The following is a 115,343-nucleotide window of genomic DNA, read 5'->3' on the forward strand; positions in this document are numbered from 1 at the left end:
GTGCTTTCATTGCACTTAAAGCCGCCACCACTTCATCAGAATTTGCTGTGAGAATGACAACAGGAGTATCGCCAGCAATGGGAAAATCATGCCAAGTGCCGAGATGTAGCAACAAACCGTGTCCGGCAGGAAAACGAAATGCTTTGACTTGGGTTAAATCAGGTAAATCTTTGTTTTGCTCATGATTTGGTGTTCCTAAAACCATAATAAATGGAGATTGTCCTAAAGCGATAAACATTTGTGTCATGTACATATGACGCTCAAGCCAGATGATTTGAGGATATCCCGGCATGATTTTCGCAGTTCTAAAAGTTGCAGTTCCGCGATAGGTAAAGTCAATATTTTCGCCTTCAATCACTCTTTCTTGATAGAAAGGAATTCCCAATCCGGGTTTGCTCACATCATCTCCGAGTAAATATCCATAAGGTTTGATGTTTTCTGAAGTAGCATCAATGATGGGAATAGTTAAAGTTTTAGTTTCTGCTTTTGTCATAATTTATGAGTTCCATCAAGAACAATAGTTAACTCTACTTAAAGATTTTAATTGACAATAATTATTTATTATTTATGATTCATTATTGCTGACTAACAAATCATAAATTTTTTCACCTGTTGTTAGCCAAGTATCTTGTTTATTTTTAATATGCAATAAACATTGTTTTAGATATTTCATTCGTAATGGCTGACCAACAATAAATGGATGTAAACCGATCGCCATAACTCTGGGGTTTGATTGTCCATCTAACCAGAGTTGGTCAAATTGGTCTTCGATCGCTTGGGCAAATTCGGCTCCAGAGAAGCGATTACTCAAACACAAGCTAATATCATTTGCTTCAATTGTGTAAGGAATTGCTAACATTTGGTTGCCATTATTGAGGGGATACCAATATGGTTGGTCATCGTTTACCCAGTCGGCTGTGTAAGTGATTCCGGCGGCATGAAGTAATGCAAATGTTGATTCTGTAATCGAGAAACCAGGGGTTAACCATCCTTTTGGGAACTTGCCTGTAGCTTGTTTGAGTAAATTTAGAGTTTGATTAATTGTCGCACTTTCAGTATCTTTATCCATGCCGCTATGCCCTGTGGAATTATTAATTCCATGTGCCATAACTTCCCACCCATAATTTTGGATTGCCTCCATTATTTCGGGATATAAGGAACAAATCTCGCCATTTACTGCTGCTGTTACAGGTATTTCTAATTCTGCAAATAGTTCAAATAATCGCCAAATGCCAACGCGATTTCCATAATCTCGCCAAGCATAATTAGCGATTTCTGGCTGACTATTTAAATGGGGTTGAATTGCTGTTCCCAATTTACCAAAGGTGAAATGTTCAACATTCATTACTACCCAAACTGCAATGCGATCGCTATTGGGTAATTTTAGCAGTGGACGTTTGCTGATTGGTTGAAAATATGGTGGATGCATAGTAATTTGGGTGTAAGATTTTAGGTTTTAGTTTTTAGGTTTTGGGTTTTAATATTGCAACTTTATATTTTGTACTCGATACAACATCGGTTTGTCGAATTGTCGAAATTTGCTGAAGGGGTAAAATCTTCTATTTGAGGAAAATACGAGTTTGTTTTTGAGAAGTTAGAACTAATACAATAATAGTAGCGAGATAGGGTAATGAAGACAGCAAATAGGGAGAAATATCTACACCTATGCCCTGTAAAATTAACTGGATAGCGTTAATACCGCCAAATAGATAAGCTCCCAATAAAAGACGTTTGGGTTGCCAACTCGCAAACACCACTAAGGCGATCGCAATCCATCCTCTTCCTGCTATGATATTTTCTGACCACAATGGTGTATATGCTAAGGATAGATAAGCGCCTGCGAAACCAGCCATTGCACCACCAAATAAAACTGCTAGATATTGCATTCGTTTTACTCTTAAACCTAATGCATTTGCAGATTCAGGGGATTCTCCGATGCTTCGCAGCATTAACCCTGCTCTTGTTTTCTGCAAAAACCAACCGACTAAGATAGTTAAGATAATTGCGAAATATACCAAAATATCTTGTTGAAATAATGCTTCTCCAACTAAAGGAAGACTGTTGAGAAAGGGAATTCCTTGACGTTGTAAGCCTGTGATTGTTTTACCTACATATTCAGTGCCAATAAATCCACTTAAGCCGGAACCAAAGATAGTTATGGCTAATCCGGTTGCGATTTGGTTGGCATTAATTGTAATAGTTAATACTGCGTGAATTAAAGAAATTAGCATTCCTGCTAAAAGTGCGATTAAAAATCCTAAATAGACGTTGCCAGTATTTGATGCCACGATAAAACCACTGACTGCACCAATTAACATTATCCCTTCTACACCGAGGTTTAAAATACCTGATTTTTCGGTGATTAATTCTCCTAAGCCAGCAAATATTAGTGGTGTTGCGGCACGTAGTGTATCGGCAATAATGTTGGTGAAAATTGTCATGGATTAATAGTTAATATACAATAAAAATTATGATTTAGAGCTTGAAATTAAAATTTATTTAGATTGCTTATGCCAGGATAAAATTATGAATAAATACTACAAATTATGAATAGAAACTCGATGATTTACTAATAACTCAGTTATCAGCAGAAAGAAGAATAAAATACCTTGAAAAACTCCAGCGATCGCTAAAGGAATTCGCTGCTGAATTTGTAATAATTCGCTACCTACATATAAAATTGCCATCAATAAACTTGACAAAATTGCCCCAAGGGGATTGAGTCTGGCAATAAATGCGGCAATGATGGCTGTATAGCCATATCCAGGGGAAATTGTTGAGCGTAATTGTCCAATTGCTCCTAATACTTCACATGCTCCTGCTAATCCTGCTAAACCACCACTGAGGAGGAAACTCCAGATAATTATTTTGTGACTATTTATCCCCGCATAGTTTGCTGCACCTTGACTTGAACCAACAACTTTGACGCTAAAGCCGAAAAATGTCAGCTTGAATATTCCCCAGATAATGATTGCGGCGATGAGTGCAAGTAGTATCCCGAAATGTAAGCGAGTGCCCACAATTAATCTGGGTAAAGTGGCAAATGGCGAAAATAGCGCTGATTCGGGAAAATTTAATCCATTTGGGTCTTTTAATAAACCTTGTAATAAGTAATTTAATAATGAAATGGCGACATAATTTAACATTAAACTTGTGAGAATTTCATGAGCATGAAATCTTACTTTTAATATTGCTGGAATTGCAGACCAAATTATCCCGCCAACTATGCCAGCGAGTAAACTCAAGATTAATAAACTGTAATTGTTAAAACTTAAACTTAAATTTGGTAAAGTCAAAGCTACAGCACTCGCAGAAATTGCCCCAACTGTTAATTGTCCTTCTGCACCAATATTCCATACTTTAGCTTGAAAGCAGATAGCTAAACCAACACTAATTAATAGAATTGGTGCTGCTTTCACCCCTAGTTCCGTTAATCCATATAAAGTTAACCAGGGTGAGATAAGTATTGTCTGTAATGCGTCAATTGGTGATTTTCCTAAACTACTAAATAAAATACCTCCGGTAATTAACGTTAATATTAATGCTAATAAGGGAGATAATATTTGCCATAATCTTGATGGAGTATTGCGTGGTTCTATTTTCAGGTGCATCATTCTGGGATTTAAGTATTAAGCACTATCTTAATTTTTGATGAGAAATCGGGTTTCTCCCTGGGCAACAATGCTTCATACTTTACTTGATAAATGGTCTCTTAAACCCAATACCTAACATTAATTCTCCAATCTGATTGCGGGAGATACTATTAACAGAGATTAACTCAGATACTTGTCCTTTGTAGATTACAGCAATGCGATCGCAAAAAGTCAATAGTTCATCCAAATCTTCGGAAACTACCAAAACGCTAGCGCCGGAATCACGCATTTCTATTAAGGCATCGTGGATGGTAGCTGTTGCTTTCACATCTACACCCCAAGTTGGATGGGCAGCAATTAAGACAGCCGGATGTTGTTGGATTTCCCGCCCCATAATAAACTTTTGCACGTTACCACCCGATAAGCTGTTGATGGGGATATGCAGGTTGATATTTTTAGCAGCATCTTGGACATTAAAAGCATGACAAATTCTGTTTGTCCAATCGTTGAGCTTGCGATTTCTAATCAAACCCCGCCGCAACAAACCTTGTCCATAAGCAGTTAGCAGAGCATTTTCGAGCAAATTTAAGCTGGGGACAACACCCTTACTCAAACGTTCTTCTGGCACATATCCTAATCCCAAACGACGACGCTGTGCCGCACCATAACTACCAATTGGCATTTCTCCCAGCATAATCATGTTTGCCTGGGGAGATAATATTTCCCCACTCAACAAAGCTAAAAGTTCCTGCTGTCCATTTCCGGCAACTCCAGCAATACCAACTATTTCACCAGTGCAGACTTGAAGATTAATTTTTTGTAATGCTGTGGCAAATTGATGCGGTGCTGGTAAAGATAAATCTTGTACTTGTAAAGATACTGCACCTGGAGGCATTAATTGCCGTTTTCGCCTTGGCGGTAATTCTTCGCCAATCATCATCTTTGCTAAATTTGCAGTTGTTTCTGATTTTGGGTTGCATTCGGCGACAACTTTTCCCTGGCGTAATATTGTCACTTTGTGACAAAGTGCTTTGACTTCGTCTAATTTATGACTACTGAAGAGGATACTACAGCCAGTTGAGGCAATTTGTCTGAAAATTTGAAATAATTTATTAGTTTCTTGAGGAGTTAAGACAGCAGTCGGTTCATCTAATATTAATAACTTTGTAGCTTGGCAGAGACAGCGAATAATTTCGACTCGTTGTTTTTCTCCTACTGATAATTTATAAACAGGATAGTCGGGATTAATTTTTAAACCATATTCTTGGGAAATAATGCGAATTTTGCGGTCAACCTGTGATAAATTAAATTTTCCTGATTGTGGTAATGCTAAAGCGACATTTTCAGTGACAGTAAGTGTTTCAAATAAGGAAAAATGTTGAAAAACCATAGAAATCCCCAGTTTCTTAGCTTGTAGGGGATGATTGAATTTAACTTGTGTCCCTTCCCAAAAAATTTCTCCAGCATCAGCACTAACTAATCCATAAAGTATCTGCATCAGGGTACTTTTCCCCGCACCATTTTCCCCTAACAACCCATGAATTTCACCAGGTTGAATTGTCAGATTTATCCCTTGATTGGCAATATTACCTGAGTATAGTTTTGTAATATTTTGTAGTTGCGATCGCGGCAAGTTCATGAGTCTTAACTTTGTAATTTGGGCAGCGAACCTTCAATACCTTCAACATACCAATTCATTGCTAATTGCCCTTTATCATCCAATACTTTTCCTTGGGGAACACGAATCACACCTTTTTGGTCTTTAATGGGACCAGCAAACGGATGAGCAACACCTTTAATTATCTCCTCACGTTTAGTATTAACTAACTGTTGGACATCTGGAGGAATTACTGGATTCATGGGTGAAATATCGACAAATCCTTGGGCGATTCCCTGCCAAACCTCCTCAGATTTCCAAGTTCCATTGATGACAGCTAAAGCTTTATCAGTGTAAAACTTTCCCCATTGATTAATTGCCGCAGTTAAATGCGCTTTTGCTCCAAACTTGCTCATATCAGTGTTGTAACCAAAAGCATAAATTCCCTTTTCTTCTGCTAATTGAATTGGGGCTGCTGAATCTGTATGCTGGGCTAAAACATCCGCACCTAAACTTACTAAAGCTTGTGCAGTTTCCCTTTCCTTAGCTGGATCATACCAAGTTTGCGCCCAAATTACGCGAACTTTTGCTTGGGGATTGGTAAATCTAACTCCTTGAGTAAACGCACCAATTCCGCGAATTACCTCAGGAATTGGATAAGCACCAATAAAACCAATAATATTTGATTTTGTCATTTTTCCCGCAATCATTCCCGTTAAATATCGCGGTTCTTCAAATCTACCTAAATAAGTCCCAACATTTGCCGCCCGTTTGTATCCCGTACAATGTTCAAATACCACTTGCGGAAAATCTTTTGCCACCTTCAAAGTTGGATTCATATAACCGAATGAAGTCGTGAAAATCAACTTATTTCCATCCAGTGCTAACTGCCTAATTACCCTCTCCGCATCTGCACCTTCGCTGACATTTTCTACAAAAGTTGTTTTCACCTTTTCTTTGAGATTTGCTTCCATTTCTCTGCGTCCCAAATCATGGGCATAAGTCCAACCAAAATCACCCACAGGACCAATATAAACAAATCCGACCTGAAGTGGTTCCTTTGCTAATATAGGTGAAGCTGGAACAGTCACCTGAGATGGGGAATTGCGATCGCTCTTAACGCAGCCTACAAATATTAATCCAGCGCTAGTTGCAACACCATACTTGAAAAATTTTCGCCGTCTCATAATTTATGAATATTTATAAATCTTTTTGAATCATGAATAAATAATTCCATCAATTATAACTTTAACTTGGCAATTAATTAATGTAAGGGTTAACAGTTGTTAACCCTGAAAATAGAAAATTTCGAGGATGAATGCCCTATGGTTCCACAGGAATTACTACTGATTAACTTAATCCTGAATAATTGAGGCTAAACACGACCCAAACATTAACTTAATCATCACCAAAAACTTGAAGTCAGGTGAAATTAGCAATAAGGTATCAAGTAAAAATAAGTAATAAGTAGTACGGGCATCTTGCCCGCGCGAGCAAGATGCTTGCACTACCAATATTAAATTGTTCAACTTATTTTTACATGGCTCCTAATTGGAAAAACTAAGAACGGGCAATCCCATCCTCACGGGCGGCACGTTGAACTGCTGCGGCAACTGCGGTGGAGACACGCTCGTCGAATACAGACGGGATGATATGTTCTTTATTGAGTTCCGATGGTTTAACCAAAGATGCGATCGCACTGGCAGCTTCGAGGTACATTGAGGTTGTAATCGTCTCCGCACGACAGTCTAATGCGCCCCGGAAGACTCCTGGAAATGCCAAGACATTGTTGATTTGGTTCGGATAATCACTGCGCCCTGTTGCCATCACAGCCACATCTTGAGTGACTAATTCCGGCTGGATTTCGGGAATCGGATTTGCCATTGCAAAGACAATCGGGTCTTTTGCCATTGAACGTACCATTTCTGGTGTCAGAACTCCCGGCGCACTCACACCGATAAATACATCTGCACCTTGAATTGCCCCAGCGAGGCTGCCTTGGGCTTTAACAGCAAATTCCTGTTTTTCTTCCGTTAAGTCAGTACGAGTGGTTGAGAGAATACCTTTAGAGTCACACATTAATATTGTCTCCGCACCAGCTTTTTTGAGTAAACGAGCGATCGCTACACCCGCAGCACCCGCACCGTTAATCACAATCCGAATTTTATCCATCGGCTTATGTACCACCTTTAAGGCATTAAATAACGCCGCTAAGGTGACAATTGCAGTACCATGTTGGTCATCGTGGAAAACGGGAATATCCAACTCGCGCCGCAATCTTTCCTCAATCTCGAAACAACGAGGTGCAGCAATATCCTCAAGATTGACACCACCAAAAACTGGAGCCAGATTTTTGACTGTATTCACGATTTCATCGGTATCTTGGGTTGCTAAACAAATGGGAAAAGCATCGATACCTGCGAACTCCTTAAATAACATTGCTTTGCCTTCCATCACAGGTAAAGCGGCTTCGGGACCTAAGTTTCCCAGACCCAGTACAGCACTGCCATCGGTGACAATGGCTACAGTATTCCCCTTAATTGTGAAATTGTAGACATCTTCAGGATTTTGGGCAATAGCCTTACAAACCCTGCCAACTCCAGGCGTGTAAGCCATCGCTAAATCCGACACACTTTTGAGGTGGATGCGACTAGTGATGCTAATTTTGCCACCGCGATGTAAATTGAAAGTGCGATCGTAAACATTGACAACGTTAATCTCAGGCAAGTTTTTCACCGCCTGGACAATCATCTCAGCATGTTCCGTGCTTGCCGCATCAACAGTAATATCACGGGTGGAAATAGCCCTTGTTTGCTCAATTAAATCAATCTGACCGATATTACCACCATTGGATGCGATCGATGATGTTACAGAAGCCAACATCCCCACGCGATTGGGAACTTCTAGGCGTATTGTCAAACTAAAACTCGAATTCGGTGTGAGGTCAACCATCGTACACACTTAGATTTTAGACACTAAATTTTAGATTGAATTTAGGTATTAGTCATCTTTTTTTGTCAAAGCTTATGGGAAAGCAATGCAGTCAGAGTGTGACAGACATCCCCTTTGCCCTTCACGTCCCCGTCAATCTGGTCAAAAATGGACTCAAAAGCAAGCGATCGCATTTTTACAAGATGTTTTAAAAATTCTTGAATTTGTTCATAAAGAAAATGTCATTCATCGCGACATTAAACCCACAAACCTGATTCGCCGTCATCTGGATCAAAAAATAGTTTTAATTGATTTTGGAGCCGTTAAAGCAATTACGAATGTGATGGAAAATTCGTAGTGTGTCACGCGCATTGGGACTCGTGGATTTATGCCTAGCGAACAGGAAAATGGGAATACACAATTTAATAGACTTGATATTTGCTGCACTAATTTTTTTATTGCTCACTCGCAGACAAAATCAGTCATGATAAAGGCATTAGCATTTTGGAAATTAATTAACCATTAATGGGGATAAGCTGATGACAGATGCCCCTTTTTTTTTGAATCGAACTCAAGCTGGCGAAAGATTAGCAGAAATTATTCAAGCGAATTTAAGACAGCAATTGATAGAATCTGGAGTTGAGCCAATTCCAATTGTTTATGCACTACCACGTGGGGGTTTACCTGTGGCTGCGCCAATTGCGGATTTGTTAAACTGTCCACTCACCGTACTGGTAGCAAAAAAAATTAGCCATCCCAGTAACCCAGAATTGGCAATTGGAGCCGTGACTGCATCCGGTTTGGTGCTGTGGGCTAATGAGAAGTTGTTTAACTTTCGAGGAAATTCACGTCAACGTCAAGTAGTAATGGAAATTGCTATCAATAAAGCTAAATCCTTGGAATCACAATTTCTGCCATTTTGTCCCCAAGTGAATCCTCAAGGTGCGACATTAATTTTAGTTGATGACGGTATCGCCACTGGGATGACAATAGCAGTGGCAGCAAAAGCATTAAATTTGTTGGCACCAGCACAAATTTTCATCTGTTCACCAGTAGCCCCTCCACAATTATTACCTTGGTTACAGAATTGGTGCGATAATTCTGGAGATAATTGCGATCGCAATCAGCAGAAGTTAATTAGCAAACAAAACCGGATTATTGTTTTAGAAACACCCGAACCCTTTCACAGTGTCAGCAATTTTTACGCAGAATTCCCCCAAATTCAAACCTCGGAAGCACTGAAATATCTTCAGCAAAGAAGTCAAAAGTAATTAGAACTGCCGAGTCATATCATCATCTACGGTTGAATACTTATTATTAAGAGTGACAGGGAGATTTAGAGACGCGGAGAAATTCTAATTGTCAGAGATTAGCCCATGATGTCATTTAGTTAATAATTACGAATTATTAATCATCCGCTCGTATTGCATCACTTTGGTATAGTCCCCCAAGGCATAGGAAGCAGCTTTCAGGCTGGATAGCGCCTGTTCTTGGATGCGAATATCTTTTATCGCTTTGGCTAATTCTAAACGTTTTTCATAATGCTTAATGGCATTGGAATAATCCCCCAAAGCTTCGCAAACTACCCCTAAACTACTTAATGATTGTTCTTGACTATGCTTGTCTTTGATTTGGCAAGCTAATTTGAATCGTTCCTCGTAATACTGAATTGCTTGATGATAATTTCCTAAAGCATATGATGCATTACCTAAATTTTTGAGAACTTGAATGCTATTCCGATAATTTTTAATTATGTAACAGAGTTTTAAGCATTCTTGGTAATATGCGATCGCTTTGGCATAATCACCTAAGGCGTACCAAGAATTACCCAAATTTTTTAAAACCTGTTCCTCGCCCCAATTATCTTGAAGTTCTCGAACAAGTTTCAGACTTTGCTCTTTGAGTTTAACTGCTTGTTGTAAATTGCCCTGGGCTTTATATACCAATCCTAAGTTATTTAGTGTTGCCACCTGACTTCTTTTATCCCCTTGAGCAGTAGCAATATCCAAACATCGGTTGAGAAACTCAATCGCTTTTTCCTGGTTGCCTAAATGACGGTGGGAATTACCAATATGCGACAGAGCCTGCAATTGCAAATGTAAATCTGATATGTTCTCTACTAAAGTTAAACATTGCTGAGAATATGATATGGCAGCTTTATAGTCTCCAGAATTATAAGCAACAAGCACTAAACAACTGAGGCTTTGTGCTTCTCCTTGTAAATCGCCACATGCTTGAAATAATGCTAAAGCTTCTTGTAAAGACTTTGTTGCGGCAATAACTTCACCCGCCTGTTGCTGTTGAAATCCTTGCTGCAATAGTCGCGATGCATCAGATGCATACCCATCTAGTGGTGAAGTTAGTTCTTCTGCTGATGGATTATTAAACTCATGGGAAATAGTGCCCCATTGTTTTGGGTGGAGATGCGTTGTCATCTGTGTAGGAACCGCGTTTTTTGAATGATTCCATTCCTTTTCCACATTCAATGCTCCCTGGTAACTCTTCTGATGCTTTTAGTGTTCCCAGAAATAGTATTTTTCTCTCACGCAAAATTAAATACTCATATTTGCTTAATAGTGGTTAATAGTGGTTAATAGGCAACTGTTATCGCCAGTGAATGGGAGTAGGGAGTCAAAAAATATGGACAGAATACTTGAACCTGAAGTAATGGATACTTGGGAAGAATCAATAGCATATGATGCAATGGATTTTACTGAGGTAAATACTGCATTTGCGAATGATGCGATCGCTCTAGCACCTACTCAACCTATTTTAGTCCTTGATGCGGGTACTGGACCTGGTCGAATACCCACGATAATGGCGCAATTGCGTCCGCAGTGGCAATTCATTGGGGTTGATTTGGCTGCAAGTATGTTGCAAATTGCTCAACAACAGGTGGAGCAAGTAAATTTACAAGAGCAGATTCGCTTTGAATTAGTTGATGTCAAAAATCTACCTTATGAGGATGGACAATTTGACTTGGTTGTGTCAAATAGTCTTGTCCATCATCTAGCTGAACCATTACCTTTTTTTCAGGAGATTAAGCGTATTCTCAAGCCTCATGGGGGTATTTTGATCCGTGATTTATTTAGACCCGCCAATATTGAAACGCTAAATGCATTAGTTGATAGTATTACGAAGGATTGTGATGCACGTCAAAAAAAGTTGTTTGGCGATTCTCTCCAGGCTGCGCTGACAATTGATGAAGTGAGGAATTTAATTGAGCAAGCTGGCTTAAAGAATATAGATGTTTATCAAAATTCGGATCGTCATTGGACAGCAAAACGAAGCTGGGGAGCTTCAACATAAAATTAATTAGACTAACATCTATTATCGATTATCAATTATCGATTCATGGGTACTTTGGAGTTCCAAACCTGCTCAAATTCGGCTTTACTAATTTCAAATTCTTCTAAATTATCGTCAATAATCGGTTTATCGCTTAACCTCCCATAATTATCGCTGAAATGGTTATTGTCATAAAACAAAACATTGCCATTTTCGTAAACTTCAATTTGGCGATGGGTGTAGGCACCTTCCCCGATTTCCAAAAAGTACGTACTCGTACCCCATGCGTCAAAGTCGCCCCCTAGTGGCACTGACCAGAACCATTTGTAATATTTCATTTTCTTCACAACTATTCCTTAACAACGAAATGATTTCTGATTCTAATTTTACTAATAAATTTAAGTTTGCTATTTCTGGGAAAGGTTGGCAACTGTTAATTAACAGTTGACAAAAGGCTAATCATTACGACCAATAGGTTAAGGGATATTTATCAACTAAACCTTAAGAATAAAGAAAGATTGTTTTTGGTATTTAAGCCTTTAGTCTGATCCGAATTTTTTAGAAATACCAAAGAACACCAGTTTATTGAATTGGAGCATTTAAGTAAGTAGGCGTGAATATTTATCATTGGGATTAGGCAGGAGGCAGAGGGCAGGAGGCAGGAGGGAAGAGGGTTTTAGCCTTGTTTATCTTTCTTAAGATAGTTGTGTTTTTTCCCACCGACCTACTTAGCATCATCTTACTTGTTTGGTAATAAATCGGGTTTCTCCCTCAAGGACTAAACTGAAACCTCGTCCATTTTAAAATATCTAGTAGTTCCGGCATCTTGTCTGCTACTACCGGGAGGGAGCGTCTTGCTCCCACTACTTTAAAAAACAATCAGTCTCGCGATAGATGTAGTTTGATACTTTCTTTATCAATAGTTTTTTACACTCTGGGCTGGAAGTTTGTATTTTCTAAAGTCAGGAAAGAAGTATAAATAAAAGAAACACAAGAAATAAAAAAAAGCAATACAAGAAATAAAATAGATTAATACACTTTCAATTCACATATTGGTTTCGCTATAACTCGATTCGCGCTGCTCATAAAAACGACAACCATTGCAGGGACCACTAGGATTGACAGCACAGCGAATGTAGCCAGAACGAGCATTAAACTGGCAGCTAATATCGCCAATCAGATAACCGACTCCTTCAAGATAATAGCGATCGCGCAGTGTCTCTTGTGGGGAATGGCGCGGTGTTTCCCAAGGAGTATCCCTGGGAATTCGTCTTATCCCTGGAAAGTTCGCAGATACTTGTCTTAGTCGCGCACGAGTTCGCCACTGAGCTTTGCGAATTACCCACAACGAAAATAGCGATGGCAAAATGCCAATGGTAATTACTAAAAGTGTTTTCAACACTTCTTTTCACCTCTCTTGTACACTTATCGTCCCTGATGAAAGCCAGAGCGAATATTACTTAAATGTTATTGGCATCATCCACAGAGAAACATGCCTAACACCACTTAAAACCAGGATAACTGCTACAGCCCAAAGGATGAGATTTTTTTCCAGTATTTATTAAGGTAAATTTTTGATGAGCAGCTACTGTCGGAGCTTTTCTCTCGTGTCTGCAACCTCACGAATACTGGAACAGTATATGTATCAAATTAAAAATTACTATTCGCAATCATGGAAGTTTCAGCAGTTGTCCGCAAATGGGTAAAAAATGGGACAGATTATTTACTGCCACATGCCTAAATAACTAAACTCAGGTAGATATGACAGTCTTAAATATGGGGCAATTTTGATTGCGGTAAGCGAATCGGAGAAGCCAAATGCTCTGCTCGAAAGATTTCACTCAAAACTTCACTGCCGATGAACTCTCTAAGCGGGTTTTGACTTGGCTAGAATTGGGCGATGGGAATATACAACTGTCTCTTCAGAAATATCCCATGGGTAAAGCTCCACCCAATTGATTCGAGGGGTGTCAAGATGCAAAACAAGAACTTTTATCTATATCGCAGCTAGTTAATTATCGAAGTTATGTAATCACTACGACACAATTAGTTTTCGTGTCGTCCCATTAATAAATGATTAAACAACAAATAATCACAGGTTCAAATGTACCTGAAGTCGAAGATAAGCTGAGTTGCTGGCTGTCTTCGGCTTTATATTCTCGATTGGGGCAGTTTTCTGCATCTCTGACAGTTGCCCAACCCCATAGTTTAGTTTACTGGGGTGCTAGTTTTTTTGGCTTGGATAAAGTCACTATTTTCCAAAATGCACCGATCGCAGAACGGGCAAAAATATTACAGTTGTGTAGTTGTAATATTTTGGAAGAAGCCTATGCGATCGAAAAAGTAGGTGTATATTACATGGCAAAAATGGTGCTACTGTCAGAAAGCACTCAGGAGCAGATGCTTTATGCTTTATACAGTGCTGATGAAGTCACCCATTTGGCGCAAATCAGTCGCTTTTTGCCAAAATCTCAAGCTCAAATATTGGAATTAGAACATCCATTACTCAAATTCCTCACGGATATTGTTGACACTGAAGACAAAGCGGTAATTTTATTTGTACTTCAGGTTGTTTTGGAAGGATGGAGTTTAAGTCATTACCGGAGTTTAGCAATTGAGTGTCGTGAACCCGATTTGAGCTTAACTTTACAAGGTTTTCTAGCCGATGAAAGTCGTCATCATGGTACTGGTGTTATGTTATTTCACCAAATGTCTCTCACGCAATCGAGTCAAGATTTAATTGTCAAAATTTTAGTTGACTTTTTGCGAATGATGCAGTTGAGGCAGCAATCGATTCTAGCTGCAATTGCCCAGGTAAAAGGTTATTTATCGCGATCGCAAAAAATCCGTATCCTGGAAGAATTGGATATCGAAAACTACAACCATACTTGTTTAAAGTTTTTGCGTTCTTTAATGCGAAATCCCAATTCAGGGGCGATTTTACACCAATTAGAAGTCAGAGGTGCATTCCAACCTTTAAGTGCGTCGGAATGCATATGATACAGCAAACTGGGACGCTATGGGGTACTGGGAAAAGACATGGAGAAAGATTTTATCCCATTTATCAAAAATCTGAGGACACATCAATCTCCCCATCTCCCCCTCTCCCTATCTCCCCCTCTCCCTATCTCCCCCTCTCCCCATCTCCCCATCTCCCCATCTCCCCCTCTCCGCGTCTAATTAACCGTTCCTGTTAACGGTGAAGAAGCGATCGCATAATCTTTCATTGGCATTCTTCCCGCCAGATATGCGGTGCGTCCAGCGACTGCGGCTAGGTTCATGGCGTAAGCCATCGCAGCCGGGTTTTGGGCAAGTGCGATCGCGCTATTAATTAGTAATGCGTCTGCACCCATTTCCATTGCTTGGGCGGCTTCGGATGGTGCGCCAATACCAGCATCAACAACTACAGGTATTTTGGCATTTTCAATAATAATTTGGATATTTGCGGTGGTTTTCAAACCTTGTCCGGAACCAATGGGTGAAGCTAATGGCATCACCGTGACACAGCCAGCATCCTCTAAATGTCTTGCCAGCATGGGGTCAGCGTTGATGTAGGGTAAGACGGCAAATCCTTCTTTCACCAATTGTTCGGCGGCTTGGAGAGTGCCGATTGGGTCTGGGAGTAAATACTTGGCATCAGGTATTACTTCTAACTTAATAAAATTATTATCTTCCTGTCCCAATAACTTCGCCATTTCCCGCCCCAATCTGGCAACGCGAATCGCTTCTTCAGCAGTTTTGCAGCCTGCGGTATTGGGCAACATCCAAATTTTGCTCCAATCTAGAGCTTCAGCCAAACCCTCATGTCCAGGTGCATTAGTTTGGACGCGGCGCACAGCCACGGTGACAATTTCACAACCGCTAGAAATGACACTTTGCTGCATTTCTGCCATGCTGCGATATTTACCTGTACCTGTCATCAAACGGGATTTAAAGGTTTTTCCCGCAATTATTAGGGGTGAATCTCCAATTGGCGATTGTGCCGTCGGAGTATTCGGAGTCTGCACTGTTATGCCCTTGCCATTGCCATTGGAGAGATTCGTCAAATTTGTGGAGTTCGTAAACATCGGCGTGGGTGTAGATGACTGATTTTGTGATTGAAAGCGCGAGTAATGGAAATTGGCGAGGAGAGGGTCTTTTTTTTGCCCTGTAATTAAATCGGCAATTAAAACTGAGGTGATGGGTGCAAGTAAAATACCGTTGCGATGGTGTCCAGTGGCAAAAGTGAGATTTTTCAGGGGACTTTCACCTAAAATCGGTAATTCATCTGGGGTTGTCGGGCGATATCCCCACCACATTTGCGCGATCGCATAATCTCTGATTTCCGGGAATAAACGGATAGCTTTTTGTAATAAATTAGCGATGCCAATAGCAGTATTATTAGGTGTAAAACCGACATCTTCGACGCTGGCACCGATAATAATTTTTCTAGGTTCTTTTTGAGTATTGTTGGGAGACACTCCACGTACTTGTCTTGGAACAATATATATTTCTTCGCCAAATAAAATACGATTTAAAGGTAATTTTGGTAAATAGTCAGGAACAACTAAGCTCAACATTTGCCCTTTACATGGGCGCACTGATAGAGGTAATAATTCATCAGACCAAGCTCCAGTTGCCAAGACGTAATGTTCAGCCCGCATGATACCAATGTTGGTTTGCAAACCTATTACTTGTCCTTGCTGCTGTTGAATCCCTTCCACGAGAATATTTTCCCGAATTTCCACACCCAAAGATTGAGCCGCAGATAATAATGTTTGTGCCAAAGCCCGGTTATCAACTTGAGCATCGTCAGGATACCAAAAGCCGCCAATTACATCTTCCCCAAGTCCTGATTGGTATTGGTGAATAGTTTGTTTGTCGAGCCAATTGGGGAGGGGGCAGGAAGAAATATTTTCCCCTTGTTCCTGTCTGACTTGGTAAACAGGTGACAAAATCCCACAAGCCCAGTATCCTGGATTCAGACCAGTGATTTGTTCGAGTTTGCTAGTCCATTCCGGGTACAGACTACGCGATCGCACACACAATTCGCGCATTGCTCCTTGTACTTGTTCGGCTTCCGGTGCCAACATTCCCGCCGCCGCAAACGTCGCTGCCGCTTGAAAGTCGCGACTAATGACAGTCACATTGCAACCCCGCATTTTCAGTTCGATAGCGGTTGCCAAGCCCATAATCCCGCCACCAATAATCAAAATTTCGCTCTTCATTCGGTCAATCTTTTCGCTATTCTCTATTCGTTTAATAAAGACAATTGTTCATTCGGCAGTTTTGGTGGCTTAAATCCCATATGTTTGTAGGCAGCAGTCGTTGCAGTTCTACCACGGGGAGTCCGACTCAAATAGCCGATTTGCATGAGATAAGGTTCGTAGACTTCCTCAATCGTTTGTGTATCTTCTCCTGTCGCTGCGGCAATTGTCTCCAAGCCAACCGGACCACCATTAAATTGTTCAATAATTACACTCAACATTCTCCGGTCAGTCCAATCTAATCCCACAGGGTCAACCTGAAATAGTTGCAGTGCCTCGGCGGCAATAACTTGATTTATTTCCCCTACCTTCTTCACCTCAGCATAATCACGGACACGCTTTAGTAATCTATTAGCAATTCTTGGTGTTCCCCTTGCCCGACGAGCAACTTCCTCCGCACCTTCTTCATTGATCGATGTATTCAGTAACTGAGCGCTACGAATGACGATTTGACTCAGTTCCTTCACCTCATAAAATCGTAATTTTTGTACCAACCCAAAGCGATCGCGTAATGGTGAAGTTAATGCACCAACCCTAGTTGTCGCCCCTACTAGTGTAAATTTAGCCAGGGGAATACTCCGAGTCCGGGCACTAGTTCCCTTACCAACAGTGACATCTAAGCGATAGTCCTCCATCGCTGGGTATAAAATTTCCTCAGTCATTCTCGATAGACGATGAATTTCATCAATAAATAAAACATCGCCTGGTTTGAGATTAACCAGTAAACCAGCAATATCGCGAGGACGTTCCAAGGCTGGGGCACTAGTAATTTTATAATTTACCCCCATCTCGGAAGCCAAAATCATCGCCATTGTCGTTTTACCCAATCCCGGAGGACCATATAGTAACAAATGGTCAAGTACCTCGCCTCTCAATTTTGCCGCTTTGATGGCGATTTCCAGCACGTCCTTTAAATCTTTTTGCCCAATATAATCAGCAAAACGATGGGGACGAATACTCTCTTCTTGCTTCCCTTGTTCATCTACGGCTGCCTGCGGTTGCAAAAGCTGATTATTATCGGCAGAATTATCGAGCGATCGCAAATTTAAGTCATCTTTTTTTTTCGCCTGAGAATTTTCTCGCTTTCGCTTCGGTTCCTCATCCGGGTTGGGAGGCTGTCTTTTTGAGGAGATGATTGCCATAACTTGGTTTATTGTTCTTTAATGTGTGAGGTCTGGGAAAACGGATCAAAATAAAAGGGGATAAAAAATAAACATTTTCTTCTTATATTCTCCCACTCTCCCCATCCTCCCGACTCCCCAACTCCCCAATTATTTTTTTTCACCTGAGTGCGCTCATCAATTTAAAATTTAAGTTCCGGGCAACTACTAAGGAGTGTAAAAATTTTCATGTTAGCTAAAAGAATCTTACCGTGCCTGGATGTGAAGGCGGGACGAGTTGTAAAAGGAGTTAACTTTGTCAACCTTAAGGATGCAGGCGACCCGGTGGAATTAGCTAAGGTTTACAATGAAGCCGGTGCTGATGAGTTAGTGTTTCTTGATATTACAGCTACTCATGAAGACCGCGATACGATTATTGATGTTGTTTATCGAACCGCAGAGCAGGTATTTATTCCCCTGACAGTTGGTGGCGGTATTCAATCCTTAGAAAATGTTAAAAGTTTGTTACGCGCAGGAGCAGACAAGGTTAGTATTAATTCTGCGGCGGTACGCGACCCCGATTTTATCAATCGTGCCAGCGATCGCTTTGGTAATCAATGTATAGTCGTTGCTATTGATGCCCGTAAGCGCCAAAATCCCGACAATCCAGGCTGGGATGTCTACGTCAGAGGTGGTAGAGAAAATACTGGGATTGATGCCCTTTCTTGGGCAAGGGAAGTCGAAAAACGTGGTGCAGGAGAATTACTTGTGACTAGTATGGATGCTGATGGTACTCAAGCAGGATACGACCTCAATTTAACACGGGCAATTGCCGATGCTGTACAAATTCCCGTCGTCGCTTCGGGTGGTGCGGGTACTTGTGAACACATCCATTCTGCTCTCACTGATGGTAGAGCCGAAGCTGCACTTTTAGCTTCCTTGTTACATTACGGACAATTAACTGTCAGCCAAATCAAGAATTATTTGCGCGATCGTCAAGTTCCCGTTCGCATCCCTTCTCTGTTTATCCCAACTATCTAACCGATAAACAAAACTAATAACCATCTAACCACCACCCTTTGGCTAGATGGTTGAGTTAAATAACTATGTTAGACACAGTTTTGGGAATTAGTGTTAAGCTTAGTTAAGAAGAATAAATATATTTTAAGACAAATGTTAATACCTATATTAGTTTTTGATGTAGCGCTAGTCGCCTGGTCGCTACACCTGATGGAAAGGGCTGTAGAACTGAAAGAATTTTCCCTAATGCTGGCGGGCACATTAGTTGCTTTAGCTGCTGCTGCCATGCTAGTTGTGTATTTTTTAATGGGACACTGTATGAGCTATTTGCTACACATATAAAAATGACTGGTCGTTGAGATTAATTTGTCTTATAGTTCCAAAATATAGGTATCAATAATATTTAAATTTTCTCAGTTTCATAGTATTAACAGCCAGCTTTAGGTATAATACTAGGGAACATTTGTTATTCATCTGCGGGGTTATAGCTCAGTTGGTAGAGCGCTACAATGGCATTGTAGAGGTCACCGGTTCGAGACCGGTTAGCTCCATTTTGGGTTATACATTGACAAATTGGGTGGTTTCAAGAGGGGTGCCTTACCTGCCCTACCGATTTACTTTCAGAATCAAAATCGAATCACTGGCTTGATGTTTCTGTTAAACATTGCTTTGTGCGTTTTTACTCTAATGGAGTTTGTTGTTAGACTCGCACTTCAACAAACTCAAGAGTCTTTCCAAGGTCTTTATGATGGCAATCCCAAGCGAAAAACTGACCGCCCTTCCTCTGAACAAATGCTTAAGGTTTTTTGTAACCTAAATCTTTATTTCCTCCCTGATTCTACTATCTTTATTACCCCCATCAACCAGCTTCAAAAACAAATTCTTTCCGCAATGAAAATGCCTGAATTCTTTTATGAGCTAGAACTTAAGCTGTGTAAGACATAATTCCCCATCGCAAGGTCAAAATCAGCAAACGTACAGTTATTATTGTGGTTGATTTTTTTGGGAAGTGGGTAGGGTAAGGCAAATATCAAAAGAAAGAACTCTGATGGAAGAAGCTTGTTAACTGTTTTAAATGTATGCTTTATTTACACAGTAATGTAACAGTAATGTATTAGTAAGAGAAGGCAAAAGGCAAAAGGCAAAAGACACGAAAGCTTATATTTAAAGCTTTTATATTCAGATTAATAGTGCCTTATTTACGCCATGCGCTATTAGCTTAAATTAGCGCAATATAGATCAACAATAGAATGAATACAAAGATTGTATTTTTTTGTTTTGCTGTGATACAATGGGAATATTAAAATGTTTATATTATCTATTCTATCAGCAAAAATTATGAATTCAATTGTAAATCAAACTATTGAGCGGTGGGTAAAAGTAGTAGAGTTTATTGCTGCTAGCGAACTTGATAAAGTCGAAGACGGCAGACTACCTTCAGAATGTTTTACCGTGGCTCAATTAATAGAAAAATCAAAGCAAATAAAACTAGAAAAAAGAAATAAGCCTTCCTACCACTGGTTAGAAGATAGAGACGGTAAATTTTATCGTATTTGGTTCGATAGAAATAATCTAACAATTCAATTTGATTTGTATTTATCCAATAGTAAATATCAATCGAATATGTCTTATTTTGATTTAGAAAATTGTACAACATCAAATCAATTTACAGAGTTTATTTACCACTTACTAGGTAAATCTTGGAGTAGCCCGGAACTACTATTAGCTTTTATTGAAGTGATTGATGAAGCTAGCGAACAATGTTTCGGAAAGCGGCTTTATCAGGCATTTTCAACACAAATAGCATTAAATTGGGTTAAACCAACTCCATAACATTAGATATTTTTGAGAAAACTCAGAATTGTACTCTATTACAAAGTAAACAGTAGGTTGAGTGGAGATTCAAGAAATTTTTTATCTTGAATTAATAATCTCAACCTGCATATAGGACTCCTGTCTGGTTTTTGAACTAAATTTCCGAGAAAAGCCTTATAAAACGGGATTTTTAGTTTTAACATATGTTCAAAAATCAAATCGTATTCCTTATAGTACATCCAAAATCATCATATTTTGTTTACTAATGTAGAGTACAAATCTTGGATTTCAGTATTCTACACCAACCTACAATTGGTAAAACTATTTCTGGTAAAGCTAGTACCCGCGACACAACCACTTCATCCCCATTCAAAAAACGTACAGCCACAGAAGTATCAAGGGTAATCTCACCACTCATTTACATCCACCTGCCGACATTCTGCGGTTATCACCCGTTTTAATTCTTCGGCTTCGACATCACTTAAAATCCCTGCAAATTTTGCGAGGGGATGAGTTTTGCGTGTAGCTTTTACCCTATTCAAAAAATCTAGTACCGATTGAACTACATCATCAGGCGCATGTTCTAGTTCTTGAATTAATTCTTCACGATTTGTCATGCATTCAAATATTCTCAGGTAGTTGGTTCTAGTTTCAGTATATCCAAAGTCTCGCTGTGAGAGCGTTTGTGTTAATGATGGGAAGTACGATCGCTTTTTGGTTGTTTGAGAAGATGTGCGATCGCATTTATTGGGTTTGAGGAAATGTGCGATCACGTTTTGGTATTTTTGAGGACTGCGATGGTCTAACGACAAGCCTTATAAGCAATAATACTTATTCATTTTTCTCATGTTCCATACTCCTTAGAGCAAATGTTAAGTTTTGTAAGCGATTGAAACTACGTCACAATAATTTTTAATAAAACGAAGGGCAAAGGTATTGTATAAACTTATTTTGGAAGGTAAAAACACAAATTGGGGTTGACCAAAGTGTTGCTTGCTCGGCTTTCCAGTATTTACAGCTAAAGTTTAAGTTTTGTTAAAAACTTTTAATTTAGAAGCCTGGATGCCATTAAACTGTATCGTAGATGTCTGTTTATACCTTTCATACTGCTGTTACAGCCTGACATCAGTAGAAAACTTTTTAAGTTTTCATTTGGAAGCAGAACAAATCTAAAATCAAGCAGATAGGAGATAAGACCGATGTTAGATGCGTTTGCCAAAGTAGTTTCCCAAGCAGATGCTCGTGGTGAATACCTCAGCACCGCTCAATTAGATGCTTTGTTGAACATGGTTCGTGATGGTAACAAGCGGATGGATGCAGTAAACCGGATTACCGGGAATGCATCTGCGATCGTTGCTAACGCAGCTCGTTCTTTGTTTGCAGAGCAGTCTCAGTTGATTGCACCTGGTGGAAATGCTTACACCAACCGTCGTATGGCAGCTTGCTTGCGCGACATGGAAATCATTTTGCGCTATGTCACCTACGCAACCTTCTCTGGAGATGCTAGTGTTCTCGACGACCGTTGCTTAAACGGATTACGTGAAACCTACTTGGCATTGGGAGTTCCTGGAGCATCCGTTGCTGTTGCAGTTCAAAAAATGAAAGAAGCTGCATTAGCTATTGCTGGTGATCCAAATGGTGTCACCAAAGGTGATTGCAGCGCCCTCATGTCTGAAATCGCTAGCTATTTCGATCGCGCAGCTGCTGCTGTTGCATAATTTCTCAAAATCAATTAGCTGACGTTCAGTTCAGTTACACAAAACCACTTTCAAACAAAATTTTGTAAAAGGGAGATACCGGATCAATGAAAACTCCTCTTACCGAAGCTGTAGCAGCTGCAGATTCTCAAGGACGTTTCTTGAGCAGCACTGAAGTTCAAGTTGCTTTTGGTCGTTTTCGTCAAGCAAGTGCTAGCTTAGAAGCAGCTAAAACCTTAACTTCCAAAGCTCAAAGCTTGGCAGATGGGGCAGCAAACGCTGTATACCAAAAATTCCCCTACACAACTCAAATGCAAGGTAACAACTTTGCTTCTACCTCTACTGGTAAAGCTAAGTGTGCTCGTGACATCGGCTACTACTTGCGGATGATCACCTACTGCTTGGTTGTTGGTGGTACTGGTCCAATGGATGATTACCTCATCGCTGGTTTGGCTGAAATCAACAAGACCTTCGACTTGTCTCCTAGCTGGTATGTTGAAGCTTTGAAATATATCAAAGCTAATCACGGCTTGAGCGGCGACCCTGCTGTTGAAGCTAACTCCTACATTGATTACGCAATCAATACCCTAAGCTAATTTCGGGTTTTTGCCCGGAAAGTTGAGCGGCGAACTGGCAGATTAGCTAGAAGTTGTTTACCTTTCCGGGCATGTTTTATTTTAAGAAAATTGAGTTAATCAAGTAATACTGAATCCGCTTTCTAATTTCTCATAAGTTCTGTGGGCGAGAAATCGAAATCTAACTAAAATACTAACTCGCTATTTTCCTAGAAATCGGGTTTATTAAGTTTGGGTTTGTTGAACGTGGGTCTGTTTTTCAAATTTCAATTCTGGTTTTCAAAAGTCGATTTCTTGGTATCTAGTTAAACGATAGAATTAGTGTTGTAGATATCGAAGAAACTTATAGAAATTATAGAAAGGAAAAAATGCCTGTAACAAATATCGATGATTAAATCGAGTGCGTTTTAGGCATGATTTGGTGTGAAAGTCGATAAAATAGCAGTTAGTCAATGTTGATGGTTAACTGTTAGTCAAAACTCAGAATTTTCTCAACCGAGTTCATCTTCGTTGGAGAAAGTAATTAAATGGAAACTTTAGAACTACGCTCAGATCGGACTGATGAAGACATCGAAGTCGTGATTCGTGCAGTTTACCGTCAGATTTTGGGTAACTCTTACTTGATGGAATCAGAGCGACTATCAAGTGCTGAATCTTTGTTACGCCAAGGAAAGCTTTCAGTTCGAGAATTTGTGAGAGCGATCGCACAATCTGAACTGTACCGTGAGAAATTCTTCCACAATAACTCACAAGTTCGTTTCATCGAACTGAATTATAAGCACTTCCTAGGACGCGCCCCTGAAGACGAGTCAGAAATAGCATACCATGTAGACCTCTACAATAGCCAAGGTTATGATGCTGAAATCGACTCATACATCGACTCAGTTGAATACCAGCAGAATTTCGGCGAGAATATTGTTCCCAACTATCGTGGATTTACGAGCCAAGTTGGACAAAAGAACGTTGGTTATAGCCGCATATTCCAATTGTATCGAGGTCCTGCAAGCAGCGACATTAGCTCAGGGTACAAACAGGGTAGGTTAACTTGGGAATTAGCCAAAAATGTCGCATCGCCCATTCACGCAGCGTCGTCATCTGCTTTAGCAGGTACAACCGGCGGAAATCGTGGTGATATCTACCGACTGCGGGTAATGCAAGCAGCTTCCTCGAAAACAGCAACAATACGTCGGATGACAACAGAAATTCTTGTACCATTCGAGCAACTTTCGAGCAAATTGCAACAATTAAACCGCAAAGGTAACAAGGTAATGAGCATTACTTTGGCGTAAAGATGGGAAAGGGAAAGGGAACAGGAAAAATAGAGAAATGAATAATTTCCAATTTCTAATTCTCAACTTCCCATTCCCAATAAATATAAGGAGAACCACATAAATGGCAATTACAACAGCTTCATCGCGTCTGGGAACTGAGGCTTTTATTAATGCATCTCCAGTTGAACTGCGAAGCCGGGCAACAAAGGAAGAAATTGCAATCGTGATTACGGCTGTTTATCGTCAACTGTTGGGCAACGACTACTTAATGCAGTCAGAGCGTCTCATTAGTGCCGAATCGCTTTTACGTGACGGTAAAATTACAGTGCGCGATTTTGTTCGTCAAGTTGCTAAATCGGAACTGTACAAAAACAAGTTCTTTTATAACAGTTTCCAAACTCGCGTAATTGAACTCAATTACAAACATTTCCTAGGACGCGCACCTTACGACGAGTCAGAAGTAATTTATCACCTCGACTTATATCAAGAACAAGGTTACGAAGCAGATATTGACTCGTACATTGATTCTCCAGAGTACGAAGCAAACTTTGGTGAAAATATTGTTCCTTACTATCGCGGATTCCAAACCCAGACTGGACAAAAAACAGTGGGATTTAGCCGTATGTTCCAACTTTATCGTGGTTATGCCAATAGCGATCGCGCTCAACTCAAAGGCACATTACCACACCTCGCCGGCGAACTTGGACGTAACGGTGCATCTGCCGTAGTTTCTCCTTCTGGTGGTGGTGAAGGTTTTGCCTACCTTGCTCCCCAAAGAGGTGTCACCCCCAACAGCACTTTTGGTGGGGCAGGAACTTTCGGTAAAGAAGGTAGACTTTTCCGCGTTGAGGTAGCAGGAGTTTTTGGAGCAGGTTATCCTAGCACTCGCAAAGTTAACCAAGCTGTAGTCATTCCTTACGCAGAACTATCACCCTACATGCAAAGAGTGCAAAAACAAGGCGGTAGAATCGCTAGTATTACCCCTCTTTAATGAATAGGTAGTCATTGAATAGGTAATGGTTGTGGGTTAATGGGTAATGGTTATGAGTGATTAGTTGATTGATAAAAGGTAATTTTTATTGCTCACTCTACTCAATCAGAATCTTATTTTTTAACCACCAACCACTGGCTATTAACTATCAACAATCACCAAATAACAACAAATATTAAATTGAAACTATGCTAGGTCAAATCGCAAATAATACCGCATCTACTAGTCGCTATTTCCGCTATGAAGTTGTCGGATTACGACAAAACGAAGAAACCGATAAGACAGATTATCAACTGCGTTCGAGTGCGAGTACCTTTGTCACCGTTCCTTACAATCGAATGAATGCAGAAATGCAACGAATTACCCGTATGGGTGGCAAAATAGTAGGGATTGAGCCTTTGCACGCAGGGGCAACATCAGGTAATAACGAAGGTAATCCTTTTACTAATGAATTCGAGTAGTCCAGACAATTTGGAACCATTACCACCAACAGATGTACCTGTTGGTGGCGAATCTTTGACTGTAGCTCAAGCTATAGCAAACTTAGAAGGCGCAGATTTAGGACTGCGCTTTTATGCTGCTTGGTGGTTGGGAAGGTTTCGAGTCAACGAACCCCCAGCAGTCGCACTGCTGATTCAAGCACTTGCTGACGAAGATGATAGGACTCCCGAAGGTGGTTATCCATTACGACGGAATGCGGCACGCGCACTTGGTAAATTAGGTGATATCAGTGCCGTACCCGGATTAATCACATGTTTAGAATGCAGCGACTATTATGTGCGTGAGGCTGCCGCCGAATCCTTGGGGATGTTGGGTGATGCCAGGGCAATTTCACCATTAAATAACTTACTGTTAACAGGACTCAATGCTGGTGAATTGATATCCCAGGAAAGCGATCGCAAAGAGCCATATGATGCTATTTTAGAAGCTCTAGGTAGTTTAGATGCTCAAGATTCAATACCCCACATTCAACCCTTTTTAAAACATCCAATTGAATTAGTCCAATATTCCGCAGCACGAGCCATGTACCAACTTACTCAAGAAGCAATATATGGTGAAAGGTTGGTAAAAGCATTAGCAGGAGACAACTTACAATTGCGACGAGCGGCATTGGGAGATTTAGGTGCTATTGGCTACTTAGCAGCCGCAGATGCGATCGCTGAAACCTTAGCAGAAAACAGCTTAAAAATAATTTCTCTGCGGGGATTACTAGAGCATGAGGTTAGGCAGATGACACCCCCCACCCCCACTTTGTCAGACAGTGCTATAAAAGTCATGAAATTGATGGATTCGTTACTTTGAAATAGTTATGAGTTAGGAGTTAGGAATTAGGAATCATAAGTAAAAAAGAAGAGGCTATTTATAAACTAAACTTTAAGACTAAAGAAACTCGCTTTCTTAGATTCAAGTATCTAGGACAATCCTATTTATTTGCTGAGAAACTGGGTTTCTGCCTACGGGATTCAGGTCAATACGTACTTTATAAATAGGTTTCGCAAGCTCAAGATGAAAATGTCATTCAAAACTTCTTAATTTCAATTCCTCACTATTATTAACTCTTAGTTATTAACTATTAACTCCTCACGAAAAAATTATGACTAATAATAGTATTGCTCAACAATTAATTCGCGCTGTTGAAGAAGCCGACTCTTCTCCTAAATTACTCGAAGCTGTTCAAAATTTAGCCGCAGCAGGTTTAGAAGAAACAGTACCAACACTAGTTGCAGCTTTGGGTTATAACAATCCAGGGGCTGCCGTAGCTGCTGTTGACGGATTGATTCAAATTGGTGAGCCAGCAGTTCAACCATTACTGCAACTAATTGATAACTTTAACTATGGTGCCAGAGCTTGGGCAGTGCGAGCATTAGCTGGAATTGGAGATCCTCGAGGACTTGATACCTTACTTGATGCTGCCAAAAACGACTTTGCCCTCAGCGTGCGTAGGGCTGCTGCCCGTGGTTTAGGAACAGTACGCTGGCAAGAACTCCCTCCTGAAGAAGTACAAACATCACAGCAGCAAGCATTAGCAGTTTTGATGCAGGTTTGCCAAGATTCCGAATGGGTAGTGCGTTATGCAGCCGTAACAGGTTTAGAAGCGTTGGCTGTAGCAGTGAATAGCACCCAATCGGCGCTAATACCCTCAGTCACCGAGCAATTAGAACAGATGGCAAACATGGATTTAGAAGTGGCGATTCGTGCCCGTGCTTGGATGGCTTTACATCAATTGCAAGTTGAAGTCGGAAATTATCCAACTTTACAATCAACTTTGGAAGACGTAGAAGTACCGAGTCGGGGTAGTGGTAGAAGGATTTAAATCCTTCCCCTTTCACCTAACAGTATTGACTAGGCTACTAGGCTGCTTGTAATTCAGTCAACCTAGCCAATACTTCTTGACTATGAATGTTCGGGTTAACTTTTACGAATGTCTCCCGTAGAGTTCCTTCGGGATCAATAATAAAAGTATGACGTGACGAGATAAAATTCATCCACGAACCGTAGGCTTTACTCACTGTTCCCTTTGTATCCGCAAGTAAGGGGAACTTCAAACCTTCCGAATCGCAAAATTCAGCATGTGAATCCACATCATCCGCACTCACACCGATAACTTGGGCATTTTTTTCGATGTATTGGGGTAAATCCTGTTGAAAACGACGGGCTTCGATGGTGCATCCCGATGTAAAGTCTTTCGGATAAAAATAAAGTACAACCCACTTTCCCCGGAAATCCGACAGTGCCACTTCACCATCACCTATATTTGTCGGTAAACTAAATTCGGGCGCTGCTTGATTAATAGCAGGTAGTTTCCCACCTAATGCATAGGTAGGTAGTGCGCTGTTTAAGCAACCGTAGAATGTTAAACACAGGGCAAGGAATATGCTAATAAAATTGCGACGAGAAATCATGACTACAAATCCAGAATTACTTGTTCATATAAGTTTACAATTCTGGGGGGTTAACAGTGATGAGTAGCCATTAAACAATTAAATAATTGAGCAATGGAAATTACGAACTGGTTTCCGATTCTGGGCTAGGTTCAACTGATTCGATAGATTCGATATATTGACTATCGATAAGAAATGCACCTCGTGAGAAGCGGATACCCCAATATCCACCGGGACGACGGTCAAGTACAATACCTTCTTCACCAATTTGGATAATATCAGGAGGTCGTAACATCGGCATCGGGTCTGCGGTTTTTACGTATGGTGGCAGGGAAACGACGCGAACTTTGCTACCAATAATAAATTCTTGGGACATTGTGATTAATCTGGTGACAAGGGAAGGAGACAAAGAGAAGATTAAGAACCAAGATTCGTAACTTCTCCATAGAACATACTAGTACAAGAACTCAGATTATTCTTTATAGCCTTACGGCATACCCTTCAGGAAGCAAGCTCCAAGAAAAGCGGAGTGTAACGCACCATTCCAAATTCAATCGAAAGTTGTAGGTTATTAAATTCTCATTCCTAAGTTTATCCTCGCCTATTTACTTACAAGGCTCTAGGAACTAATTTAATAAATATTAACTGTAAATCCATTCCTTGCCAAACAACTGGAGTGGCATCAAAGATTTCTTGTTGGAAGTTAGCTTGATCAATTAGGTGATAAATTGTATCTAAATTGCAAAAGTTTTCCTCCACTGCTAGCAAAACAGTCCCTCCTGGAGCTAACTTCTGCTTGACATCTAATAAAAATCTTTGTAAATCTTGATAGCCAGGATCGAAACCTGCTTTGAAACGTATATCTTCTATTTCGCCAGGATTTTCCGATAGCCAAGGGATATTCCAAAAAATAATATCAAATTCATTTTTAGGAACATTGTCAAATAAGTTACTGTGATATATATCAGATTTTGCTCCCCACCATAGTGCATTAACTTGAGCATTTAAAACAGCCATTGGTGAAATATCACTTCCACTAGCAATTACGCCAGGTATTTGAGCTACACTTAAAATCGCTCCACCAGAGCCAACGCCCATTTCAAATACTCGACATTGATGATTTGTGTCTAAAAATTGTCTAACTAATCTACTTGTCACTTTTGCTAGTTCTAAGGTATTGATATCTGGTGGGAAAACTGTAGGTAATACAATAATATCTCTATCACCAAACTCCATTTGACCATATGGAGTTTCTTTTAAATATTCTCTAGCAATTATTGGTAAAGATAATTCTGTAGTAATCATTTTATTTGATTTCAATAACATGCAAATAATTGGGATCAATTGTTTGATCAATATTATATGTATGCCATTTTCTAACGACTTCAGTATTAATGCTTGATTAATACTGAAAATGCTGAAAATCAATTAAATTAGGAAAAAATTATGTGCTATTACAAATGTCAAAAATTAATAATTGCACAATTTTTCAGGAGAATACTCTAAGCCGCAGTGATTAATTGACGACTAATAAGACTATACTTCAAGCCAAGTTCATGAAGCGCATTAACGGTAATGTCAATTTGTTCTTTTGTGTGAACTGCACTTAAGATAAAGCGAATTCTGCCTTCATGGGGTTTGACTACTGGGTAGAAAATCGATACGGAGAAAATACCACGAGCATATAGTTCTTTATTAAACGCTAGCAGTGTATCTGTATCCGGGATAAATATGGGAATAATTGGGCTAACAGAAGTTCCTAAATCAAATCCTAAATCTTGAAGACGGTTACGCATGTAGTGATTATTTTCATGTAAGGATTCGATTAGTTGGGGATTTGCTTCAATTTCTTCCAGGGAGGCTAAGATTGCCGCAGCATCTGCTGGAGTCAAACATGCTTGAAATGTATAGGTGCTAGCTCGCCAATGTAGTAAGGGGATATATTTAGATTTGATGGCGACAAATCCACCAATTGATGCTGTGGCTTTTGACAAAGTTGCAGCGATAAAGTCTACCTCTTCAACAATTCCTAAATGAGAGCAGTAACCTGCACCATTTTTACCGTAAATACCAAATGTATGAGCCTCATCAACATAGATAAGGAATTTATATTTTTGTTTTAACTGGACTATTTCGAGTAATGGCGCTAAATCTCCACTCATTGAATAAGCTGATTCTACAATCACGAAAATGTTTTCGTATTCGTTTTTGTATTTGTTTAATTTCTGTTCTAAATCAGCAACATTATTATGTTTAAAAGTTACCCATTTTCTGCCAGATAATTTAACTCCATCAATTATAGATGCATGGCATTCACGGTCAAAAATTAGTAAATCCTTTTTTCCTGGGAGGGCAGAAAGACACCCGATATTTGTGGTAAAACCAGTTGGAAAAAGTAACACACTTTCTTTACCAATTAGTTTTTGGAGTTTTTGTTCAACTTGTTTGTGCAAAGTGGACATGCCACCAGAAAGTGCAGAAGTCCCAGAGCCTGTACCATATTTTTGTACGGCTTGGCAAACTTTATCAATCACATTTTGATTGCGATTTAAACCTAAATAATGATTCATACACCAAAGAATACATTCTTCATTTTTATCGCCATGTGTTGAAATTACCGTCGCCTTGACACCACTGCCAGATTCTGTATATCTACCATTAGAATATAAGCCAAGGTTTACTTGCTGTTGGTAATGCTCGTAAAGTTTATTGGATAATTCTTCTATATCTGTGATGCCTTGGCTTTCCAATAGCTTCATGTAGCTCATAATCGGAGTTGAAACTTGAATCTTCATATTAGTTTTTGAAAAAATTATGAATTAACTAAAAGTTATTAAATGCTGGTTGAATCTGACTAAATCTGATTCTTCATAAGCTAGTTCCTTCTCGATTTGAGTCTTGAAGCGAGATGATTGACTGATGACTTAGCTCCCATTGATTGATTAAGTATTAAGTTAATCTTAAATTCAATAGATTAGGTTTCTTCGGTCTTTAGCTTAACCTCTCACAGAATAATTTTCATACCGTTAGAGAAAAATTTAAAATACTACGTTTATTTAAAGATTTTGATGAGACTGAAAATTATGTTTAGTTACAGTAAAACAAAATTACTGCCTCTTGTAGAAGCCAGAATATACGTAACTTTATTTGAAATAATCTTAAACAAAATGCAGCAAATAGCTGGTTATATATGAATTTAAGAATAACATCAGGGTAATGCTTGCTTTTGTGCAGTCAAAATCAGACTTAGGAACGGGAATTTAATAACTGGCAATTCTGAACGAACATGAAATGGTGCGTTACGCTGCGCTAACAGCACCCTACTTTTGTACTTTATCTATACCTAATTCACATTCCTTAAGGTAACACTAAGGTGACACTACTGATATAAATTCATTGCCTTTGGGAATACTAAACATACAACACAAACTAGGCATCTGAGTAGTGTAATTATGCTTGATAGTGGAATAAACCTTTTGGGGTATGAAGTTGGCGAACAAATCTATTTGGGTTCGAGGACAGTTGTTTGCCGTGCGATGTCAGAGGCTCGGAAACCCGTAATCATCAAGTTTATGCGAAATGAGTGTCCTAGCTTTAATGAGCTAGTCCAGTTTCGCAATCAGTACGTTATTACCCGTAATTTAGATATTGATGGGGTTGTTCGACCGATCGCTCTGGAAAGGTACAATAATAGCTATGCTTTGGTGATGGAAGATTTCGGTGGAATTTCGCTAGAAGAATACTTTAATCAATTAATTCAAGAACCTAGTATTAATACGGTTGATATTTTTCTCGATGTGGCTATCAAGATTGCGATCGCACTTGATCAACTTCATAGTAACCGGATTATTCATAAAGATATTAAACCAGCCAATATATTAATCAATCCCGATACTAAGCAGGTGAAGTTAATTGACTTTAGTATTGCTTCGGTGTTACCACGAGAAACGCAACAACTTAAAAACCCCAAAATCCTGGAAGGTACTTTGGCTTACATTTCTCCAGAACAAACTGGAAGGATGAATCGGGGAATTGACTACCGCACGGATTTTTATTCCTTAGGAGTCACTTTTTATCAGCTATTAACGCAGCAATTACCTTTTGCAAGTATCGATTTGATGGAGTTGCTGCATTGCCACATTGCCAAGCAACCTGAAAGCGTCACCAGTCTGAAGCCGGGAATTCCGCAGCAGTTAGGAGATATAGTTAGCAAACTCATGGCAAAAAATGCCGAAGCACGCTATCAAAGCGCTTTGGGGTTGAAATATGACTTAATTTTATGCCAGCAATATTGGAATAATCAAAGGAAAATACCAGGCTTTGAATTGGGACAAAAGGATTTGTGCGATCGCTTTATCATCCCTGAAAAATTATACGGTCGGGAAACTGAAGTTGCCAAGTTATTAGCTGCTTTTGCTCGCGTAATCTCTCCCAAAGACATACTATCTAGTGCTGGTAATTGTGAGTTAATGATGGTGAAGGGGGTTTCTGGGATTGGAAAAACCGCAGTTATTAACGAAGTTCACAAGCCGATTGTCCAGCAACAGGGATATTTTATCAAGGGTAAATACGATCAATTTCAGCGTCAAACGCCTTTTTCGGCTTTTTTACAAGCATTCCGGAACTTAATTAGACAGTTACTTCATGATAGCGATGTACAGCTGCAATCTTGGAAACAGAAAATTCTCGAAGTATTAGGTGAAAATGCTCAAGTTATTATTGATGTCATTCCCGAACTTGAACAAATCATTGGGAAACAACCTCCAGCAATTGAACTTGAGGGAACAGCAGCCTTAAACCGCTTTAATTTATTGTTCAGAAATTTTATCCAAATCTTTGCGACATCTGCACATCCCTTGGTAATTTTCCTGGATGATTTGCAGTGGGCAGATTCTGCTTCCTTAAAGTTATTACATTTGTTAGCAACTGAAAATAAAAGTGGGCATATATTGATAATTGGAGCTTATCGAGATAACGAAGTACCATCCGCACATCCATTGATACTGACGCTGGCACAGATAGGGCAAATGGGTACAGTTATCAACGAAATTGCGATCGCACCACTGCAAATTTCCGATATAAATCATTTAGTAGCTGATACTTTAAATTGTTCTTTACCAATCGCTTTGCCTCTGGCTGAGTTAGTCCAACAAAAAACTCAAGGGAATCCTTTCTTTTGTACACAATTTTTAAAATTATTATACGACGAAAAGTTAATTAAGTTTAATTTGCAATCTGGTCACTGGGAATGTGATATTTCTCAAGTTCGCGAGCGATCGCTAACCCAAGATGTGGTTGAATTAATGGTAGAGGTTTTGCAAAAATTACCTCCTGCGACTCAAAATTTACTGAGCTTGGCTGCATGTATTGGCAATGAATTTGACTTAAATACTTTAGCAGTCGTTTTAGAACAATCTCCCACAGATGTTGCTGTCGATTTATGGAAAGCTTTGCAAGAAGAGTTAATATTACCTCAACATGAATCCTACAAATTTTTCCAAACCGATTTAAATCAAGCTAATCAGAAATTAAATGACTTAGTAATTGATTCAACCTCTACAACAGTCAGTTACAAATTTTTACATGACCGAGTTCAACAAGCAGCCTATAGTTTAATTGATGAGCATCAAAAGCCAGCGACACACCTGAAAATCGGCAAATTATTACTTGCGAACACAACTGTAGATGTGTACGAAGATAATATTTTTGATATTGTCAATCACTTAAATGCCGGAATTAATCTGATTAAAGAAGATGGGGAAAGACAAGAATTAGCACAGTTGAATCTGACGGCAGCAACTAAAGCAAAAGCAGCTACTGCATACATTGCTGCACAGGAATATTTAGATACTGGAATTAGCTTACTGGCAGCAGATTGCTGGGAAAAACAGTATGACTTAGCATTTTCATTATCTCGCCAGAAAATTGAGATTGAATATTTAAATGGTAATTTTGAAGTTAGTGAAAAATTAACTTTTGCAGTGTTACCAAACCTCAAAAACAACATCGACAAAGCCGATATTTATAATGTTTTAATTGTTCAATATACATTACAACTAAGATATGAGGAATCAATTAATACTGGTAGATATGCTTTAAATCTTCTGAATTTAGAATTGCCGGATACAAATTTCCCTCAAGAAATAGAAAAAGAATATATTCTGGTAAATCAGTTACTTGCGGGTAGAGAAATTAGTAGCATTATTGATTTACCACCCATGGAATCGCCTGAAAAAATGATTGCGGCGAAATTATTGATGAATCTCGATGCTGTTTGTTATAACGGCAAACCAGAACTTTTTCCCGTTGTGGCTTTAAAACTAGTTAATTTATCCTTGATGCATGGAAATACAGCCGAATCGGCGCGGGGATTTGCTGACTACGCCGTCATATTGGGTGCAATTTTTCAAGACTATAAATCTAGTTATGAATTTGGATTACTAGCTGTAAATCTTAGTAATAAATTAAATAATTCCTCCGCGCAATGTCGTACATATTTCATGTTTGCCAGCTTTGTCAATCATTGGAGTCAACCTCTGCGTTTATCTAGTGCAATCAACGATGATGCTTATCGTTTTGGATTAGAATCGGGAGAATTACAAAATTCTGGTTACTCGTTATTTGCCAAAACCCTAAATCTCTTTTGTCAAGGGACAAATTTAGGCGATATCCTCACATATATTCCTGGATTTATAGAGTTTACTAACAAAACTCAAAATCTTGCCACCACTGACTGTTTAACCGCACTACAACAGGTAATAGGTAATTTGTCAGGAATGACAGCACATCACCGCGATTTTGCGATTGCCAACACTAGCGAAGAAGAATATTGGCAACTTTATCAATCGCGTCAAAGTGGATTAGCAATGTGTTGTCACCAAATTATCAAGTCCCAAGCACTTTATATTTACGGTGATTATGATGGTGCTTATGCATGTGCGCTGGAAGCACAGGCTAATATCATGCGTGTAATTGGCTTCTTTTGTGTTGCAGTTCACAATTTTTACTTTTCTTTAGCATTGGTACATAAATACGATCAAGCCAGTGACGATGATACCAAAGCCGAATATTTACAGCAATTACAAGCAAATCAAGCACAGATGAAAATTTGGGCTGATAGTTGCCCAGAAAATTTCTTACACAAATATTTGCTTGTTGAAGCCGAAATGTTACGCCTGGCGGGTGACAATACAGAAGCAATAGAGTTATACGATAAAGTAATTCATCTTGCAAAAGAAAATCACTACATTCAAGAAGAAGCTTTAAGTTATGAGTTAGCTGCGAAATTTTATCTCGGTTGGAATAAACCCAAAATTGCCCAAGTTTACATCAAAGATGCTTACTATGCTTATGCACGCTGGGGTGCCAAATCAAAAGTTAATCATCTGGAAAAAGAATACCCCCAGTTACTCGCACCCATAATTATACGTCAAGCTAGCGATACTCTATCTCTCGAAACTGTAGTATTAAATGCAACTCAAGTTATCAATACTAGCAGCACTACTCTAGCATCTGTATTTGACTTGGCGACTGTAATCAAGTCATCACAAGCAATTTCCAGTGAGATTGATGTTGCTCGCCTCGTTCAATCACTGATGGAAGTGGTATTAGAAAACACAGGCGCTAGTAAAATAGTCATGATTTTATGCAAAAACGCACAGATGTTTGTTGAAGCATCGGCGGAAGTTGCTGGCGAAACAATTATCCAAAGAAATAATTTTAATTGTTTAGCTGTAGATGAAAGTTCAGAAGTCCCAATCTCGGTACTAAACTATGTCAAAAACACCGGGCGATTATTGCTAGTTAATGATGTTGCCGCAGATATTACTTGGCTGGCTGACTCCTACATTCAGCAGCAAAAGCCTCAATGTATCTTGTGCTTGCCAATTCATCGCCAAGGGAAATTGACAGGGCTATTGTACTTAGAAAATCGGATTGCCACAGAAGTATTTACAAGCGATCGCCTAGAATTATTAGAACTCATTTGTTCACAAGCCGCAATATCTCTAGAAAATGCTCAACTCTACGAACGTTCCCAAGATTATGCCAAGCAACTGGAAACTTCGTTAGAAAACCTCAAGCAAGCGCAATTGCAATTAGTTCAAAGTGAGAAAATGTCAGCACTGGGTAGTTTAGTTTCCGGTATTGCCCACGAAATTAATAACCCAATTGGCTGTATATCGGGAAATATTGAACCCGCCAATCAATATATTCAAGATTTGTTTAAAGTCATCGAAGGGTATCAAAATGAGTATACTCAACCCAGCGATAAACTCCGTCAAACAATTGACAATGTTGATTTAGAGTATATTCGTGAAGATTTGCCAAATTTGATGATTTCAATGCAGCAAAGTATAGACAGGATTTACGACATTAGTATTAGTTTGCGAACTTTTTCCCGTTCCGATACCCAAAAGCCAGTTCTCTGCAATATTCACGAATGTATTAATAGTACAATTTTAATTCTCCGTCATCGTCTCAAAGCTTCCGAAAAGCGACCGGAAATCGAAATCGTCAAAGATTACGGCAATATCCCCGAATTTAAGTGTTTTCCCGGTCAGTTGAATCAGGTATTTATGAATCTGATTGCCAATGCGATCGATGCTTTGGAAGACTCAAATGCTGGAAAAGACTTTGTCCTCATCCAGAATAATCCCAACCGCATCACGATTACAACTAAAATTAGCCAAAATCGCGAATTTGTTGCCATTAGTATCAAAGATAATGGTGTGGGAATGTCACCCGAAGTCAAAAACAAAATATTTGAACATCTATTTACTACCAAACCAGTAGGAAAAGGTACAGGCTTAGGACTTGCGATCGCACGTCAAATAGTTATAGACAAGCATGGTGGTACAATCGAGGTGAATTCCATACCCAATGAAGGAGCAGAATTCGTCATTCAGCTACCTTTGAATAACTAGTATGTGAAGGCAAAAGTAAAAATTTTCAACCATTTTAGATGGTAGCTTTATTTCCGCCGTTGTGTACTAGTGGTTTATCAAGCTCACGTTTACGGGTTGAGAATCAACACTATCTGCCCATCTCAAACCTATGTCGCGTCGATTTTATCTCACCTCTGCTGGTTGTTATTGGAGTTTGTCTAAACAAAGATATTTACAATTTTTGCAAGACGGAGCCACACAAAATTTGAGTAATTGCAACTTCGAGAAGTTAAACTCTCTCGAAGAATACCAAGCACGAATAATTAAGAAACCATCACAGCAAGCAAAACCAATTGATGTCACAGATTTTGATGTCGAGCATTATCAACTGGAATTGGAGCATTTTTTGAAAACTGGCGAACAAACTGGATTTAATGCGGCTAACTATATAGATGTATTTTTTGATTAATTTTAATTAATTTTGATTAATTTAATGAATCAAAAATCCAAATTAGGTGTAATACAATTACTACATCTCCGCATCTCCGTGTCTCCGCGTCTCCGTGTCTCCGAATCTCCATGTCTCCGCATCTCCGCGTCTCCGTGTCTCCATGTCTCCATGTCTACATGTCTCACTCCATACCTCAGCGTATCCGCGTCTCCCCCTCAGTCTCAATCATCCCCTGATAGCAATATCCATTTTCGTAATTTGGGTCTTGAGTGCCAAGTAATATGTCCCAGAAGGTGAAATACAAACCATAGTGCAATCTATACTGGCGATGATGTATCGAGTGATGGGTTGCACTAATAAACCACTTACCAAGCCAATGACTTTTAAATGATGAGGGAAAGACCTCAAACCCCAGATGGTTGACTACAGCCCATATCGTCATCACCATTAGTACCGCAATCAAAGTGATGAAATGAAGGGGGATAATAAAAACTATAACTCCAAAAAAAAGCGCTTGAGCGATCGCTTCTGGTGGATCAAATGCAAACGAACTCCACGGAGTTGGTTCTCCCGAACGGTGATGTCCGTAATGCGTCCATTTGAACAGCTTGGGATGGTGAAACATCCGATGCGTAAAATAAAAGTATGTATCCTGAAGAATAAGAACAGCAACAAAACTAACTCCCAAGTACAACAGCCCATACTTGTGAAGGTCATTGTACAAAAGAGTGGTTCCCAAATCGTACCCTGAAATAATTAAGGTGCCAGAAAGTGCAAAGATAATTGCCGAAAAAAACGATAATTCAATGTCCTGGCGAATAGTTCCACTTAACGGGGGAAGCCGACGCAAACTTCTTTTCGTGAGATACTTTCCCAAAAATGAATAGAAGAGAAAATAAGCTCCTCCAGCAATGATAAAGTACCGGGCAAGAATAGCCCCGAAGAAGACGAAGCAGTAGAAATAAAAGGAATGGGCTATCAATTCAATGTTTCCTCTTTAGAGTCAGATACTCGCGCCCTATCGTCTAAAAATTAGAACCATATCAGCCGAATGAGCGCAATCACTGATCTACCATACCATCCTCCCATTTGGCGATGCTCACAGAACTCCCCCTTTGGACTTATCTATTTTGATAGATTGTTTCAGAATATAAACATATTCCCGAAAATATTCCCGAAAATATTCCCTAAAATCTAGATTGTGCAAGCATTGCCGCTTCTGGTTGAGGTAATACAGATACTTCTAATGGATCGTACCCTAGCTGTTCAGTAATCCGTTCCCTAGATAAAACACGATACTCCCAGAAGTGTTCGCCAGCAGCGCATAGACCTAAATACATGTTGAGAACTTGAGGTTTTTTTTGCAGAATTGTCCATAGCTGTTGCCAGAACTGTCTGCGAATTTCTGGTCTGCGTATACCCTGATGCCAAAGTACCTGGGCAACAAGTCTTAATCCTTTACCCAAAGGAAATTGCATAGTTTGCTTTCGTCCTTCCAAGGAACCAATACTTAGGCATTGCTCGAAACTGCGTCTCAGATATTTTTTCGGTTCATACATTGTCCAAAAAGCCTCAACATACTCTTTGGCAATTTCAGCGATTGGACGGCTAGGGATAAAATTCATCAAGGTATTTGTATCACCTATCTCCGTAATCCCAATGCCATCAACTAACCTTTGCTCCTGTTGGAGACGATTCCATAAAGCTGTATTGGGCAAAGCTTGGAGAATACCCAGCATCGGTTGAGGAATATTAGTTTCTTCCACAAAAGCTTGAATTCGTTCTCCTGCGCCTGTGCGTTCCCCATCAAAGCCAAGGATAAATCCTGCGTAAATCAACATACCAGCTTCATTGATTTTGCGACAGGCTTCGACAAGGGGGTTGCGAGTATTTTGGTGTTTACGTGTGACTTCTAGGCTATCTTGATCCGGTGTTTCAATACCAAGGAAAACAGCATAAAATCCGGCTTCATGCATCAATTCAAGCAGTTCATTATCTTCTGCCAAATTTACCGAAGCTTCAGTAATAAAAGTAAAAGGGTAATCATGTTGCTGCATCCAAGGAATCAATTCCCTCAGAAAACGTTTGACGTTACGCTGATTGCCAATAAAGTTGTCATCGACGATGAAGACTGTACCCCGCCAACCCAAATCATAAAGGGTTTGCAACTCGGTTAAAGCCTGGGCAGGTTCTTTAGTACGTGGTTTGCGACCATAAAGGGAAATAATATCGCAAAATTCGCAATTGAAGGGACAACCACGAGAGAACTGCATTGCCATTGCGAAGTAGGCATCACGTTGGAGTAAATCAAAGCGTGGTATGGGGCTAAGGGTGACATCTGGTTTGTCAATGGAGCGAAAAACCCCTGCGGTTTTACCTTGATTGAGGGCTTCTAAAAACTGCGGAATCGTCAATTCTCCTTCATCCAAAATCAGATAATTAGCTCCAGAGTCAAGAGCATCTTGGGGTACAGAAGTGGGATAGGGACCACCAACGGCAACTTTTTTGCCTAAACGGACTGCTTTTTGAATTAAAGCGTGAAAATCTGGTTTCTGTACCAGCATTGCGGAGAGAATCACCAAATCACACCAGTCCCAATCTGCCTCAGTTTCTAAAGTGACATTGCGATCGCGAAATCTAATTTCCCATTCTTGAGGAAGGAGAGATGCAACTGTCAGGATTCCCAGTGGAGGTAGGACTGCTTTGAGTCCTGCGATTTCCATAAAGCGATCGTATGACCAAAAAGACTGAGGAAATTTGGGGTAGAGCAACAAGGCTTTCATAAGAATTTCTGATTAGAGTTTTAGGTGGACTCTCAAATTAAGCGAATGCATCGAATGGAATTGAACTAAACTAATTCAATTACTTCGCTTAAGACTAGGTAGTTAATACCTATTAGCCTATCTCACTCTTTGGAAGTATATCTCAGCCCCTAGAGTGATATTTGATATCATATCCGGTTGAGTAGTTATTATTAAGGCTGATACGGAGATTTAGAGATGCGGGGACGCGGAGACATTTTAATTGTAAGTGATTAGCCGAACATGACATGATTCTCTGCCGAGAATCATGCAGAGATAATATTTAGCGAATTAGTTCTACCGTTTCTCTACAAATCTGACACATCAGCTTACAAAGTATAGGTAAACTCCTCTACCAACATTCCAGGAACCATACAACCTCCCAAATGTCGTGATTCGTAGGTGCCGACTTCGGGAATAAATTCTTGAAAATTGGTTAAATCAATTAATTTTTCGCCCCAAAATTGATAGAGACTTTCGTCAAAGCGTAAATTTTCAATTGGGGCAACAATTTCGCCATTTTCTACCCAAAAACATGCATATCTCGTCATTCCGGTGATGCGACCGTTGGGTAAATCGCTCCAGTTGAGATAATGTAAATTGGAGACATATAAACCTGTTTCTAAGCGAGATAATATATCTGTAAAAGTCAGATTTCCTGTACAAATTTCAGGCGATCGCAATGATTCACTACTATTTGCTCCGTTGGCAATTTTGCCATATTCTTTGGCAGTGCGTGAATTAATTAATGTGTTTGCTAAAATACCTTTTGTGATAATTGGCAATTCTGATGCTGCCATTTCTCCGAGTTCATTAAATCTGGGAACTAAGCCGCTTTGAAAGTTTTCTTTGAGATTAAATAAGGAAGATAGTTGTTTTTCGCTACGCCATAAAGCTGCTAACGAACTGTTACCTTGTTGAATATCAGCTTCACTAACACCACCCCAAGACATCATGGATAGTAAGTCAGCAACTGCTGCGGGAGCAAAGTAGGTTTTATATTGTCCTCGATCTAGTTTTTTCGGTGGACGTGCTAATAATTCTAATTGTTTTTTTGCGTCTTTAATTTTAGCTAAATAGGCTTCGTTATTCCATTCGCTCCCTGCAAAGAAGCCTTTGACGGCTTGTTCTTCTGGTGAAAAGATTGAATAATCTAAGGTGAAAGTATCTGTAGCAAACCAATGTTTTTGTCCACAGGAATCAGCATAGCCTTTAATAACAATTCCACTGGCATAAATACCTGTAAAATCTAATTCTGTAACTGGCTCAAGTATGGTTTTGACAATTAAATCAGGATTTAATAAGTCACCAATATTAATTTCCCGACTGGTGTTATTTCCCGATGGGAAAACTAAATAAGGGTCTGGCGGTAATAGAGATAATTCTGAGCGCAATTCTTTCAATACATTATATGCAGTTTTCCAGTCAATTTCCCAATTACCTGTAAATGTAAATTCCTGATAGCAACTACGCTGGTTATCCATTACAGTTAATTGCACATAGCCGTCAGCGACGCTTCCTGTTTGTCTGACTTTTGCATTATTAAAACGAGTAAAATAACTACGTTCGCAATTTAACTTGACTGTAAATTGTTCGCTGTCTAATTTTTTCGCTAACAATGTTTCTACTAATTTATTAAAACTAGTTTCTAATGTTGATAGTTCTTCGATACTCATGGTTAAAATTAAAATTGGCAAATTGGGAATAGAGAATGGGAAATTATAGTAGACTTCACGATACAGAAGACTCTAATTTTTCTAATTGCAAAATGCTGTGGTAGCTATAAGTTAGGAATTAATAACTAGTAAATAAGCGGCACAATTAGCTGTAGCAATCATTAAATATTTAGATATCACAACTTTCAACTAATGACTAATAACTAATAACTAATAACTAATAGCTAATAGCTATTAATTATTAACTTCCTCCCCCAAAGACTTCAACATTGGCAAATACACATACAGGGGAACCATGTCCTACCCAGATTGCTTGGTTAGGTTCCCCCTTCCCACAGAAAGGAGTACCGTACATTTCCCAAGTCGAAGAGTCACAAACTTTGACTAAACTCCCCCAAAATTCCGGTGTTGTGGCGCGATAATTGGGGTTACGTAGGGTTTTTGTCAGCTTGCCGTTTTCGATCAGTTTGGCATACTCACAACCAAACTGAAACTTATAGCGTCGGTCATCAATTGACCAAGAGCGGTTCGACTCCATGTACACTCCATGTTCGATATTGGCGATCGCATCCTCGAATGTCCCTTCTCCTGGTTCCAAATTCAAATTTGCCATGCGGTCAATTGCTGGACGGTTCCAAGAAGAAGCACGGGCACAAGCAACTCCAGGAATGCCGGCTCTGGCTTGACTTTCTAAACTACCGACACCACGCTGCAAGATACCTTCTTTAATTAAATATTCTTTGGTGGCTACGGCTCCCGTGTCGTCGAATGCATAGCTGGCAATTTCACCGGGAACTGTGGGATCAAAGGTAATATTCATAAGTGGGGAGCCATAAACCAAGTTACCAAAATCACTTAGTTTGACAAAGCTACCGCCTGCATAATTACGTTCATCACCTAAAATCCGATCTATTTCCAAAGGGTGTCCAACACTTTCATGAATTTGCAGCATCATTTGGTCGGGGGCAAGCACTAAGTTAGTACAGGTATCAGGACACTCTTCTGTGTACAGTAATTCTACTGCCTGTTCGCCAATTTTTTGGACTCGATGCCACAATTCGCCATCACTGAATAACTCCAGTCCGCCCTGGTATGTATGTGCTTGCCAACCGTTACTAGTACGCTGCTGAACAATGCCACCATCTTGGGCAGTTGCACCGTAGTAACTGCTCAAGAAGAGAAATTTTTGATATACCTCAGAACCGTTACTACTAACAAACCAAGTTTCGCGATCGGTGGTGACAATTTCCGCGACAGTTTGCACTATGGTGTCGTTAACTTTCAGGGTTTTACAAGCTTGGATGAGGACATTGTTGATATCGCCGGAACCGATCGCATCAAATGACTTAATATATGGTGAATAGTATTCGCCAACTACCTTTGGACGTGCAGTTGCGGGTGTAAATTGATATATTGACCATGCTGTGGCAGCAAGAGCTTGTTTATAGGCTGTTTCGGCTGCGGTTTGTAAATCCTGCTGTTGGAGAGAGTTAGTTGCAGCATAACCGATACAACCATCTACCAAAACCTCAATCATTGCCCCAATTGTCGTGGATTTGCCATTGCGTTGAGGCACGCGATCGCGTACGTTACGATGAGATGATGTTTCTTTGACGGCTCGAATCCCAATCCACTCGGCGGGAACTTGAATATTATTAATAGCCTGTGTTAATTCTGACAACATAGCAAAGATAATTTAAAAATTATAGATAGCTGACAACGAGGGTAAAATCTACAAAATAGTAATTATTCCCAGTTATTGTGCTTTGTTCTAATAACAATAGCAGCAAATAAATTCATAAATTAATAAATACCCTTTTTCCTTCTTCCTTTGTCTCCTCCGCCTGACTGTGATTTCCAAAATAAATATTTTTGGGCTGACGAAAGAAATATAGCAGCAAATTGCATTTTTAAGGAATTATACAAACGAAAAACAAACTAGAGACGTTCCCGTGGAACGTCCCTATGATGACTCTATTCAATTTTTATCGATGCCAGCGAGTGCCCTCTTTACCATCTACTAAGGTGATTCCTTGCGCTTGCAATTCGTTGCGGATTCTGTCACTCTCGGCAAAATTTTTCCCTATTCTTGCTTGATTACGTTGTTGAATTAACGCTGCAATCTCCGCATCACTCAAACCAAAATTATCTTCTTTTTCCGTAACTTCAGACTTTGCCTCTAAACCGAGAACATTCGCTAAAGTCACTAATGTATACCAGGCTTTCTGTAATTCTGCGGTAGAAGTTCCAGTCTTACCTTCATGGACGAGAATATTTGCTTCCTTACCTAACTCCTTGGCAAGTTCAAATAACACCGCCAAACTACCAGAAAAATTGAGGTCATCATCTCCAAATGCATCAAAACGTTCAATCAGCTTTTTGTCAAGTTGATTGCCAGTTTCAGTAAATCCCACTTTTTCGCCGTACTGAGAACCAAATAACAAACCCTTTTTGAGAGTATTCCAACTATTGACTGCACCTGCGATCGCATCTTCGGTAAAGTCCAAAGGCTTACGGTAATGTGCCTGCAATACAAATAGTCTCACAGCCATCGGGTTAATGGTTTCGGGGTACTTCGACCATTTCCCAGCCAACAAGTCGCGAATAGTGATGAAATTACCCAACGACTTAGACATTTTTTGCCCATCTACCATCACCATGCCATTATGCATCCAGACATGAGCCAACGGTTTACCGGCTGAACCTTCTGACTGGGCAATTTCGTTTTCGTGGTGCGGGAAAATCAAATCTCCACCGCCACCATGAATGTCAATAGTATCTCCCAAGCGTTCATTAATCATCGCCGAACATTCAATATGCCATCCCGGACGACCTTTACCCCAAGGGGAATCCCAAAAAGGTTCTCCCGGTTTTGCACTTTTCCAGAGAGCAAAATCAAGAGGATATTGTTTTTTGTTACCTTCCGGGTCTTCCTGATCAACGCGACCACTTGCCCCTGCCTGCATTTTTTCTAGCTCGCGTCCCGATAATTTTCCGTAAGTGGGAAAGCGCTGAACTCGGTAATATACATCACCACTCGCTGGATATGCTAAATCCTTTTCGACCAAATTCTTAATCAAATTCTGGATCGCGGGGATGTGTTCGGTGGCACGGGGGTAATCATCCGCATCCATGACATTCAAGCAACGGATATCTTCAAAATAGGCATCGATAAAGCGGTTTGACACTTCTTCCATTGTCGAACCTTGTTCTTTGGCTCGATTGAGAATTTTATCGTCGATATCGGTAAAATTTTGAATGTAGCGTACTTGATAACCACGCCAAAGAAGATAGCGACGCACTGTATCCCAGACAATGTAAGAACGTGCGTGACCCACGTGACAATAATCATAAACTGTCACACCGCAGCAATACATCTTAACCTTTCCTGATTCGATAGTCTTAAAGATTTCCTGACTACGGGTGAGGGTATTGTAAACGGTTAGGGTCATAATTAAAGATAATTCGTAATTGACAGTGACTAAGCAATAATAAGGTTTAGTTACTGGAGACAGATGTCATCCATTCTTCCCTAATGCTAGTGTTTTCTGGACTTGATGCGCTACATTCTCTCTCAAATTTGAGTTTTTGTTGAATAAATGTTGTTGAATTTTTATTAACAATCGTGTTATGCAAGTAGTTACTTCTGAATCGCAAGCAATGGATCCCGCTAAACAAGGAATGCCTGTAACAATTATTACAGGTTTTCTCGGCAGTGGAAAAACAACTTTACTCAATCATATTTTGAATAACCAGCAGGGGTTGAAAACTGCGGTATTGGTGAATGAGTTTGGCGAAATCGGTATTGATAATGAGTTGATTGTCACTGCTGATGATACAAATAATATGGTGGAGTTGAGCAATGGTTGTATTTGCTGCACCATTAATAATGATTTAGTCGATGCAGTGTATAAAGTTTTAGAACGTGAAGAAAAAATCGATTACTTGGTAGTAGAAACCACCGGATTAGCTGACCCTTTGCCAGTTGCCCTCACGTTTTTAGGTACAGAATTACGTGATTTAACGCGCTTGGATTCGATTGTGACTGTAGTTGATGCCGCAAATTATAGCCTGGATTTATTCAATTCCGAAGCTGCATTGAGTCAGATTAATTATGGTGATGTGATTTTGCTGAATAAAACTGATTTAGTTTCGGAAGCGGAACTTGCAGATGTGGAAAGAAAAATCAGCGAAATTAAGGAAGATGCGCGAATTATTCGGACGAAAAATTCCCAGGTTCCCTTAGCTTTAATTCTCAGTGTGGGTTTGTTTGAATCAGATAAATATTTTGAGACAACAGATGAACATAATCATGAGCATCATGCTCATAATCACGACCATCATGATTGTGAACATGACCATCACGAACATCATGAAAATTGCGGTCACGACCATGAACATGAACATCACCATCATTCAGACCACTTAGAAAATGATGGATTTACATCGATTTCCTTCCAAAGCGATCGCCCATTTGCAATTAGAAAATTCCAATATTTCTTAGATAATCAGTTGCCAAAAACGGTATTTCGTGCTAAGGGAATTATGTGGTTTGAAGAAAGTCCCAAACGACATATTTTCCACCTTTGCGGTAAGCGATTCACAATGGATGATGATGAGTGGAAAGGTGCCAAGAAAAATCAACTAGTTTTAATTGGTCAAAATCTTGATAAAGAGACTTTGCTAGAACAAATTAATAATTGTGTCACCGTTAGTTCTAATAGTCGTGGTCAAGGTTTTGGGAAATAGGAAAATCTAAGATGCAGGTGGGATATTTCCCACCTTTAAACTCCCACTTTTAAATCAATATGCGTGTCATCATCCAAAGAGTCAAATCTTCACAAGTTACAGTCAATCATCAAATCATTGGTCAAATTGGACGTGGTTTAAATTTACTAGTTGGTATTTCTCATACCGATACTGATGCGGAAATTGATTGGATGGTAGGTAAATGTTTAGACTTGCGATTATTTCCAGATGATGAAGGTGGAGATAAATGGCAAAAATCCGTAGGGGAAATTAACGGGGAATTATTAGTTATTAGTCAATTTACGCTGTACGCTGATTGTCGTAAAGGTCGTCGTCCTTCCTTTGACAGTTCTGCCTCTCCGCAAATTGCGGAAAAATTATACAACAGTTTTGTGGAAAAGCTACGTATGAGTGGATTGCGAGTCGAAACAGGTAAATTTGGCGCAATCATGGAAGTAGCGATCGCAAATGATGGTCCGGTAACGTTAATACTGGAAAGATAGTCTTGAGTGGTGAATTGTGGAAGTAATTTAATTATTAGTTGTAGTCGTGTTTTTACTTAAGTAAGAGATTCTTAGAAAAAGCTGGATTTGTTGGTTCTGATTGGTGAGAGAATATTAGTTTAGGCATAAAAGAACTTAAAGATTACTTATCATGGCTCATATCCAGTTTTCTAGAGGTATCACTGAAGAAGTTGTTCCCGATGTGCGTTTAACGCGATCGCGTAGTGGTCAAAGTGGAACGGCTACGTTTATTTTCCAAAATCCCAAAGCTTTGGACAGTGAAAGTACGGAGGAAATTACGGGGATGTATATGATTGATGAAGAAGGTGAAATCATCACCCGCGAAGTGAAGGGTAAATTTGTGAACGGTAGACCTGAAGCTTTAGAGGCTCTTCTCGTGATGAAGTCTGAGGAGGAATGGGATCGGTTTATGCGGTTTATGGAACGTTATGCAGCAGAAAACGGCTTGGAATTTGGGAAATCCTAGTGGTTATCAAAATCAAATTTAAGGCTGGAGATTGACTCCCAGAGACGCGGATGCGGAGAATTTTATCCCGGCAAAGTGTTTTGGTGGAATACTATTTAAATCAGTTGAACTTCACCTCGACTAACTTTTGCAACTAACTTTCGCGATCGCAATTTATATCGTTTCTCCAAAATCTGGCAACACATAAAATAAATCTCCGTGTCTCTCCATCTCCGTGTCCCCGCGTCACCATCTCTCACTGTCTTTTGGAGAATTGGTATTCGTTATTTCCCCCGCAGACTATTAGACTATATGTTTGTTTTGTGCTGCTAGTTCTGACGGGGAAATCAGACCAATTTTTATTCTGGTTTGTGCAGAAATGCTTGTAATTTATCCCATAATGATGGTGACTGAGATGAATTTCGCGACTGCAAATGAGGTTGATGCAAATCGGAAATTGTGGGAAATTTCGCTGATTTTGTATAAAAATTGCTTTTTAATACTTTCGCCAGTTGATTGTTGTTTTCGCGCAATCCTTCGTAGAAAAAGAATACTTCCCCATTAACCCCAAAACTGCGATCGCATTCAATGGCTTGCAATAAATAATCTGGACTCATTGTATAGGAACCCAACTTCATGAGAATTCCTGGTGCTAATTTGGGTAAATTTAGACTTGTGAATTGCTCTGCAACTAGTTTAAGAATAATCTTTTTGTAGCTTTTGAAATCACGTCGATAAATTTGGGGATTAATCATATCAACTATTCCCTGTTTTAACCAAGTTGGAGAATCTTGCAGATATTCTTGATATGCCCAATCATGGATATTAGGAGATATACAAACAACTATATTGGGATTTATGGCTTTGATTTGGTGATAAAGCTTTGCCCAAAATTTAGTTAAAATATCCGCGCGCCATTGCAACCATTGTTTATTTTTTGAGTTGATTGGTGGGTTTTTACCAAACTGACGACGATAGCGTTCTCTTGTACCTTGATCATAACCCCCTTCACTCGGAAATGCTGGTAAGCGATCGTCTCCTTGAATCCCATCAACATCATAATTATTAACGACTTCTAATATTAAGTCGGACATGAATTCTTGTACTTGTGCATCAAGTGCATTCATCCATTCAAAGCCATTTTTTTTCAATAAATTTCCCTGAATATCTCGTGCTATCCATTCAGGTTTTTTCGCTAATAACATGCCGCCGTTTAAATTATAGGAACTAGCAAAACCATATTCAAACCAAGGTATTACTTTCAATCCAACTTCGTGGGCTGCTTCCACGACTTCTGCTAACGGATCACGTCCGATAAATTGCTGGTTAATTTCGATACCAAATTGCTGACGCATAACTTGACTCGGGTATTGCGTTGCTGCTTTGTTCCAAACAACGGGGAAAACCACATTAAAGCCTGTTTCCGCCAGAAATTCCATTGCTTCAGTGATTTGTGTTTGTGAGGAGAGTACATTACTATCAGTTGTGGTGAGCCAAATACCACGTATTTCCATGTTACTCATGAGATATGAATAGCTAATAATTAATTGGTTTTGAATCTAAGCTAAACTATATCTAAATTACATAACCTAAATAATATACCGCAAGAATTAACTATAGATAAAAATTAGTTTCTGAGGAGATATACAATATGACATCTTGTGATAAAAATAATGCCCTTGAAGTTGATGAAATTTGTTTTGAAACTTTATTATCAGAGCCGGAGTATCAACTTCCCGAAAATGGCGAAGAAATTGGAATTAAACTTGGATTTCGTATTACAAATAAATCCGATAAGTCTTATCGATTTCATTTACCGCTCTTTGTACCTGAATTATCCGATCATAATAGAAATATACTAGCAGTAGATGCTGGAAGAAATATGACCGTACCCGTAAAAGAGTCTGATATTGAGTTTATTGCGCCAGGACAAAGTGTTGACTTATATATTCGTGCAGAGTTAACTCATTATATAAATTATGGTGTTCACTTAAGAGCTTACGCAGATTATGGTGCAATCTATAGCTTTCGGAATCTTCAACCAGATGAATATAATATTCGATTTAAATACAGGAGTCCTCGCTCAAAGCATAGATTCGGTAGAGAGCTTAAATACAGAGAATATGATGGCTTTTGGGTAGGTGAAGTTTATACTCCTTGGAAGAGACTATCCCTTAAGGAGATTTCCAGGAAATAATGTACCGAACATTTTTGTAGTGCGGGCATCTTGCCCGCTACACTAACAACAAAACGGGTAATTTCTTTTTGGCAAATCACCTAAATAAGTTTGTTTCCCTCTTAAAATTAAACAGTTGTATATCTTTTATATTTACTGCTTCAAATTAGGTGCAGCAAGTATCGAAATAAATTGCTTCTCTCAGTGTCAGGAGCCAATATATCGCTTGGGTATTTTGTATAACTCGTTGATTTCCCTTAATCATAGGCAGAAATATAAAGAAAGACAAAAGTTTTCATCATCTATTGTGTTTACTTTTGGATGCTTCAATAAAGCTGCTTCTCTCACCATTTTTCTGACTTTGAGGGGAGAAATTTCCAGAGCAAATCTGCAACATCAACATTACATTCTGATTGGAAGTCACAAGCTTTGATTGTGTGTCCTTACTTCTATATTATTTTTCTTTATAAAATTATTCTTCATAATAGTAAAAGTACTTAAAGCCATATTGTAAAGAATATACAACAATTCTGGACATTATTAATTTTGATTGTTACAAACGTTTAGAAATCTCTTAAATTCTAGTAAATATCGATTATTTTTTAGGCGTAAATAAGTCTGTAATGCTTATTCCATAGTGATTTGGGAAATAAACAACAAACATTATAATTTTCCTAGTAAATAAATAATAGACACTTTATCGACTGAACTAATGACCAAATAACAAATAGGTGTAATAATAAGATTGTGAGGAAAATATCGAATCAATCTGCTGACCAAAGGGGCTTTTATGATGATGAAACTATTCGCGGCTCTAACCCTAGCAACTCCCCTATTTTTTGCTAGCGTAGTTAACGCTCAAAATTCAGTTCAAAATCCACAGTTGCAACAACTTTTGCAAACTCGTGAATGCATGAACTGTAATTTAGCTGGTGTGGATTTAAATGGTGCCCACTTAATCGGTGTAGACTTGCGCGGAGCCAATCTTAAAGGTGCCAACCTTAGCAACGCTAACCTTGAAGGCGCAGATTTGACGGGTGCTAACTTGGAAAATGCAAACCTTAGTTCTGCATTTGTTACAAATGTTAATTTAAAACAAGCAGACTTGGACGGAGTCAATTTTAGCAACGCCACGATTCACAATTCTAATGTCTATCAAGCATCAATGAACGATTTAAATATTGAGGCTGCTAGTATTGAACATACTGCAATTGGTGTTGGTGGTGAAGGTGCATTGAATATTACGGATTGGGATTAATTACAACTAAATAGCTTCATAGTTTTATAGCTGAAAGATTTAGGAATTAAATAGTTTAGACGAGCTTAGGAGGAAAGATGCTGTTAATTCCAGTATTTTTTCTAAGCTCGTTTCACAGTTTGAATCAAGGTTTTAGCCTGGTGATACTTGAGATAATGGGCTGAAAAACTGGGTAAATTCTCCTTCTTGAAATGTTTCTTCCCAATTTCCAGGTAAGCGTCGAGGATTAGGGTTGTCTTTCGTGGGAACACGCATAAAAATATAATCGCAATTGACACCATCAAGATTGGTTTCGGGTGTAATTCCCCAATTTTCGATGAAGGCACCAGTGAGAGTTGCGCTGCGAAAGTCTGTACCATCGACTTGCGATCGCATAAAATTAACCCTAGCCAGGTTAGCATTTTGCAAGTTCGCATGATTTAATTTTGTGCCAATCAAGCTGGCATCAGCAAAATTAGCACCACGCAAATTTAAACCCTGTAAATCCCAACCATCTAAATTTTTGTTTGGTGACTCTTTAGTGAGTAGTAATTTTCTAATTTGGCTATTACTCAGGTAAGATGTGCCAATCATCGCCACATTTAACTTAGAAACTTCAAACCAATTAGTGCGGGTTAAATTAGCCCTGAGCAAATTCGTATTTTTTAACTTGGCACGGGTAAAATCAGCATCACTTAAATCGCTGCCTTGAAACTTAGTTCCATAGCGAGTAACCAGAGATAGAGCTAAATCGCGAATCACCGTTTGTTTTTCGTCTTCAAAAAAAGCACGACAGCCAACATAAGCCGAGAGCAGAATTACAGAAATTGCAATTGCGACTGCAATACCTCCGGCAATTGAATTTACCCTAGCAGCCATTACCGCAACAACACCAGATACTAAAGCTCCAGTAGAAATTGTCACCGTTACCGCCAATAAACCAGCTATTGCTCCAGCAAGTACCACTGTTCCGGCAATTACCACAGTACCTAGAATAGTTGCCAATACCGCCACAGCACCAGTCACAATAACTGCCACAACCTGCGCTAACTCCATCGCTCCTGCATTTGCAGTACCTCCAGCCCACGTAACTGCCACAATTCCCGCCCAGCCCACAGCAGCCACACCGGCACAAGTAACTGACAAAGCCATAAAGCCAAAAGCAGCACTGACACCTCGATAAATAGTAATTAAAAAGAAGATTGCTAAAACAGCAACACTAACAATACCAACATAAAGATTTTCGCGGTTGCTATCTAACAGTAAAATTCCTACCAGCGAACCGCCGATTGCTGAAAGCAATCCAGATAAAGCCGACAGCAACAAGGCAAATATGACTAAAACAATAGCCCAACGACGTTGCAATCCCGCTTTCGCATGACTGAAGTTTGCATCCTTAAGATTTGCATCAGTGAAATCCGCACCTCGAATATCCGAGTAGGAGAAGTCAGCACCCGCTAAATTTTGTCCCTTAAAGGATTTACCCCTGAGTTTGGCGCGGCGATAATCTTGAGCCATGTTTAAATGTCACATGCTTAATTTCAAAAAAGTAGAAACCTTTTGGTTTTAACTATAGGTTGTAGATTATCAGGTTTTGGGAACTTTAATCATATTTAAAGGGTGTTGATAATTGAGATGAGGAATTTGTCTTTCCCCTTCCCGAAAATCTCTAATCCATTGCACACTCGGCTTTTAAAGCCTTTTCCAGTAAATCTTGATACTCTTTATTTTTTACTCGATATGCGCCAAATCTTTCTAAGTGCGGATTCATCATTTGGGCATCGAATAACACAAAACCACGTTCCTGCAAGTGTTCTACTAACTTCACCATTGCGACTTTAGAGCCATCAGGAATCCGAAAAAACATCGACTCACCAATAAATATACCAGCGATCGCAATCCCTAAAATACCACCAGCGAGTTCGTCACCTTGCCAGGTTTCAAAACTATAAGCCCAACCTGCCTTGTATAATTTCCCATAAATATCCTTTAACTCGTCCGAAATCCAAGTTGTCTCACGATTCGCACAACCCTCTACCACAGCTTGAAAATCGCGGTTAATAGCCACATCAAAGCGTCCTTGGTTCAAAACCCTTCGTAACGATTTCGGATAGCGAAAACGCTCATCTAGAGGTATCAAAGTTCGATCGCGACTTCCGTACCAACCCAGGCGATCGTGTTCATCAGCCATGAGAAAATAGCCTTGGGCATAGCCTTGAATTAGAGTAGCAACATCATATTCCATAATCAAAAATTGGCGATGGGCAATGGGTAGTATGCAGTGGATAATTGGATAATACTTGTATGACTTCTACCAAGAAATTATTACTGACTACGTATTTACAACTAAGCGCCAATTATAAAGTATTACTCATCTAGTGCCCGATGCCCTATATCCTAATCATTAATCAACAAAACTATGACAGAACCAATCCCAGCTATTACACTACTCCCTCCAGAAAACCCCGAACAGGAAGGAACTTGGCTGCAAAAAAATTTACATAAATGGCTTGACGAGCAATTTATACCGGAAGCCGTCAATCAAAAAATCGCCGAACGTGCAGCTCAAATATTTGTACGTCAGCGAATGGAGGGGGAAAATGACCTAGGTTCGCTGGTATTAGCGATTGTGACGGAAATGCAAGCATTCGACTTTTCCAAAAGCTTTTATGGAGAATTTGCGATCGCTAATGCTGTTAGCGATATTCTCCTCGAAAGTCTCGGTATAGACAATAGGTGTTGCGGACAATAAAGTTTGGGGGATGCCTAATTACGGGATGATTTGGGAATTTGTGTACATAATCATCATCCACATCAGCCACCATCATCACTTATTCAGCAACCCTAACTTTGTCATTGGTCATTGGGCATCGGTCTTTTGTCGTTTGTCTTCTGCTAGATAGAACTATAACCAACTAACCAATGACTAATACCTAATACCTAATAACCAATAACCAATAACTACCAGCTAGACTTCACAACCCCAGGTAGTAAACCTTCGTGTGCCCACTCGCGCAAAACGTTGCGAGAAAGACCAAAGTCGCGATAATAACCTCTCGGACGACCAGTTACCCAACAGCGATTGTGTTTGCGAACTGGGGCGCTGTTGCGAGGTAATTGCTGGATTTTCCGATGAATTTCAAACTTTTTCAACGGATTATCAGCAATTCTAAACTCTTCCAGTAAAGCTTCGCGTTTATCAGCGTACTTTTCTACCATTTTGGCGCGTTTCTTCTCGCGCTCAATCATACTCTTCTTTGCCATTACAGTCCGTAAACTAAATTTTAGACAGCATTCCCTATTCTATATCAAGGGTTAATAATTAGTGGTTAATGGTTATGAAAATTGGGTAATCCTATCCCTTACCATTAGATGGACACAAATCAGCTAACTCGCAGCGATCGCAAGCGGGATTTCTGGCTTTACAAACCGCCCGACCATGATAAATCAGACGAATTGACCAATTTTCCCAATCTGGCTGTGGCAATAATTTCATTAAATCACGTTCGATCCGAATCGGATCATCATGTTCTGTCAAGCCTAAACGATTAGTCAACCGCTTCACATGAGTATCAACTGTTACCCCAGCATTAATGCCAAAGGCATGTGCTAGGACAACATTTGCTGTTTTCCTGGCAACCCCTGGCAGCTTCAATAAATCATCCATCCGATTTGGTACTTGCCCGCCAAAGTCCTTCATAATCATCCGACAAGCACCTTGGATATTTTTAGCCTTGTTGCGATAAAAACCCGTTGTCCGTACCAATTCTTCGATTTCCCCCAAATCTGCATTTGCCAGACTGGCGGCATCAGGAAAGCGAGCAAATAATACTGATGTCACTTTATTAACTCGCTCATCTGTACACTGAGCAGAAAGAATTGTTGCTACTAGCAGTTGAACCGTTGTGGAATAGTTTAACGAGCAAGTAGCATCGGGATAAAGACGTTGCAGACGCACAAGAATTTCCAGCGCCCGTTGTTTTTTAGATGACCTTTTAGATGGTCTTTTTAATGAACTTGTCGGGGTAATACTCACTTCGATGCCTGACTCAACTAACAGATTCCCACAGGTTATTGAAACAATGCTTCTTTGACGATTAGAAAAATACCTAATCCCAAAAGTAACATTAAACCTGTTTGCATTACACCCTCTTGGATGCGGTTAGGTAAGGGTTTACCGCGCAAACCTTCGATTAACAAAAATGCCAATTGCCCGCCATCCAAAGCAGGTAGGGGCAAAATATTAATAATTGCCAGGTTAATGCTAATCAATGCCCCAAAAAAGAATAGATTACCCGTGTCGTTTTGAGCAATGCTAGCACCAATTTTGACGATTTTCACAGGACCCGCGACTTGTCCAGCAGTTTCGCCAAAATTAGTAATTAGCTGCCCAAAACCACCAACAGTCCCAACAACGATTTGCTGGAATTTATTGGCAGCGACACCAAAAATCTCAGAAATATTTTGAGAACGACGGTAAACGGGTTTGCCATTGGGTGATAATCTAATCCCGATCGCACCTTTGCCATCTTTACCAGGTTCAGGGGTTAATTTGAGATTCAGTCTCTGTTCTTGTCGTTGAATTTGTAATGCAATTTCTTGGTTAGGATTATTTTGAATTTCTTCCCTCAATATCGACAGCGAATCTGGAGATGCGGGAATTTGTTTGTTATTGACGGCAAGAACAATATCGTTGTCTCTAATTCCTGCGGCATAAGCAATCGATTTTTCGCTAGCGGGTTGAACAACTGTACCTGGCTGATACTGAAGTCCTTCCGGAATACCAATAATACCAAGTTGTAAAACTAGTAATAGGTAAGCAAAAATTAAATTGGCAATGACACCAGCACTAATGACGATCGCCCGATCTAAAATGGGACGATTACGCAGTAAATTCGGGTCATCGGCAGGAATATCGCTGTCGGGATCATCATCAGGAAAACCTACAAACCCCCCCAATGGAAAGGCTCGCACAGCATACTCAGTTTCCGAACCCTGATATTTCCACAGTACCGGACCAAAACCGAGGGAAAAGCGATTAACATGAATACCTTGTGACCTTGCTGCAATAAAATGACCCAGTTCGTGAACTAGGATTAAAACAGCTAAAACTGCGATCGCCGCTAAAAATGACATAGATTAATTTTAATTAACATTCAGCTACACTTATCCATTCTAAAGCGTGTATCTGACTCAATCCTCCCCAAAATGTATTATTTCGGTATTGGGTAATCCGCAACAGGTGGAGTGATATCAACATCAGTCTCCCCATCTCCCCATCTCCCCATCTCCCCTACAATACCTCCCGTCCCATAAACGGTTGCAACACTTCCGGAATGCGAATAGTACCGTCAGCTTGTTGATAATTCTCCAACACAGCCGCCATTGTTCTACCAATAGCCAAACCTGAACCATTCAAAGTATGAACAAACTGTGTCCCCTTCTTCCCTGATTCCTTAAAGCGAATATCTGCACGACGTGCTTGGAAATCACCACAATTAGAACAACTAGAAATTTCCCGATATTTACCAGAAGATGGCAGCCAAACTTCTAAATCATAGGTTTTTGTCGAACCAAAGCCCAAATCACCCGTACACAACTCGATAACTCGATAGGGCAATTTCAACGCTTGTAGAATCGCTTCGGCATTACCGACTAATTTCTCCAGCTCCTCAAACGAAGAATTGGGGTGAACGAATTTTACCAATTCCACCTTATTAAATTGATGCAAGCGAATTAAACCTCGCATATCCCGTCCGTAGCTGCCAGCTTCGCGACGAAAACAAGGAGTATAGGCACAATGATAAATCGGTAAATCCTCTGCCGACAGGATTTCACCCCGATATAGGTTCGTCACAGGGACTTCCGCAGTCGGAATCAACCACAAATCATCCGCCGCACATTTAAAGCTTTCCTCAGCAAACTTGGGTAATTGTCCCGTGGCTGTGAGCGAGTCGGTATTTACCAAAATTGGTGGAATTACTTCCACATAACCAGCCGCAATTTGAGTATTGAGCATAAATTGTATCAATGCTCGCTCCAACGCTGCACCTGCACCAATCAGAGTAATAAAGCGACTCTGGGCGACTTTGACTGCACGTTCGACGTTGAGAATACCCATTTTCTCAGCAATTTCCCAGTGAGGAATAATGCCTGCATTTTGGGGAATATACTCATCACCCCATTTACGAATTTCTACATTTTCTTCTTCACCTCTACCCAAGGGTGTAGATTCACTGGGTAAATTTGGCAGCGCTAGGACAAGTTCTTGAATTTGCTCTTTTAATTCCTTCTCCTGCGGTTCTAGTTCACTAATTTTCGCCTTCATCGCTTTCCCTTCATCGCGCAAAGCTTCAATTTCCACACTTTTTGGATCGGCACCAGCTTTGATTTTTTGGGGAATCTGGCTAGCAATTTCATTCCCACGGGCTTGAAGTTGATTTCGCGTTGCTTCCAGTTCGCGTTGTTTTTGATTTAATGCCAATATCGGTTGAAGATCGTACTTGTCACCGCGACTCGTCAAGCGTTGTTGTACTAACTCTGGATTTTCCCGTATTTGCTTGATATCTAACACAAAAATTCTGCTCTTATTTCTAGTTAATATATTCTGTCAACACACCAGCATACAGCATACAAGCAATGCCCAGATGATTGATTTTCGCCTATTGTCGTTGGTAGTGGACGCAAAGTGCCAAAATTTTACCCTAGCAGTATTTTTAGGCAAATTTATTTAGGCAAATTTATAATTATCAAGCCCATAAAGCCATGATTAAGCTTAATCTTCTATTAATCTTGGGATTAATCTTGAGATTAATTTTTTGATGAATCATGCGATCGCTCATCAGGTCTCATCAGATGAATAAGTATATTAACTGATACTTGCTTTCGCCAGCATCAATAAATTTGTCTTAATCCATAATTTGTGATTGGGAATACCTACAGAAGCTTACCCTATCCTCGTTATTCCCTAATTTCTACTTAGTAATGCGATTTAGCAACCAAATAGAACCCACAAGTCCGGCAAAATGTGCCGAAACCGTATTGGTATTCGCTTGAACGACAAAAATATCGAGTGGCTGAATGATGCGACTGGGGTCAACTTGGGTGATCGTACCGGGAATAATTTGCGAGACTGTCAGCGATTTAGTTAACAAAATCCCCACAATCGCCTGTGCCCCTATTAGTGTTAATAATATCCCCACCAAATGTACAAGCAACCCTAAACGCACAACTTGGACTGTTTCTAATTTGCGAGGACGATTACTCGGATTTGCAGAATCCAGTTGTCTACCAATACGAACGTAACGGAAAGAAATAAAAAGACCTATTCCTAAGGCAACCAATCCGCTAATTGCAAAAAATATACCCAGTCCAGCCCCAGGATTATTTCCTATCCCAGCAGTCCTAGAAGACGCGCTGAAACTTGCAAACAATAAAATCCCTCCCGACACCAAGCCTAAAACTAACTGTGACCAAAAGGTAATCCAACCAGTGAGACGAAAAAGTTTGGCGATCGCTCGCAGTTGCGATTCGGATGTTTCTGACATAACTCAACCTTCAATTCTAATCAGCTTCAACGCTCGTTGTATTTCAGCTTGTCGCATTTATTTAACTTAACTATCGCACTTCTCTACCTACCCCTCAATCCTTTGCACACAAATCCAATCAGGAATAGGGCATTACCAAAGATACAGAGAGGTAAAAATCATTTTATTCCTCTATCCCCACGTCCTCCATTTCCCCTTCCCATTACTTTCGGTAATTACTACCCTAGAAAGTGTTTATTAAGTTTTACAAAAAATATCGCATTTTACCTTTAAAATAACTTGGGTGGCATTTTATGCTTAAGCAAACCAAACTCACCTGGCATCACTTGACACACTGATAACAACATTCGCTGTTATCAATCCGCTCCTCACCACACCACATGCAAGGTCGAGAAAAAGGCACAATATACTGTGTCTTAACGGTTTACGCTCCCATCTCACGGTTAGTCAGCGTGAGAGAATGTATATTATTTGCGCTGTGGCATTACAGCCTAAGTAGCGTTATATACTTACCAATCTAGGGGGTAGCACTATATACTGGCTACAGAGATTTTAAGCTCGCTAAACCCCCAGGCATTCTTTTAGCCATTCACAAACCATGAAACTTGAGGATATATATCAGTTCTTTGAGAATCCTCCGCCAACTTACCTGTGCCAAGAACTAGCAGTTTGTTACATTTTGTCGGTTTTGCGAGAGGGAGAATCTTACGGTACCGAGTTGATCCAAAAACTGGAGCAAGAATACCCAACCTATCGACTTTCGGATACCGTGCTTTATAGTGCGATTAAATTCCTCGAAGACGAAAAGGCAATTACTGGGTATTGGAAGAAGCTCGAAGGGCGAGGTCGTCCTCGACGCATGTACCAAGTCTCCCCCGAATGGCACAGGCAATCGAGAGAATTAGCTGATTTATGGCAAGAGTACATCAAGGGGAGGTCAAATTCACTAATAATTAGTAATGAACCAATTGCCTCCGGTGAGTAACCGCTTGTTATGGATAATGCTGTTCTGCCATCTACGTTGTTGCTAACTTTGCTGTTAATTGTTGGGCAAGTTTTTTTTATACGAGCCTCGACTAAAGACCGCACTGAAAAAGCACAGCTTGTTTCAACTCAGGAGGAAACTATTCTTTTACCTCTGATAAAAGAATACTTCCAATCACGGTACTACCGAGTGGCAGAGGTAGACCCCGAACAAAACCAAGTCACATTTGAAGGGTTTGTCCGACCTAGCTTATTTTTGGCAGCGTTTTTAACGCTGCTAGCATTTGTCGGCTGTCTATGTCTTGCCTTGGTTTTGTCGCAACTTTTACCAAACTTTGGTTTTGCTTCTTTAGGGTTGCTGCTTCTGTCTCCTTTAAGTGGATTATTCTATTGGAAAAAAGCTGGAAGACTTGAGAAAGTTGTTTTGAAGGTGGAATCCTCCGCCAGCAATCCAGATTTCTCAAGTTGTATAACTGTAGTTGCCCATCGCGACGAACTCAATGAGTTACAGCAAGCACTACAATTAAAAATTGCTTAATGACTGCTGCTATCCAAAATTGTTATTGAGTTAGGCAAGGAGCTTTCGTTACTGAATCGTGAATTAATGCGAAAGGTTGAGGAAGCAACTTTGCTAATTACCACTAATCTCCACGACAATTGTCGTGGAGAAAAGCTGTTTATTTGAAAGAGTGTATGACTATACTTAATAAAACTCTTTCTCAGATTGCAATAGACTCGTATAACTTTCTTGCTCAAGCAATCCCATTGTCCGAGTCAGTCACAACTGCGGCTAATTGATTAAGTCAATTCAACTTTTTCAATTTCAATTTATTCAAGTTAAGTTGACTATTTTTCCTCGATTTACCTTAGTCCTAAACTTAGTCTTAGAATGCCCCTTACGGAGCATTGCTGGCAATCAAGCTACATCATTAAGAAAAAATGAATTTTTGAATAAAAGTCACCTTTTTGCCAGTTAATTATTCTCAAGGAGCGAAAAAACTCTCAGAAGGTTGATCCAGTTTACCGATATCGATTAGTTTACCGAGCCGCTAAAGCAAGTACCTCCTGTCCTGGCGAAGGCTCCAAAGTTCTCAAACTGGGAAACAAAAAGTGATTTTCCTCAACATATTGAGCACCGAACAGACCTTTTTCAGCCCAAAAATATCGGTCTGTTGTATGCTCATTCCGCTTCACGAGTAGCAATGCGGGTGGCGCTATACCTTCGGATTGAATAAATTTTCTTGCTGCCGTTACAGGTTTATCTTCGCCACTCTCTATACTAAACTGAGGCACGTGCTCTAGAATTCGCCGTCCTTCCTGGCGACGACGGCTCTTCCGCTTGCGTCTCCTTGCCAAGCTAAATTCCTCCTCTTTCAAGCGACAGTTTGTAGTTATAGCTACAAAATCCGTCGTCATTATAAAAGTTCTGGTCTAAAAAATCAACTGCTTTTAAAGTATTGATACAACTAAAGCGATAACTTTAAAGGTAGATAAATCAAAAGCGATACAATATATATTAATGGGGAACAAAGAATAATTTAAAAGATTTTGTTAATATTTGTTAAAAAGAAAAAGTTTATCCTTGGGTGTTTTACTTATAATCGGTAATTTATTGAGCAGAAGCTAAAAATGTCAATGTCTGCCAGTTCGGAGTTTGTTGCTCTAGCTAGAGAGCAAATGGCGCTGTTAGCCCAAGGGCTGGGAGCATCTTTGAGTGTTTTATACTTAACGCAGGAATTAGTTCAGTCGCCGACAAAAGAGGCAAAGTTAGTTCCTGTAGTTGTTTATCCAGAAAACTCTGTGTTGGGGCAAATGCATTCGATTGACTGGGTGACAATGGAGACTGGATATCCAGATTGGTTGGAAGAAAATAGTGAAGAAAATAAAAACCCCTTATCTTTTCCAAGAAGTCAAAGATTGCTGACAGGGGGAGAGAATTATCTGGAAGCATCAAGAGAATTTGTTGACAGTAATACCAGTTTTTCAGCAGGCTTACCCAATCAAGAAATACCAGATTTGCAAAATGAATTGTTATTAAATGGCGTTCGTGAAGCATTTCCCAGGGAGAATAGGGTAGTTTTACCCCTGATTCATGAAGATATGATGATGGGTGTATTGGTAACGACTCGCAATCATCGGAATTGGAACGATCGCGAATTGAGCGAAATTAAACGAGTTGTACAAACTATCACACTCGCCTGTATTTTGGATCGAAAACAGGTATGGTTACGCCAGCAGTTACATTCCTCGCAGATTTTACAGGAAAAGCAGCAGGATTTGCTTGATAACTTGTTACATCAGTTTCGTAATCCACTCACAGCACTACGAACCTTTGGGAAGCTATTAATGAAAAGGTTGCAACCAGGAGACAGGAACCGGGATGCGGCTGAGTCAATCGTCAGAGAGAGCGATCGCTTGCAAGAATTATTGCAAAAATTCGAGGAAGTAATTGACTTAACAGATCGAGATTTGGCGGGGTTACTACCAGTAAATAATCAAATACAGAATCAATTGGTCGTTGATATCTCACAGCAAAAACAGCCAAAACCCGCATTACTATTACCAGGTTCCAATGAGACAGTTAGCGAATGTAACATTGCGGATATATTGAAACCTTTGTTAGACTCCGCAAGTGCGATCGCTCAAGAAAGAAACTTGGAATTAGTCACCGAAATTCCTGCTAATTTACCGAAAATTAAAGCAAATACAAAAGCATTACGTGAAGTTTTCAATAATATTATTGACAATGCCTTGAAATATACTCCCGCCCAAGGGGCAATATTAGTACAAGCGGGACAAGAAAAGAACCGAGAACAAAATCAAAAACAACTCAGAATGCAAGGAATCTCAATTAGTGATACTGGTTGCGGTATTCCTCAGCAAGATTTAGAGCATATTGGCGAGAGACATTACCGGGGAGTCCAAGCACAAACAGAAATTCCCGGAACAGGTTTAGGTTTAGCAATCGCCAAGCAGTTAATAGAAGAAATGCAGGGTGAAATTCAAGTCTTTAGCCCCGCCTTAAACTCAATTATTAAAAACCCAGCCACTCCAGGAACTACCTTTATTATTTGGTTGCCCATTTGTGATTAATTATTATTGATAACTAGTTGTATGGTGACAATCAAAACGAATCAAGAGAGTGTAGGACACCGCACTACACTCTCTTCAAGTTTTATATTTAATTAAACCAGCGACATCAACTACTAACTATTTCAAGGAAATTTGTAAATTTTGCCCGATAGTCATTTGTAAATCGGTGTCGGGGTCAATTACAATCAAATCTACACTCTTCTTGCCGAAGAAAGCACCAATCAAACCACCGATAGCAGCACCACCGAGAACTTCCTCAGTGGCGATCGCTCTATCACCTGTAACTACTGATACTGCTGCGGCTGCACCTGCTCCATATACAGCACTTTTTAACGCAGAACTTAAACGGCTACCTTTTTGGATGGTTTCGATTTTGGTAATCGGCTCAGATTGAGCATTAATTGCGTATTCTTGTCCGTTAGTTAATATCAGCTTGTCTGCAACAAACTGCGAGCCTTTTTCACCTTTGACTGGCTTCAATTGTCCGACAACTTGACTACCTGCGGGAATAATTACTTGACCCCTTTCGGTGACGACATTTTGCGAGACTGTCAATGTCAAAGGTGCGGTTTCATCTTTGGTGACAACAATTTTTTCGGCTTTGTCATATTTTACAGGGATAGCAGTTCCTTGAGGAATGACGATTGCTACCGGGGTTTGCTCGTCAGCATTGAGGGCAACGATGAATGGTGAGTTGATTGCAGCAGCTTGATTGCTACTAACTAATGCTTGATAGATAAATGCAGCAACTTGGGCGCGGGTTGCAGTTCTATTAGGGTTGAGGAATTTGAGATTGGGATAGTTGACTACAATGCGATTTTCGGTTGCTGCGGCAATAGGCGATCGCGCATAACCGGAGATATTGTTAGAATCGTTAAAATATTGCAGTGTGCTTTCTACATTGTTTTGAGCGCTATATTCCAACCCATTTGCCAAGGAAACCAATACTTGTTCACGAGGAATCGCTTGGTTAGGTTCAAAACGGTTTCCGGGATATCCAGATAGGAAACCTGTAGTATAAGCTTGTTGAATCGCGCTCGCAGCCCAATAACTGCTATTGACATCTACAAAACGAGTTCCTTGGCGGATTTGGTTTTTTTGGAAGGCTTTATTAACCATTGCCGCAAATTGAGCGCGGGTAACTTGTTCATCAGGACGAAACGAGCCATCAGGAAATCCAGCGATGACACCGCGTTGTGCAAGTGATTGAATGAATTGTGCAGCCCAATAGTTGGATTGCACATCAGAAAACGAAGTTGCTGTTTGAGCAAACGATGGCGCAGGTGCAACCATAGGTGCAACAGTACCTGCGGTGATTCCCATAGCCATGAATGCAGCCAAGCCAGATTGCCAACGTTTTGTAACAGCCATTGTTTGAATTCTCCCCTTCAGTTCTTTGTTTTCTGTTAGTTGTTTTGACTTTTTTAGGAATCTCTTGTTCCAGTTTTTAAGATGTATGCAAATGTTTTTTGCTATTGTTTTTTGCTATTAAAACTAGCTCATTGATATTTGTTAATAGCCTCCATTTGCCAGTCTTTTCCAAATCCATCTTGCTATAAACATATTAAAATTTCCATCACTGATCGCGACATAGATATGCAACAAGATTAATAGTTGCATTTATCTAAAGAGATAAGTGATTAATTCGGATTTGGTATATGCTCGAATTTCTTTTGTTCGCTTTTACTAATCACCAATATCTAATGAAAGTAAACTAATTAGTTTGGTTTAGCTACAGCGATGAGATAAGAGTCGTTTTCTGAGCCTGATGTATCCAATGACGCAGTATAAATAAAATTGTTGCCAGTAAAATTTAAAATTGGATATTTTTTACTCAGAGAAGCTTACAGAAGAATAAGCCAGAGTGGAGAATGAAAACAACCATAGATGTACGCAGAGATTAATTAACGGTAATATAATCCTTACGTACTCCTGCTGCAAAATACGGGATATACCTAGGGATGGAGTTTAACCACTTATTGTGTAGGTTGACACGAAGACAATTAATGGTGGCTGAATTATCTAGATTTGATATTCATGTTTACCTAAAATTAAAGCGACACTCCAATTCAGAGCATCGCCTTGGGGGATATTTAAAAGTTACAGTTTCAAAATCTCAAGTCGATTGGCTTAACCGATATTGTTAAACCTAGTAATTGTAATTATTGGAATTGTAGTAGTAGCCATTATTACGACCCATAGATACAGTTAATGGCGAATCTAAACGCAGGGTTAAATCACGTTGGGTATCAACAGCAATTAAATCTGCTTCTTTACCACCTTTAATTACACGGTAGATACTACCAGCCGCACCACCAATTAATAATTCACCCACTCCAATTTTTTTGTCCCCAGTTAAAAGTCCAATGACTGCACCTGCTGCTGCACCATAACCAGCATCACGGAGAATTTCACCCGTTTGTGGTCCTTTTTTCACTTTTTCTGTCCGGGTAACAACATCGGAAGATGCATCGATTCTCTTGGTTTCACCATTGGGTAATTCGATTTCTCTAGCAATAAATTGTGCCCCTTGGATATCATTAGAGTCACTGGAATTGTTCGAGTTCCAAGAATCACGTCTTCTTACAGGTACAAATTCACCCTTAATTTTACTATCACGAGGAATCAAGACATTTCCACCATTACGATCAACTAGGTTTTGAGAAACGACTAGTGTCGCTTTCATTGTTTCCCCAGGTACTAGGTAAATTTTGTCTTTGTCATATTTGGTAGGTATTCTTGCACCTCTGCTAATGGTAATATCGCGGCTATTGTAGCCATCATTTCTTGGTTGCCCAATTCGATATTGAGCATTTGCTGGCGAAAGTATAAATACTGGCGCAACTGTACCTGTTGTAATTGCGATCGCCATCATTGCTGCTGTTCCAGATTTCCAACTGTTAAGGCGTTTCATAACCAATTCCTTTTGCATCTCCAGTTATTTTTACTGACGTAAAGTTACAGAGTTTGTTTCTAATATTTTTCGAGTTTTTTTCTGCCTATCTTGGGGAATATTCTGATAGATATAGCAATTATATTTGATTTACCAAAAAATCTTGTCTGAGATAATTGATATATTTTCAATGTTGCTAAAATTATTCTCAATTCCAGCACAGAAAGCCCCTAAATCGCTTCTCCAACTGAGCAAATAAATAATTTAGGACTAATATAAGCATTAGTAAATACCTACAAATATTTCAGTTATTCTCATAACCAAAATAGAAAAATTTACCCTAATAAATATTTGTAGAAGTTGAGTTTAATTAGCTTAATCATCACATAATCATCTATGATTTCATCCAAATCACTTTTATCTACTAAATATCATGCTAAGTGACAGCCAAGACGTGCAGTTTCCAGATTTGTTCCGACTCTGTAGTCTTGAATACTGAGTGGCTAATTAGGAAATGGGCTGAAGCGCAACAGAAACCAGTCCGTATCTACCCGCAGTATCAGATGATATGGTGAATTGCGAAGGACGAATTGCAAATTACCCTTTTTTGCTGTTCGTTGGTTTAGCTACAGTTCCAATTAAGATATACGAGCAAGAATAGTAATTATTTAACAATGCAGCTTCTCTGCTGGTAATGCTGCCAATATGAAACCTCGTATAATTGTTTGTGGCTTAGGGCGTACTGGATATAAGATATTTCGCTTGCTGCGTCAACAAGGTGCATTGGTGGTAGGTATTCATAATCGTTCTATCCCAGGTGAAACCGCAGGAGACGTAATTATCGGTAATTTACATGCAGCTAGCACCTTAAAAGCTGCTGGGATTGAGTGGGCACACACTTTGGTAATTGCCACTTCTGATGATGCGGTAAACTTGTCGGTGACTATGCAGGCTCGTGTACTTAACCCGCGCATTCGCATTATTAACCGATTTTTTAATACTAACTTAGGCGATCGCCTCGATCAAACTTTGCCTGAGCATATGAGTATGAGTGTGGCTGGTTTGGCTGCACCTGTGTTTGCCTTTGCAGCACTTGGGAATAAAGCAATTGGACAGATTAAGTTATTTGACCAAACATGGCCCATTCATGAAGAATATATCGACAATAAGCACCCTTGGCATGGTCGGCAAATTGATGATTTGTGGGATAACCGATCGCGGATGTTAATTTATTATCTGCCAGTAGAGGGCGATATGGATTTAATCTCGGCGGTTACTTCTAGAACCAGGCTACGAGAAGGCGATCGCATTATCGTTGGTAGTAAACCTCGTGTGCGTTCCAGCCGTCGCTCGTTAATTATCAAACTCTTTAAGGTAATCACAAATCTACGTCAGTTCCAAGAACATGCACAGTCTGTCGTGGGAATGACAATTGCCCTATTTTTAATTATTGCGATCGCCACTCTCATCTATACTTCTACAAATAATACTGTCTCTATTATTGATGCTTTATATTTTGCTGTCGGGATGATTACGGGGGCAGGTGGAAATGATCAGGTTGTGGAGAATGCTCCAACCAGTGTCAAGTTATTCACCGTAGTCATGATGCTAATAGGGGCAGCAATCATTGGTTTACTCTATGCACTTCTCAACGATTTCATTCTCGGTAGTCGCTTTCGGCAATTTCTAGATGCAGCTCGTATTCCTGCTAAAAATCATTACGTGGTTTGTGGTTTAAGTGGGACTGGTATAAAAATTGTTCAGCATCTGCATACAAGTGGACATGATGTAGTTGTCCTTGAACCTGACCCCAATAACCGCTTTGTGAATACTGCTCGCAGCTTGGGAATTCCCGTCATCAATGGCGACGCAAGCTTTCCGGCAACTCTGCAAGCCGCACATTTAGCAACGGCGGCAGCCCTCATCGCTGTCTGTGGCAATGATGCGACAAATCTCGAAATCGCTTTGAATGCCAAAGCTATCACCCCAAAAGTACCAATTATTGTTCGTTATGCAGACCCGGATTTTGCCCGAATAGCACAGCAAGTCTTTGATTTTGATGCTGTCCTCAGTCCCGCAGAACTAGCTGCACCTGCATTTGCCGCCGCCGCCTTGGGGGGACGTGTTCTCGGTAATGGGATTACGGCGGATAGTCTCTGGGTCGCTTTAGCAACATTAATTACGATCGCCCATCCCTTTTGTTGTTTGAAAATCGAAGAAGCGGCGATGTTGGCTGATTTCGTGCCGTTGTATGTAGAAACAAATAATAAAACCTTACATGGGTGGGATTTACTTAATACCTATTTATGCCCTGGTGATGTGCTTTATTTAACTATGCCAGCAACTAAGTTACATATGTTGTGGCGACATCCATCGTCAAAGGCAACTGCTAGTTAGTTTGTTTGTTAGTTAAAGCTATCAGCCTTTAACTAGCTTGAAAGAGTCATTAGTCATTTATTATTCCCCGCGTCCCCGCGTCCCCGTCTCTCCGTGTCCGCTTTTCATGCTTGGCGACGAAATTTTTTCATTGGTACTGCCTCTGCTATGCATTTTCCATCCAATTTAGGCATTTTTGCATTTCCTGAGCCATCGTTAAGGCATCAGCATGATACCTGCGTCCGTGTCCTGGTAATACCCATTCAAAAGAGTAATCTAATAAACGCCGCATTGATTGAATTTGCTCGGAAAATGAATACCAGCAGAAATCCCGAAAAGCAATTAATTGTTGTAGTGATTTTGACCAAGCTAAGTGGTCACCTGTAAAAAGATATTTATTTTTGTAGAGTAAAACTGTATGTCCCTTGGTATGTCCGGGAACGGGAATAATTAGTAAATCGGGAGATTGTTCAAAAATATCTGAGCCAAAAATATCTGAACCAGTTAATTGAATTTCGACATTCTCTGTTCCAGAAGTAATATCATCGCTGTGGAGAATACGCTGACAGTGAAAATGTGCGGCAAATTTTTGATGATCAGCAACATCATCGCGATGGGTTAAATACATATAATCTACTCCTCCTCGCTGTTCCAACTGTTTTACCAAGGGAGGAGTAAACCGAGGTGAATCAATTAATATATTTCCTTCTGGTCTTTGAATAAAATAACTTGCCGCAGCATAGGATTTTTCCGAATGATAACCGCAATGATAAACATTATCGTCAATTGCGATCGGCAAACTCGACTGGGCGATTTTAATATCTTCCGGTTTTTCGACAGTACCAATCGAACTTGTAGGACAAGATAGTAAAGCCTGAAGTGCTGCAAGTCGTTCTACTGCATTTGTCGGTTGATGATAAACAGCAGATTGTTCACCTTTGGTAGTAAATACGCTTGGAGCCATCCAACGGCAAGTATCGCAATTAATGCAAGTCGTATCCACGTAAAAGTCCCCGTTTACGTTTTCAGAACGACGTTGATTTAAATGTGCCATATCAAAACCCTTTTGATTCCTATGACGATCATAACAAAAACGAAGCCGTTATGACTTTAAATTTATCAAGAATTATAAATCAATACGGTTCAGTTAAGAATATAAATTAACTACCAAAACCTGAGTTCGGGTTAAGAGTTTTGTTTCAATTTGAATTAAGAAGGCTTATAATTCCTTGCTCCCAAAAATTTTTGTATTTCTTATTTGGAGGGGGTTTGGGGGAGAATCCCCCAAGTCTTGGTTCTCAACAAATCGATTACTGACAACCTTAACTGAACCGTATTGAATTATAAATTTTCCAAATCACAGCCTCATCACAAAAAAAACTATTCCCCCGCAAAACCCGATCGCGTCTGCGGAGGAACTAAGTTAAAATTCAATTTTCCAGCCAATTTTCAACCTACAGCGAAGCTACAAGTAGATGTAATTGATTGACTGCAAAACTAACAGCATTATGGGTAATAGGCAAACTATCAACCACCATACCCAAACACAAAAGCATCATGTAGGAAATGGAATAAAGAAACAATCCTTTGGCGGTAGGTTTATCCTCAGGATTTTGTAGTAATTGCCATGCTTTATGGATAAAAACAATACCCAGAGATAATGCGATCGCGCCATATAAAAACCCGCTTTCATGTAACGGGTAAATCAGCAAAAAGCTTGCAAATACTGTGATTAAGGTATACCACCAAATTTGCCAGACTGTCGCCTTTGCTCCAGCAATTACTGGTAGCATTGGTATCCCAACTTTTGCGTAATCATCCCGAATCATCAACGCCAAAGCCCAGAAATGGGGAGGTGTCCAAACAAAGACGATCGCAAAAATTAACCAAGCAGCCCAGCTTAAGCTACCCGTAACCGCAGCCCAACCAACTAAAGCCGGAATTGCACCAGCAGCACCACCAATCACAATGTTTTGGGTGCTGTGACGCTTGAGCATATGAGTATAAATAAGAACATAAAACCCAATGCCAGACATTGCCAGCAAAGCAGCTAACAAATTGGCGAAAACAGACAAGAGAGTAAACGAAAGCAAACCGAGAACAACGGCGAAAACTAGAGCATCACGAGGTTGAACCTTACCTGAAGGCAAAGGGCGGTGGCGTGTTCGCTCCATATCATAATCAATATCGCGATCGTAGACACAATTAATTGTTTGGGCACTAGCAGCCGCCAGAGTACCACCAGTTAAAGTCACCAACAATAGTAATGGGTCTACCTGTCCCCTAGCAGCAATCCACATGCTGCCGGCGGTGGTAATCAGTAGTAAGGGAATAATTCGCGGTTTTGTGAGTTGGTAGTAGCTCTGAACCACTTGGAGAAAACTTTGGTGGTGGCGAGAGACATTTGTCTCAATCATCTTGGCACTAGTTCCTTTATCTAAAATAATTTGGGCATTGGGAATTAAATGATGTAGGGATGAGGAAAGTCGAAGACAGGGAGAATGGGACAGGGGGGAAAGTAAAAATGTTAAATATTTCTGATCTCCCCTTATTGCCATCTCCTCGTCCCCTTGCTTCTCCTGTTCCCCTTTCTTCCTAACCCTTTTTATTAATTTGATTCTGCTGTCTGCGAACTTGTTGAATTTAACAAGGTATTAGCAGAATGCAGACTAACTTCGTTGTTTAATGCTACGTCACGCAGTGCGAGAACCGTGAAAACAATCAAAGTTCCCAGCAGTGTTGCTCCAATTGCTTGATGTAAAACCGTTAATGGTTCAACCTGTAAGTGCAATCTAAAAGTGGCGATCCCTAAGAAAATCTGAAGAATTAGTAAACTACCAGCCATATTTGCTAAACGGCGCAAAGCCGGGTGTAAAGCTGGAGTTCGCCAAGTCACCAACACAACAGCTAGAGTGGCGATCGTGGGCGGTACAAGTCCCAAGATGTGACTGTACATAACTCCGCAGAGTTGATATCCGGCAAAACATTGGTGAAGTGCCCAACGAGAACCAACGATCGCCCCTAACAAACTTTGCCCATAAACAAAAAGGGCTGCTGCAAAGCCAATCCAAGGCAACTTCCCGGCGGTTCCAGTTCCTTGGTAGGGAGCTAAAGCTGTGCCGATAATTAAAAGAGTAGTAAAGAATAATAACGCTGTTCCCAGGTGTGCTGTCACGATGTCAAAACGTAACAGTTGTGTAACAGTTAAACCGCCTAACACACCTTGGAAAACAATCAGAAATAAAGCAAAGGCAGAAGCCCAAGGCAGCCAGTTGGGTAAGTGACGGCGATACCAGAAACTAATGCAAGCCAGGGCGATCGCGCTAATTCCAATCAGAGCTGCATCAAGTCTGTGAAACCATTCCAAAAATACTTGGAGGTTCATCTGCTTGGCTGGTATAAGTTCACCATAGCACAGGGGCCAGTCTGGACAAGCCAGTCCAGCATTCATCACGCGGGTAGCGCTACCGATTGCCATCAAAATCAATGTGGCGATACACATTTTCCACACCAAGCGACGAATCTTATCCTTTGGCTGTGCTTCGGCTTCAGTATTCTGTTGTTGTAGAACAAATCCGCTCATCTTCAAGATACCTTTTGCTTGGTCTGTCGCGTTTTCATCAGGGAAAGGGAAATAATAGGGGTAGAGATACGGATAAATTTTTGCCCCTGCTCCCCACTTCATCCCGTCTATTTCACCCTAACCCATAGATTTCATCACAGATATCAACTCTCAGTTATACTTTGACTTGATGTAATGACTATTAGCCTAAAGCTTTACAGATTTTTAATTAGTTAGGGAGTAACGGCTCCCATGCTAACGTAGTCTCAATGTTCCGTTGAATTCACATCTATCCCTTGGCATATCTAGTCAATCCCCGCTTCTGAAGATCAGTATCCACATCTAAAAAATTAATAATTTATTCAACTTGTTCCCTGCTATCTCTGATACGCTCGACTACCTTAGTAAGTAAGCAGTTCTGTCGAAAGTAGTAATGTCGTTTACATTTATTGACCCGTGAAAATTCCAAGTTCAATCTGGACCTTACTAATTGGCATCCTGCTGACCCTAGTCAGCCTGTGGTACGGTCAAAATCATGGCTTGTTGCCAATACCTGCCACTGATGAAGCCTCTTTAATCGACGGCTTGTTCAACACAATGATGACCGTTTCTGTCGGTATTTTCCTGCTAGTACAAGGAATTTTAATATACAGCATAATTAAGTATCGTCGTCGCGCTGGTGATAACAGTGATGGACCTCCAGTCCATGGCAATGTACCATTAGAGATTCTCTGGACCGCAATTCCAGCAATTATAGTTCTTGGTATATCTGTATATAGCTTTGACGTATACAACGAAATTGGTGGGTTTAGTCCCCATGGCGGTCATGATGCACCCGTTGCCAACGTTAGCTCAACAGTTAGCCCCAAAGTTAATAAATCGGGGATTGCATTCGCTGCAACTTTAACAGATGACCATGCAGAAATGGGACATCAAATGGAAAGCCATCAAATGGGTAAACAAATTGCCCAATTGAATGAGGCTGATAGTATGGAAGCGGACAAGACAGCAAAACCAGCAGATTTGCAGGTAAATGTCATGGGTATCCAATACGCTTTCATTTTTAGCTATCCAGAAACGGGGGTTTCCTCCGGTGAGTTACACGTACCCATCGGCAAGAAAGTCGAAATAAAAATGACTGGAAGCGATGTGATTCATGCATTTTGGGTTCCTGAGTTTCGGATTAAGCAAGATGTAATTCCCGGTAGGGAAACAAGACTCAGTTTCACTCCAAAAGTAGAAGGCGATTATGCTTTGATTTGTGCTGAGTTATGTGGACCTTACCACGGGGCAATGCGAACTCATGTGGTTGTAGAACCTCAAGAAGCATATGACAAGTGGATGCAAGAGCAATTAGTTGCACAAGCTGAAACCTTAAATCAAGCGGTTGCTTATAATCCCGTTAACAAATCAACAGATGAATTTCTTGCCCCCTACATTCAAGAAATTGGGATTCAACCGGAAGTATTACATCAAGTTCACAAGTAGTTAGTAATGATTGGGTAATTGTTAATGGTTAATAGTTAATAGTTAGTGCTGAATGGTTGGTAATTAAGAATTTTCAATCACAAGCCAATAAGCAGTAAAAAGTGACTAATAACCAATAACTAAAATAACCACAAAAATTTCTATGACACAAACACCAATTCAAGAAACAGCCAAGACTCCAGCACAAATTCACGGACATGGTGAGAGAAAATGGTGGCATTTCTTCACCTTTAGTACCGACCATAAAGTCATTGGGATTCAATATATTGTCACCAGTTTCATCTTCTACTGTATCGGGGGGGTGATGGCTGAATTGGTGCGTACCGAGTTGCGAACACCAGAAGTAGATTTTGTCACTCCAGAAGTGTATAACAGCTTGTTTACACTACATGCCACAATCATGATTTTTTTGTGGATTGTGCCTGCGGGTGCGGGTTTTGCCAATTACCTGATTCCCTTGATGATTGGGGCAAGGGATATGGCTTTCCCTAAACTTAATGCTGTTGCTTTTTGGATGATTCCCCCAGCAGGTGTATTGTTAATTGCTAGCTTGGCTGTAGGAGATGCACCTGATGCGGGTTGGACTTCCTACCCACCTTTAAGTTTAGTCACAGGTCAAGTCGGGGAAGCTATCTGGATTATGAGTGTCCTGATACTGGGTACCTCATCGATTTTGGGAGCAATTAACTTTCTTGCCACTATCCTGAAAATGCGCGTTCCTAGCATGGGCATTCATGATATGCCTCTGTTTTGTTGGGCAATGTTAGCAACGTCAGCACTAGTTTTGATCTCAACTCCAGTATTGGCAGCAGGTTTAATTTTGCTGTCGTTTGATTTAATTGCTGGGACGGCGTTTTTTAACCCCTCTGGTGGTGGTGATCCGATAGTGTACCAGCATATGTTTTGGTTTTACTCCCATCCAGCAGTTTATATTATGATTCTGCCGTTTTTTGGATGTATTTCGGAGATATTACCAATTCACTCCCGCAAGCCGATTTTTGGTTATAAAGCGATCGCTTATTCTTCTTTAGCGATTAGTTTTCTGGGACTGATTGTCTGGGCACATCACATGTTCACCAGTGGCATCCCTGGCTGGTTGCGGATGTTTTTCATGATTACCACCATGATTATTGCCGTCCCTACTGGGATTAAAATTTTTGGATGGCTCGCAACTATTTGGGGTGGAAAAATTAGCCTCAATACTCCAATGCTCTTTGCAGTCGGTTTTCTAGGAACATTTGTGATCGGTGGTATCAGTGGTGTCATGTTGGCTGCTGTGCCCTTTGATATCCACGTTCACGATACCTATTTTGTTGTCGCTCACCTGCATTATGTATTATTTGGTGGTAGCGTTCTCGGTATTTTTGCGGCTATTTACCACTGGTTCCCGAAGATGACGGGAAGGATGTACAACGAATTTTGGGGTCGGGTTCACTGCATACTCACAGTTGTGGGTTTAAATATGACCTTCTTACCGATGCACAAACTCGGTTTGATGGGAATGAACCGAAGAATTGCCCAGTACGATCCCCAATTTACATTCATCAATGAAATTTGTACCTACGGTTCTTACATTCTCGCCGTTTCTACTTTGCCATTTATCATCAATGCTATTTGGAGTTGGTTATATGGTAAAGAAGCTGGTGATAATCCCTGGAAGGCTTTAACTTTGGAGTGGATGACAACCTCACCACCTGCAATTGAAAATTTTGATCCCTTACCAGTATTGGTGACAGGTCCATACGCATATGGAGTTCACAATACATCTGAAACTCCAACACCGTCTCAGTCTGAACCCACATTAACACCTGCGGGTTGAGTTTTGTTGATGTCATTGACTATGTAATCCATCTCCATGATTAAGTTTTTGTGCCAAAACAACGGGTTTATTTAGCAAAATTAGTTGATGAATCCGAATTTTTGGGTGATTTGGGATTTGAGATTTTAAACTCAATCTCAAATCCTTCACCAAATCTAAAAACTGCAAATCTTCAATTTATCTAAAATGTAGCTTCATGCAAAGTCCAACAATCGACTCAGCACAAACTGAACTCAACCATCATCACGTTGCCGAAACCGCTCACCATGAAGAGCATCCAGACAATCGGATGTTTGGGTTGGTTTTATTCTTGATTGCGGAAGGGATGATTTTTATGGGTTTGTTCGGTGCTTATTTAGTATTCCGTTCAACCTTACCTGTTTTCCCACCTGAGGGAACTCCAGAATTAGAACTTTTATTGCCTGGAATTAATACTGCAATTCTAATTTCCAGCAGTTTTGTGATTCACAATGCTGACACCGCCATTAAAAAGAATAATGTCAAGGGAATGCAAATTTGGTTCGCCATCACGGCATTGATGGGAATCACCTTTTTATGTGGTCAAGTTTACGAGTATACTCACCTCGAATTTGGTTTAACCACGAATATATTTGCCAGTGCATTCTACGTGTTGACAGGATTTCACGGTTTGCACGTCACAATTGGGGTCTTGGCGATTTTAGCAGTTTTGTGGCGATCGCGTAATCCTCAGCATTACAGTAATGAACACCATTTTGGTATCGAAGCTGCTGAATTATATTGGCACTTTGTGGATGTAGTTTGGATTATTCTATTTGGTTTGCTCTACTTGCTGTAGAACTTGAAAATTCATTCAACTAAAATTCAAGCAATAGTTTGATTTGTGTCCCCAACTTTTTTTACAGGTTGGGGATATTTATGTTTGGATAAAAAAACAGTAAAATTACTGAATTTTGATGTTACATTAACTCCAGCTAATCAGTTATTATTAACTTTTCCCCGCGTCAGTCTTAACCATAAGTTTGGAACCAGACACAACATCACATACTCCGCCAGATATATACCCTCTTATCAAATCCGCCCGTAGCCAGAGTTTGACCATCTGGACTAAAAGCGATCGCACTTACCCAATCGCTATGTGCATACAAACTTGTAATTAATTCTCCCGTATTTAGATTCCAAAGTCTCACCCCATCGCGTCCCGCACTAGCTAAAATTTCACCATCAGGATGCAGCGTCATCGCATTTACCCAATCGGTATGTCCTGTCAGGGTGCGCTCAATTTTGCCAGTGTTGAGATTCCAAAGTTTGATCGTGCGATCGCGACTGGCGCTAATTAAGGTGTTACCATCGCGAGTAAAAGTGAGACTGCTAACTGTATTGGAATGCGCCACAAATCCCCGAATTACCCTACCAGTAGATAAATTCCACAACTTAATCACGCCGCTACCATCACCACTCGCCAAAATTTGACCATCAGGGCTAATCGCCAGGGTATAAATTAAATTATCGTATTTTGTCAAAGTCGCCAGTGGACGGCGTTGTAATAAATCCCATACCCGAATTCCATCAATTCCACCACTAACCAGCACCTTGCTATCAGGAGTCACAGCCAGGGACATGACATTAGTGCTGTGGTTGACAAAGGAACGTAAAAAACTATTATCCTTAAGATTCCAAATATTAATACTGCTATCGCTGCCGCAACTAACTAAGTTTTCCCCATCTGGTGAAATCAGCAATGACTGTACCGCAGTTTTTTGCGCTCTATTAATAATCCCTTTTTTCCGACCCTTAGCAACATCCCACAACAGAATATAACCATCATTCTCCGAGCCACCACTAGCCACAGTCAAACCGTCAGGACTAAAAGCCAGAGATTTGATGCCGCCAGAATGTCCTTTGAGTGTGTAGAACAATTGCGGATTGGCAAATCTATTTCTCAGTACGGAAGTTGGCTTCGTGTCAGCTGTACTTTCACCCGTCGCCGCAGCCATTTTCGGCATTGGCTTAACCACAGCCAAACCAGAAAAAGCGATCGCACACAGGTTAACGGCTGTGAAACAAGCCAGCACCATTGAGGAGCGAATGAAAATATTTGCCGAAATCTTAGCCCTTATTTTGTTTTTTTCCATCGCCGTCACTTCTCACTCAATTAAATACAGGCAACATACTATACAAATATATTTCCCATATTTACCTCCGGAGAGAAAGAAGCGAAAATTAGTCACCAGAGACTATTGAGGAGGCTTTTTCTTCTGAATGCTTAACATTGGTAACGCAGAACTCGAAGAACGGGGCGGCAAATAAAGCTGTGAAGCCGTTTCGACTTCTTGTAAAGGTCGATTTTGTTGGATTTTGAATAATCGCCAGCATAGCGTTAAACCTGCTGTTCCCAAGCCAAACGCAAATAAAGACCAACTATCATCAAATCCACCAATCAGCGCATCAATAAGCCCCATTGTAATTAGTACACTCACAATCGGGTCTTTACGGTATGCGGATTTCAATAAACGAGGGAATGCAACATTCATCACAGTTGGTTTTTCTTAGCCCTTTATATAGTTTTGTGGAAATTAAGTGGAAATAAACTTACTTGAATAAATCTACTGGAAATACATTGCCTGCGATCGCTTTTTAGACAAAGCTTTATCAGCATCAACTTCTATTATAATTTTGACATTTTCAGCCAGGATGTGTACCAATATACCCCTGATACCAATTCGCAATACTCGCTCCGCGAGAAGCTAAAGCTACGCAATTCGCAATTCGCAATACTCGCTGTCGCGTAGGCGCAAGCCTTCTCGAAGAGTGAAGCGGTAGCTAGCAATTAAGAAATCTTGGTTTGACAAGGGTTTTAAAGCTTGGATATGTTTCAAGATTTTTGTGAATTGGTATGAGAATACCTTATGAACCTCAAAACCAGCTGAAACATCCAGCTGGTTCTCAAGTGTCTAATTCTAAATTACAACTTTCAGATTCGACTTTCCGGCAATCTTAGCGCAAACCGAGCCACGATAATACGCCTTTGTCGGTGACATATTCGATAACAACGATTAGAAGAAAACCAATCATTGCCGCGCGACCATTTAAACGTTCTGAATATTCATTAAATCCAAACTTGGGGTCTTCCAACTTGGGGCTAATGCTAGGTTGTGGTTGAGTCATTATTTTCACACCTCTTTTGGGCGAGTTTAAGTTTAATAAAGCAGTTTTTGACAGGTAATCATTGGGAAAAGCTTGCGGATTGGATTGAGACAAAAATTTGACTCGCTTTTATTTCCGACTTGTGACTTTTCAGACTCAGCTAATCGCATTGTTATTGAACGCTAACGCATTGCAGCTTCAATTATTCATTGCGATCGCTCAGTTTACAAAAATTAATTTTTCTTTATATATTGTAGTTACACTTGGCTAATAGTCAAGAACAAAATTTGGAATTGCAGATTGGTATGGGTAGTTACAGGTATGCTTCGCATCTTTGCCTTTTTCTTTTGCCTTTTGGGCATTAAGTATCTTTAATTTCAAACTGGCAACCTGGGCTAAGAGACACTAAACTTAAGCAAAAATAAATTCAGAGGCAGTCAATGGAAATTGGTGTTCCCAAGGAATCGAAAGACCAAGAATTTCGAGTTGGGTTGAGTCCTTCCAGTGTGCGCGTGTTACAAGAAAGCGGTCATCGCGTTTTCGTGGAGGCACAAGCGGGTAATGGTGCTGGATTTAGCGATGATGATTACCGTTTTGTTGGCGCGGAAATTGTGCCTACAGCAGAGTCAGCATGGAATCGCGAGTTAGTTGTAAAAGTTAAAGAGCCTCTGATTTCAGAGTACAATTTTCTACAAAAAGGTCAAATTTTATTTACATATTTACACTTAGCTGCTGATCGAAAATTAACTGAACATTTAATTGATTGCGGTGTAACTGCGATCGCCTACGAAACCGTAGAACAAGCTGGAGCAAATCGCTTACCATTGCTAACACCAATGAGTATTATTGCGGGGCGCTTATCGGTACAGTTTGGAGCCAGATATTTAGAGCGTCAGCAGGGTGGTAGAGGTGTATTGTTAGGTGGTGTACCTGGGGTAAAAGCAGGGAAAGTTGTAATTTTAGGTGGTGGAGTCGTGGGGGCAGAAGCCGCCAGAATTGCCGTGGGCATGGGTGCTGCCGTACAAATATTGGATGTGAATGTCGATCGCCTCAGCTATTTGGAAACCTTATTTGGTTCGCGCGTGGAGTTGCTTTACAGCAATTCGGCTCACATTGAAGCTGCTGTCAAAGAAGCAGATTTACTCATTGGTGCGGTATTAGTTTTGGGTAGAAGGGCACCAATACTAGTATCTCGCGAATTAGTAGCAAAAATGCATCCCGGTTCAGTAATTGTTGACGTTGCTGTTGACCAAGGTGGATGTGTAGAAACTTTACATGCCACATCTCATACAAATCCAGTTTACATTGAATCAGGAGTAGTTCATTACGGCGTGCCGAATATGCCTGGTGCAGTACCCTGGACGGCAACCCAAGCCTTAAATAACAGCACTTTGCCTTATGTACAGCAACTTGCCAATTCTGGCTTGCAGGCTTTAGAAATTAATCCTTCCTTGGGTAAAGGTGTGAATGTGCAAAATCATCGTTTAGTGCATCCCGCAGTCCAAGAGGTGTTTCCAGATTTAGTTAGTAATTAGTTAGTAATTAATTTTGTAATTAATTAATTTTGAACTTAGAAGCCCGGTTTCTGTGATGGTGAGAAACTGGGCTTCTCCCACATTCCACATCCTCCACATGGCAATTTTCACCAATGTGAACATCACCGCTAAGATAAAGGTATCTGTATTGCGATTTGTATAGTTAGGATTACTCTGTCATGGCTGCCGCAGTTTCGATTCAAAATCTCAAAAAGCGCTATGGGACGGTTGAGGCTGTCAAGGATGTATCCTTTGAGATAGAACCAGGAGAAATTTTTGGTTTACTCGGTCCCAATGGTGCAGGCAAAACAACTACTTTGCGGGCTTTGTGTACTCTAACTACACCCGATGCAGGCAAAGTCGAAGTATCTGGTATTTCTGTAGTCGAAAATCCGAAAGCAGCAAGACAACGCTTGGGTTATGTGGCACAGGAAGTCGCTCTCGATAAAATACTGACTGGTCGAGAAATGCTGCAACTACAAGCCGCACTATACCATTTACCTGCGGCAGTGACAAAGCAGCGCATTAACACAGTAATCGAATTACTGGGGTTACAGGAATATGCCGATAAAAAAACAGGAACTTATTCGGGTGGGATACGCAAGCGTTTAGACTTAGCTGCGGGTTTATTACACGCACCCGATGTCTTGGTTCTCGACGAACCGACTGTGGGACTTGATATTGAAAGTCGATTTATTGTTTGGGAATTTTTGCGAAAATTGCGGGAAGCTGGAACCACAGTATTAATCACCAGCCACTATTTAGAAGAAGTTGACGCACTTGCCGATCGCGTGGCAATAATTGATCGTGGTGTAGTTATTGCCGCAGGGACACCATCAGAATTAAAAGATAGAGTAGGAGGCGATCGCGTCACACTACGGATTCGCGAATTTTCCCCTCCAGAAGAAGCCGAAAAAGCAAAGGATTTGTTGAAATCTTTGTCTTTTGTCCAAGAAGTAATTATTAATAGCGCTCAAGGTAACTCACTTAACTTAGTTGTCACACCAGAAAATGACACCTTAATCACCATTCAACAAGCCTTAAATAACGCTGGTTTACCGATGTTTGGCATTGCCCAATCTCGCCCCAGCCTTGACGATGTCTATTTAGCAGCCACAGGGCGCACCCTTATGGATGCAGAAATGGCAGCTGTAGCGAATCGCGATCCCAAAGCCGAGAAAAAGCAGAATATGAGATGAGAATGTGGACGCGGGGACTTGGAGACGCGGGGATGTGGGGACGCGGGCGGGGACGCGGGGACGCGGGGACGCGGGGACGCGGGGACGCGGGGACGCGGGCGGGGACGCGGGGACGCGGGGACGCGGGCGGGGACGCGGGGACGCGGGGACGCGGGGACAATATCGATATGGAAAATATGATTTGCATCTCATCTCCCCATCTCTCCCTCTCCGTGTCTCCCCCTCTCCCCATCTCCCCCTCTCCGTGTCTCCCCATCTCTCCCTCTCCGTGTCTCCCCATCTCCGTGTCTCCCCATCTCCCCATCTTCCCATCTCCGTGTCTCCCCATCTCCCCATCTCCCCATCTCCCCCTCTCCTCATCTCCATTACAAAATGCCAATTCACCCAATTCAAAATTATTATGAGTAACACCTTAACACCTCCCAAATCAGACCCAAAATCAGATATAAACTGGCAGCAAATCGCATCTCCGCAACTTTATCAAGATGCTGCACCAGCTAATTTTTTGGGTGAAACCATCCAAGAAACCCTAGCGCTGACAAAACGCCTATTCATCCAATTACAGCGTCGTCCTTCAACCCTATTTGCAGGCATTATTCAACCAGTAATGTGGTTGGTGCTATTCGGTGCTTTATTCCAAAATGCACCCAAGGGTATTTTCGGGAGTACGACAAATTACGGACAATTTTTAGCTGCTGGTGTCATTGTATTTACCGCTTTTGCTGGGGCATTAAATGCTGGATTGCCGATAATGTTTGACAGAGAGTTCGGTTTCCTCAATCGCTTACTGGTAGCACCTTTAGCATCACGCTTTTCGATTGTATTTGCATCGGCAATCTTTATTATTAGCCAAAGTTTATTACAGGCAGCCGTTATTGTTGCTGCTGCGGCATTTCTCGGTGCAGGTTTACCCGATGTCGCCGGGTTAGCGACTATTGCCTTGATAGTGTTTGCGCTAGCTTTGGGTGTTACAGCCTTGAGCTTGGGTTTAGCATTTACACTACCCGGACATATCGAACTCATTGCCGTGATTTTCGTGAGTACCCTACCAATGCTCTTTGCTAGCACTGCATTGGCACCTTTATCATTTATGCCCAACTGGTTGCAAGTTATTGCCACCATTAATCCCCTCAGCTATGCGATCGAACCAATTCGCTATTTGTATACCCATAGCAACTGGGGATTGAACAGTATTGTTATGCGATCGTTTTGGGGTGATGTTAGCTTTGGAGGTGCATTGCTAGTGTTGGTTGGTTTTGCTGCTGTAGCATTAATTAGTATTCAACCACGCTTACGCAAGACACTTTCTTAGAATAGAAACAATCATTATTACCTAGAATCAGCCAAGTAAACAATTTAGAGTGTTCGAGGGGCAAACTGTATGAAAATTCGTTCTTTAGGATTAGCGATCGCTTTTGGGTTAGGTTTAGCATCTGTTACAGTGCCACAGAAAACCATGGCACAATTTACCAACCCGCAAAACTACGATCAACCCAATGCCAATGATCCATTTAACCAAGGTGTTGAACAAAATGGATTCAGCATGTTTCAATTACTCCACAACGCCCAATTAGGCATTGGTAGTTACAACCCAGATTTTGCTAATCAAAAACGTCAAGAACTTGACCAAGAAGCAGCATCATTTTTTACCAGACAACGGCAGCGAATGCAACAAGGTAATGTACAGCCCAATAATCAACCAAATTCGCCAGTGATTAAGCTAGAACCGTCATCTGGTCAGTAATATTTTGTTTATTTAACTTTTGGGTAGGCATTTCTTGTCTGCCCATTTTTATGAAGTATAGTGGGTAGTTAGGTAGCTTAATTTTAGTAGTTGATGATAATAGCTTGAAGTTTTTCTGTTCAGAGGCTTCTAATTGTATCAGGTATTCTCTCAATATCAGAAATGAGTAAATATTGGCGTTATCCGGCAACAGTCCTAGGGTGTCTGCGAAATGGAGAGATTACAGTCATTCTCTGTGCTGGTATTGGTCTGGCAGACGGCGGGAAACGTGCACAACTCCCAATACACATCATTCCACTTGATCTGAGAATGCCAAATAGCAAATTTGATGTTCTGCTGGAACGTGCTTCAGGTTCCTTTGTAAAAGTTTTGCGTAAAGATGAGATTTATCTCAATTGCGACTGAAGATTTAGCCGTTAGACTTGGTGGGTAATAGTGAGCAGTTTCGCATGGAATTTGAGTGGAATCCAGACAAGGCTGAATCAAACTATAGAAAGCATGGCATTTCGTTTGAAGAAGCGGCGACTGTATTCAACGACTCGTTGTCTATAACCTTTCCTGACCCAGACCATTCAATTGGAGAGAGCCGCTACATTATCATTGGAATATCAAGATTTGGGCAGCTTCTAATTGTTGCTCATACTGACCGAGGAGAAACAATAAGAATTATCAGTGCCCGAAAAGCAACTAGACAGGAGCAGAGATTTTATGAACAGGGAAATTGATGTGGAAATGGAGGATGAATTACGTCCTGAGTATGATTTCTCTCAACTTGCAGGAGGTGTAAAAGGAAAGTATGTTGAGCGTTATAAGGCAGGAACAAATCTTGTTCTTCTTGATCCTGATGTAGCTCAAGCTTTTCCTACTGAAGATGCTGTCAATGAAGCATTGCGATTATTAATGCAAATTGCTCAACGCCAAAAAGCTAACCAGTCATTAGAGCCGAACGTATAAAATTTTTTATTAATGGGGATCGAGAGTTTGTATTCGTCAGCCCAACTCCAAACCGTTAATAATATTAAAACCACATTCGATAAGCGAATCTTAATGCCAAAGACATATCGCACTTAATTTATCATCAGTACACATCAACTAAAAAGAAATTTGGGTTTTTGTTTCGAGCGATCGCGACTGTTCAAAGATTTTGAAGTTAAGATTTATCCAAACTCAGAGCATACAACCCATCATCTACAATTGGGGGAGATGGAATGTTCTTCCTTAAACTTGCATTGAGGGTTTCTTATGTTGAGTGTAACAGTTGATGAAATTCTGCGCGACCCTTCAAAGTATCTGCGTCAAGTAGAAGCAGGTGAAACTTTTGTGATTCTTCAAGCAGAGAAGGCGATCGCTGAACTGAGACCAATTTCGTCGAGTAGTAAGCAACTACGACCATTCGGCTTATGTTCTGGCGAGTTCACTGTCCCCGACGATTTTGATGCCCCTTTGCCGGAAGAGATTTTGAATGCATTCGAGGGCAAATGAAAATCCTGCTCGATACACACATTTTTCTGTGGTTTATCAGTGGTGATACCCAGTTGCTAACAGATGTTCGGGATGCGATTCGTAATCCAGACAACGAAGTTTATCTAAGCGCAGTTTCAGTTTGGGAAGCAATTGTCAAAACTTTGCAACAGCTACGGCACGTTAGGGCTTTTCTTTTTCTCTGTAGAAGGTTGACACACACCCGTTACTTATCTCCATATTAGAATACCTTCAACAAAACACGTTCCATGATCGCTTAAAACTGAAATCTTATGAGTCAGGAGCAATTAGAGCAGTATTGGCAAGCATACTTAGCATCTATTCCAAATGCTTCATTCAGTTCCGAAGACTATGAGGCTGATCAATTTGGAGATAACTCTGTTCTGGCAAATGAACTCGGAAACCTAATTCTGAGAGGGGTTAAAACCGCAACTTGTTCCGCTTTATGGGAATGGGAAGCAGAGGGTAGCGAAATCCCTAAGGTGGGATCAAAAACAATTGTGCTGGACGGGGATAACAACCCACTTTGTATTATTGAAACTATAGAAGTAGAGATTCGAGCATTTAGTGAGGTGGATACACAGTTTGCCTTTGAAGAAGGCGAGGATGAGCGATCTCTAGAATCTTGGCGAAGGGAACATTGGGAATACTTCTCGCGAGTTTTACCTAAAATTGGGAAGCAGCCCACCTGTGAAATGCTTTTAGTTTGTGAGCGATTTAGGGTTGTGTATAAATAATACTTGCTAATGCAGAGCCACGATTCATTCTTGGCAAGCGACTGCCCGTACATACTATGACTTGTGCGTTTATTGTTCGCAGCCCAATTGATTGCTGTATTGCCCAAGCTGCCCTGGAAAACGATTGACTTTTGATTTCACAACGATCGCGACTTTGAAACTATTACTCAAGTGCGATCGCACTTAATTTATCACATTTATCATTAGTACACATCAACTAAAAAAATTGGGTTTTGTTTCGAGCGATCGCACTTATTTGATGAGTACAATCTACTATGATTTGGGCATGGAGTTTGAGTGGGATAGGTTAACAGCGACGCTTTATCCTAATCATTTTGGAACCGATAAAGTCTCCTCATTACTACGAACTAGCTGCCCAGAGTAAAGAGACTTCATATTGCTTAAACATCAAATCCGCACTTACAAGCGTCATGTCTTCAACCTGAGCTTGTGCAATCAGCATTCTGTCAAAAGGATCACGATGATGTAAAGGTAATACAGCTACCCGCAGAGCATGTGAGGCTGTAATTTCTAGTGATCTAGCTCCTAATTGGTTCATGCGAGTAGAAACATAATCGTTTATTGGTTCTCGCAGAGGCAACTTACCGATTGAAACCTTAATTCCCATCTCCCAAACACTGGCAACTGATAACCAGACTTCATTGGTTTCATCTGCAATTTGTTCAATCACGTTCTCACTTAACTTTTCTGGTTGAGCAAACCACCATAACCAGCATTGTGTATCTAGTAAAAGTCTCACTCTGCACCACCTTCAAATGCCACCAGAATATCTTCTGGTAAAGGGGCATTAAAGTCATCTGGTACGATAAACATCCCCCGATCTTGCCCCAAACTAGAGCGTCGATCTAACGATGTCCGAAATGGAACAAGCTTGGCAATGGGAACACCTCGGTTTGAAATCACAATTTCTTCTCCAAGTTCCACACGGGACAGTAGTCGAGAGAGATTTGTCTTAGCCTGATGTATATTTACAGTTTCCATAATATAAAAAACTTAGTCTATGGACTTAGTCTAATTTAGCTGCCATGATTTTGCAAGGGTAATACCAATTCACAATTCGCAATTCGCAATACTCGCTTCGCGAGAAGCTAAAGCTACGCAATTAAAAAACTTAGATGCAGCAAAGCTTTCAGGATTTACATCTGTATCAGATTTTTCGTGAAATGGTATAACTGGTAAGTAACGCGGCATAAAAACATAATTAGTGCTTTATCCTGAAACTTTTGGGAAGCAAGGATTATTTTTGTTTCGAGCGATCGCAATTATTGTCAAAACTACATCTGATCGCTTTTAGTTGTCACCAATACGCATAAAATAGAAACAAATTTAAATTTTGATTAATGCGATCACGACACCGACGCTCGGCTTCATCATTAGATAGATGCTTCTCGCAAGCAACACTTTCAGGAGTCAAAAATGGAATTGCTATTTAAGATTTCGTTTTTAATTCTTTCTGCTCTTTTTGCTGGAATTGTCCTATTTCTGTCTACAGTTCTTCGAGAAACATTTAATGCCTTATAGCGGTTCCCAACCTAGTGAAGTACATTTTAGCGGCTTATTCTTAGTTGGAAAGGTTTATGCGTACCTCAGTAGCCTAGGAAAGGCTATAACAGAAGAAAGGTATTATTCCGTTTATTCGGAAATTATCATCAGAGGAAGAAAATCGATTATTATTAACATAATTGTGCTAGTGCCAATTTTGATATTTGCAGCATATCTTATTTGTGGTTTTAGAAACTTGCTATTTATCATTGGCTCATTGCTATATATATTCGGTTCTTTTGTCTCATCAATACTAATAAATGAACCTGCATATACTCAATTACTGAATATGGATATAAACGATCAAGCAGGAATCATTAGGATTCGTGTTCTACTAAATAAAGGTAATATAGTCAGAGTCATTTCATCTCTTTTGGGGATACTATTAGTCGGAATATCAATCTATTAATGTCATTGATATTTGAGGCGATCGCATTTACTCTCTACAAATTTGTGCGGTCTTGACTGCTGTTTCTGGCGGATAATTACCTCTCATCTCTATGCCCAGATTCCCAGTAAAATGAAATTGCTCTGAAAAAATGAAAACCTGTTGGGTGAGCAGTGATTTCTCTGCAAATTCCCCTTTAGGATGTACTAGGATATTTGATCACTGAAGGGGGACATTGTGACGAACTATTTGCCTACAAGTGAGTTCAGTAATCTACTGTTAGGGCAATCTGTTGCATTACCCTCTGGAGAATTTCAAGGGTTAGTTAATACTCTAATTGTGTTGCTCCTAGTAGCCACAACTGTTGCTTTAGTCACGCGATGGCTACGTATCCCCTATGTGATAGGGCTAGTATTAGCGGGTTTAGCGATTACCAAACAGGCATTACCTGAATCAATTGGTCTAAACCCTGATGTAATTTTGAATTTATTTTTGCCTATTTTAATTTTTGAAGCAGCTATTAACACCGATATTAGTCGCTTACGTAGCACCATTAAACCTATTACATTATTAGCTGGCCCAGGGGTGATTCTATCGGCAGCTATTACAGCGATTCTACTCAAGTTAGGGTTAGGTTTAGTTTGGATTACCGCCTGTGCAGTCAGTGTTATTTTAACTATTACCGACACAGTTTCTGTGATTGCTGCCTTCAGAAGTGTACCAGTACCTGGGCAATTAGCCACAATTGTTGAAGGGGAGAGTCTTTTCAACGATGGGGTGGCGATGGTATTGCTGAGTATTATTACTGCGGTGCATCTTCAGGGAACATTCACCCTTGGTGAAGGGATTAAGCAAGTTTTTATTGCATTTGTGGGGGGTGGCGTTCTGGGCTTAGGCTTAGGCTATTTATGTGTAGGGCTATTTCGACAGTTGGATGATGCCCTAAGCAGCATTTTGCTCACGGTAGCTGTATCCTTGGGGACGTTCCAAATTGGTCAAGCTTTGGGGGTTTCTAGTGCGATCGCAGTCCTTGTTGCTGGTCTTGTAATTGGTAATCTGGCATTTCGTCAAAGCTCTGCTTCCATTAAGGTTACATTACTTAGTTTTTGGGAATATGCTGGGTTTGGGGTGAATACGTTTATTTTTTTGTTTGTAGGGATTGAAGTTGAACCAAACATTCTCTGGGCTACTATCCCCTCTGCCCTTATTGCAATATTGGCTTATCAGATTGGGCGGATTTTTTCGATTTATCCCTTGCTTTTTCTATTAGGTTTTGTTGATCGTCCTTTGCCGATACGGTGGCAGCATGTCTTAATTTTTGGAAATGTTAAAGGTTCGCTGTCGATGGCTCTTGCCCTGAGTTTGCCTTTCAGCTTACCTGGACGGATGCAAGTTGTTACTTTAGTATTTAGCACTGTGTTAGTATCTCTCGTCGGGCAAGGTCTGAGTTTACCGTGGTTGGTTAAGCGGCTACGGTTATCAAAGCCTTCTTCAGTGCGTCAAGAAATTGAACCCTTACAACTAAATTTGATTGCAGCAAAGGCGGCGCAAGAAGAGTTAAGAAACCTCCTACAGTCTGGTAGTTTACCGAAGTTTTTGTACGAAGAGCTATTTGCCTCTTATCAAGCCCGAATTGCTTCTTCAGAAGAAAAATTACGTAATCTCTACAACCATCGGATCGACTACGAATTAAACGAACTTGAAGAACGAAGCTACTTGGATGGTTTATACCGTCGCCTTTATACAGCAGAAAAGGGAGCAATCAATGATGCCGTCTTGAAGGGATTACTGCCGGATGAGATTGCCAAGTCTTATGTGGAAGAACTCAACGAAAAGCTCCTATCTCTTAAAGATGATTGAGAGAGCATTTATAAAGTAAATATAAAAGGATATTCGCGCAGGGAGAAATCCGGTTTCTCATGAAAAAGTTAGATGATGCTCGATACTTAAATCCAAGAAACCGTTTATCCAATTCACATTCCTAAGGAGAACATAGCCCCATAAAATCAATTAGTTGTCGCACAAGTTCGGGTTTAGTGACGGCTAAGATAGTTGATCCACTTTCTAAAATAGTGCTGCCATTGGGAATATTGAGATTTTCTTGGGGATGAGCCTGATAACCAATAATGAGGGTACCAGCAGGAAATCGATAATCTTGGGCAATTTCAGCCACGCTACGCCCAACAATGGAGCAATTTTGAGGAATGGAAAGTTTCAAAACCTCAATTTGTCCCTGTTCAAAGTGCATCATGGCATCTACTTGGGGATATTCAATGGCATTAATGACTCGGTTAATCGCTAATTCTGTTGTGCTAATGATATGAGTTGCCCCTGCTAGTTGATAAGGTTCTGCAAAGTCGCGATCGCTCATACGCACGATAATTTGGGGTACGCCGTAGTGTTTACATAAGGTGACTAATGCTAAATTCAGTGCGTCTTCTTGTAGGGTGGCGATGACAGCATTAGCTTTGCGAATTCCTGCTTCTAGCAGCACAGTTGTGTTGACGGCGCTGCCTTCAAAAGCCATTACGCCAATTTTCTCGCGAGCATATTGGCAAGCTACGGCATCAGTATCTACTGCTGCGATCGTATGACCCATGTGTATTAGGGTTTTGGCTAAATCTGATCCCATCCTGCCAACTCCACCGATAAGAACGTACATTCTGTCTCCCAAGCGATGATTTTCTGTACTTCTTAGTATCTCGTATAGCGAAGAAATTCAAAGAACTCCAATTGTATGTAAATGCAGTCCCCTTGAGGAGTAAAAGGTAATTTCAAGTATCGGTGGATACGGTTCAGCTAAGGTTGTCAGTTAATCAATTTCTTGAGAACCAAGATTTGGGGGATTCTCCCCCAAAACCCCGATTGGGGGACGGTTGCGTCCCCCAAGCCCCCTCCAAAAAAGCCGATCTGTTTAGATTTAGGCTCAGAACAGTCAAGAAAGTGGCGTATCTCAACTTCAAAGTGACTTCAAAGTGACTTCAAAAGCAAGATTTAAGCCTTTTATAATTATCTAGCTTGCCGAGTCACAGAAGGATGATTCGGCTATATATCTTCTGTTTTCTGCCTACAACTTCCAAGCACTATATGCTTATTTATATATTCTGAGTCAGATATTCTGACACTTGGTTGAGATAAAAAGAGAAATCAAATATACCATTTTTAGATTTAATTACAAATTTAAAACCCCAAAAAAACTAATCAATAAACCTGCCATATTGGCAACTCGATCTCGATTTACTCAGTTAAATTAAACAAAGATAAACGACTTCAAGGGTGTTGTTGTCAGGGTGTATTAACTACCTCATTAACTAGCAAATAATACTACTAGATTTTATCTAGAAATGTATTATCATCAAGTCTCAAAATGCATCTGCTACCTGATAACAAATACCATTGAATTACATAAATATTCAGTCATTAGGCTTGGTATTTGTCGCATCAGAAATGTATGTATATCTGTTGTCATTGATCCACATGTTAGCCCCCTAAATAACAACATTTATACATTGTTTCTAACCGCTTCAGCGATAAATACCTGAGTGGGAGTTTGAAAGCGATTGATATGCTTCCTCCCACTCTCTTTTTTTTATTAATTTGTGAATTGGATTTTTTCAAAAGACTATTCGTTTTCTTCTGAAGAATTTAAAAATGTATTTGAGTCTTGATTATTATTCAAATTTACCTCAAATGTTTGTCCTTCTAATGTGACTTTATCGCCAGGTATTAGTTTTCTACCTCGCCGGGTTTCTAGGACACCATTAACTAAAACTTCACCGCCTTGAATCATTAGCTTGGCTTGTCCACCAGTTGAAACTAGACCCATTAACTTTAAGAACTGATTTAATTTAATTGTGTTGTCCCGGATTTTCATTGTGAATAAATAATAAATTATTGAGTCGCTTGGTTAATTCTACGCTAGAAATGCGATCGCGAGTGATTTCATATCTATTTTTGTTAACTTTAGTGAGCTTTAGTGAGTATAATTCCCAAAGCCTAATCACTCCAGATATCCCCAGTAAAATTCATATACAGATTGAGATATAATAATTCCTATTTAGCTGAGTTTAGTTGTAGGCTAAATATTGGCGATAAATTGCGATCGCATTGATTGTAAGAATTGCTGCGTTTGGATAATTTCCAGAATTTCCAGAATTTTACTATGCTAAAAGTTTTTGCAGACAGGGGCGGTACATTTACAGATATTGTTGCTGTTACAGATAGTCAATTAATTATAGACCGATTATTAAAACATCCAGAACGTTTTTTAATAGTTTCTCTGGGCGATCGGCAATGGGTAATAGTTTATAAATTACTCTCCGAAAATCCCGAACAATATCAAGATGCGGCGATTCAAGGGATTCGGGATATTCTCGGACTTGCAGCCAATCAATCCATCCCGACAACAGAAATAGAAGTTGTCAAAATGGGAACAACAGTAGCGACAAATGCACTCTTAGAAAGAAAGGGCGATCGTGTTGTTCTCGTAATTACTAAAGGGTTTAAAGATGCATTGCGAATTGGCTACCAAAATCGACCGAATATATTTGCACGACAGATAATTTTACCGACAATGTTGTACGAGCAGGTGGTGGAAGTAGATGAGCGCTATGATGCACAGGGAAATGAATTAATTCCAGTAAATATAGAGCAGGTGAAGGAAGATTTACAAGCAGTTTATAATCTAGGGATTCGTAGTTGTGCAATTGTATTTATGCACAGTTATAATTATCCTCAGCATGAAGAAATAGTAGCAGCAATAGCTCAACAAGTTGGATTCACTCAAATCTCAATATCGCATCAAGTTAGCCCTTTAATGAAGCTAGTGAGTCGGGGAGATACAACAGTTGTTGATGCTTATTTAACACCGATTTTGCAACGTTATATCAACCAAGTTGCTAACCAATTACCAGATGTCAAATTAATGTTTATGAAATCCGACGGTGGCTTAGTTGCCGCCGCGCAATTTCAGGGTAAAGATAGTATTTTGAGTGGACCTGCTGGTGGCATTGTTGGTGCAGTGCAAACGAGTAAAAGAGCAGGTTTTGAGTTAATCATTACGTTTGATATGGGGGGAACAAGCACAGATGTTGCTCATTTTAAAGGGGAATATGAACGTCAATTAGATTCTGAAATTGCTGGCGCGAGGATGCGGGTTCCAGTTTTGGACATCCATACAATTGCTGCTGGTGGTGGTTCGATTTTATTTTTTGATGGTTCAAGTTATCGAGTTGGTCCCGAATCTGCGGGTTCAAATCCTGGTCCAGCAAGCTATAGAAGGGGTGGAAAATTGGCTGTTACAGATGCCAATATTATGTTAGGTAAAATTCATCCACAATATTTTCCTTCTGTATTTGGAATTGATGGGAATTTGCCTTTAGATAAGGAAGTTGTTAGCGAAAAATTTCAGCAATTAGCAACAGAAATTCAACTAGTAACAGGCAATAATCGCACACCCGAAGAAGTTGCAGCCGGATTTATGGCGATCGCTGTCGAAAATATGGCAAATGCTATCAAAAAAATCAGCCTACAACGGGGTTATGATGTCACAGAATATGCGCTGTGTTGTTTTGGTGGTGCAGGCGCACAGGTAGCTTGTTTAATAGCTGATACATTGGGGATGAAAAATATATTTTTACATCCTTATGCTGGTGTACTTTCAGCTTATGGAATGGGGTTAGCTGATGTGAGGATAATGAGGGAATTAGGAGTAGAAAAGGAATTAACAAAAGAATTAATCCCGCAATTACAGCAATTAATCAAAAGTTTAGCAATTCAGGTGAGAAATGGCGAAGCTATAGAAATAGATGTACCAGAAGATATCAGGACAACTAGAGAAGAATTGGTCAAAAAAGTAAATTTGAAATATGAAGGTAGTAATTCTACATTAACTGTTGATTTTGCTTTCGATATTCTCACAATGCAACAAGAATTTACAGAGTTACATAAAAATAGTTATGGTTTTATTCAAGCAGAAAAAAGCCTAATTGTCGAGTCAATTTCAGTGGAGTTAATTCAAAAGATGGATACTCCCGAAGAACCATTATTATCTCGTATTCGTCCCGTCAATGAAATGCCAATACCTGTAGAAATCGTCAAAATGTTTACAGCCAATAAATGGCATGATGCACCAGTTTATCAAAGAGAGGATTTACAACCAGGAGATAAGATTAAAGGCAGTGCAATCATTGTCGAGAAAATTAGCACAATTGTTGTTGAGCCTAACTGGGAAGCGAGATTAACTAACCACAACCATTTAATTTTAGAACGAATTCATTAATACATAAAAATATCGAATGAAAACATGAGTTCGATAAAACCTAATCCCAATTCCTTGCCTACTGAAGGGTTGCACAAATAACCAGACAACACCACTAAATAGAAGTAGTAATAATCACTAGCTAATATTTTTGCCAAGATTAAGATACTCCCGATACTCAGTACCCCTAGCAATAGTAAAATCCAAAATCTTAAATCTTAAAATTGCAAATCCCACAAGGAACTGTAAAATTTTGAATGTAGTTACAGAAATAAGGTCTTGAGATTGCTGAAATAACTATTAAACTTGGTGTATCAAGGAGTATGAACAAAATAAAACTAACTCTACTAGCCCTTTCGATGCTCAGTTTATCTATCATTGGGCTGTATGGGCTAAGAATTTCCAGGGAATCACTTAATACTTTCAACTCTGTTTCTCCAGCCGCAAAATCTACTACGTTGCTTCCCGTGTCGCGTCTCCAACCCGAAGTTCTTACAAAGTTGCTTGATAATCAGGATATTAACTCAGCGATTATACATGTGGAACAGGGATGGAAGCAGCAGTATGATGAATATGCCCAGGGAAAACTGCCTTCTAATCGAATGATTGAAGTTAAAGAAATTAGTCGGATTCTGGAGCAAATCCACCAACAAAATGGAACCAAAAGTGCTTTAATATACGCTGTCCCAACTCCGAAACATTTGGAATTAATCTTGGTGACACCGGGTAAATCCCCAATTCATCAGCGGATTACCAAGGCAAAAAGAGATGTTGTTGTCAGTCTAGTAAGTAAATTTCGCAAAGACATTGTTAATCCGAATTCTCAGCGTAGTGATTATCTCAGTTCGGGCAAACAGGTATACGACTTGCTGATTTCTCCTTTAGAAAGTGAACTACAAGCACAGGGAATTAATAATCTTATATTTTGTTTAGGTGGTGGCTTGCGAACTGTTCCTTTGGCAGCAATTTCTGATGGGAAACAATTTTTAGTTGAGAAATATAGTTTGGGGATTATTCCAGCTTTCAATTTACTAGATTTGCAACCCGCCAATATTACGCAAACCCAAGTTTTGGCAATGGGCGCGTCAGAGTTTAAAAATAAAGAACCCTTGCCTGCTGTTCCTTTAGAATTGTCTAGTATTACTAGTGATAAATGGCAAGGTAAATCACTGTTAAATCAAGAATTTACCCTCAAAAATCTGAAAAAACAACGCGCTCTTTATCCATTTGGAATTGTGCATTTAGCTACCCATGCAGAATTTTCTCCTGGTTCTGTACAACAATCTTATATTCAGTTTTGGGATGCACAAGTTCGTTTGGATGAAATCAAAAGTTTAGGCTTGGATAAACCCCTGGTAAAACTATTGGTATTAAGTGCTTGTCGGACTGCATTAGGTGATGCCCAAGCTGAGTTAGGCTTTGCGGGTTTTGCTGTGATGTCGAGGGCACAAGCTGTGATTGCCAGTCTTTGGAGTGTTGATGATGGGGGAACACTGGCTTTGATGACTCATTTTTACCAGCAACTCAAAGCTAATCCCATGAAAGCAGAAGCGCTGCGACAAACGCAAATTGCGATGCTCAAACAGCAGGTGAGTTTACAAAATAATCCATCTATTCGCCGTAATAATTCGTTACCTGCCGAAGTTGTTGCTAATCTCGATAATCGAGAGTTATCCCATCCTTATTATTGGGCTGGATTTACATTAATTGGGAATCCTTGGTAGTTTGAGTTATGGGTGCTGCTGGGTTCAGAGTCAGAGATACAAAGAAATGCCTCTATTTGTTATCCGTCTTTGTCTGTGCATCCCACATCTGCCCTTTTCACTTTTCCTTGAATCGACAAGTATTGCTTATGCGTGCGCGTCAAAATTTGATTGAGCTTTTTTCTACTTTTTTGCAATTTGAGTCCAATCGCTTTAGTGGTTGGGTAACTGATGCAAAACTACATCGCAGCATCAAAGCTTGTTTAAATCATTTTTCTGAAGCTAAGGTGAGTGACGATTTTTGGGCTGTTTATTGGCATAAACAAACGCAAAAATCGGAGAAACCAGAAGTGGCTTTAGGACATATGTCAGCTTATCTACAAGAGGCTTGTTACTGGACTGTACAGAAAATGATGCTACGATCGCAACAATCCTATGATAGAGTACCAGACCTATTTCAAGTTGCGATCGCATCTGTTCCTAAAATTCTCAAATCTTGCAATCCTGATGTCAGTGGTAGCGTTAAGGCTTATGCGAGTATTGCTTTTGGCAATATTATCCGCGATTATCTCAAACAAACTAAGGAAGCTGATTTTTGTAACAATTGGGCTTTATTACTCAAAACCAGTCGCAAACTCTTGACAGAATCCTTACAAAATGCTGGATTTGATACGGCAACTCGCGAACGTTATTTACTTGCTTGGACTTGTTTTGAAAGTATTTATTTATCTCGCAAAAATCCCCGATTAAGGCAAACAGCAGCCCCAGACTCCGCAACTTGGCAAGCAATTGCCGCAGCATACAACCACATGCGCCATCAGCTTTCCTCTCCGGGTGGAGAATGTAGCCAAGAAACTATGGAACGTTGGTTAATTGAATGTGGCAACCAAGTGCGTAAATATTTGTATCCGGCGGTGAAATCTTTGAATGCGCCGAAACCTGGGTATGAAGAGGGAGAATTACAGGATGAATTAGTCGATAATTTTCAGGAATCCTTGTTAACGGAGTGGATTCAAGAAGAAGAACAAGCTGCGCGTCTCGAACAAAAAAAACAAATCAACACTATTTTAACAGAGGCGATCGCGAAACTAGATGCCACTTCTCAACAACTGCTACAGTTATATTACCAAAAAACCTTAACGCAGCAGCAAATAGCCCAAGAATTAGCCATCCAACAATACACCGTATCCCGCAGATTATCAAAAACACGGGAATCATTATTACTGACACTTACTCGTTGGAGTCAGCAAACGCTGCATATTTCCGTAACTTCTGACGTGGTTAAGTATATTAGCACAGTCTTGGAGGAATGGTTGCAAGCCCATTATCACAGAGAGTAATGAATAAGTGCTGAGAGAATCTAGAATCTTAAATCCAAAATCTCAAATCAAATGACTTTCCTAACTGAAAATCCTACCCAATTAGAATTTCCCATATCTCCAGATTTGGCACAACAATCTTGGTTAAAAAGTCAGTTACAATCAACTGCAAAAGGGCAGTGGAATGCATACTTAAATGAAGTTTCTCTGCAAATTCTTCTGCCTTGGTTACAAACAGAATACAAACAACAAACAAGTCTTGTATTCAATGAAAAATTACTTTCTAGTTTTTGGGATGTCGTCAATGGTAGTGTAATCAACTGGGGAAATAAACGCCTAATTATCATCCCAGAAAAATCTCTAGACAATAGTGAATATTCCATCCCCCAAGAATGGGTAGACGTGCCCAAATTAGTCGGAGATTATTATTTAGCAGTTCAAATCAATCCTGATGAATTATCGATGCGAGTATGGGGATATACTACCCATGAGCAAATCAAAGTGTCAGGAAGATATAATTTGGATGCAGAGGAAATAATTTCAGATTTAAATGTTTTGTGGGTAGTTAGCCAACTCAATCCTGAAGAAAAAACCCGTTTTCCTGTGGCTAGTTTATCATCTGTACCAGCCATCCAAGCAGAAAATTTATTATCCAGATTAACCAGTCCAAATATTATTCAACCCAGATTAGAATTACCCTTTTCTTTATGGGGTGAATTAGTTAGTAATGATAATTGGCGGCAAAAATTATATCAATTACGTCAAGGAGAAGTGCCAACTAATCTAACTCCTCATCAAGTAGCCGCAAATATTAGTCAGTGGTTGCAAAATACTTTTGAAGAAAGCTGGCAATCTTTGGATAATTTATTGGGCACAAATGCGAGTTTAGGCTTTAGTTTTCGGAACGCAGGAGAAGAAAGTGATGCCATTATCAAAAGAGCAAAATCTCTAAATCTACCCAATACTGAAGTCATCTTAATCATGGGATTAGATACAGAAACAGATGACAGAATTGGTATTCGGATTCAATTACGTAGTCGTAGCCAAGATGAATATTTACCCACAGGAATAACTTTAAAATTACTGTCAGCATCAGGAAAAATTATCCAATCAATTCAATCGCGATCGCAAGATAATATTATTCAATTAAAGCGCTTTAAAAGCCCCGTGGGTACTCAATTTAGTGTTCAGATTGAGATTGATGATTTTGTGATGATAGAGAATTTTACAATTTGAGTTTAAGTGTATTCAGCTTAAAAATTAACTTTAAAAAATATGCATCGTCTCATCATTCTAAATTTGGGAAAAGGAGATTTGCAAAATGGATTCCTAAATGTCACTGCACAGTTTTGGGAATCTGAGGAATTAACTCCCATGCAATTTGTAGGTAGTTTACCTGCGAATCAAAATCTTAATTTTCTTTATCAACAATGGTTGTTACTATATGAGTCTTTGTATGCTAATTTAGCTTGGCGAAGAACTCGAAATATACATCCAGAATTTGAGATTGATGAAGATGACAGTGAAGTTTCTCATATTTCCCATGCCGAATTTGCCGAAGTTTCCCAAAATTTACAAATTCAATTAAATCGCTGGCTTAGTACAGATTCTTTTTTAACAATAGATCGAAAATTACGTACCCATTTAACACCCAAAGATGAAATTCGCTTACTAATTGTCGCCCAGGATGCCAACATTTTAAAATTGCCTTGGTGTTTGTGGGATTTTTTATCAGATTATCCGCAAGCAGAAATTGCCCTAAGTCCTCCGGAATATGCACGTTCTCTAAAAGCAGTAAATCAAGCCAAAAAGAAAATCAAAATATTAAGTATTTTAGGTAATAGTCATGGAATTGATATTGTTCAAGATCAAAAAATCTTAAAACAACTTCCAGATGCAGAAATAACTTTTTTAATCGAACCAACATTGGAACAGCTAAACGAAAAACTTTGGCAAGCAGAATGGGATATTTTATTTTTTGCCGGACATAGTTCCAGTCAGGGCAAAGGTTGTATGCAAATTAATGCCACAGATACATTCACAATTGAACAATTAAAATATGGTTTAAGAAAAGCTATCTCGCATGATTTAAAACTAGCAATTTTTAACTCTTGTGATGGTTTAGGTTTAGCACAGGATTTAGCCGATTTACATTTACCCCAAGTAATTGTCATGCGGGAACCTGTCCCCGATAAAGTTGCCCAGGAATTCCTCAAACATTTTCTTGCTGCTTTTTCTGGAGGTAAATCACTTTATCTTTCTGTGCGTGAAGCCAGGGAAAAATTACAAGGATTAGAAGTAGAATTTCCCTGTGCAACTTGGCTACCCGTAATTTGTCAAAATCCTGCCGAAAGTCCATCAAGTTGGTGGGAATGGTGCGGCAAAAAACAACCAATTCAACTATTACCAAATCGCCGGGAACTACGCTTAATTCTTGTATCCAGTTTGGTAAGTACCTTATTTATAGCCGGAATTAGGTTTTTGGGATTATTATCTCCCATCGAATTGTTTGCATTCGACATGTTAATGCGTATCAGAATGCCAGAAAAACCAGACGATCGCCTATTAATTGTAACTGTAACTCCCGAAGATATTCAAGCACAGGATGCAGAACCCCGCTTTGGTTCCCTGTCTGATACTACCCTAAGCAAAGTATTGCAAAAATTAGAACAACATCAACCTGTTGCCATTGGTTTGGATATTTACCGCGATTATCCCAGTCGTAAACCCGAACTTATCCAGCAACTACAAAGTCAGCGTTTAATCGGCATTTGTAAGCGTCCAGATGCTAAAGATGATCCTACAGGCACTTTACCACCACCAGAAATTAAAGAATCACGCCTGGGATTTAGCGATTTTGTCCAAGATGATGACGGTATTATTCGTCGTCATTTGTTATTTATGACACCGAATACAACTTCTCGTTGTACAGCCGCCTATGCATTCAATACCCAGTTGGCATTTCGATATTTATACACGCAGGGTATCAAGCCAGAATTTACACCAGAAGGGAATATTAAGCTACGTCAAAAAGTATTTTCATCGATAGAAAACCGCACAGGTGGCTATCAAAGTATTGATGCATCCGGTAGTCAAGTATTATTAAACTATCGAGCCATGAGTGACCCGCAAGCGATCGCCCAAAGAGTCACCCTCAAAGATATATTTAGCAATAAAGTCAATCCCAAAGCCATCCAAAACCGAATTGTATTAATTGGTATCGCCGACCTCAGTGCTGGTGATTATTGGTCAACTCCCTACGGAGCAGGTTCCTCCCACAAAATTCCTGGTGTCTTAGTTCATGCACATATGCTCAGTCAAATTCTCAGCTATGTCTTAGATGAAAGACCATTGTTATGGGTTTGGTCAAGTTTCGGGGAATTGGGCTGGATTGCTTCCTGGGCTTTGTTTGGAGGATTTATTGCTTGGCGATTTCATCGCTTAATGATTATGGGTATAGTTCTACTTACTTCAGTAATAATACTTAGCCTGACATGTTTTATATTTATTAATTATGGCGGATGGATACCTTTAGTTGCACCTGCGATCGCTTTATTATTAACTAATGGTGCTGTTGTTTTAGTAATACTGAGTAATAACCAATACGCCACTACTCCCTCGAAACAAGCTACAGTTTAAACAACTTCATCGCAAACAAAACCTCAACAATCAATTCACACAAAATATTAACAACCGATCTATTTTTTGGAGGGTGTTTGGGGGAGAATCCCCCAAGTCTGAGATTACATCCTTTTTTGAGTATCTATTGAGTGAGAGTTTACATGACTAGATGCTAATAAACCTGTCATCCAAGGCATAATCACAAGAATTGCACCTAACACAACTAAAAAAATGGAAATTCCAAAAATTTGAGTTGTGGGAATCTCTAAAACTCCACTTAAGATAATTTCTCGTAATGATGAAACAATCGTAATTTCCACTGCTGCACCGACAGAAATACGTTGTTCTTCCAAATAATCAAGTAATAAACGAAATAATTCGACTAGAATTAAAATAAACAGAATATCTGACGTAATTTGCCGAACTTCTAAAGGGTGTAACAAGCTGGAAAACATATCAATGAGTCGCAGCACCATTACACAAAATAAACCAGCGCATAGAGAAATAACAATAATATCTTGAAATAATTCTAAGTAGCGAACAATTCGTTCCCTGAGCGATTCTGGAGGAGTATCGCCTTGAAACCAACTCAGAAATTGTTCTTTGAGGTTTGGTTGCATAGTACCCCAAGTAGCTGAATAAAAGCATTTACATTCATCATAGGGATTATGCAAAAATTAAAAGTTCGCAGTTTACCAAGTTACTGCTAAATCACAAATTAACCACCACAAATTAACAACCATGCTTCACAGGAATTTCAATCACAAATTTCGTCCCCTTACCTGGCTCTGAAAAACATGCAATTTTTCCTCCGTGCTTATCAACGATGATTTTATAACTAATTGATAAGCCTAAACCCGTACCCTTACCAGGTTCCTTAGTAGTAAAAAATGGGTCAAAAATACGCGATCGCAATCCTTCTGGGATTCCACAACCATTGTCAGATATACATATCCTAATTACTTTTGTATCCAATACATCTGTATGAATGACAATTTTGGGAATTTCTAATTGTTCTTCTTTATACTTTGTCTCTACAGCGTCGATAGCATTACCCAAGAGATTCATAAATACCTGGTTCAATTGGGCGGCATAGCATTCAACATGGGGTAATTTGCCATATTGTTTGACAACTTCAATTGTTGTTGATGTCGAAGTTGCTCGCAGTCGATGTTGTAAAATCAATAATGTGCTATCAATTCCTTTATGAATATCAACTAGCCTCATTTCGGCGCGATCGAGTTGTGAAAATGTTTGCAAAGATTCAACTAATTGCAAAATTCTTTCGGCTCCAAACTGCATGGAACCTAATGTCTTAGGTAAGTCTTCGAGAATATAATCCAAATCAATTTTTCTGGCAAGCGCTTTAATTTCTTGTCCGGTTCCCGGAAATTCTTTTTGATATAGATTTAACAACCTCATTAAATGCTCAGAATATTCCCCAACATGGCTTAAGTTGCCGTAAATAAAATTAATGGGATTGTTAATTTCATGGGCTATTCCTGCGACTAACTGACCTAATCCTGCCATTTTTTCCCCCTGGATTAGCTGGGTTTGTGTCTCTTGCAATTCTTTGAGGGTTTGGTTAAGTTTCTCTTTTTGTAGTGTCGTTTGTTCAAGTAATTCTGCTTGTTGCAGTGCGACACCTAACTGCAAGCCAATCTGCACCAACAAACTAATTTCGTCTTCCAACCATTGACGCGATTTCCCATTCTGATACGCAGCCAGTAATCCCCACAATTGTTCGCCTTGAAAAATGGGGACAATTACATATGCGTGGGCTTGAATTTGCTCTAAAAAAGCTAATTGCCGATCTGAATAACCTTGAGCATAAATATCATTCACGGCAACAGTTTGATACTGCCCATACAAATCACTTTGAAATTCACGAATGGTTGTATTTTTCATTAAAAATGGGTTGCCTACTAACGGCATCCATTCTTCTGCAACTGATTCTGCCAAAAATTCACCACTACCATCTGCATAGAAACAATAAATTGCTACCCTCTCTACTTCTAGTAAACTCCGTACCTCCTGGGTTGTAGTCGCAAAAATCACATGTAAATCGAGGGATTGGCGAATTTTCTCTACTGTCATCGCCAATGCTTTTTCCCGTTCCGCCGCTCTTGCTAATTGGGCTGCTTGTGCTTGGACTTGCTTTAAAGTTTCTGCTTGCTGAAGTGCTACACCTAATTGCACCCCTACCTGTGCCAGTAAATTAACTTCCTCTTCTTCCCAGTAACGTGGCTGCGAATTTTGATAAGCTACCAATAATCCCCAGATTTTTTCCCCTTGCAAAATCGGTACAAATGTCTCGTTACGCGGGTATTTTCCCGTTTTCGCTACTTCTAACAAGGGTTTTTCCGTAGTGGGTTGAGTTTTTCCCAACTGCATCCAACCATCAACTATGGAGTCGGCAACAAATTCTCCACTCCAACCTGGGTAAAATCGATAAATTGCCACCCGATCAACATTCAATAAACGTCGAACTTCTTGTGTAGTTGTTTGAAAAATGGTTTCAATATCCAGCGATTGGCGAATTTTATCAACTGTGGTGGCTAATGCACGCTGGCGGTTGGCTGCTTTTTCTAATTGTGCCGATTGTGCTTTTACTTGCTGGAAATACTCGCTTTGCTGCAATGCCACTCCTACTTGGGTGCTAATCTGCAAAAGCAAATGGATTTCGTAATCTTGCCAGTGACGGGGTGCTGAATTTTGAAAAACAGCTAGTAAACCCCAAAGTTTTTGACCATGATAAATAGCAATAATTATATAAGCTCGTGCTTGGTAACTTTCCAATACCCGAACGTAACAGTCGCTAAACCCGGCATTATATATATCATGACAAGTTCTGAATAGTTCGCCGCGTGCAAAGTTTCCTCCCTCGGTTTCTTGGAGGTGTGTATCTGTTGTTGGTACTGTCGCCAGATGTTTGAGACTACATTCGCTGACATTTGCGCGTAATTCTGGCTGCTCCCATTGTTGCTGAACTAATAAAGTCCACCCTTCTGTCACAGACTCCGCTACAAATTCGCCGCTCCAGTCTGGATTAAAGCGATAAACTACTGCTCTATCTACTTCCAGGAGTTTTCTCACCTCCTGGCAGGCAGCTTGAAAAATCTGTTCTAAATCGAACGATCGCCTAATTTTTTCGATAGTGTCACTCACTACTTTCTGACGTTCGGCAGCGCGATCGCGTTCGGCGGCTTCTACTAATTGTGCCGTTTGTAACTGGGTTTGCTCTAAATATTGGGCTTGTTGAATAGCGACACTGAGTTGTCCAGCAATTTGTTGCACAAACTCAATTTCTGAGTTTTCCCAATGTCGAGGTGCGACACATTGATGGATACATAACAATCCCCATAATTCTTTGCCTTTGAGTAGAGGCGCTACAACATTGGCACGAACTTGAAATTTTTCTAGAATCTTAATGTAGCAATCACTATATTCGTGACTATAAATATCGGAGATTACGTTAATACGACCATTGCTGTATTGAGGAGCAAAATATTCTCCGAAGCAATGGTCATAAATCCTCGTTGCCATTGCTGAATCATACTCTGGGGCGACATCTTCGGAAACAAATTCCCCTTCCCAATCCGATTCGGGATCAAAATAAAATACTCCCACACGGTCGGCTTTGAGTAAATTCCGAACTTCAATAGCTGTATTTTTAAATATTGTTTGTAAATCTAAAGAGTCGCGAATCCGAGCAATTACTGAAGCTAGCGCCTTTTGCTGTTCTATTTGATATCTTGCCTGGGCTAATAATTCCGCGTGTTGTAGCGCTACTCCTAAATGCTCGGCTATTTGCCGAACAAATTCCACTTCTGAATTCAGCCATTCCCGTATACCACTACATTGGTGAACACATAACAAACCCCAAAGCTGTTCTCCCTGGAGCAAAGGAGCAGTAATACAAGCACGAATTTGGAATTTTTCCAGTAATTCTACATAACAATCTTGAGAACAATCTTGATAAATATCTGAGATGACGCTGATTTTCTCTTGTTGGTAAAGGGATACAAATTTCTCACCAAAACAACAGTCGCGAACCTGACTATGAATTACCGAATCCCAAACTCCATTAATATCTTCAGAAACAAACTCCCCTTCCCAATCCAAGTCTGGGAAAAAACGAAAAACAGCAACTCTATCTGTACAGAGTAGTTCCCGTAATTCTGTTACAGTTGTCTTGAAAATTGTTTCTAAATCCAGCGATTCACGAATTCGACTAATCACCCGCGCCAGCGCTTTAAGTTTCTCCCCACAACACTGTTGAGTCTTTTGAATATCCTTGTTAACTTCTGCTGTTTGGTTCGATTCCAATGCTTTAGCAACTTCTTTATTTTCCATTGCAGTTCGGACTGACGATGAACATACCTCTATCTCAGGATTCCCTTTCATGTCAGTTAATGAACAGGTAATGGTAAAAGAATTTATGGGAAACAATTGCCGACACCAAATTTTCAGCTACAGTGTCAGCCTGTGACTGAGGGGTACGAAATTTCGTACCCCGATCAATGTTGATTTTGTGGGAGGACTGCGGGTTACTTTCGTTTGGGAGAATAACGTCGCAATTCGCGGTTTTCCTGTTCTTGACGGCGGCGATCGCGCCAATCAGAAAGTGTCAAATAAGCGACACCACCAGTAACTGTGACTAACAGTGCTAGAGCTACTATTGTCAAAACATTGAGAAGTTGACTTTCCACAAGCCTCCTACAGTCCGTTGCGACCCCAGACTACCATTGCAATAGACCAAGTGAAAACAACTAACAGTGAAACCCAACCTAATGTCAAGATAGCCATAGCGGTACTTTTAAAGTGATTGCAAAACGACTCTAATCATTATGATACTTTGAATTGTTTTAGGAAAGAGGAACAGAGGAAGAAGCAAAGATGCGAGGATGTGAGGATAGTAGGAGCAGATAGCTAAGTACCTATGTACTAAAATACCTGCTTCGGTTAGGCACATCAAATTACTCAGTTTTTCACCAATAATAAACTTTGTGCTATTGACCACAAACTATCATCACTCCAACAGCTAAGACTTGGCGATAACTTCCTTGTCTTTAGCCAAAAATTTCTCCAACTCCGTCAAAGCATCTGCATCAACCTTCGTTTGCATCGGGCAGAACTTCGGACCACACATCGAACAAAATTCAGCAGTTTTGTAAATATCTGCTGGTAAAGTCTCATCGTGGTATTCCTTCGCCCGTTCCGGATCGAGAGCTAATTCAAACTGGCGGTTCCAATCAAAGTTATAACGGGCACGCGACAATTCATCATCCCTATCCCTAGCGCCAGGACGATGACGAGCTATATCTGCGGCATGGGCAGCGATTTTATAAGCAATTAACCCATTACGTACATCTTCTGCATTCGGTAATCCCAAGTGTTCCTTGGGTGTCACATAACACAACATTGCCGTACCATACCAGCCAGCCATCGCCGCACCAATCGCTGAGGTAATATGGTCATAACCGGGGGCAATATCGGTGACGAGGGGACCCAAAACATAGAAAGGTGCTTCCGAACACTCTTCCATCTGCTTGCGAACATTAAATTCGATTTGATCCATCGGTACATGTCCGGGACCTTCCACCATCACCTGAACGTCGTGTTCCCAAGCTTTACGGGTTAAATTTCCCAGAGTTTTGAGTTCCGCTAATTGGGCTGCATCCGATGCGTCGTGAGTACAACCAGGACGTAACGAATCCCCCAAACTAAAGGAAACATCATATTTTTTAAATATCTCAATGATGTCATTGAAGTGAGTATAAAGCGGGTTTTGTTTGTGGTGGTGCAACATCCACCGCGCCAAAATGCCACCACCACGGGAAACAATACCTGTGAGGCGGCTTCTCACTAACGGCAAATGTTCGATTAAAATCCCCGCGTGGATGGTTTGATAGTCTACCCCCTGCTGGGCATGTTTTTCGATGATATGGAGAAAATCGTCAGCCGTAAGATTTTCGATTGTACCGTGGACGCTTTCTAAAGCTTGGTAAACAGGTACAGTTCCAATTGGTACGGGAGAAGCTTGAATAATCGCGGTACGAATTTCATCGAGATTACCCCCACCTGTGGATAAGTCCATGACTGTATCCGCACCATATTTGACCGCTAGTTGCAGCTTGGCAACTTCTTCATCAATGTTAGAAGAGTTGGGGGAAGCGCCAATATTCGCATTTACTTTACACTTGGAGGCAATCCCAATTGCCATTGGTTCCAAGTTGGTGTGATTGATATTTGCGGGAATAATCATGCGTCCCCGTGCAACTTCATCCCGAATTAAATCCGCAGGGAGATTTTCCCGCTTGGCAACATAGTGCATTTCTTCGGTGATGACACCCTGACGAGCATAATGCATTTGGGAAACATTACTTTGCCCGCGACGCTTGGCAACCCATTCTGTCCGCATCATATTAATTTCCTGAATAAACGGCTTCCCTACGCTGGAATTACCCAGTCTCAGGTGTTAAGGGTGTATTCTCAGCCCAGTTTTTGCAGGCACCCCTAGCATTACTTATTTTTGCAGGTTTTTGGAAAAGTTATCAATTGGTTATGGGTGGTGATATGAATCTTGATATTAATTAGGGATTTGCCACTTCCTGTTACTACTTATCAATCAGGAAAACTTATTTACCCCAGTCATCATTGAGAGTTACATGGATGGGAAGGACGGATTTATTCAAGAAATATAAAAACGTGCTTTGATTTGGAGAAAATCACCAACAAAATAGCAACATCGTCAGCCGATATGCTTTAAGTTGCATAATCATATTTGCTGTCATGATGGGCAGGGAATTTTTTCCCTTGTTTTCCCTTACTTGCATTTTCAATTCCCAATTTGTCAAATCAAATGCGATACATAATTTTCTACAAACCATATGGGGTCTTGTGCCAGTTTTCGCAAGATACTCCAGAACGGCAAACTCTCAAGGATTACATTCATGTCCCCGATGTTTATCCTGTGGGAAGATTGGACTGGGACAGCGAAGGCTTGCTTTTGCTGACAAATAATGGACAACTGCAACATCGCTTGTCAAATCCCAAATTTGGTCACGATCGCACTTATTGGGTACAAGTGGAAAGAATTCCCGATGACACGGCTTTAAATAAGTTACGAAATGGTATTGAAATTCAAGATTATCGAACTAAGCCAGCCTTGGCAAGATTATTAACTGAAGAACCAATTTTACCAGAGCGAAATCCCCCGATTAGGTTTAGAAAAAATGTGCCGACAGCATGGCTAGAAATTATTTTGACGGAAGGAAAAAATCGCCAAGTTCGGAGAATGACTGCTGCTGTTGGCTTCCCGACGCTGCGATTAGTCCGAGTTAGCATTGCACACCTAAAACTCGATGGTTTACAACCTGGTGAATGGCGCGACCTCTCATCCATAGAAACTAAATTACTGCATAATATTGCTTCTACAAGGCGTATAAATTACTAGGCAATTAAATGTTGTTTAGTTTAAATTTATTTATACTTGTAAGCTTAATTATTTCTTAAGGTTTGCTGATTTTTTTCAGTATGTAAACTAGAGAACATTAATTTACATAGATTTAAGGATATCTAAGATGTATATAAAAACTCATTGGCATACTAGTTATGCGATCGCAATCCTTTCTAGAGTCTCAGTTTTGTGTTTATAATCACCAGCTTTAACAACAACTAAGGTGAAAAGCTGTATAATTGTCCTCATTTTTATCAGTTTTTTTAATATATTTAGCTACTGTGGGTGCAAGTTTAAAATTTTATGAGTCGTAAACAGCCGTCTAGCTGGCATCAAATCTGCCGAGAACAAGATAATATCGTGTCTTTAACACCTGCACGCTTGGAACTTGTACCTGAACGAGTCTTAGATAGCGAACTTCGTCCCCATGAGGTTTTGCAAAAAACTCAAGATGAAAGTTTGTCCTATCGTCAACTCTACGAGCAATTACCTGCAATTTACTTGGTTTTAGATCACAATGGCATAATTCTATCCGTGAATCAATTTGGTGCGGATTCACTGGGTTTTAGCCCAGAAGAATTGATTGGGAAGACAGTTTTAAACTTATTTACATCTTGCGATCGTATGGCGGTGGCAGATGCTTTAATTAGTTTGTTGACAACATCGAAAACCAGCAAGGTTAATCATGGGGAGTTTCGTCTCGATTGTCGTCAGAGTCACATTGCCTGGGTTAAAGTTGTCGCCAAAACTTTACCAGGAGATGAGCAAAATCCCCTCATTCTTTTGGTTTGTGAGGATATTACAGAGAGTAAGCGTTGGCAGGATGCTTATCAAGAAAGTGAACAGCGCTTCCAAATAATGGCAAATACAGCGCCAATGATGCTGTGGAAGTCAGGATGTGACGGTTTATGTAATTTTGTAAATGAATTTTGGTTGCAATTTACTGGGCGTAGTTTTGAGCAAGAACAGGGTATTGGTTGGATTGATAACGTCCATCCTGATGAGCAATTAAAATGCTTGCAAGGCTATTATTCCGCACTAAAGAATCGTAGCCAATTGCAGATGGAATACCGCTTACGTCATGCAGATGGGGAATATCGCTGGATTTTGGATACCCGCACCCCAACATTTACGCCAAGTGGAGAATTTACTGGTTATATTGGTTGTTGCATTGATGTGAGCGAACGCAAAATGGTTGAAGTTGCGCTCTTACAAAGCCAAGAATCAGCACAGGCTCAAATCGAAGAGATGGAAAGATTAGATCGTCTCAAAGATGAATTTCTCAGCACTGTCTCCCACGAGTTAAGAACACCATTAACAAACATGAAAATGGCAATTCAGATGTTAGGGATTGCCTTGGGTTTTGAACCCAACCTGTTACTCGAAAATCCGCCTTCACAAACCCACAATTCCAAGTTATTTCGGTACTTCCAAATATTAAATAACGAATGCGATCGCGAAATTAATCTGATTAACAATTTTTTAGATTTACAAAAACTCGATATAAATTCCAAACCTTTAGTATTAGAAACCGTAATTGTTCAGGAATGGCTAGTCCGGGTTGTAGAGTTATTCAAAGCCCGCCATCGTCACTGTCAGCAAAACCTGCAAATTCATCTGAACGCCAACCTGCCCCTGCTTGTATGTGATCCATTCAGCTTGGAGCGTATAATAATCGAATTATTAACCAATGCTTGTAAATTTAGTCCATTAGATGCAGAAATTACAATCACAGCGCAAGTAAAATCCGCCAATATTGAATTTAAAGTTATTAATACTGGTGTCGAAATTCCCGCATCAGAATGCGATCGCATCTTTGATAAATTCTATCGCATTCCCAGTAACGACCCTTGGAAACAAGGCGGTACAGGCTTAGGATTAGCATTAGTTCAAAAACTGAGCCGATATTTAGGCGGAACAATTGCAGTCGAAAGCAGCTCCAATCAAACCTGCTTTACAGTTTTGCTACCCTTGAGAGGAGAATAGGAAGAGGAGATGGGGAGACGCGGAGAGGTGGAGATGGGGAGATGGAGAGAGGGTGAAAAAAAATGTAGCGCTAGACTTTACTATATTTCTTCGTTCCCTTTGTCCCCTTGTCCCCGCGTCCATTCGTCCCCTTGTCCCCTTGTCCTCGCGTCCCCGCGTCCCCGCGTCCATTCGTCCCCTTGTCCCTTTGTCCCCTTGTCCCCTTGTCCTCGCGTCCCCGCGTCCCCGCGTCCATTCGTCCCCTTGTCCTCGCGTCCCCGCGTCCATTCGTCCCCTTGTCCCCGTATCCCCGCGTCCCCGCGTCCCCGCGTCCATTCGTCCCCTTGTCCCCGTATCCCCGCGTCCCCGCGTCCATTCGTCCCCGTATCCCCTCTTCCATTACAAAGGTTGCGGACATGAATATCTTTAGCTACCATGCGTAACAATTAAGACTGTCACGACAATCTATTCATGAAACCACAAAATACTACGATTGGTGTACTCTTGAGTAGAACTGCCAATTGTGGCATTTTTGATATTGGTGGACTCAAAGCACCTTGGAACCGGAATTAAGGAATTTCCACAATGCTGATTTGCCCTGATTGTACATTCGAGAATCCTCATACCAATAAGTTTTGTCAAAACTGTGGCACTTCACTCACAGAAAAAGTTTGCCCTGCGTGTGGTACTTATGTACCGCTAAATGCAGAATCATGTCACCAGTGTGGTGAATTTTGTGGAACAGTTTGGTGGGCAATTGTTACCAAGGATGCAACTAATTCCACCACCGAAACAATCACATCTGGAGAAGAGGCTGTTAAACAGGAGGAAAATAATACTTTCATCCAAATTCCTGCTTTAGTTGAACCGCTTGCATCTGCAACTGCAAACACAGAAACTACAAACATAGAAGACAACGATGTAAATCTTCCTGAGTCAAATCCTATTCTCACAGTTGCCACGCCTTCCCCAGAAACAAGCCTAGAAACGCCAACAAGTTTGTACTTAGATACCCACCATCGTTATAAGTTACTTGATGCTTTGCCTAGCGAAGTGGAGATGGCTAATGTGAGGGAGTTTTGCGTGAGAGTTGTAGATTATAACCCCTATCAAATTACGCCAGTAACGGCTGTTTTGGCAGCTTCTCAGCCATCTCAGACGAAATCAGGAGCTAAACAACAAACCGATATTTCCAGTATTCCTGATTTTGCCAAACCATACGTAGCGCTACATTCCCAACACCATCAAGGTATCCCAGCAATTCACGATGCTTGGCAAGAGGGAAACCTACAAGTTATTCTGCTCGAAAACCGTTCCAATTACGAATATTTATTAGAACTTTGGCGCGAAGATAAAACAACATCACTACAAATTGTGCTGTATTTTTACCAGATGACACAACTATGGCAGATACTAGCACCCCTGAATTGCCAACAAAGTTTATTGGAATTAGGGAATTTACGTTTGGATGAAGACCAAGTATTAGTATTGCAACGTTTGTATCAAAACGCTGAATTACTTGCATCCGTAGAAGAAGACTTGAATTCAACAAAATCCTTTTCAGCAGATAGTTTGCAAGCCCATTTATCCATTAAAAGTTTAAGTAATGTTTGGCACTCATTATTTAAAGAATCGCAACGAACACAATTTGGAGCATTGATGCAACTGCTGGAAGATTTAGAAGCAGATAGTGTGGAAACAATCGAACAGCTACAAATCCGCTTACGAGCGATCGCCTCAGAATTGCAACCAACTCCCAACAACGACATCGAAGACGACGAAAATAACGATGTGACAGTTACGCTCGCATCGGCTCCAAAGACTGTGGCACCTACTGTTCTGCAATTCGAGGAACCAGAGGAGAATGAAACTAAAAGCGATGACATGCCTACAATCGTTCTCCCAATGCAATTAAATACCCTAGATAATGTTGGATTGACAGATGTCGGTCGTCAGCGTGACCACAATGAAGATTATTTTGGGATTGACATAAAAATTAACAAAATAGAATTACCGAAAACACGAGCGATCGCCGCACGTGGTTTATATATTCTTTGTGATGGCATGGGAGGACATGCAGGAGGAGAAGTTGCCAGCGAATTAGCTGTTCGCACCCTGCAAAAATACTTCCAAACCTACTGGAATGCTAACCAATTACCCAGCGAAAACATTATTCGCCAAGGGATTCATCAGGCAAACAATGCGATTTATGACCTCAACCAAAAAGATTCCCGTTCAGGTGTCGGACGTATGGGGACAACTTTGGTAATGATGTTAGTTCAAGATACCCATGTCGCCGTTGCTCACGTTGGCGATAGTCGCTTGTACCGCGTTACCCGCAAAGGTATAGAACAAGTCACCATTGATCATGAAGTGGGACAGCGCGAGATTTTACGCGGAGTCGAACCAAGTATTGCCTATGCCCGTCCCGACGCTTATCAACTCACACAAGCATTAGGTCCTCGTGACGAAAATTTAATCGACCCAGATATTCAGTTTTTCCAAGTTAGTGAAGATACTTTATTTATCCTTGCTTCAGATGGGTTATCAGATAATAATTTACTCGAAACCCATTGGGAAAGTCACTTACAACCCTTACTGAGTTCCAATGCTAACTTAGACCAAGGAGTAGGTGATTTAATTGACTTGGCAAATAAATACAACGGTCATGATAACATCACCGCAGTGCTTGTGAGAGCAAAAGTACGTCCCAATCTTGATCAAGGGAGTAAAGAATAGAGGAAGATAACAGGATGCGGGAATGTGAAAAAGCATAAACATGAAACAAATTTCCCCCTTCCCCCTGTCTCCCTCTCTCCATCTCTCCCCCTCTCCGTGTCTTCCTTCCCCTCTACCCTTCCCCCTTGAATGTGGTTACGCTCACCCTGTTAGAACCGCAACAAAAAACACCACTCCAGGAGTGGCATTTTGCCGACGAATCCCTGATTCGCATTGGTCGGGCAACTGATAATCATATCGCGATCGCTGATGATTTAGTTTCTCGCTATCATCTCGAACTGCGGCGAATTGACACTGGTGCTTCTTATTCAGCTTGGCAAATGGTAAGCACAGGCATTAATGGGACTTTCCTCAATGGAGTCTTAGTCAATCAAGCCCAACTCCCCGATAATTGCCTATTGCAGCTGGCAAAGAGTGGACCATTACTCAAATTTCAACTTGAACCAGCCCCCATCCCTAATATTCCCGTCAATAGTCAAAACCTCTGCAACCACGAAGGTAATAACCCCAATAATCTATTTTGCGTTCATTGTGGTCAACCCCTCAATGTTCAACAAACAATACGCCATTACCAAGTATTACGGACTCTCGGGCAGGGTGGCATGGGCACCACCTACTTAGCATGGGATGCCATTGGCAAAATTTCTGGACACCCGCAACTGCTGGTATTGAAGCAAATGAATGCGGATATGGCAAGAATTGCCAAAGCACAAGAACTATTTGAGCGCGAAGCAAATACCTTAAAATCCCTTTCCCATCCCGGTATTCCCAAATACTATGATTTTTTTGTCGAGGATGGAAAAAAATATTTAGCAATGGAATTAGTCCACGGAGAAGATTTAGAAAAATTTATCTGTGTTAAGGGACCTGTCACCCCTAGTCAAGCTATTGGCTGGATGATTCAAACTTGCGATGTCCTCGACTACATTCATAGCCAAGAACCACCGCTCATCCACCGTGATATTAAACCTGCAAACTTGATGGTGCGGAGTTCGGGAAATCGCATTGTCGTCCTTGATTTTGGGGCAGTTAAGGAAAGTTCTAGCTTACCAGGAACCCGGATTGGGGCAGAGGGTTACTGCGCCCCCGAACAAGAACGGGGACAACCATTAACTCAATCAGACTTATATGCGATCGGTCCAACAATAATTTTCTTACTGACGGGTGAAAGCCCATTCAAATACTACCGCCAGCGCGGACGCAGCTTTCGATTTGAAATTGCAAACATACCCACGATTACCCCGCAATTACGCGAAGTCATTGATTGTTTAACTGAACCTTTGCCACGCAACAGATATCAAACCGCTCAAGAAGTTATCGCGGCTTTGGTAAATTGCAAATAATCTAGGAGTTGTATTCGCAGACAGTTAGCAATTAGCAATTGAGTCCAAAAGCTAACCGCCAACAGCCATTGAAAAAGTCTAATTTTTAAACATGCACAGTAGGGAAATTAAAAATTAATAGTTAGAAGCCAGTAAACAAAAGCTAGGACTGTAGAAAAGTAGATGCTTGCTATGCAAACTACCTCATCATCCCTAATCATCACTTCTAACTGATTATTTTTAACCCATCACTTCCTTAGTCCTCTTCATCCCAAGCTTCAACGGACAGAAGTTCGTTAATCGGGTCTTGCATTGTAAATCCGAAATCTAGCAGTTCCTGTTTCCAGTGCTGCCAGTCATTTCCAAAAAGCAAGGCGATTTTCCAAATGCTATCTGTTGGCTTAATAATCTGAGAGTCTACAAGTGATTGCACATTGCGTTGCAATTTCACCATTGGGTGAAGTACTTGCTGAGTCATAACCTCGATTTAATTCCGATTTTGTTTGAGTAAATACTTAAAATCAAAACTGCTTTCCTTAACGGAAGTATTGCCTATACGTAGAGCATTGTACCTTTGGCAAATCCAGTCTATCCTTTTCTACTATACCATATCTAACTAAATGCTGTTAGCACTAAAATTCGGTTTGTACGGTAATCACCACCGGAATTGCGAATTTTGTTCAAGTAATCATTTCATTAGAAGCTGGTAAGAGATAAAGTTATCCGACAATTTGCAGACATTGCATTGTTCCAGACGAGAAATAAACGCTGGCAAAAAACCCTAGCATAGTTTGCTGGAATTAGTGTGCCTGATTGTAGATCAACCCATAAAGAAAGCGTTAAATCACGTTGTTTTGCAGTAACTATAAACTTTTAATTGAGTGTGGGTTTGTTTACAGTTTGTTGTCCTTTAGCTTATCGCAAACATCTAGGAATAGAAACAATTCGTTGGAATCTTTATAAAAATTTAAGATTTGGGAGCTTGCTTAGAGGTGCGATCGCATTATTTTTTAAGTAGTTAGGTATAAATTAACCTAGTCATGTAAAAAGATAAGAAATATTTTAATGATTACAAGATGAAGCACTGACGTAAAAATCTTCAAATCTCCAACGCACTCAATAATAAAATCCGCAATTCCGTCACTCGTTGCAATCCTGCATCATTGGTTAAAAATCCATCACAACCCGCGACTAATGCTACTGCCACTTGCAAGGCATCTGGTAGCTTTAAATTGTAACGCACTCTAATCTCTGCCGCTTTTTGACTCACAGAAGTAGCAATTGGGATAAACGAAATTCCATCAGTATTTGTGAGCAAGTCTATAAAATCTTGTTGAGTTTGAGCTTGTCCCAACCGAATCGGCATTATTTATTAGACACTCTGCTAACGTCACAGGTGAAACTACTGCTTGAAAACAGTCTTCATTTAGCAATTTGAATATTTCCTGAGCAACCTTAGCAAATCGAGTCGTTCCCTCAACATAATAAATAACCGGAGCCGTATCCAAAAAAACCTGTTTTATCCCAATAGAATGCATCACTGATTTTCATGGCTGCTGCCTTAGCAAAGCTTCACGTTCATCCCATTCATCTCGAAGTTGTGAAACCCACACTTGAGCATCCATCCCAGACAACAAATTAGGGGCAATCCCGTAAAAATCAGTCACTTTACGCTTTGGTTTAGCTCCAGTTTGCGGCTGCGTAGATATTTGTATCAACTGCCGAATTAACTCAAGCTTTTCCTCTTGTGACAGACCTTGGGCTTGTTTTAAAATCGCTTCTAGCTGCGAACTCATACAGATTTTCTCTTCAAGCTACGGTAAACATCAATATTTTACTTGTTAATCGCTAGAACTCATGGAAAGTTACCGCATCAAATGCGATCGCATTATTTTTTAAGTAGTTAGGTATAAACGAACCTAGCCATCTAAGAAAGTAGGGAATATTTCAATGGGTATTTTCTAAGTGATTTCAATAGTTGATGTATTCTCAATACCCCACTTGCTGGGTTCTACTTTAATTTCAACCAATGTAAGCTAAAATAGTAGCATATAGTTCTGCTTAAAAGTCGATGATTATCAATATTGATATACCTGATGAGGTGCGCGTTTATTTAGAAGCAGAAGTTATGGCAGGTGCATATAGCAGTATCGGCGAATATTTTCTGGATTTGGTGCAGCAAGACCAAAAACGCAAGGCGCAAGCAAAGTTAGAAGCGCTTTTGCTCGAAGGTATTAATTCCGAAGGGCAGGATGTAACACCAGAATATTGGCATAATTTGCGTTCTACTGTTTTGGGTGAGAGCGCTCAGGGCACACATAGCGACGCATGAACTATCGGTTAATTGTCAAAAACCAGGCAACACAAGATTTACGACAACAGGCAAATTATATATTGGTCAATGTTAATACGGATGTAGCAATTAAATTCTTAAATGCTGCGGAAGTCACATTTGTTCAGTTGGCAA

106 protein-coding genes, 1 tRNA gene and 1 riboswitch (2 of these 108 running past the window's edge) are annotated in these 115,343 nt (G+C 40.3%); of the genes, 52 read left to right on the forward strand and 55 right to left on the reverse strand.

The features are described from left to right. From VB733_RS05030 to VB733_RS05060, 7 genes are all read right to left on the reverse strand, one after another. A protein-coding gene (locus VB733_RS05030; protein ID WP_323339005.1) for an ureidoglycolate lyase crosses the window boundary here: on the reverse strand, positions 1-493 show its 5' portion. Its footprint begins 83 nt before the window's first position; only the first 493 of its 576 coding nucleotides appear in the window; the start codon lies at positions 491-493; its stop codon lies off the left edge, out of view. A gap of 72 nt (positions 494-565) precedes the next feature. Beyond that, positions 566-1,429, reverse strand: a complete 864-nt coding sequence (locus tag VB733_RS05035; RefSeq protein WP_323339006.1) for a polysaccharide deacetylase family protein — start codon at positions 1,427-1,429, stop codon at positions 566-568. A gap of 130 nt (positions 1,430-1,559) precedes the next feature. After that, entirely contained in the window at positions 1,560-2,441 is an 882-nt protein-coding gene (locus VB733_RS05040; protein WP_323339007.1) for an ABC transporter permease, read from the reverse strand. A 96-nt stretch (positions 2,442-2,537) separates the two neighbouring features. Further along, on the reverse strand, positions 2,538-3,614 hold the full coding sequence (locus VB733_RS05045; protein WP_323339008.1) for an ABC transporter permease: 1,077 nt from the start codon (positions 3,612-3,614) through the stop codon (positions 2,538-2,540). 79 nt (positions 3,615-3,693) lie between these two features. Next, entirely contained in the window at positions 3,694-5,232 is a 1,539-nt protein-coding gene (locus VB733_RS05050; RefSeq protein ID WP_323339009.1) for an ABC transporter ATP-binding protein, read from the reverse strand. A 5-nt stretch (positions 5,233-5,237) separates the two neighbouring features. Further along, entirely contained in the window at positions 5,238-6,377 is a 1,140-nt protein-coding gene (locus VB733_RS05055) for a BMP family ABC transporter substrate-binding protein (RefSeq protein ID WP_323339010.1), read from the reverse strand. A gap of 373 nt (positions 6,378-6,750) precedes the next feature. Further along, positions 6,751-8,142 (reverse strand): malic enzyme-like NAD(P)-binding protein, encoded by a 1,392-nt coding sequence (locus VB733_RS05060; protein WP_323339011.1) that lies wholly within the window; start codon positions 8,140-8,142, stop codon positions 6,751-6,753. 85 nt (positions 8,143-8,227) lie between these two features. Here VB733_RS05060 and VB733_RS05065 point away from each other — a divergent pair, with 85 nt between their 5' ends. Then, complete coding sequence (locus VB733_RS05065) at positions 8,228-8,479, forward strand: protein kinase domain-containing protein (RefSeq protein WP_323339012.1); 252 nt, start codon at positions 8,228-8,230, stop codon at positions 8,477-8,479. A gap of 181 nt (positions 8,480-8,660) precedes the next feature. Continuing rightward, positions 8,661-9,392, forward strand: a complete 732-nt coding sequence (locus VB733_RS05070) for a phosphoribosyltransferase (RefSeq protein ID WP_323339013.1) — start codon at positions 8,661-8,663, stop codon at positions 9,390-9,392. A 126-nt stretch (positions 9,393-9,518) separates the two neighbouring features. Here VB733_RS05070 and VB733_RS05075 read toward each other — a convergent pair whose 3' ends face one another. Next, positions 9,519-10,556, reverse strand: a complete 1,038-nt coding sequence (locus VB733_RS05075) for a tetratricopeptide repeat protein (RefSeq protein ID WP_323339014.1) — start codon at positions 10,554-10,556, stop codon at positions 9,519-9,521. 205 nt (positions 10,557-10,761) lie between these two features. Between VB733_RS05075 and VB733_RS05080 the strand changes: the two genes are divergently transcribed. Beyond that, complete coding sequence (locus tag VB733_RS05080) at positions 10,762-11,430, forward strand: class I SAM-dependent methyltransferase (protein WP_323339015.1); 669 nt, start codon at positions 10,762-10,764, stop codon at positions 11,428-11,430. 35 nt (positions 11,431-11,465) lie between these two features. On the opposite strand, the gene VB733_RS05085 is transcribed toward VB733_RS05080, so the two are convergent. Continuing rightward, positions 11,466-11,747, reverse strand: a complete 282-nt coding sequence (locus VB733_RS05085; protein ID WP_323339016.1) for a DUF6881 domain-containing protein — start codon at positions 11,745-11,747, stop codon at positions 11,466-11,468. 707 nt (positions 11,748-12,454) lie between these two features. Beyond that, positions 12,455-12,811 carry a DUF6464 family protein gene (locus VB733_RS05090; protein WP_323339017.1) on the reverse strand — a complete coding sequence of 119 codons (357 nt, stop codon included), beginning with the start codon at positions 12,809-12,811 and terminating at the stop codon, positions 12,455-12,457. A 671-nt stretch (positions 12,812-13,482) separates the two neighbouring features. On the opposite strand from VB733_RS05090, the gene VB733_RS05095 reads away from it, so the two are divergent. Then, positions 13,483-14,409: a ferritin-like domain-containing protein gene (locus tag VB733_RS05095; RefSeq protein WP_323339018.1), complete on the forward strand. Its 927-nt coding sequence runs from the start codon at positions 13,483-13,485 to the stop codon at positions 14,407-14,409. A gap of 176 nt (positions 14,410-14,585) precedes the next feature. Here VB733_RS05095 and thiO read toward each other — a convergent pair whose 3' ends face one another. Together thiO and ruvB are read right to left on the reverse strand one after the other, a co-directional pair. Beyond that, on the reverse strand, positions 14,586-16,616 hold the full coding sequence (gene thiO / locus VB733_RS05100; protein WP_323339019.1) for a glycine oxidase ThiO: 2,031 nt from the start codon (positions 16,614-16,616) through the stop codon (positions 14,586-14,588). 23 nt (positions 16,617-16,639) lie between these two features. Further along, positions 16,640-17,797 (reverse strand): Holliday junction branch migration DNA helicase RuvB, encoded by a 1,158-nt coding sequence (gene ruvB, locus VB733_RS05105; protein ID WP_323339020.1) that lies wholly within the window; start codon positions 17,795-17,797, stop codon positions 16,640-16,642. A 207-nt stretch (positions 17,798-18,004) separates the two neighbouring features. On the opposite strand from ruvB, the gene hisF reads away from it, so the two are divergent. The 4 genes from hisF (at position 18,005) to VB733_RS05125 (ending at position 20,608) form a co-directional block, all read left to right on the forward strand. After that, complete coding sequence (gene hisF / locus VB733_RS05110; protein WP_323339021.1) at positions 18,005-18,796, forward strand: imidazole glycerol phosphate synthase subunit HisF; 792 nt, start codon at positions 18,005-18,007, stop codon at positions 18,794-18,796. A gap of 132 nt (positions 18,797-18,928) precedes the next feature. Continuing rightward, complete coding sequence (locus tag VB733_RS05115) at positions 18,929-19,117, forward strand: hypothetical protein (protein WP_096618542.1); 189 nt, start codon at positions 18,929-18,931, stop codon at positions 19,115-19,117. 136 nt (positions 19,118-19,253) lie between these two features. Then, positions 19,254-19,326: transfer RNA gene (locus VB733_RS05120), tRNA-Ala, on the forward strand. A 787-nt stretch (positions 19,327-20,113) separates the two neighbouring features. Next, entirely contained in the window at positions 20,114-20,608 is a 495-nt protein-coding gene (locus VB733_RS05125) for a hypothetical protein (protein WP_323339022.1), read from the forward strand. 244 nt (positions 20,609-20,852) lie between these two features. On the opposite strand, the gene VB733_RS05130 is transcribed toward VB733_RS05125, so the two are convergent. Continuing rightward, positions 20,853-21,008, reverse strand: coding sequence for a hypothetical protein (locus tag VB733_RS05130; RefSeq protein ID WP_323339023.1), 156 nt, complete (start codon positions 21,006-21,008; stop codon positions 20,853-20,855). After that, a complete protein-coding gene (locus VB733_RS05135) occupies positions 20,998-21,402 on the reverse strand; it encodes a hypothetical protein (RefSeq protein ID WP_323339024.1) in 405 nt (134 codons plus the stop codon). The genes VB733_RS05130 and VB733_RS05135 overlap by 11 nt, the downstream gene beginning before the upstream one ends. 387 nt (positions 21,403-21,789) lie before the next feature. On the opposite strand from VB733_RS05135, the gene VB733_RS05140 reads away from it, so the two are divergent. The 7 genes from VB733_RS05140 to VB733_RS05170 all read left to right on the forward strand — a co-directional run bounded on the left by VB733_RS05140 (position 21,790) and on the right by VB733_RS05170 (position 27,438). After that, a complete protein-coding gene (locus VB733_RS05140) occupies positions 21,790-22,308 on the forward strand; it encodes a phycocyanin subunit beta (protein ID WP_096611741.1) in 519 nt (172 codons plus the stop codon). Positions 22,309-22,394: 86 nt separating this feature from the next. Further along, positions 22,395-22,883 (forward strand): phycocyanin subunit alpha, encoded by a 489-nt coding sequence (gene cpcA / locus VB733_RS05145; protein WP_096611739.1) that lies wholly within the window; start codon positions 22,395-22,397, stop codon positions 22,881-22,883. 506 nt (positions 22,884-23,389) lie between these two features. Beyond that, complete coding sequence (locus tag VB733_RS05150; RefSeq protein WP_323339025.1) at positions 23,390-24,151, forward strand: phycobilisome linker polypeptide; 762 nt, start codon at positions 23,390-23,392, stop codon at positions 24,149-24,151. A gap of 103 nt (positions 24,152-24,254) precedes the next feature. After that, positions 24,255-25,124 carry a phycobilisome linker polypeptide gene (locus tag VB733_RS05155; protein WP_323339026.1) on the forward strand — a complete coding sequence of 290 codons (870 nt, stop codon included), beginning with the start codon at positions 24,255-24,257 and terminating at the stop codon, positions 25,122-25,124. Between the two features lie 188 nt (positions 25,125-25,312). Continuing rightward, entirely contained in the window at positions 25,313-25,585 is a 273-nt protein-coding gene (locus VB733_RS05160) for a phycobilisome linker polypeptide (protein ID WP_323339027.1), read from the forward strand. Continuing rightward, positions 25,572-26,426, forward strand: a complete 855-nt coding sequence (locus tag VB733_RS05165; protein WP_323339028.1) for a HEAT repeat domain-containing protein — start codon at positions 25,572-25,574, stop codon at positions 26,424-26,426. Before VB733_RS05160 ends, VB733_RS05165 begins: the two co-directional genes overlap by 14 nt. A gap of 292 nt (positions 26,427-26,718) precedes the next feature. Continuing rightward, the gene (locus VB733_RS05170) at positions 26,719-27,438 is read left to right on the forward strand and encodes a HEAT repeat domain-containing protein (protein ID WP_323339029.1); all 720 of its coding nucleotides are present in this window, start codon (positions 26,719-26,721) and stop codon (positions 27,436-27,438) included. A gap of 37 nt (positions 27,439-27,475) precedes the next feature. On the opposite strand, the gene VB733_RS05175 is transcribed toward VB733_RS05170, so the two are convergent. The 4 genes from VB733_RS05175 to VB733_RS05190 all read right to left on the reverse strand — a co-directional run bounded on the left by VB733_RS05175 (position 27,476) and on the right by VB733_RS05190 (position 30,801). Further along, a complete protein-coding gene (locus tag VB733_RS05175; RefSeq protein WP_323339030.1) occupies positions 27,476-28,027 on the reverse strand; it encodes a peroxiredoxin in 552 nt (183 codons plus the stop codon). Between the two features lie 100 nt (positions 28,028-28,127). Next, positions 28,128-28,382, reverse strand: a complete 255-nt coding sequence (gene sipA, locus VB733_RS05180; RefSeq protein ID WP_323339031.1) for a regulatory protein SipA — start codon at positions 28,380-28,382, stop codon at positions 28,128-28,130. Between the two features lie 233 nt (positions 28,383-28,615). Next, positions 28,616-29,311 (reverse strand): methyltransferase, encoded by a 696-nt coding sequence (locus VB733_RS05185; RefSeq protein ID WP_323339032.1) that lies wholly within the window; start codon positions 29,309-29,311, stop codon positions 28,616-28,618. A gap of 197 nt (positions 29,312-29,508) precedes the next feature. Beyond that, entirely contained in the window at positions 29,509-30,801 is a 1,293-nt protein-coding gene (locus VB733_RS05190; protein WP_323339033.1) for an aminotransferase class I/II-fold pyridoxal phosphate-dependent enzyme, read from the reverse strand. A gap of 657 nt (positions 30,802-31,458) precedes the next feature. On the opposite strand from VB733_RS05190, the gene VB733_RS05195 reads away from it, so the two are divergent. Then, positions 31,459-36,930, forward strand: coding sequence for an AAA family ATPase (locus VB733_RS05195; RefSeq protein ID WP_323339034.1), 5,472 nt, complete (start codon positions 31,459-31,461; stop codon positions 36,928-36,930). 130 nt (positions 36,931-37,060) lie between these two features. Then, positions 37,061-37,360, forward strand: coding sequence for a hypothetical protein (locus tag VB733_RS05200; protein WP_323339035.1), 300 nt, complete (start codon positions 37,061-37,063; stop codon positions 37,358-37,360). A 175-nt stretch (positions 37,361-37,535) separates the two neighbouring features. On the opposite strand, the gene VB733_RS05205 is transcribed toward VB733_RS05200, so the two are convergent. From VB733_RS05205 to cysS, 5 genes are all read right to left on the reverse strand, one after another. Beyond that, the gene (locus VB733_RS05205; RefSeq protein WP_416336289.1) at positions 37,536-38,192 is read right to left on the reverse strand and encodes a sterol desaturase family protein; all 657 of its coding nucleotides are present in this window, start codon (positions 38,190-38,192) and stop codon (positions 37,536-37,538) included. 337 nt (positions 38,193-38,529) lie between these two features. After that, the gene (locus VB733_RS05210; RefSeq protein ID WP_323339037.1) at positions 38,530-40,125 is read right to left on the reverse strand and encodes a B12-binding domain-containing radical SAM protein; all 1,596 of its coding nucleotides are present in this window, start codon (positions 40,123-40,125) and stop codon (positions 38,530-38,532) included. A gap of 347 nt (positions 40,126-40,472) precedes the next feature. After that, entirely contained in the window at positions 40,473-41,819 is a 1,347-nt protein-coding gene (locus tag VB733_RS05215) for a TldD/PmbA family protein (protein WP_323339038.1), read from the reverse strand. Positions 41,820-42,060: 241 nt separating this feature from the next. Continuing rightward, positions 42,061-43,503 carry a TldD/PmbA family protein gene (locus VB733_RS05220; RefSeq protein WP_323339039.1) on the reverse strand — a complete coding sequence of 481 codons (1,443 nt, stop codon included), beginning with the start codon at positions 43,501-43,503 and terminating at the stop codon, positions 42,061-42,063. A 301-nt stretch (positions 43,504-43,804) separates the two neighbouring features. Further along, positions 43,805-45,271, reverse strand: coding sequence for a cysteine--tRNA ligase (gene cysS, locus VB733_RS05225; RefSeq protein WP_323339040.1), 1,467 nt, complete (start codon positions 45,269-45,271; stop codon positions 43,805-43,807). A 178-nt stretch (positions 45,272-45,449) separates the two neighbouring features. On the opposite strand from cysS, the gene VB733_RS05230 reads away from it, so the two are divergent. The 3 genes from VB733_RS05230 (at position 45,450) to psb28 (ending at position 47,558) form a co-directional block, all read left to right on the forward strand. Further along, complete coding sequence (locus tag VB733_RS05230; protein WP_323339041.1) at positions 45,450-46,568, forward strand: GTP-binding protein; 1,119 nt, start codon at positions 45,450-45,452, stop codon at positions 46,566-46,568. A gap of 59 nt (positions 46,569-46,627) precedes the next feature. Then, the gene (gene dtd / locus VB733_RS05235; RefSeq protein ID WP_323339042.1) at positions 46,628-47,071 is read left to right on the forward strand and encodes a D-aminoacyl-tRNA deacylase; all 444 of its coding nucleotides are present in this window, start codon (positions 46,628-46,630) and stop codon (positions 47,069-47,071) included. A gap of 151 nt (positions 47,072-47,222) precedes the next feature. Continuing rightward, the gene (gene psb28, locus VB733_RS05240) at positions 47,223-47,558 is read left to right on the forward strand and encodes a photosystem II reaction center protein Psb28 (protein ID WP_323339043.1); all 336 of its coding nucleotides are present in this window, start codon (positions 47,223-47,225) and stop codon (positions 47,556-47,558) included. A gap of 95 nt (positions 47,559-47,653) precedes the next feature. On the opposite strand, the gene VB733_RS05245 is transcribed toward psb28, so the two are convergent. After that, complete coding sequence (locus tag VB733_RS05245) at positions 47,654-47,797, reverse strand: hypothetical protein (RefSeq protein ID WP_323339044.1); 144 nt, start codon at positions 47,795-47,797, stop codon at positions 47,654-47,656. Between the two features lie 99 nt (positions 47,798-47,896). After that, positions 47,897-49,060 (reverse strand): glycoside hydrolase family 10 protein, encoded by a 1,164-nt coding sequence (locus tag VB733_RS05250; protein ID WP_323339045.1) that lies wholly within the window; start codon positions 49,058-49,060, stop codon positions 47,897-47,899. A 128-nt stretch (positions 49,061-49,188) separates the two neighbouring features. Here VB733_RS05250 and VB733_RS05255 point away from each other — a divergent pair, with 128 nt between their 5' ends. Then, positions 49,189-49,734, forward strand: a complete 546-nt coding sequence (locus VB733_RS05255; RefSeq protein WP_323339046.1) for a hypothetical protein — start codon at positions 49,189-49,191, stop codon at positions 49,732-49,734. 769 nt (positions 49,735-50,503) lie between these two features. Then, positions 50,504-50,971: a pentapeptide repeat-containing protein gene (locus VB733_RS05260; protein WP_323339047.1), complete on the forward strand. Its 468-nt coding sequence runs from the start codon at positions 50,504-50,506 to the stop codon at positions 50,969-50,971. Between the two features lie 132 nt (positions 50,972-51,103). Here VB733_RS05260 and VB733_RS05265 read toward each other — a convergent pair whose 3' ends face one another. After that, positions 51,104-52,468 carry a pentapeptide repeat-containing protein gene (locus tag VB733_RS05265; protein ID WP_323339048.1) on the reverse strand — a complete coding sequence of 455 codons (1,365 nt, stop codon included), beginning with the start codon at positions 52,466-52,468 and terminating at the stop codon, positions 51,104-51,106. A 151-nt stretch (positions 52,469-52,619) separates the two neighbouring features. After that, complete coding sequence (aat, locus tag VB733_RS05270; RefSeq protein ID WP_323339049.1) at positions 52,620-53,195, reverse strand: leucyl/phenylalanyl-tRNA--protein transferase; 576 nt, start codon at positions 53,193-53,195, stop codon at positions 52,620-52,622. Between the two features lie 174 nt (positions 53,196-53,369). Between aat and VB733_RS05275 the strand changes: the two genes are divergently transcribed. Beyond that, on the forward strand, positions 53,370-53,702 hold the full coding sequence (locus tag VB733_RS05275) for a hypothetical protein (protein WP_323339050.1): 333 nt from the start codon (positions 53,370-53,372) through the stop codon (positions 53,700-53,702). 209 nt (positions 53,703-53,911) lie between these two features. On the opposite strand, the gene rpsN is transcribed toward VB733_RS05275, so the two are convergent. The 5 genes from rpsN to VB733_RS05300 all read right to left on the reverse strand — a co-directional run bounded on the left by rpsN (position 53,912) and on the right by VB733_RS05300 (position 58,497). Continuing rightward, a complete protein-coding gene (gene rpsN, locus VB733_RS05280; RefSeq protein ID WP_323339051.1) occupies positions 53,912-54,214 on the reverse strand; it encodes a 30S ribosomal protein S14 in 303 nt (100 codons plus the stop codon). Positions 54,215-54,305: 91 nt separating this feature from the next. Continuing rightward, positions 54,306-54,980: an endonuclease III gene (gene nth, locus VB733_RS05285; RefSeq protein ID WP_323339103.1), complete on the reverse strand. Its 675-nt coding sequence runs from the start codon at positions 54,978-54,980 to the stop codon at positions 54,306-54,308. Positions 54,981-55,021: 41 nt separating this feature from the next. Beyond that, entirely contained in the window at positions 55,022-56,086 is a 1,065-nt protein-coding gene (rseP, locus tag VB733_RS05290) for an RIP metalloprotease RseP (RefSeq protein WP_323339052.1), read from the reverse strand. Between the two features lie 157 nt (positions 56,087-56,243). Further along, the gene (gene serS, locus VB733_RS05295) at positions 56,244-57,524 is read right to left on the reverse strand and encodes a serine--tRNA ligase (RefSeq protein WP_323339053.1); all 1,281 of its coding nucleotides are present in this window, start codon (positions 57,522-57,524) and stop codon (positions 56,244-56,246) included. A 400-nt stretch (positions 57,525-57,924) separates the two neighbouring features. Beyond that, complete coding sequence (locus tag VB733_RS05300) at positions 57,925-58,497, reverse strand: DUF3611 family protein (protein ID WP_323339054.1); 573 nt, start codon at positions 58,495-58,497, stop codon at positions 57,925-57,927. A 598-nt stretch (positions 58,498-59,095) separates the two neighbouring features. Between VB733_RS05300 and VB733_RS05305 the strand changes: the two genes are divergently transcribed. Together VB733_RS05305 and VB733_RS05310 are read left to right on the forward strand one after the other, a co-directional pair. Then, positions 59,096-59,482 carry a PadR family transcriptional regulator gene (locus VB733_RS05305; protein WP_096610752.1) on the forward strand — a complete coding sequence of 129 codons (387 nt, stop codon included), beginning with the start codon at positions 59,096-59,098 and terminating at the stop codon, positions 59,480-59,482. A 9-nt stretch (positions 59,483-59,491) separates the two neighbouring features. Further along, positions 59,492-60,019: a cofactor assembly of complex C subunit B gene (locus VB733_RS05310; protein ID WP_323339055.1), complete on the forward strand. Its 528-nt coding sequence runs from the start codon at positions 59,492-59,494 to the stop codon at positions 60,017-60,019. 500 nt (positions 60,020-60,519) lie between these two features. On the opposite strand, the gene VB733_RS05315 is transcribed toward VB733_RS05310, so the two are convergent. After that, positions 60,520-60,837 carry a DUF3155 domain-containing protein gene (locus tag VB733_RS05315; RefSeq protein ID WP_096613338.1) on the reverse strand — a complete coding sequence of 106 codons (318 nt, stop codon included), beginning with the start codon at positions 60,835-60,837 and terminating at the stop codon, positions 60,520-60,522. A gap of 273 nt (positions 60,838-61,110) precedes the next feature. On the opposite strand from VB733_RS05315, the gene VB733_RS05320 reads away from it, so the two are divergent. Then, positions 61,111-62,574 carry a HAMP domain-containing sensor histidine kinase gene (locus tag VB733_RS05320; RefSeq protein WP_323339056.1) on the forward strand — a complete coding sequence of 488 codons (1,464 nt, stop codon included), beginning with the start codon at positions 61,111-61,113 and terminating at the stop codon, positions 62,572-62,574. A 117-nt stretch (positions 62,575-62,691) separates the two neighbouring features. Here the strand turns inward: VB733_RS05320 and VB733_RS05325 are convergent, their stop codons facing one another. Together VB733_RS05325 and VB733_RS05330 are read right to left on the reverse strand one after the other, a co-directional pair. Next, positions 62,692-63,945, reverse strand: a complete 1,254-nt coding sequence (locus VB733_RS05325; RefSeq protein ID WP_323339057.1) for an S-layer homology domain-containing protein — start codon at positions 63,943-63,945, stop codon at positions 62,692-62,694. A 778-nt stretch (positions 63,946-64,723) separates the two neighbouring features. After that, entirely contained in the window at positions 64,724-65,488 is a 765-nt protein-coding gene (locus VB733_RS05330; RefSeq protein ID WP_323339058.1) for a conjugal transfer protein TrbI, read from the reverse strand. Between the two features lie 684 nt (positions 65,489-66,172). On the opposite strand from VB733_RS05330, the gene VB733_RS05335 reads away from it, so the two are divergent. Then, positions 66,173-67,864 carry a potassium channel family protein gene (locus tag VB733_RS05335; RefSeq protein ID WP_323339059.1) on the forward strand — a complete coding sequence of 564 codons (1,692 nt, stop codon included), beginning with the start codon at positions 66,173-66,175 and terminating at the stop codon, positions 67,862-67,864. Between the two features lie 145 nt (positions 67,865-68,009). On the opposite strand, the gene VB733_RS05340 is transcribed toward VB733_RS05335, so the two are convergent. From VB733_RS05340 to VB733_RS05350, 3 genes are all read right to left on the reverse strand, one after another. Further along, positions 68,010-68,897: an MBL fold metallo-hydrolase gene (locus VB733_RS05340; protein ID WP_323339060.1), complete on the reverse strand. Its 888-nt coding sequence runs from the start codon at positions 68,895-68,897 to the stop codon at positions 68,010-68,012. 400 nt (positions 68,898-69,297) lie between these two features. Further along, positions 69,298-70,260, reverse strand: coding sequence for a heme o synthase (locus VB733_RS05345; protein WP_323339104.1), 963 nt, complete (start codon positions 70,258-70,260; stop codon positions 69,298-69,300). Between the two features lie 191 nt (positions 70,261-70,451). Then, complete coding sequence (locus tag VB733_RS05350) at positions 70,452-71,426, reverse strand: heme A synthase (protein ID WP_323339105.1); 975 nt, start codon at positions 71,424-71,426, stop codon at positions 70,452-70,454. 435 nt (positions 71,427-71,861) lie between these two features. Between VB733_RS05350 and VB733_RS05355 the strand changes: the two genes are divergently transcribed. From VB733_RS05355 to VB733_RS05365, 3 genes are all read left to right on the forward strand, one after another. After that, positions 71,862-72,893 carry a cytochrome c oxidase subunit II gene (locus VB733_RS05355; protein WP_323339061.1) on the forward strand — a complete coding sequence of 344 codons (1,032 nt, stop codon included), beginning with the start codon at positions 71,862-71,864 and terminating at the stop codon, positions 72,891-72,893. Between the two features lie 142 nt (positions 72,894-73,035). Further along, positions 73,036-74,712, forward strand: a complete 1,677-nt coding sequence (ctaD, locus tag VB733_RS05360) for a cytochrome c oxidase subunit I (RefSeq protein ID WP_323339062.1) — start codon at positions 73,036-73,038, stop codon at positions 74,710-74,712. A gap of 196 nt (positions 74,713-74,908) precedes the next feature. Next, entirely contained in the window at positions 74,909-75,529 is a 621-nt protein-coding gene (locus VB733_RS05365) for a heme-copper oxidase subunit III (RefSeq protein WP_323339063.1), read from the forward strand. Between the two features lie 202 nt (positions 75,530-75,731). Here the strand turns inward: VB733_RS05365 and VB733_RS05370 are convergent, their stop codons facing one another. The 3 genes from VB733_RS05370 to VB733_RS05380 all read right to left on the reverse strand — a co-directional run bounded on the left by VB733_RS05370 (position 75,732) and on the right by VB733_RS05380 (position 77,859). Next, entirely contained in the window at positions 75,732-76,826 is a 1,095-nt protein-coding gene (locus tag VB733_RS05370) for a WD40 repeat domain-containing protein (protein ID WP_416336290.1), read from the reverse strand. Between the two features lie 102 nt (positions 76,827-76,928). Continuing rightward, positions 76,929-77,225 (reverse strand): hypothetical protein, encoded by a 297-nt coding sequence (locus VB733_RS05375; protein WP_323339107.1) that lies wholly within the window; start codon positions 77,223-77,225, stop codon positions 76,929-76,931. Positions 77,226-77,688: 463 nt separating this feature from the next. Continuing rightward, positions 77,689-77,859 carry a chlorophyll a/b-binding protein gene (locus VB733_RS05380; protein WP_323339064.1) on the reverse strand — a complete coding sequence of 57 codons (171 nt, stop codon included), beginning with the start codon at positions 77,857-77,859 and terminating at the stop codon, positions 77,689-77,691. A 419-nt stretch (positions 77,860-78,278) separates the two neighbouring features. On the opposite strand from VB733_RS05380, the gene ald reads away from it, so the two are divergent. The 10 genes from ald (at position 78,279) to VB733_RS05430 (ending at position 84,535) form a co-directional block, all read left to right on the forward strand. Further along, a complete protein-coding gene (gene ald, locus VB733_RS05385) occupies positions 78,279-79,373 on the forward strand; it encodes an alanine dehydrogenase (RefSeq protein ID WP_323339065.1) in 1,095 nt (364 codons plus the stop codon). 179 nt (positions 79,374-79,552) lie between these two features. Then, positions 79,553-80,572 (forward strand): ABC transporter ATP-binding protein, encoded by a 1,020-nt coding sequence (locus VB733_RS05390; protein ID WP_323339066.1) that lies wholly within the window; start codon positions 79,553-79,555, stop codon positions 80,570-80,572. A 400-nt stretch (positions 80,573-80,972) separates the two neighbouring features. Further along, positions 80,973-81,884, forward strand: a complete 912-nt coding sequence (locus VB733_RS05395; protein WP_323339108.1) for an ABC transporter permease — start codon at positions 80,973-80,975, stop codon at positions 81,882-81,884. A 69-nt stretch (positions 81,885-81,953) separates the two neighbouring features. Further along, a complete protein-coding gene (locus VB733_RS05400; RefSeq protein ID WP_323339067.1) occupies positions 81,954-82,316 on the forward strand; it encodes a hypothetical protein in 363 nt (120 codons plus the stop codon). A 162-nt stretch (positions 82,317-82,478) separates the two neighbouring features. After that, positions 82,479-82,721, forward strand: coding sequence for a hypothetical protein (locus VB733_RS05405; RefSeq protein ID WP_323339068.1), 243 nt, complete (start codon positions 82,479-82,481; stop codon positions 82,719-82,721). A gap of 44 nt (positions 82,722-82,765) precedes the next feature. After that, positions 82,766-83,041 carry a BrnT family toxin gene (locus VB733_RS05410; RefSeq protein ID WP_323339069.1) on the forward strand — a complete coding sequence of 92 codons (276 nt, stop codon included), beginning with the start codon at positions 82,766-82,768 and terminating at the stop codon, positions 83,039-83,041. Continuing rightward, the gene (locus tag VB733_RS05415) at positions 83,025-83,270 is read left to right on the forward strand and encodes a hypothetical protein (protein ID WP_323339070.1); all 246 of its coding nucleotides are present in this window, start codon (positions 83,025-83,027) and stop codon (positions 83,268-83,270) included. Before VB733_RS05410 ends, VB733_RS05415 begins: the two co-directional genes overlap by 17 nt. Before the next feature lie 288 nt (positions 83,271-83,558). Further along, positions 83,559-83,798, forward strand: coding sequence for a type II toxin-antitoxin system Phd/YefM family antitoxin (locus tag VB733_RS05420; protein ID WP_323339071.1), 240 nt, complete (start codon positions 83,559-83,561; stop codon positions 83,796-83,798). Next, positions 83,795-84,022: a type II toxin-antitoxin system VapC family toxin gene (locus VB733_RS05425; protein WP_323339072.1), complete on the forward strand. Its 228-nt coding sequence runs from the start codon at positions 83,795-83,797 to the stop codon at positions 84,020-84,022. Before VB733_RS05420 ends, VB733_RS05425 begins: the two co-directional genes overlap by 4 nt. A gap of 48 nt (positions 84,023-84,070) precedes the next feature. After that, on the forward strand, positions 84,071-84,535 hold the full coding sequence (locus VB733_RS05430; RefSeq protein WP_323339073.1) for an ASCH domain-containing protein: 465 nt from the start codon (positions 84,071-84,073) through the stop codon (positions 84,533-84,535). A 361-nt stretch (positions 84,536-84,896) separates the two neighbouring features. On the opposite strand, the gene VB733_RS05435 is transcribed toward VB733_RS05430, so the two are convergent. From VB733_RS05435 to VB733_RS05445, 3 genes are all read right to left on the reverse strand, one after another. Further along, a complete protein-coding gene (locus VB733_RS05435; protein WP_323339074.1) occupies positions 84,897-85,295 on the reverse strand; it encodes a type II toxin-antitoxin system VapC family toxin in 399 nt (132 codons plus the stop codon). Continuing rightward, on the reverse strand, positions 85,292-85,537 hold the full coding sequence (locus VB733_RS05440) for a type II toxin-antitoxin system Phd/YefM family antitoxin (RefSeq protein WP_323339075.1): 246 nt from the start codon (positions 85,535-85,537) through the stop codon (positions 85,292-85,294). Before VB733_RS05440 ends, VB733_RS05435 begins: the two co-directional genes overlap by 4 nt. A gap of 69 nt (positions 85,538-85,606) precedes the next feature. Further along, positions 85,607-85,747, reverse strand: a complete 141-nt coding sequence (locus tag VB733_RS05445) for a hypothetical protein (protein ID WP_323339076.1) — start codon at positions 85,745-85,747, stop codon at positions 85,607-85,609. A 1,015-nt stretch (positions 85,748-86,762) separates the two neighbouring features. On the opposite strand from VB733_RS05445, the gene VB733_RS05450 reads away from it, so the two are divergent. Further along, positions 86,763-88,346, forward strand: a complete 1,584-nt coding sequence (locus VB733_RS05450; protein ID WP_323339109.1) for a sodium:proton antiporter — start codon at positions 86,763-86,765, stop codon at positions 88,344-88,346. A gap of 121 nt (positions 88,347-88,467) precedes the next feature. Here the strand turns inward: VB733_RS05450 and VB733_RS05455 are convergent, their stop codons facing one another. Next, entirely contained in the window at positions 88,468-89,148 is a 681-nt protein-coding gene (locus VB733_RS05455; protein ID WP_323339077.1) for a TrkA family potassium uptake protein, read from the reverse strand. 960 nt (positions 89,149-90,108) lie between these two features. Further along, the gene (locus VB733_RS05460; protein ID WP_323339078.1) at positions 90,109-90,360 is read right to left on the reverse strand and encodes an RNA-binding S4 domain-containing protein; all 252 of its coding nucleotides are present in this window, start codon (positions 90,358-90,360) and stop codon (positions 90,109-90,111) included. A gap of 288 nt (positions 90,361-90,648) precedes the next feature. Here VB733_RS05460 and VB733_RS05465 point away from each other — a divergent pair, with 288 nt between their 5' ends. The 5 genes from VB733_RS05465 (at position 90,649) to VB733_RS05485 (ending at position 99,406) form a co-directional block, all read left to right on the forward strand. After that, positions 90,649-92,766, forward strand: coding sequence for a hydantoinase/oxoprolinase family protein (locus VB733_RS05465; protein WP_323339079.1), 2,118 nt, complete (start codon positions 90,649-90,651; stop codon positions 92,764-92,766). Positions 92,767-93,068: 302 nt separating this feature from the next. Further along, positions 93,069-94,469, forward strand: a complete 1,401-nt coding sequence (locus tag VB733_RS05470; protein WP_323339080.1) for a CHAT domain-containing protein — start codon at positions 93,069-93,071, stop codon at positions 94,467-94,469. A gap of 128 nt (positions 94,470-94,597) precedes the next feature. Beyond that, a complete protein-coding gene (locus tag VB733_RS05475) occupies positions 94,598-95,788 on the forward strand; it encodes a sigma-70 family RNA polymerase sigma factor (protein WP_323339081.1) in 1,191 nt (396 codons plus the stop codon). Positions 95,789-95,839: 51 nt separating this feature from the next. Continuing rightward, positions 95,840-97,003, forward strand: coding sequence for a DUF1822 family protein (locus VB733_RS05480; RefSeq protein ID WP_323339082.1), 1,164 nt, complete (start codon positions 95,840-95,842; stop codon positions 97,001-97,003). 39 nt (positions 97,004-97,042) lie between these two features. Next, positions 97,043-99,406, forward strand: a complete 2,364-nt coding sequence (locus VB733_RS05485; protein ID WP_323339083.1) for a CHASE2 domain-containing protein — start codon at positions 97,043-97,045, stop codon at positions 99,404-99,406. 104 nt (positions 99,407-99,510) lie between these two features. Here VB733_RS05485 and VB733_RS05490 read toward each other — a convergent pair whose 3' ends face one another. The 5 genes from VB733_RS05490 to thiC form a co-directional block, all read right to left on the reverse strand. Continuing rightward, a complete protein-coding gene (locus VB733_RS05490) occupies positions 99,511-100,008 on the reverse strand; it encodes a phosphate-starvation-inducible PsiE family protein (protein WP_323339084.1) in 498 nt (165 codons plus the stop codon). A gap of 112 nt (positions 100,009-100,120) precedes the next feature. Then, on the reverse strand, positions 100,121-103,744 hold the full coding sequence (locus tag VB733_RS05495; protein WP_323339085.1) for a GAF domain-containing protein: 3,624 nt from the start codon (positions 103,742-103,744) through the stop codon (positions 100,121-100,123). Positions 103,745-103,938: 194 nt separating this feature from the next. Then, on the reverse strand, positions 103,939-104,100 hold the full coding sequence (locus VB733_RS05500) for a hypothetical protein (protein WP_323339086.1): 162 nt from the start codon (positions 104,098-104,100) through the stop codon (positions 103,939-103,941). A gap of 7 nt (positions 104,101-104,107) precedes the next feature. Continuing rightward, entirely contained in the window at positions 104,108-104,197 is a 90-nt protein-coding gene (petN, locus tag VB733_RS05505; protein ID WP_010998401.1) for a cytochrome b6-f complex subunit PetN, read from the reverse strand. 235 nt (positions 104,198-104,432) lie between these two features. Beyond that, entirely contained in the window at positions 104,433-105,812 is a 1,380-nt protein-coding gene (thiC, locus tag VB733_RS05510; protein WP_323339110.1) for a phosphomethylpyrimidine synthase, read from the reverse strand. A gap of 9 nt (positions 105,813-105,821) precedes the next feature. Further along, positions 105,822-105,919: riboswitch (TPP riboswitch) on the reverse strand. A gap of 322 nt (positions 105,920-106,241) precedes the next feature. Between thiC and VB733_RS05515 the strand changes: the two genes are divergently transcribed. Beyond that, complete coding sequence (locus VB733_RS05515) at positions 106,242-106,847, forward strand: rRNA large subunit pseudouridine synthase E (RefSeq protein ID WP_323339087.1); 606 nt, start codon at positions 106,242-106,244, stop codon at positions 106,845-106,847. Between the two features lie 306 nt (positions 106,848-107,153). Further along, positions 107,154-108,836, forward strand: coding sequence for a PAS domain-containing sensor histidine kinase (locus VB733_RS05520; RefSeq protein WP_323339088.1), 1,683 nt, complete (start codon positions 107,154-107,156; stop codon positions 108,834-108,836). 80 nt (positions 108,837-108,916) lie between these two features. On the opposite strand, the gene VB733_RS05525 is transcribed toward VB733_RS05520, so the two are convergent. After that, on the reverse strand, positions 108,917-109,252 hold the full coding sequence (locus VB733_RS05525; RefSeq protein WP_323339089.1) for a hypothetical protein: 336 nt from the start codon (positions 109,250-109,252) through the stop codon (positions 108,917-108,919). 148 nt (positions 109,253-109,400) lie between these two features. Here VB733_RS05525 and VB733_RS05530 point away from each other — a divergent pair, with 148 nt between their 5' ends. Next, on the forward strand, positions 109,401-111,554 hold the full coding sequence (locus VB733_RS05530) for a serine/threonine phosphatase (protein WP_323339090.1): 2,154 nt from the start codon (positions 109,401-109,403) through the stop codon (positions 111,552-111,554). A gap of 131 nt (positions 111,555-111,685) precedes the next feature. Next, the gene (locus tag VB733_RS05535; protein WP_323339091.1) at positions 111,686-112,897 is read left to right on the forward strand and encodes a protein kinase domain-containing protein; all 1,212 of its coding nucleotides are present in this window, start codon (positions 111,686-111,688) and stop codon (positions 112,895-112,897) included. A 235-nt stretch (positions 112,898-113,132) separates the two neighbouring features. Here the strand turns inward: VB733_RS05535 and VB733_RS05540 are convergent, their stop codons facing one another. The 3 genes from VB733_RS05540 to VB733_RS05550 all read right to left on the reverse strand — a co-directional run bounded on the left by VB733_RS05540 (position 113,133) and on the right by VB733_RS05550 (position 114,672). Beyond that, positions 113,133-113,354, reverse strand: a complete 222-nt coding sequence (locus VB733_RS05540) for a DUF4327 family protein (protein ID WP_096610834.1) — start codon at positions 113,352-113,354, stop codon at positions 113,133-113,135. Positions 113,355-113,975: 621 nt separating this feature from the next. Beyond that, positions 113,976-114,242: a type II toxin-antitoxin system VapC family toxin gene (locus VB733_RS05545; protein ID WP_323339092.1), complete on the reverse strand. Its 267-nt coding sequence runs from the start codon at positions 114,240-114,242 to the stop codon at positions 113,976-113,978. A 181-nt stretch (positions 114,243-114,423) separates the two neighbouring features. Then, positions 114,424-114,672, reverse strand: a complete 249-nt coding sequence (locus VB733_RS05550) for a hypothetical protein (protein ID WP_323339093.1) — start codon at positions 114,670-114,672, stop codon at positions 114,424-114,426. Between the two features lie 275 nt (positions 114,673-114,947). Between VB733_RS05550 and VB733_RS05555 the strand changes: the two genes are divergently transcribed. Together VB733_RS05555 and VB733_RS05560 are read left to right on the forward strand one after the other, a co-directional pair. After that, the gene (locus tag VB733_RS05555; RefSeq protein WP_323339094.1) at positions 114,948-115,208 is read left to right on the forward strand and encodes a type II toxin-antitoxin system ParD family antitoxin; all 261 of its coding nucleotides are present in this window, start codon (positions 114,948-114,950) and stop codon (positions 115,206-115,208) included. Next, positions 115,205-115,343, forward strand: the beginning of a protein-coding gene (locus VB733_RS05560) for a type II toxin-antitoxin system RelE/ParE family toxin (RefSeq protein ID WP_323339095.1). The gene runs 194 nt beyond the window's last position; only the first 139 of its 333 coding nucleotides appear in the window; its start codon is at positions 115,205-115,207; its stop codon lies beyond the right edge, outside the window. Before VB733_RS05555 ends, VB733_RS05560 begins: the two co-directional genes overlap by 4 nt.

Source organism: Calothrix sp. UHCC 0171, from assembly GCF_034931845.1.
Taxonomy (GTDB): domain Bacteria; phylum Cyanobacteriota; class Cyanobacteriia; order Cyanobacteriales; family Nostocaceae; genus Brunnivagina.

Coding starts and splice junctions, on each gene's coding strand:
- VB733_RS05190 (WP_323339033.1), bottom strand. CDS start 30,801: ATGAAGATTCAAGTTTCAACTCCGATTATGAGCTACATGAAGCTATTG.
- ald (WP_323339065.1), top strand. CDS start 78,279: ATGGAAATTGGTGTTCCCAAGGAATCGAAAGACCAAGAATTTCGAGTT.
- VB733_RS05045 (WP_323339008.1), bottom strand. CDS start 3,614: ATGATGCACCTGAAAATAGAACCACGCAATACTCCATCAAGATTATGG.
- VB733_RS05055 (WP_323339010.1), bottom strand. CDS start 6,377: ATGAGACGGCGAAAATTTTTCAAGTATGGTGTTGCAACTAGCGCTGGA.
- VB733_RS05165 (WP_323339028.1), top strand. CDS start 25,572: ATGAATTCGAGTAGTCCAGACAATTTGGAACCATTACCACCAACAGAT.
- hisF (WP_323339021.1), top strand. CDS start 18,005: ATGTTAGCTAAAAGAATCTTACCGTGCCTGGATGTGAAGGCGGGACGA.
- VB733_RS05525 (WP_323339089.1), bottom strand. CDS start 109,252: ATGGTAGCTAAAGATATTCATGTCCGCAACCTTTGTAATGGAAGAGGG.
- VB733_RS05430 (WP_323339073.1), top strand. CDS start 84,071: ATGAGTCAGGAGCAATTAGAGCAGTATTGGCAAGCATACTTAGCATCT.
- psb28 (WP_323339043.1), top strand. CDS start 47,223: ATGGCTCATATCCAGTTTTCTAGAGGTATCACTGAAGAAGTTGTTCCC.
- VB733_RS05545 (WP_323339092.1), bottom strand. CDS start 114,242: ATGCCGATTCGGTTGGGACAAGCTCAAACTCAACAAGATTTTATAGAC.
- VB733_RS05195 (WP_323339034.1), top strand. CDS start 31,459: ATGCTTGATAGTGGAATAAACCTTTTGGGGTATGAAGTTGGCGAACAA.
- VB733_RS05390 (WP_323339066.1), top strand. CDS start 79,553: ATGGCTGCCGCAGTTTCGATTCAAAATCTCAAAAAGCGCTATGGGACG.
- VB733_RS05530 (WP_323339090.1), top strand. CDS start 109,401: ATGCTGATTTGCCCTGATTGTACATTCGAGAATCCTCATACCAATAAG.
- VB733_RS05555 (WP_323339094.1), top strand. CDS start 114,948: ATGATTATCAATATTGATATACCTGATGAGGTGCGCGTTTATTTAGAA.
- VB733_RS05305 (WP_096610752.1), top strand. CDS start 59,096: ATGAAACTTGAGGATATATATCAGTTCTTTGAGAATCCTCCGCCAACT.
- VB733_RS05320 (WP_323339056.1), top strand. CDS start 61,111: ATGTCAATGTCTGCCAGTTCGGAGTTTGTTGCTCTAGCTAGAGAGCAA.
- VB733_RS05160 (WP_323339027.1), top strand. CDS start 25,313: ATGCTAGGTCAAATCGCAAATAATACCGCATCTACTAGTCGCTATTTC.
- VB733_RS05425 (WP_323339072.1), top strand. CDS start 83,795: ATGAAAATCCTGCTCGATACACACATTTTTCTGTGGTTTATCAGTGGT.
- VB733_RS05310 (WP_323339055.1), top strand. CDS start 59,492: ATGGATAATGCTGTTCTGCCATCTACGTTGTTGCTAACTTTGCTGTTA.
- rpsN (WP_323339051.1), bottom strand. CDS start 54,214: ATGGCAAAGAAGAGTATGATTGAGCGCGAGAAGAAACGCGCCAAAATG.
- VB733_RS05365 (WP_323339063.1), top strand. CDS start 74,909: ATGCAAAGTCCAACAATCGACTCAGCACAAACTGAACTCAACCATCAT.
- VB733_RS05330 (WP_323339058.1), bottom strand. CDS start 65,488: ATGAAACGCCTTAACAGTTGGAAATCTGGAACAGCAGCAATGATGGCG.
- VB733_RS05275 (WP_323339050.1), top strand. CDS start 53,370: ATGACAGAACCAATCCCAGCTATTACACTACTCCCTCCAGAAAACCCC.
- dtd (WP_323339042.1), top strand. CDS start 46,628: ATGCGTGTCATCATCCAAAGAGTCAAATCTTCACAAGTTACAGTCAAT.
- VB733_RS05260 (WP_323339047.1), top strand. CDS start 50,504: ATGATGATGAAACTATTCGCGGCTCTAACCCTAGCAACTCCCCTATTT.
- VB733_RS05170 (WP_323339029.1), top strand. CDS start 26,719: ATGACTAATAATAGTATTGCTCAACAATTAATTCGCGCTGTTGAAGAA.
- VB733_RS05410 (WP_323339069.1), top strand. CDS start 82,766: ATGGAATTTGAGTGGAATCCAGACAAGGCTGAATCAAACTATAGAAAG.
- VB733_RS05550 (WP_323339093.1), bottom strand. CDS start 114,672: ATGAGTTCGCAGCTAGAAGCGATTTTAAAACAAGCCCAAGGTCTGTCA.
- VB733_RS05095 (WP_323339018.1), top strand. CDS start 13,483: ATGATTAAACAACAAATAATCACAGGTTCAAATGTACCTGAAGTCGAA.
- VB733_RS05415 (WP_323339070.1), top strand. CDS start 83,025: ATGAACAGGGAAATTGATGTGGAAATGGAGGATGAATTACGTCCTGAG.
- ctaD (WP_323339062.1), top strand. CDS start 73,036: ATGACACAAACACCAATTCAAGAAACAGCCAAGACTCCAGCACAAATT.
- VB733_RS05405 (WP_323339068.1), top strand. CDS start 82,479: ATGAGTAAATATTGGCGTTATCCGGCAACAGTCCTAGGGTGTCTGCGA.
- VB733_RS05080 (WP_323339015.1), top strand. CDS start 10,762: ATGGACAGAATACTTGAACCTGAAGTAATGGATACTTGGGAAGAATCA.
- VB733_RS05150 (WP_323339025.1), top strand. CDS start 23,390: ATGGAAACTTTAGAACTACGCTCAGATCGGACTGATGAAGACATCGAA.
- VB733_RS05485 (WP_323339083.1), top strand. CDS start 97,043: ATGCATCGTCTCATCATTCTAAATTTGGGAAAAGGAGATTTGCAAAAT.
- VB733_RS05185 (WP_323339032.1), bottom strand. CDS start 29,311: ATGATTACTACAGAATTATCTTTACCAATAATTGCTAGAGAATATTTA.
- VB733_RS05470 (WP_323339080.1), top strand. CDS start 93,069: ATGAACAAAATAAAACTAACTCTACTAGCCCTTTCGATGCTCAGTTTA.
- VB733_RS05375 (WP_323339107.1), bottom strand. CDS start 77,225: ATGAATGTTGCATTCCCTCGTTTATTGAAATCCGCATACCGTAAAGAC.
- VB733_RS05230 (WP_323339041.1), top strand. CDS start 45,450: ATGCAAGTAGTTACTTCTGAATCGCAAGCAATGGATCCCGCTAAACAA.
- VB733_RS05340 (WP_323339060.1), bottom strand. CDS start 68,897: ATGGCACATTTAAATCAACGTCGTTCTGAAAACGTAAACGGGGACTTT.
- VB733_RS05455 (WP_323339077.1), bottom strand. CDS start 89,148: ATGTACGTTCTTATCGGTGGAGTTGGCAGGATGGGATCAGATTTAGCC.
- VB733_RS05070 (WP_323339013.1), top strand. CDS start 8,661: ATGACAGATGCCCCTTTTTTTTTGAATCGAACTCAAGCTGGCGAAAGA.
- VB733_RS05155 (WP_323339026.1), top strand. CDS start 24,255: ATGGCAATTACAACAGCTTCATCGCGTCTGGGAACTGAGGCTTTTATT.
- VB733_RS05210 (WP_323339037.1), bottom strand. CDS start 40,125: ATGAAAGCCTTGTTGCTCTACCCCAAATTTCCTCAGTCTTTTTGGTCA.
- VB733_RS05345 (WP_323339104.1), bottom strand. CDS start 70,260: ATGATTGAGACAAATGTCTCTCGCCACCACCAAAGTTTTCTCCAAGTG.
- VB733_RS05335 (WP_323339059.1), top strand. CDS start 66,173: ATGAAACCTCGTATAATTGTTTGTGGCTTAGGGCGTACTGGATATAAG.
- VB733_RS05065 (WP_323339012.1), top strand. CDS start 8,228: ATGCAGTCAGAGTGTGACAGACATCCCCTTTGCCCTTCACGTCCCCGT.
- sipA (WP_323339031.1), bottom strand. CDS start 28,382: ATGTCCCAAGAATTTATTATTGGTAGCAAAGTTCGCGTCGTTTCCCTG.
- VB733_RS05490 (WP_323339084.1), bottom strand. CDS start 100,008: ATGCAACCAAACCTCAAAGAACAATTTCTGAGTTGGTTTCAAGGCGAT.
- VB733_RS05175 (WP_323339030.1), bottom strand. CDS start 28,027: ATGATTTCTCGTCGCAATTTTATTAGCATATTCCTTGCCCTGTGTTTA.
- VB733_RS05480 (WP_323339082.1), top strand. CDS start 95,840: ATGACTTTCCTAACTGAAAATCCTACCCAATTAGAATTTCCCATATCT.
- VB733_RS05215 (WP_323339038.1), bottom strand. CDS start 41,819: ATGAGTATCGAAGAACTATCAACATTAGAAACTAGTTTTAATAAATTA.
- VB733_RS05060 (WP_323339011.1), bottom strand. CDS start 8,142: ATGGTTGACCTCACACCGAATTCGAGTTTTAGTTTGACAATACGCCTA.
- cpcA (WP_096611739.1), top strand. CDS start 22,395: ATGAAAACTCCTCTTACCGAAGCTGTAGCAGCTGCAGATTCTCAAGGA.
- thiO (WP_323339019.1), bottom strand. CDS start 16,616: ATGAAGAGCGAAATTTTGATTATTGGTGGCGGGATTATGGGCTTGGCA.
- VB733_RS05475 (WP_323339081.1), top strand. CDS start 94,598: ATGCGTGCGCGTCAAAATTTGATTGAGCTTTTTTCTACTTTTTTGCAA.
- VB733_RS05540 (WP_096610834.1), bottom strand. CDS start 113,354: ATGACTCAGCAAGTACTTCACCCAATGGTGAAATTGCAACGCAATGTG.
- VB733_RS05140 (WP_096611741.1), top strand. CDS start 21,790: ATGTTAGATGCGTTTGCCAAAGTAGTTTCCCAAGCAGATGCTCGTGGT.
- VB733_RS05520 (WP_323339088.1), top strand. CDS start 107,154: ATGAGTCGTAAACAGCCGTCTAGCTGGCATCAAATCTGCCGAGAACAA.
- VB733_RS05400 (WP_323339067.1), top strand. CDS start 81,954: ATGAAAATTCGTTCTTTAGGATTAGCGATCGCTTTTGGGTTAGGTTTA.
- petN (WP_010998401.1), bottom strand. CDS start 104,197: ATGGCTATCTTGACATTAGGTTGGGTTTCACTGTTAGTTGTTTTCACT.
- VB733_RS05250 (WP_323339045.1), bottom strand. CDS start 49,060: ATGAGTAACATGGAAATACGTGGTATTTGGCTCACCACAACTGATAGT.
- VB733_RS05115 (WP_096618542.1), top strand. CDS start 18,929: ATGTTAATACCTATATTAGTTTTTGATGTAGCGCTAGTCGCCTGGTCG.
- VB733_RS05420 (WP_323339071.1), top strand. CDS start 83,559: ATGTTGAGTGTAACAGTTGATGAAATTCTGCGCGACCCTTCAAAGTAT.
- VB733_RS05255 (WP_323339046.1), top strand. CDS start 49,189: ATGACATCTTGTGATAAAAATAATGCCCTTGAAGTTGATGAAATTTGT.
- VB733_RS05495 (WP_323339085.1), bottom strand. CDS start 103,744: ATGGAAAATAAAGAAGTTGCTAAAGCATTGGAATCGAACCAAACAGCA.
- VB733_RS05050 (WP_323339009.1), bottom strand. CDS start 5,232: ATGAACTTGCCGCGATCGCAACTACAAAATATTACAAAACTATACTCA.
- VB733_RS05200 (WP_323339035.1), top strand. CDS start 37,061: ATGTCGCGTCGATTTTATCTCACCTCTGCTGGTTGTTATTGGAGTTTG.
- cysS (WP_323339040.1), bottom strand. CDS start 45,271: ATGACCCTAACCGTTTACAATACCCTCACCCGTAGTCAGGAAATCTTT.
- ruvB (WP_323339020.1), bottom strand. CDS start 17,797: ATGGCAATCATCTCCTCAAAAAGACAGCCTCCCAACCCGGATGAGGAA.
- VB733_RS05300 (WP_323339054.1), bottom strand. CDS start 58,497: ATGTCAGAAACATCCGAATCGCAACTGCGAGCGATCGCCAAACTTTTT.
- VB733_RS05395 (WP_323339108.1), top strand. CDS start 80,973: ATGAGTAACACCTTAACACCTCCCAAATCAGACCCAAAATCAGATATA.
- rseP (WP_323339052.1), bottom strand. CDS start 56,086: ATGTCATTTTTAGCGGCGATCGCAGTTTTAGCTGTTTTAATCCTAGTT.
- VB733_RS05445 (WP_323339076.1), bottom strand. CDS start 85,747: ATGCCGCGTTACTTACCAGTTATACCATTTCACGAAAAATCTGATACA.
- VB733_RS05370 (WP_416336290.1), bottom strand. CDS start 76,826: ATGGAAAAAAACAAAATAAGGGCTAAGATTTCGGCAAATATTTTCATT.
- VB733_RS05125 (WP_323339022.1), top strand. CDS start 20,114: ATGAATTCAATTGTAAATCAAACTATTGAGCGGTGGGTAAAAGTAGTA.
- VB733_RS05035 (WP_323339006.1), bottom strand. CDS start 1,429: ATGCATCCACCATATTTTCAACCAATCAGCAAACGTCCACTGCTAAAA.
- VB733_RS05085 (WP_323339016.1), bottom strand. CDS start 11,747: ATGAAATATTACAAATGGTTCTGGTCAGTGCCACTAGGGGGCGACTTT.
- VB733_RS05075 (WP_323339014.1), bottom strand. CDS start 10,556: ATGACAACGCATCTCCACCCAAAACAATGGGGCACTATTTCCCATGAG.
- VB733_RS05460 (WP_323339078.1), bottom strand. CDS start 90,360: ATGAAAATCCGGGACAACACAATTAAATTAAATCAGTTCTTAAAGTTA.
- VB733_RS05265 (WP_323339048.1), bottom strand. CDS start 52,468: ATGGCTCAAGATTATCGCCGCGCCAAACTCAGGGGTAAATCCTTTAAG.
- VB733_RS05130 (WP_323339023.1), bottom strand. CDS start 21,008: ATGAGTGGTGAGATTACCCTTGATACTTCTGTGGCTGTACGTTTTTTG.
- thiC (WP_323339110.1), bottom strand. CDS start 105,812: ATGCGGACAGAATGGGTTGCCAAGCGTCGCGGGCAAAGTAATGTTTCC.
- VB733_RS05440 (WP_323339075.1), bottom strand. CDS start 85,537: ATGGAAACTGTAAATATACATCAGGCTAAGACAAATCTCTCTCGACTA.
- VB733_RS05465 (WP_323339079.1), top strand. CDS start 90,649: ATGCTAAAAGTTTTTGCAGACAGGGGCGGTACATTTACAGATATTGTT.
- VB733_RS05380 (WP_323339064.1), bottom strand. CDS start 77,859: ATGACTCAACCACAACCTAGCATTAGCCCCAAGTTGGAAGACCCCAAG.
- aat (WP_323339049.1), bottom strand. CDS start 53,195: ATGGAATATGATGTTGCTACTCTAATTCAAGGCTATGCCCAAGGCTAT.
- VB733_RS05220 (WP_323339039.1), bottom strand. CDS start 43,503: ATGTTGTCAGAATTAACACAGGCTATTAATAATATTCAAGTTCCCGCC.
- VB733_RS05040 (WP_323339007.1), bottom strand. CDS start 2,441: ATGACAATTTTCACCAACATTATTGCCGATACACTACGTGCCGCAACA.
- VB733_RS05325 (WP_323339057.1), bottom strand. CDS start 63,945: ATGGCTGTTACAAAACGTTGGCAATCTGGCTTGGCTGCATTCATGGCT.
- VB733_RS05350 (WP_323339105.1), bottom strand. CDS start 71,426: ATGAGCGGATTTGTTCTACAACAACAGAATACTGAAGCCGAAGCACAG.